This is a genomic window from Sporosarcina sp. SAFN-015 (genome assembly GCF_051966875.1).
Classification (GTDB): Bacteria; Bacillota; Bacilli; order Bacillales_A; family Planococcaceae; genus Sporosarcina.
Genome location: NZ_JBQCKP010000009.1, coordinates 1 through 115,343, shown reverse-complemented (window position 1 = coordinate 115,343; position 115,343 = coordinate 1). Strand labels below are relative to the sequence as shown.

The following is a 115,343-nucleotide window of genomic DNA, read 5'->3' as shown; positions in this document are numbered from 1 at the left end:
TATTCGATCTGTTGATCATTAAAGGAAAGAATTTAACCGAAGCTGAGCTTGAAAAGAGAAAGGCACAGCTGAAGAAATGTTTCGAACAACTGGGGTTGCCCATTAAAGTTCAATATCGTCACGAAAGTTTAATTCAATTGGTAGAGATGTTTACAGATGAAAAAGACTTGTGGAATCAAATTTCACTATATAACGGGGAAGGGGTAATTGCAAAGCGGAAGAAAAGTATTTGGAGCAATGAAAAACGGACGAATCAATGGCTAAAAGTGAAAAACTGGAGATTGGTTACAGTCATTATAACGAAATATGAGCAAGTCAATGGGTTCTTTACAGGCGCTGTCTATAAGGATAAGCAGTTAATTGAAATTGTGACGTTCAAGCACGGTTTGTCAGAAGAAGAAATGAAGACGCTTAGCGAATTGTTTCTTATAAATGGTAAAAAAACTGGAGATTCTATCTATGAAATCTTGCCATCCATTTGTGCAAATTTAAAATGTATTAGCTTTGACGGAAAACATTTGCGCGAACCTCGTTTCCATTCCTTTCAATTTGATATGAATACTGAAGAATGCCAATGGCGCCATATGCTGCGACAGTTGAATCCGATTCCTGACCACGTCCAAATTACACATCCTGACAAACCGGTTTGGCCGAAAGTAGGCTTGGAGAAGGATGACTACTTGCTTTATTTGCAAATGGCTGCGCCTTATATGATCCCATTTCTAGAAGAACGACATCTAACCTTAATCCGTTTTCCGCATGGTGTTCCAGGAGAGAAGTTTTATCAGAAAAGCGTTCCAGATTATGCTCCCGAATTTGTAAAAACATCAAGAGATGAGGATATTGACTATATCGTATGTAATGACATTACGACATTGCTATGGCTAGGGAACCAGCTTGCACTTGAATACCACATTCCTTTCCAAACGATTGACACGAATATGCCGACGGAGATCGTTTTCGATTTGGATCCACCATCAGTAGATGAATTTTCACTATCCGTAGAAGCCGCACTACGGATGAAAGCGATATTCGATCAGTTCCAACTAAAATCATTCGTTAAAACATCAGGTGGAAAGGGGCTGCAAGTATATATCCCGCTTCCAATCAACAAATTCACCTATGATGATACCCGCATCTTCACCAAATTCATCGCCGACTTCCTCTGCGACCAGGAACCGCAATGGTTCACGACCGAACGCCTAAAAAAGAACAGGGGAAACAAACTTTACTTGGACTACGTACAGCATCACGAAGGTAAAACCATTGTTGCTCCTTATTCGCCTAGAGGAAACGAGCTTGCCACGGTCGCTACCCCGTTGAATTGGGATGAAGTAGGGACTTCTTTGAGTCCGGATCTATTTACAATCCACAGCGTAATCGAACGGATGAAAACGATTGGAGATCCATTTCTCGAATTTAGAAAAGTAGGGGATGCGCAACCGTTTGCCGTTGTTCTTGAACAGTTGATAGAGTTGTTAAAGGAAAAATAGCCCCCTTGTTTTAAATTGTTTACAAATAGCAGAATTTTATGATAATGTTTACTCTATGTACTACCAATCATATAGTTTGGTAGGTACATATTGGATTAGCGGAAAAGGGGGATTATCATGGAAGTACCTTTGATTTTAACTCAGTTTTTAGATCATGCAGTTAAGCTCTATGGGGATAAAAAAGCGATTATTTGTGATGAAAGGGTATTTACTTATCGTGAAATGAATGAACGTGTCAATCAGTTGTCAGGTGGTCTTCGGAAGTTAGGTGTGAAAAAAGGCGACCGGGTAGCGTTCTTGGCACCAAATACTGTAGAGATGCTGGAGGGTTTTTATGGTGTTTTCCAGTTAGGGGCTGTCATGGTGCCATTGAATATTCGTTTAAAACCTGAGGATTATCTATATATATTGAATCATAGTGGATCGAAGGTTTTGTTTGTAGATCAGGACTTATACAATTTAATTTTGCCTATTAAAGAAAAGCTTGAAACCGTTGAAGAGATTATTGTTCATTATCATGACGGCTCATGTGCTGAAGTGAATTATGATGAATTTTTACAGGCGTATTCAAAAGATACTTTCGAGCGTGAAGCTCTTGAAGAAACTGATGTCTGCAGCTTGCTATACACGAGTGGAACAACCGGTAATCCTAAAGGTGTGATGTTGACACATCGTAACAACTATCTTCATGCGTTAACATGTATGCATCATTTACGGGTGACGGATGAAGATGTTCTTGCACATGTGTTGCCGATGTTTCATGTTAACGGCTGGGGCTCTCCGTTCTATTACACAGCAAACGGAGCAACTCAAGTCTGTTTAAGAAAAGTCACTCCAAAAAGCATTTTTGATGCAGTTGAGAAACATGGGGTTACCGTCATGCATATGGCTCCGACGGTGTTGAATTCATTGTTGCAGCATTACGAAGAGCATCCGCAAGAAATGAAGCAAAATACTCGTGTATTTATTGCAGGATCGGCACCTCCGACAGCATTCGTCAATAGAGTTGAAGATGAGCTAGGCTGGGAGTTTATTCAAGTATACGGTATGACGGAATCCAGTCCGTTAAGCACCATTTCTAGAATCCGAACTCACTTCAAAGAATTTTCAGGAGATGAACAGTCTCGTTTGAAAGCTAAAGCCGGAACCCAAATGATTGGTACAGATGTAAAAGTCGTAAATGACTTTGGAGAAGAAGTGGCCTGGGACGGAAAAGAAATTGGCGAACTTATTGTCCGTGGAAATGGCGTCATGAAAGGTTATTGGAAAAATGAAGAAGCAACAATGGAAGCCATCCGGGATGGCTGGCTCTATACAGGGGACATGGCCGTAGTGGATGAGTATGGAACCGTTGGGATCGTCGACCGGAAAAAAGATGTAATCATCTCTGGTGGAGAAAATATTTCTTCGATTGAAGTCGAAGGTGTTTTATATGATCACCCGGCTATCCTGGAAGCAGCGGTGATAGCAGTTTCCCACGAAAAATGGGGTGAAACACCTCACGCTTACGTGGTTTTACGGTCAGGGCAAGGCGCGACAGAAGAGGACTTGATACAATTCACAAGGGATAAGCTTGCCCATTTTAAAGCGATTACGGGAGTCACTTTTGTAGACGAACTGCCGAAAAATGCTTCTGGTAAGATATTAAAAGTTCAGTTGCGTAATGCCTACTGGGAGTCTGTCGGAAAAGCAGAGAGATTTGTTAACTAATAAAAAGTGATTAGAACTAACCCTTGTAACGTTGATTTAACAACATTTCAAGGGTTTTATTGTGCATTGCATCATAAGATTACGGCGTAAACAATTTCCATACACCTTCGGATACAACATCGATCGCTCCGTCGATCACTTTGATGGCGGTTTGATCGTCAATTGCATACGCCGGCCCCTGTATCCCGGCGGCCCATTTCTCCGCATTAGCCGTTGTGTTATACGGCAGCATCTCGTGATCCAGATGCGGGAACATTGCAAAATCGACTAGCCCCAGCGTTTCATCGCTACCGTTGGGTGGGGTCCAGCCAATGAAGAATTCCCCAATGTTAGGTGCCATTACCATACTTCCTGCACTCATTCCCACATAAACTGCTTGCAGCGACGGCAAGAGGTCCGCCAGCCCGGATTGCCGCATCCAGTGGTTCAGGTAGAGGGCGTCACCACCAGAAACCAGCAGGACATCCGTCTCTCGGACCAGTGGAACCCAGCGATCTTCGTCGATGCTTGGAAGCGCTGTAAGCTCCAGCACGCCGACGGACTTCCAGCCCAGTCCAACCATGGAATCGGATTTCCCGCTGATGAACTCCCAAGTTTTGACGCCGGGACCTACCCAAGGGAGGCCGTACATCGCAGTGGGGATACAGAGTGCGCTAGACTCGGAGATCGGCTTGCCCAGCATATCCACCAATGCATCATGAATGCTTTTGTTATTGATACCTGCAGATGTCAGTAGAAATTTCATAAACTCAACTCCTTTTTTTTGCATGGTCTACTTTTTTCGGACTTTTTAATTGCTTTCGTATCCAGTTGCATGCTGTATCTTAATGTAAGCACCATTGTGTAGCGAGAGTCAATAGTAAAAAATCAAATAGATATTATCTTGCGAAAAAATGAAAAAACCCTTGAAACGTTGATTAAACAACATTTCAAGGGTTTTATTAGCATTATAATGCTTTATGCTACTATTAACGAGAGTAGAACTCAACGATAAGAGCTTCGTTAATTTCAGCAGCAAGTTCGCTACGCTCTGGAAGACGTACAAATGTACCGACTTTAGTGTCAGCGTTGAATGAAACGTACTCAGGAACATAGTTGTTCACTTCAAGCGCTTCGTTTACAACATCAAGGTTTTGAGATTTTTCACGAAGAGAGATCTCTTGACCAGGTTTTACGCTGTAAGATGGGATGTCAACGCGTTTACCGTCAACAAGGATGTGACCGTGGTTGACGAGTTGGCGTGCTGCACGACGAGTGCGTGCAAGACCCATGCGGTATACTAGGTTATCAAGGCGAGTTTCAAGAAGAATCATGAAGTTCTCACCGTGTTTACCAGGCATTTTACCAGCTTTGTTGAAAACAGTTTTAAATTGACGTTCGTTCACACCGAACATGAAACGAAGTTTTTGTTTTTCTTGTAATTGCAATCCGTATTCGGAAAGTTTTTTACGTTGAGTAGGACCGTGTTGTCCTGGTGCATAAGGGCGTTTTTCAATTTCTTTTCCAGTACCGCTTAGCGAAATGCCAAGACGACGGGAAAGTTTCCAAGATGGACCTGTATAACGAGCCATGAAAGACTCCTCCTCTGTTTTGGTTTTATTTTGTTGTAAAATAAGAACCAGATGTATTCAATCCGTGTGCCATTCTATAATCTTGCATCCTCGCCTCAGCAGCCTCAAGGTTACGCGATGCACCTTACTGAAAGGAATAGACTGGACAACATGGATCATACAACTGCTGCAACTATTTTACACAAGGAACATCATAACAATTATTCGCATATGAGTCAAGCTCTTTTCATGACGATTCAAATTTCAGAGAAAGAAACGATTGAAAAACTATAAATAATAGGTTGTTTGTATTAGAATGTAAATATAGGTATTAATTACGAGGGTCGTAAAATGAGGGTGATGGCAAATGAACGATCATAAAATGACATTATATGAAGTGAAAAGCGCTGTTTTTGATTTATTATCAAATTTGAATGATGAACAACCTCTTGAAGACAATCTTGCGAAGTTCAAGGAGATGTTCATGAATCAGTTTGATATCATGGATGCTGAAATACTTCTTTACGAGAATAATAGGTTCGTACCGCTCAATAATAGTGACGCCGCACAGAAAAATAGTTCGTCGGGTCATGAAGCATATACAAAAGACCATCCGATTTTCAATGTCTCATTTATGTCGCATGCCTCTGGCAGGGAGTATGAATTCGCTGACGACTCACTCATCATAAGAGATATTCATCTTGCTCCTCTAGGCGCGCTGTTATTTAAGGCAAGTGAGAAATGGCACGCATTCGCCTTGACGGACCATTTGAAGGATTTGAAGAGAGTGTTTGGCACGTTCATTAGCCAAGCTGTCAAAATGCATGAACTCTCAGTAAAGGAAAAGACATATCGTCATCTATTTGAAGTGGCAGAGCTTTTCAACTCAACAATGGAAAGTGATGTCATCCTTGAAGGGCTTCTGGAGGCCGTTACCGAATCATATCCAGCTTATGATGTAAGTCTGCTTCTATCGAATGAACAAAAAGGAAAAACGAATGAATATCGTTTGTTTGACTATGCGAATGAAAGGGCATCCGCAATCGATGCATTTCTGTCAGGCGATCTAACAATTGAAAATGCATCGGATATTTCAAGTGTTCTAATGAATGCTCCAATTCGTGGAAGGCAAGGGATCTACGGCGTATTACAGATTACCGCCCCAGGAGATACAGAATTTACAGTGACGCATAAGAGCTTTATTAGATCGATAGCGAATGCTGCCGGTAGCGCACTGGAAAATGCTAGCCTTTACGACCAATCCCATCGACTTGTGGATGATCTGCGTTTAGTAAATGAAGCATCAAGGAAGTTGAACAGCAATTTGGAGCTTGATGAAATGATTGCCTTTCTTAAAGATCAATTTCTTCATGCATTCCGCCCGAACGAAATTGCATTCGTATTTTATGATGAGAAATGTGACTATTCCATTTCCCGATCGAGTACGTCCTTTTTCACCAATGATGCAGGAAAGACATTTATCGAAACTGTTTCACTCCGCTTGCGTGGCGGGGAAGAAGCTATTTTTGACGTGAATACGAAAATTTGCACGGAAGATGTCGAGAATTTCAAATCAATTGTCGCCCTCCCTATTAGGAACGGCGGTGAAATGATTGGATTCATCGTTCTTATGCATCAAAAAGAGTACTTCTTCTCATTTGACAGTTTCAAATTAATGCGTTCGCTTATTGGTCATTCTTCATTGGCCATTTCAAATATTATGCTGCGTGATCAGTTGCAGGAGCTAGTGAATAAAGATCACTTAACTAAACTATTTACCCGTTCCTATTTAGATGAAATTGTAACTTCTTCGATGGATAATGAAGAGTCAGGCATATTCCTGTTAATGGATGTGGACAATTTCAAATTGGTAAACGACTCTTACGGCCACACGACAGGAGATTTAGTATTGCAGCAAATTGCTTCCTTTATCCTGACGAAAGTGGGAGAGAGAGGGATTGCAAGCAGATGGGGCGGTGAGGAAATTGCAATTTTCGTCCCATCCGCGACCATCGAGGAAGGCGTCGATTTGGCTAGACAACTCGGGGAAGGAATACCTGCAGCAACAGATCCTCAAGTGACCGTGTCAATTGGATTGGCAGGTTGGTCTCCAGAGGACGGAAAGTCTTATAAGGAGCTTTTCCAATCGACGGACCAAGCATTATATCACGCAAAAAATTATGGTAAGAACCGTTTTGTTCTGCACGGAGCGGCTTCGGCGATAAATTGTCGCTGAAGTTGCTCTTTTTCTTTTTCGGTAGAGAGGGTAAAATGAAGATAGGGAATGTAAGTGCTTACAAAAAACGAAGGGCGGAATGGAAAATGAATAAAAAGAAACAGACACTCCATAAAGATACTCTTGTCATCCATGAAGGCTATGATGATTCGAAGCATCATGGCAGTTTGGCGGTACCACTCTATCAAACTTCGACTTATTCATTTGAAAATGCAATTCAAGGGGAAAAACGCTTCGCGGGTGAAGAGGCGGGGAATATTTACTCAAGACTCGGCAGTCCGACTGTCAGCGTTCTTGAAGAAAGAATAGCTGCATTAGAAAATGGAGCAGCTGCACTAGCTTTCGGTTCCGGTATGGCGGCAGTCAGCTCTATCCTCGTTCACTTGACGAAGGCGGGAGATCATATTATCTGCTCTAGGGGCATCTATGGCTGTACATTCGGCTTTCTTAGAATCTTGCAAGAGAAATATAATATTACTCATAATTTGATCAGTATGACGAATGAGGAAGAGATTGAAAAGGCAATCACGCCTGAAACCGTGTGTATCTACGTAGAAACACCGATCAATCCGACAATGGAATTGGTTGACTTGCAAATGGTGTGCAATGTAGCACGGAAGCATGGATTGGTTGTCGTTGTCGATAATACATTCACATCACCATATTTGCAAAATCCAATCGACTATGGAGCGGATTATGTCTTGCATAGCGCAACGAAATATATTAATGGACACGGTGACGTCATCGCTGGATTGCTCGTCGGGAAAGATGCAGATGAAATGCAGAAACTTAAGATGAGTGTTCAAAAAGATTACGGGGCCATCATGTCTCCATTTGACGCATGGTTACTTATCCGAGGACTAAAGACACTGCCTGTCCGGATGGAAAGGCATACAGCAAATGCTGAAAAAATCCTCGACTATCTAAAGGGCCAGCCGCTCGTCGAAGACATCTATTATCCGTTTGATGCAGGCAACCCGCAGTTTGAAATTGCCAAACGTCAAATGAAAGCTGGCGGTGGTCTTATTTCATTTACGGTGAAAGGCGGCAAGGAGAGCGCCCAATCGTTCATTGACAGCCTTTCATTGATCAAAATCGCTGTCAGTCTTGGTGATGCCGAGACACTTATCCAACATCCTGCGACGATGACGCATTCAGGCGTGCCGGAAGCGGACCGTTTGCAAATGGGGATTACAGATTCATTGCTTCGTCTATCTGTCGGTCTAGAGTATGCGGACGATCTCATCGCCGACTTGGACTCCGCTTTCATCACATTAGGACAAAAACATTCGACACATGCATGAAAAAATGCCCGACGTACTTACTCATATGTCGGGCATTTTTTCATGCATTTATATATGCTTAACAAGTACGCTCACAAATTGCTCAAGTCCTTTTTGATCGTCTTCATTAAAACGCTCATATTCCGGACTATCGATATCAAGTACGCCGATCACTTCTCCGTCTTTCATCAACGGAACGACAATCTCAGAACGGGATGCGGCATCACAAGCGATATGTCCTGGGAATTTGTTAACGTCCGGAACTAAAATGGTTTCTTTGTTTTGAGCGGCAGTCCCGCAAACGCCTCTTCCAAGAGGAATCCGGATGCACGCAGGCAAACCTTGGAATGGCCCGAGTACAAGCTCGTCCTCGCTGTCCATTAGATAAAAGCCAGCCCAATTGATGCGGTCAAAAAATTGGTTGAGCAAAGCTGATGCATTGCTTAAATTTGCATAACGGTTGCTCTCTCCGGAAAGTAACGCATCAAGTTGTTTTGCCAGTTGTTCATACTTTTCCTTTGGAACGTCCGAATAAGTAGTTGTCGTAAACAAAAAAAGCACCCCCTAAATATATTCCTTTTCAGTATACGACCCTCGTGGATATTCTACAAATTTCGTGGGAATCGGCCTCGAAAAAACCTTTTTCCCTATAATTCGTCCAAAATCGTACGAAAATGCTTTAAACATGTTACTATATAAGATAATATTATTGTAAATAGTGGTTAAAAGTTCATTTCAGTGACTTCGGAATAGGGGGATCACAATGGTGAAATATTTCATCATTCCAATTATTGTTCTACTTGTGCTTATTACCATCGCCTTTTTATTCAGGCGTAAACATATTAGCGAAATAAATAAACTAGAACATGAAAAGATGCAAATTCAAAACAAGCCGATTTTTGAAGAGATGATGAAGGTTAAACAATTGAATATGACAGGCGAAACAGAAGAGAAGTTCGAAAGATGGCGAAATGAATGGACAGAAGTCGTCGACGTACATATGCCTAAAATTGATTCCATGTTATTTGACGCGGAAGACTTAATTGATCGGTTTCGTTTCAAAAAAGCGACAGTGATCGAAAAAGAAATCCAAGAAAAAATCCGCCAATGTGATAAAAGGAAAAATGACATTTTGGAAGAGCTGAACGAATTGATCGGCAGTGAGGAAAAGAACAGGATTGAAATCGAAAACTTACGCGAGCAATATCGATTAGCACGGAAAACAATATTAGCCCATCAGCACTCGTACGGGATGACTGTCACTCCATTAGAAAAGGAGCTTGAATCATTCACCCCTAAATTTGAGGAATATGATGAATTAACGGCTAATGGGAACTACCTCCTTGCCCGTGAAATCGTCATCACCTTGTCTTCGAAAGGGGAAAGGTTATCGACACTTATTCATGAAATACCTTCTTTGCTGACGGAGCTTCAAAACAAGATTCCTGCCTCCATAAGAGAATTGCGGAACGGCATTCGAGAAATGGAAGAGCAATCTTATAATTTGGCACATCTTGATTTGCAGACGCAATTACATGAAATCGAGGGAGCTATCGGGGAACAATTAACGAAGATGGCTGAACTTGACATTGATACGGTAAGGCAAAATGTTATGGAAATGAATGATCGCATTGATGCTTTCTATGATTCCTTGGAGAACGAAGTGAATGCAAAGCATTATGTGGATTATCATTTTGCTGACATCGAAGAATCGTTGGAAGCCATTATAAGATTGACGAAGGAGACATCCGACGAGGCGGTCTATGTCCAACAGAGTTATCGTCTAGATGAAAAAGAAGCGAAATTACCGCAATCAAGCTTGAAAAGGTTGGAGACAATCCAAAAACGTCATGATATGTTGAAGGTCATGATGGCCGAAGAGCAATCCCCTTATTCATTCATGGAAACTGAACTGAAAGGGATTGCTGATGAGCTTGAAGAAATTGCCGAGGAACAAGAAAGTCTTGCAAATCGGATGAAAAATCTTCGGATTGACGAAAACAATGTTCGAAACAAACTGAACGAATTTGCGCGGGACTTGCAAAACGCGGATCGGAAGCTTCACCGTGGAAATATTCCGGGAATCCCTGATGAAATGGATGCTCGGCTTGAGGAAGCGGAGGAGCAGCTATTCCTTGTAAGTCAAAGTTTGCAGGAAGTCCCGTTGAATATATCAGTCGCTGAAAGTTATTTGGCAAATGCAGAAACCGCTGTAAAAGAAGTGAATGAAAAAGTAGATGAGCTTCTGGAAAATGTCATGCTTGTTGAACGAATCATCCAATACGGAAATCGTTATCGCGCATCAAATTTGGAGATGCATGAACGTTTGCTTGATGCAGAAGAATCCTTTAGGCAATTCCGTTATGCCAAAGCACTGGAAGAAGCTGCAACGGCTGTAGAAGCCGTTGAACCTGGTGCAATGAAGCGAATTGAAGAAATGTTGAAAGAACAAGTCTAATGTTGAATGACAATGACAAGCCACCAGCATAATGAGTGCAGGTGGCTTTGTTGTGGGAAAAGCTGAAGGCGCTTGCCCAGCATAGGTTCGCAGTCTAAGTACGCCGCTTCCTGCGGCAACGACTGCATGACCGGCTTCCTGCCGGCCTCAGGCATAAGCCAAAGATGCATCGTGGCGCTCTATGCCACAGAGCAGCTTTGGCTTATGACCCGAGCGTCTAGCGTCTGAAGCTGGACAGTGGGAAAAGCTGAACATTGGCGAAGAAAAGAAAGGAAAATCTATATGATTTATTTTGATAACAGCTCAACGACACAGCCTGATGAAAGTGTCCTTGAATCTTTCATAGCGGCAAATATGAAATATTACGCGAACCCAGCTTCGCTGCATATATACGGAAGGGAAACCGAAGTTTTATTAAAGCGCTCAAAAGAGCAAATGCTCAGCCTTGTTGGTAATGAAAGCGGTGAAGTCATACTAACATCAGGCGGCACGGAAGCAAATAATTTGGCAATAATCGGTCTCGCTGAAGCATATCGAGGAAGAGGAAATCATATAATCACGACGCAAATCGAGCATCCTTCCATTTTGAACGCATGCCGAAAATTGGAGGAAAGTGGATTCGAAGTTGATTACCTGCCGGTTGATGCCCAAGGTCGCATCTCGCTTGATGAATTAGAGAAGACGGTGAAAAAAGAAACTATTCTCATTAGTATCATGCACGTCAATAATGAAATTGGCACGATTCAACCAATCCGACAATGCGCGGAAATTATTAAAAACAAAAGCCGTGCAATTTTTCATGCTGATTGTGTTCAAAGTTTTGGAAAGCTGCCAGTCAATATGGATTCACTTCAATTGGATGCCATCACCTTGTCAGCACATAAAGTGAATGGGTTAAAGAACTCTGGTGCATTAATTTTGAAAAAAGGCGTTACACCGGTTGCCATCAACTTTGGCGGTGGTCAGGAAAATGGATTGAGAAGCGGAACCGTTTCAGTTCCGAATGCGGTAGCAATGGCTAAGGCGATGAGGATCAGCTCTGTTCAAGAGGAGAGAGAAGATTTCCGAGAGTGGCGAAATTTGCTGATAGCAGTTTGCCGACCATATGAAAATATTCGGGTCCTATCACCGGATTATGGAGCGCCGCATATTTTATCCCTTGCATTCAAATCAATCAAGGGAGAAGTTGCTGTGAACTACTTCCAAGAGCAAGGCATTATCATTTCAACTTCAAGCGCCTGCTCATCAAAAAGTAAAAATGCAGGACATGTTATAGAAGCAATCGGATTGGAAAATAAGTTTAAAAACGGGGTCATTCGTATAAGTTTCGGCAACACTAATACAAAAGACCAAATAAATGAATTTATAAAAGTGCTAAAAAGCTTCATGGATTTGATTGAGAGGGGAATGTAACTGATGGAATGGAAAGAGATCTTAATTCGATACGGTGAATTATCTTTAAAGGGACGGAATCGAAACCAATTCGTTCGCAGATTAAAAAATAATATAAAAGATGCCTTGACCGATTTGAAATCTGTTCAGTTGCGCGCTGAACGAGATCGAATGTTTTTGCTTGCAGATAATGAGATGGATATGAAGGAAGCGATTGAACGCTTGCCGCATATATTTGGCATCCAGTCATTTAGCCCGGTTGCTATGTGTGAAGCGGATCTAGATGCCATTAAAAAGAAAGCACTCGAAGTGATCGGTACCGAAGATACTGAGGGCAAAACATTTAAAGTAGAGATAAAGCGGGCAGACAAAACATTCCCATATGTTACGGGAGAATTGCAACAGGCAATCGGTGGACATGTACTACATCATTTTCCCGAGCTTACTGTTCAAATGAAAAAGCCTGATATTATGCTGCTCGTCGATATTCGAAAAGAAGGAGCCTTTCTTACGTCAAAAGTTTATAAAGGGGCAGGCGGCATGCCTGTTGGTTCGAATGGACATTCATTGCTTATGCTTTCCGGAGGGATCGACAGCCCGGTAGCAGGTTATTTACTTATGAAACGCGGCGTCTCCATTGATGCAATCCATTTTGCGAGCCCTCCATATACGAGCGAATTAGCAAAACGAAAAGTAATAGATTTGACCGAAAAGCTATGCTCGTTCGGAGCGCCGGTCCGTCTCCATGTCATCCCTTTCACGGAATTGCAGCAAGCAATCGTCCAGCAGGTGCCTGATAACTTATCGATGACGACGACAAGAAGAATGATGCTGCAAATCGCAGATAAAGTAAGAGAAGAGATCGGTGCTTTGGCAATTGTTACGGGAGAAAGCCTCGGACAAGTTGCGAGTCAGACGCTTGAAAGCTTAACTGCGATAAACGAAGTGACCGCAACACCTATCTTGCGACCTTTAATCGCAATGGATAAGCTCGACATAATTGAGATTTCACAACAGATCGGGACGTACGAAACTTCAATCAGGCCATATGAGGATTGCTGTACAATCTTTACCCCAAGCAATCCAAAAACAAAACCGAAGCTCGAGAAAGTCCAACATTTTGAAAGCTTTTTTGATTTCCAACCTTTGATTGAGGAAGCGGTACAAAATAGGGAGATCATCGAAGTGTGGCAACAGCAAGAGAAGGATGAATTCGAGGGTCTTCTTTAAAATAAAGAAATTATTACCATAATACCTCCTGCATGAATTTCCGGAAACGGTCCATTCTATATGCACAAGGAGGTGACAACGACATGGCGAACAACAACAGCGGCAACTCAAACCAACTCCTAGTTCCAGGGGTACAACAAGCTCTTGACCAAATGAAAAACGAAATCGCAGCAGAATTTGGTGTAAACCTTGGACCAGACTCCACATCGCGTGCCAACGGATCCGTCGGCGGAGAAATTACTAAGCGATTAGTGCGTCAAGCCCAACAACAAATGAAGGGTTACCAACAATAACGAGTTTATGAAAGCTGTCCCGGATTTCCGGGGCAGTTTTTCTTTATTTCATTACACACCAGTCTTGACGGAGAAGGGATAGATTATTCAAATAACTGAAAGAAATGTGAATATGTTTTGAATTTCCCACGGGACGTTTGTATAATTGAGTAATACATAAAAGGGGGAGATCAGATGAATCGTGAAGAATTACTGGCACCGGAGGATTATAATCTCGTTTCCGAATTTGAAAAGTATGCAACAGGCTCCGAAAAAAATGCTTTGATTTACGTTAATTCAGACGGTCAGGAACAGGAAATTACATATGATGAATTAATGGCCTCAGCGAATAGAGCGGCAAATGTGTTTGTAGAAAGCGGTTTGAAGAAAGGGGATGTCATCCTCGTAATGGTTCCACGGACCATCGATGCGTATATAACGTATATCGGCGCATTGAAGGCGGGAATTGTCGTCATTCCAAGTTCTGAAATGCTCCGCTCCTCTGATATTGAATATCGATTGGAACATAGTCAGGCAAAAGCGATTGTCGCTAATGAATCATTCATGGACCAGTTTGAAACAGTGAATAATTTACAAGGTGTTCAATTGTTTGTAATTGGCCAATCATGCGAAAGCCAAAAATCATTGACACAGTTAATGGATTCAGCTTCCTCCAATTTTGAAGCATCCGCTACTAAGTCTACAGATATGGCGTTTCTTTCATACACATCAGGGACTACAGGAAAACCGAAAGGAGTCGTCCATACACATGCTTGGGCTTATGCGCATTTGCGAACAGCTGGTCCAAACTGGCTTGGCATAAAGGAAGGAGATGTCGTTTGGGCGACCGCGGCGCCGGGATGGCAGAAATGGATTTGGTCTCCATTCCTATCCGTTTTAGGAAGTGGGGCGACTGGCCTTGTATATAACGGAAAATTTGACGTAAAAACATATTTGGATTTAATTAAGAAATTCGAAGTGAATGTACTATGCTGTACACCAACCGAATATCGGTTTATGGCCAAAGCTGAAAATTTACAGGATTATGACCTATCCTCACTTCGAAGTGCAGTATCAGCTGGCGAGCCGTTGAATAGGGAAGTAATCGATATTTTTGAAAGAACATTCAGTCTAGCGGTTAGAGATGGGTATGGACAAACGGAAAATACACTCCTTGTCGGAACGATGATAGGGATGGAAGCAAGGCCAGGCTCGATGGGAAAACCGACCCCGGGGAATCGAGTCGATATTATTGATGAAGAAGGGATGCCGGTAAGGGCTGGAGAGGTGGGGGATATTGCTGTTCACGTATCTACGCCAGCACTCTTCAAAGAGTACTTGAATGATCCTGAACGGACGAAAATGCAATTTAGAGGCGAATATTACGTGACGGGAGATCGTGCGAGACTCGATGAAGACGGATATTTTTGGTTTGAAGGACGCGGTGATGACATTATTATCAGTTCCGGATATACAATCGGACCGTTCGAAGTCGAAGATGCGTTGACGAAACATTCGGCGGTTCGCGAGTGTGCGGTCGTCGGCAGCCCTGACGAAGTGCGGGGCAGCGTCGTAAAAGCGTTCATCGTTTTGCGCAATCCCGAAATGGAGCAAAGCGAAAGTCTTGTAAAAGAATTGCAAGAGCATGTGAAAACGTTGACAGCTCCATATAAATACCCACGTAAAATTGAATTCGTCTCGGAACTGCCGAAGACGGCATCAGGAAAAATCATGCGTGTTGAATTGAGAAGATTGGAGCAAAATAAATGATTTTAGCAGACCGTCCAACGCTGTGAAGGCAAGGGCGGTTTTTTTCTTTGCGGGTTTACGAATAGTTTAGGAAGGACTATAATTGTCCTATTCGAAAGGAGGGTGCCTGAATGCAGTCTGAAAAAAGTGGTATCCTGTGGGTTGTCGGATCCTTTCTCATTTGGGGATTCATGCCGATTTATTGGAAGCATCTTGAACATGTACAAAGTGACGAAATTCTAACCGGGCGGATTATGTGGGCATTCATTTTCACGTTTCTTGCTGTGTTAATCATGAGAAATGGAAGGCAGCTTGTAAATGATGTCCGGAATCTATGGAAGAGCCAGTCGCAATTTTGGAGCCTATTTATCGCATCCGTGCTAGTCACCTCTAACTGGTTCATCTACATATGGGCGGTCAATCACGATTACATCGTGCAAACGAGCCTAGGTTATTATATCAATCCTCTCGTTTCTGTGTTGCTTGGCATTTTCTTTTTGAAGGAGAAGCTTTCTTCTTCGCAGAAAATTGCATTCTTACTAGCCTTTACGGGTGTCATCATCTTAACTGTTTCATATGGCAAGTTTCCATGGATCGCTTTAAGTCTTGCTATGACATTCGCGATTTATGGATTTATTAAGAAAAACGTGAAATTGGATGCTCTTCGCGGATTGGCAATCGAGACATTATTCATTACACCATTCGCAGTCGGCTATTACATATTTCTTTTCATGAAAGGTCAAGCCGCGTTTTTACAAGTAGATATAAAAACGGATATCCTTCTCATCCTTACGGGAATTGCAACTGCGCTTCCGCTTGTCATGTATGCGCAAGGTGTACGAATGGTTCCTTTGTATGTGGCGGGGTTCATACAATATATCGCACCTACTTTGATGCTGTTCATAGGAGTCGTCATATATAAAGAGTCGTTTGGCGGTGTTGAAATGTTGTCATTTTCATTAATTTGGGCTGCGCTAATTCTCTTCACTGTTTCTAAAGTATTTGAAACGGTTTCTACAAAAAGGAGTGCACATGAAACTTCAAAGTGAAATGAAACGTTTTTAAGACATGAACGTATACAATGGTGCAAGAAAGAAGGGGGAATTACATAATGGCAATGAAACGATGGATTGCAATCATCGTAGCTGCAGTGCTTATATTCATTTCGATAGGCATTAACTCACTTTCGTATTTATTCACGAGAGATTTCAGCGGCTTCATGGAAGAAATGGCGGCAGGCAATGCGGGCTATAGCGAAGTCGTCATCGAACAAGGAAAAGGAAGGGATCGAATTGCAGTCCTAACATTGGACGGAGTTATTCAAGACGTTGGCAGCTCCTTGTTCGCATCAAGTGGATATAACCACCAATTATTCATGTCCCAGCTTCATGATATCCTGAACGATCAAACGATAAAAGGCGTTGTCTTATCAGTGAACACACCTGGTGGAGGCGTAGTGGAATCTTCGGATATTTACGATGCCATCAAAGCAATCCAAAACGATAGGGAAATTCCTATATATGTAGCAATGGGCGGAATGGCCGCATCTGGAGGCTATTATGTATCCGCACCGGCAGAAAAGATTTTCGTTCACCCAGAAACGATTACTGGTTCCATCGGTGTCATCATGGAAAGCGTCAATTATGCTAAGCTAGCCGAAAAGTATGGAATTGATTTTAATACGATCAAAACTGGTCCTTACAAGGACATCATGAGCGGTTCCCGTGAAATGACACAAGAAGAGCATGATATGCTACAGGAAATGATCAATGATTCATACGAGCGATTTGTAGCGATTGTTGCAGAAGGGCGCAATATGACTACGGACCAAGTGAAAAAGGTCGCGGATGGCAGAATTATGAATGGGAAGCAGGCAATCGAATCCGGTCTTGCTGATGATTTCGGCAAGATGGGGGATGTCATCGATGCGATGAAAGCAGACTACGAACTGGAAAACGCAACCGTCTTTGAATATGCGCCAATGGAGAGCATTGGATCATTATTCGGAGTCGAAGTCGGGAATCTTTTCGGTCGTAATATGGAATCTGAGTTGATCGGTAAATTGTTATCGGATTATGATGCACCACGGATGATGTACTTATATGGTGAAAAATAAGGAGGGGATTAGGCATGACGGATTATATTGAACAGAACCAGCCGATGTATGACAATCCTGAGCCGAGTCGCCTTCCTGATTACGAAATCATCCGGACGGAGCGATTCAGACCGAAATTTGCAGGTTTCTGGACACGATTCTGGGCATATATCATCGACTTGCTAATTGTTTCATCGATTAGCGGTATATTTATCAAGCCGATCTTCAGGGTGTTTGATATTAAAATATCCAATCCATCATTTCTGTTATTCAGCCCGTACAAAGTAACGCTCCTCATTCTCTTTATTGCCTATTTCGCTTTCATGACGAAAATTGCAGGTCAGACTGTCGGCAAAATGATTTTAGGCATAAAAGTCGTCAGGCAAGATGGCGAGAGACTCACTTGGGGAACAATCTTGTTCAGGGAAGTGATCGGCAGATTCATTTCAAAGCTTCTTACAATCCCTTATTTGCTCGTTGTTTTTATGCCTAAAAAGGAAGCGTTGCATGACCTGTTTGCAGACACATACGTTATCCACGAACAGGCATTTGAAAAAGAAGTCATAGAGACTAGACAGGAACGTAAGGGCGAAGAGTTGCATGCGGGAACAATTGTTTAGTAGAATGAATTGAAATGAGAAGGAGGCGTCTTCATGGTAAATGTAACTTTTAAACAAAACCCGGTCACATTGCTCGGAAAAGAAGTAACAGTAGGCGACAAAGCTCCAGATTTCACAGTACTATCCAATGATTTACAACCGGTCACGCTGAATGATTCGAAAGGGAAAGTCCGTTTGATCAGCGTTGTACCATCACTTGACACCGGTGTTTGTTCAGAGCAGACACGTAAATTCAATGAAGAAGCAACTTCTTTTGGTGACGATGTGGTAGTGCTTACGATTTCCGTCGACCTACCTTTTGCACAAGCAAGATGGTGTGGAGCGGAAGGAATCAACAACGTTCAGACATTGTCAGACCATCGTGACCTTTCATTCGGAGAAGCCTATGGCGTCGTTATGAAAGAGTTTCGTCTATTGGCGCGCTCCGTCTTCGTTGTCGATCAGGATGATACAATCGCTTATGTTGAATACGTAAGTGAAGGAACGGATCACCCAGACTATGAAAAGGCAATAGCGGCTATAAAAGAATTGACTAAATAATTGGCTGGCCCACTCGGAAACGGGTGGGCCGCCTTACCGTTACACACCTTATTCAATGAAGTTATACTTGGGATTAGAGGGATTAATAATGGCAACAAATACAGAACTTATCTTTACATTTTTAAATGAATATGCAGAATCGAAAAAAGAGGATCTATATTTAGAAGCTGTCATTGATGCTTGTAATGAATGGCTCTCAGGCGAAACAATGCCGCGTTTGTCCCCGACTGTATCAAAAGAGGAAATTCGGCGTGGGATCCAACTAGCTGTCCTGAAAGGGATGAAGCAGAATGCTCAGCCGAATCATCAAATGACACCCGATGCTATCGGTATGCTAATTGGACATTTCGCAAACAAGCTCATGCAACATAAAGAACAAGTGACGTTGCTTGACCCGGCTGCAGGGACAGGCAATTTGCTTTTCACAGTCATGAATGCAATCGGTGATAACGTCACCGCTACATCTGTGGAAATAGATGAGCTGTTAGTCAGATTGTCCGCTGTCACTGCAGATCTTTTAGAACAGCCTGTCCGCTTTTTCATCCAGGACGCATTACGTCCACTACTTGTGGATCCGGTCGACTTAGTCGTTTGTGATCTTCCGGTTGGCTTTTATCCGGATGATGACAATGCACTCAACTTTGAAATGATGCCAGCTGAAGGGCATGCGTTCTCCCATCATCTGTTCATTGAACAATCGATGAACCATCTGAAGGAAGGCGGCTATGCAATATTCCTGACGCCTGCATCCCTTTTCGAGTCCGATCAATCAGCGGAGCTTCACCGCTATTTGAAGAAGAATGCGGTCATCCGAGCAGTCCTTCAATTGCCGGCTTCCTTATTCCGCAGCGCTGCACATGAAAAAAGCATCTTCATCTTACAGAAGCCGTACGCAGAAATGAAATCCGCTCCGGATGTTTTGCTGTCCAAGGTACCAAATATGTCGGATAAGATTGCAATGTCCCGCTTCCTTGAACAGATTGATGATTGGATCGATGATTAAATAAGCTGCTGATTTACGCTTTTGGTGGATGCTTTCCGTAGAACGTCATACTCGACCCTGCGCTTTCGCTTCTTTAGGGTCGCATTAAACATTGCTCGAAAACGTCGTTCTTCGTAACGGAGATTACTTCAGTCATCGGAGCCTTCACAATGCAGTTTCGAAAATTGAATCATAAATGGAATTATCAAGTTAATCCCTTCTGATCCTATTGTGGATTGGAAGGGATTTTTGAATATCTTTCCTTAGAAAAGATTTAATTGTGATAATATGGAATTGTATATAAAATTCACTATTGATGAATTAAGGTACATGGGCGTATTCGCTATACAACGATACTCTAAAATCGGGCCATATTGCAGCCAAACACTTTACAGAATAGGAGGGGTTGGATGTTAAAACGAGTCATTCAACAATTCGATTTGAATGTGATATCAATTAATGAGGTTGAAGATTCCCATAGTTCCACAGTTTACAAATGCAATTTGGTAAATAGGGAAAATATCTTTGTAAAAATACCGTACACAAAATTGAAGTGTAAGCGAGAGTTGGAAGCCTATGAGATCTTAAAAGATAGAGTTTCCATTCCTAAGATGCTGGATTATTGGCCTGGCGATGAGACGTGTCCGGGTGCATTTTTATTATCTGAATTAAAAGGCCAACCCTTAACGAAAAAGAATTCACCGGCAATAGCGTTTCAAGTAGGGGTCCTTCATGCCACTATGCACCAAATTCAACCGCCTTCATCACAGTTAACTGGCATACAAGATGAATTTCCGGATTGGTCATGTTTTGTAGAAAGCCAATTTTATAGTTTTGCTGAAGATGTAAAGGAAGTTCTAGATGAGACCTTATATAGACTGGCCATTGAACAATTCGAAACGATGAAACGACAGCTTCCGCCTGCTGATGGTCCGAGCTTTATACATATGGATTTTCGTCCAGCGAATATAATTGTTCAAGAAGATAAGGTGTCAGGGGTAATTGATTTTGAAAGCGTACGTTTCGGCTCAACAGAAATTGATTTCACCAAACTGCACCGTGATTTTCTAAGCTTCGATCTTAAATTGGATCAGTCCTATAAAGAAGGCTATAACACGATAAGACCGCTAATCGATTTAGAAGTTGTGTTGCCTTTCTATCAATTCACAGATGCTTTTAATAGTATTGGCTGGTGTCAACGCCGTGGAATTGAAAAACACGCTTCATTTCTAACGGAAAATATTTCAATCCTTAAAAGAGTTTTGCAATAAGCCACAATCCGGCGCAATTCCAGAAAAAGAAGTTGTGTCTATTCACTAAAGGCCATCCTATGACTATTTTTATCGTCTGTTTGCTGCAGTTAGTGTCTTGTCAAAATCATAATGGTTTGAAATCCAAAGGCGAAAGTGAAAATGTAAAGCTGATTCGGTTAGTGCTTATTATGAGCCATACGGGGGGGCAGTGGGTGGGTTTAATGTTTGGGTGGAATTAACAAAGAGAAGGTTATAAGAAAATAATTTATTATAATGATACAAATGACAATATCCAACTGGATTAGGTAGATGAAAAAACGCTATTCAAAACGAATGCAGGGCCTTATAACAACAGTGTCAAAATAGATGTGGAACGGGAAACTTATCATGATCGAGGATTGGCGTGCCGCAGTTGGCTGATGAATGATGAGTAAGAAAGATGTCATCAAGAATGATCTTTTATCGCTTGAAAAATAGGCAGAAAGCGTATTGAAGGATGTGTGGCAAGAATGTGGATCGATTATATTCGCGCGCTATCAAGTGGTGATTACTCCTACAAACCATCGGCGTCTGAAAGTGAAATGCATCAAGTTGCAGAGGAGCTTGGCGTTGGAGTATCCGAAAAGTTAATGGAATTATATAGAGAAACAAATGGAGTGTTTGACAGTTTCGGTTGCCCGTTAATATGGTCAATCTCTAGGGTAGTGGAGGATAATTTGTTTTTTAGAAATTTTGAAGACTATAAGGACATTTACATGCCATTCAATCACTTGTTATTTTTTTCGGATAATGGCTGCGGAGATTTATTTGGCTACAGAATAGCAAATGGCTCGATTCCAACAGATGATATTTATGTATGGAACCACGAAGATGATAGTAGAACTTGGGTTGCTTCCTCATAAGAAGTGTTTATTAAAGGCTGGATTACTGGAGAGATTATGACGTAAAAAAAGATTCTTTTCTAAAGTAGGCAGGATGCGTGAGGATCTAATGATTAAAGATGGCTGGCACGATTCTCTTTTATATAGCTTGTTGGAACATAAATAGATTGAGAAATAGGGAATTTCATTCGATCAATAAAAATGAAAAGGAGTTTTTCCGATGCTTTTTATAGGGGAAAGAGTTCGATTAAGGAAACTGTCCAGGGAAGATGCCGCTACGTACCATGAGTGGAGAAATGATTTAGAGGTGATGCATTATACGAGCCAGTCTCTAGATGTTTTTACATTGGCCGACACGGAAAGCTTCATTAACAGTATAGCCGAATCTACAACTTCAAAGAGTTATATCATCGAGGAAATAAAATCTGGTAAACCCATTGGCATCACATCACTTATTAACATCGATTTTGCAAACCGTAACGCTGAGTGCATCATTGACATCGGAGATAAGAATTACTGGAGCAAGGGGTTTGGACGAGAATCTTTCCAGCTACTAATAGAATTCGCCTTCAAAGAGTTAAATTTGCATAAGGTGGTTTTGAGGGTGTTTTCCTTCAATGAACGTGCGATAAATTTATATCAAAAACTCGGATTTGATGAAGAAGGAAGATTGAAGGAGCAACTGTATCGGAATGGCGCATGGCATGATGTTGTTTTCATGGGGTTCCTTAAAAGGGATTATCTGAATAACTCAAAATATAATAGGACGAATATAACTACTCCATTGTAAGAGAAAAAAACTGTAGACAAACTTTCCAGAGTTTGTCTACAGTCTGAAAGAACTTGTCCATCTACTGTCGGGCAGGTTCTTCTATTGCATATTAATCTTCTTCGGGAGTGCGGACGACAAGTACGTCACAAGCGGATGAGCGGACAATGTTTTCGGACACGCTGCCAATTAGGAAGCGTTCCACTTTGTTCAAGCCGGTCGCTCCGCAAATGATGAGATCTGCTCCGAGCTTCTTGGATAGGTCGCGTGAAATCATCGTTTTCGGCGAACCGTATTCAACGACAATATTTACGTTCTGTAAACCAGCTGCTTCGGCCTCTTGCTTATATTCATTCAACAATTCCTCAGCGAATTTCTGAGCCCGTTCTGCGATGGATCGATCGTAAGCTTCGACTGCCGCGTAAGATCGAGTATCGATGATGTTCACCAAGTTCAAAGTTGCATCATTCCGCTCCGCGATGCCCACTGCTTTTTTGAACGCCCATCTGGATTCCTTCGATCCATCCACAGCTACGATAATTTGATCGTATTTTAATACCATTCCATTCACTCCATCCTGTAGATTATATTTACAATTACTAACTTCGATGAAATTCCGGAAAACCCTTTCCATTTCTAATAAAATCAATATTGGGCATAAAGAATTTGACTGAAATGTGACAGTCTCATTTATATATATTCCCTCTCCATCTTATAAAAAACATGGAAAAAAGGTCTGTCTATTTTTAATTAAAAGGAATGAGTTAATACATAATGAATCTGAAAATTTGTTTATCATCAATATAGAGAGCAAATTTGTATAACATCTGATAGAATTGACAGTACATTGGCTATTGTCGAAATGTCGATTTGTGGCCAACTAATTTTCATATATTTAGGAGGATCAGAAATGCGTATTGGGATTCCAAAAGAAATCAAGAATAACGAAAATCGGGTGGCGATGACACCTGCGGGTGCGTTCAACTTAAAGTCTGCAGGCCATGAAGTGTTAATTGAAACTGGTGCAGGTCTTGGTTCCAGCTTTACGGACGAAGACTATATCGAAGCAGGTGCGACAATTGTAGCGACTGCGAAAGAGGCATGGGAAGCTGAAATGGTCATGAAAGTAAAAGAACCACTTGCTTCCGAGTTCGGTTATTTCCGTGAAGGTCTTATCCTCTTCACTTATCTACATTTAGCTCCTGAACTGGAATTGACTAAAGCTATGCTAGATAACAAAGTTGTTGGGATTGCCTATGAAACTGTGCAAGTGAACAATTCTTTGCCGTTGCTAGCTCCGATGAGTGAAGTAGCAGGACGTATGGCGACTCAAATCGGTGCGCAATATCTTGAAAAGATCAACGGAGGAAAAGGAATCCTTCTTTCTGGAGTCCCAGGCGTTTCACGCGGAACAGTAACAGTGATCGGCGGAGGACAAGCAGGAACGAACGCGGCGAAAATCGCAGTCGGCATGGGTGCGAAAGTGACTGTGCTTGATCTGTCTGTAGACCGTCTTCGCCAATTGGATGAAATGTTTGGCGATAGCATTCAAACGCTTGTATCTAACCCATTCAATATCGCTGAATCTGTCAAAGAATCCGATCTTGTAATCGGTTGTGTATTGATCCCAGGTGCTAAAGCGCCGAAATTGGTTTCTGAAGAGATGGTAAAATCGATGAAGCCTGGTTCAGTACTTGTCGATATCGCAATCGACCAAGGCGGAATTTTCGAAACATCTGACCGCGTGACAACTCACGATAACCCTACTTATGAAAAACATGGTGTTGTACACTATGCAGTTGCGAATATGCCAGGAGCTGTTCCACGCACTTCGACAATGGCATTGACGAACGTTACAGTTCCATATGCATTACAAATTGCGAATAAAGGTTACAAGCAAGCTTGCTTGGATAACGCTGCATTGCAAAAAGGAGTTAACACTTTGGAAGGCCATGTTACGTATAAAGCTGTTGCAGAAGCGCAAGGCTTGGAGTATGTACCGGCTGAAACACTATTAAGCAAATAATAAAAACGCTGTCCGAAACAAAATTCGGACAGCGTTTTTCTAATTTTATGCTTCGATGATCTGCAGCTCTTTCGGGAATTTCGTAAGCACTTCAACACCATTAGACGTGACAACAACATCATCTTCAATACGGACTCCAGTTATTTCTGGATGGTAAATACCTGGTTCAACAGTGAAGACCATTCCTTCTTCAAGTTCCATTTCATTCGTTCCTGTAACAGATGGGAACTCATGGACGGAAATGCCGAGCCCATGTCCAAGACGATGTGTGAAATATTCACCGTAACCTGCATCAGTGATGACATCGCGAGCGGCTTTATCCAAATCGCGTGCTTTGACTCCTGGTCGGATTAAATCGATTGCTGCCTGTTCCGCTTTTTTGACGGTTTCATAAATCTCACGCTGTTTTTCGGATGGTTCGCCGAATGCGACAGTTCTTGTAATATCTGAGCAATATCCTTCGTAAACGACACCAAGATCGAACAGGATGAAATCACCTTTTTGGATTTTGCGGTCACCCGGCGTTCCGTGTGGGGAAGCAGTTTTGGGCCCGGACAACACCATCGTATCGAAAGACATTTTTTCCGCGCCTTTTTTCTTCATTTCAAATTCGATTGCCATTAGGATTTCGAGCTCGGTTTTGCCTTCCGCAATTTCCTTGCAGCCGACTTCGATTGCATAATCCGCCAACTCCGCTGCCTTTCGAAGTTTCACTAGCTCTTCCTCGCTTTTAATGTTCCGCATTTTATTCAATTGTTCATCAAGGCGTTGGAAAGAAGCGCTTTCGAAAAGTTGTTCCATCCGCTCTAACCGTTCCACCGTTAAATGCGATTTTTCGATGGCGATGTTTTTTAGAGAAACTTCTCTTTTTTGCGCTGCAGAAGCAAGAACTTCCCACGCGTCTTCTGTATCCTGATGTCCGACAGCTTCAGATGTCCACCCAGATGCCTTTAAATCAGGAACTTCCATGAGCGGACAAATGACAAATGGTTCCGCTTCTTTAAAAATCATGACACCTAATAGTCTTTCGTGCGGTTCACTGCGGAATCCCGAAACATAAAAAACGTTGTCCGGAGTTGTAACGAATGCCGCATCTACATCATTTTTCTGCAAGTACTCTTTAATTTCGTTAATTTTATCCAAACTTATCCCTCCTATTTCAACACACTTATCATATCAAAAAAGAGGGTTTACCGGCTAGATATCGAAACAGTATGTATGAACAGATTTGGAGGGATATGCAAATGAAGATTTCTTATCACGGGCATTCTGTCGTGAAAATTGAAACTGAAGGAAAAACGATTTTAATTGATCCGTTTATCACTGGAAATGAATTGACGGATTTGAATGCTTCCGCTCAGACACCTGATGTGATATTGCTGACACACGGTCATAATGACCATGTAGGAGATACGATGGAAATAGCGAAACGATGTAACCCGCTCATCGTTGCACCGAACGAACTTGCTGTCTATTTAGGTTGGCAAGGCTTGAATACCCATGGAATGAACATTGGAGGTTCATACACATTTGACTTCGGAACAGTGAAATATACGAAGGCTTTCCACAGCTCTTCCTATACGACTGATCAAAATGAAATCATTTATACTGGGATGCCTGCCGGAATTTTATTCACCGCAGAAGAAAAGACGATCTATCATGCAGGAGATACGTCACTTTTCGGAGATATGGCATTAATCGGAAGGCGTCATTCCATCGATGTCACGTTTTTGCCGATCGGCGATAATTTCACGATGGGTCCGGAAGATGCTGCAGAGGCAGTTGAATTGCTGAATCCGAAGCTTGTCGTGCCAATCCATTACGATACGTTTCCGCCGATCAGGCAAAATCCGCAAACATTTAAAGAACTCGTCACGGCTCATGAAGTAAAGATAATGAAGGCTGGGGAGTCAATCGAATTTTAAAACAGAAACCGATCCGGATAGCTAGAACGCCGGGTCGGTTTTTCCTACCGCTGAATGAATTAACTGTCTCGGTCTTCCTGCAATCACTATTCTTTCCGATGTATGATAAAATAGGAGCAGGTAAAAAGAGAAAAAGGTGAAAAGATGTCGACAAAACATGAGCTGATATTACGCTATATTGAAGGGTTGGCCGTCGGCGAAAAAATTTCCGTCCGCCAAGTTGCCAAAGCACTATCTGTCAGTGAGGGAACGGCATATCGGGCGATAAAGGAAGCTGAAAACCAAAAGCTAGTCAATACAATCGAACGTGTTGGCACAATCCGTATTGAAAAGAAGAAGAAAGAGAATATCGAAAGGCTGACATTCGCCGAAGTCGTCAATATCGTTGATGGAGTTGTACTTGGAGGACGTGATGGTCTTCATAAAACATTGACGAAATTCGTCATCGGGGCGATGCAGCTTGATGATATGAGACGGTACATAGACGCAGGCAGTTTATTAATTGTCGGAAACAGGCATAAGGCTCACGAGCTTGCTTTAAGCGCAGGCGCAGCTGTTCTTGTTACGGGAGGATTCGATGTTGCCGATGAGGCAAAAAAGCTTGCAAATGAATTGAATTTGCCCATCATATCATCCAGTTACGACACATTCACGGTTGCGACGATGCTAAACCGGGCGATTTACGATCAATTGATTGAAAAGGAAATTCTTCTTGTGGAAGATATTTTGACTCCGCTTTCTGAAACGATCACTTTTTCGCCGAAGGACACTGTGGCACATTTCAATGAAGTGAACCGGAAAACAGCGCATTCTGGATATCCCGTCATCGATCGGAACGGGAAATTGATCGGAATCGTTACTTCCCGCGATGCAGTTGGAAAGCAAGGGATGGATCTCATTGAGAAAGTGATGACACAGCATCCGATTACCGTGAATGGCAAAACGAGCGTAGCCTCCGCAGGGCATAGCATGATTTGGGAGGGCATTGATTTAATGCCTGTTGTGACTGATGGTGGAATTCTCGAAGGAATCATTAGCCGCCAAGATGTACTAAAGGCATTTCAAATGACACAAAGGCAGCCGCAGCAAGGGGAAAAAATCGATGATATCGTTAAGAACCAAATGAAAGCCATGTCTGATCAGCCGCAAAATGTAGAATTTACTGTCGTTCCCCAAATGACAAACCAACTAGGATCACTTTCATACGGTGCGTTGACGACATTGTTGACGGACGTTGGAAATCGTGCAATTAAAATGCACAAACGTGGAGAAAGCGTCCCGGAAAATATGACAATTTACTTCATTAAGCATGTACAGCTCGGAAATACTGTCACGGTAGAGCCGAGGATTCTGCATATGAGTCGGAGGTTCGTTAAAGTGGACTTCGATCTTTTTTCGGATTCGGAGCTGATTGCTAAAGCAATGGTCATGTATCAGCTTTTCGAAAGATGATAGTTAAAATAAAAAAACTGATGCGGAAGTCGCATCAGTTTTCATTCAGCTTTGTCTCTTCGTCGATAAATTGTTTATAATGCTTTGCAGCTCTACTATTAAAGAAAATGATATAGGCGCCGAAGACGATAAAAAGACCGGAAACGACATACGTTGCAACACCTTCAAAAAGAAAAAGCTGGTTGATTCCGAAAAAGAATAGAAGACCGCCAAGAAATGCTCCAGCCCTGCTTGCGAAATACTTTTTACGGATTGGGAACATTCGACTAGTTCTGAATTGGCGGGTTTTAAAATAAAAATAGTAGACGCCTGATGCAACAATAAGAAAAACTAGTATAAAATTGAGCGTTTTCATAAAAGAGCCTCCATCAAATAACTTCTTTCATTGTAGCGGCTTTTTTCTAGGAATGCGAACAGAATTCATTGAAAACCGGAGGAATCCCAAATTGAAACGACAAATCATCGACACAATTGAACAATACGAAACAATCATCATTCATCGTCATGTCCGCCCAGATCCTGATGCATACGGATCGCAAGTCGGCTTGAAGGAGTTAATAAAAACAAATTATCCTGAAAAGAAAGTGTACGCTGCAGGCATGCATGATAACTTGCTTACGTATTTGGCGGTGCAGGATGAAATAGGGCCTGAAGAATACAAAAATGCGCTTGTCATTGTGACCGATACCGGCAATACGGAGCGGATTGACGCTGAATATTATGAGAAGGGCGACTTTCTTATAAAAATTGATCACCATCCGAATGTAGATCCGTATGGAGATATGAGATGGGTAGATACCGAATCTAGCTCCACGTCAGAAATGATTTATCTTTTATTTGAAGAAGGTGAAAAGCATTTCGGATGGAAAATGTCTGATGCGTGCGCCCGTTTACTTTTTGCTGGCATTGTGGGAGATACAGGCAGATTCCTTTTCCCGAGTGCAACTGTAAGGACGTTTGAAATCGCAAGTAGTTTGATCAAATACGACTTTGATCGTACGAAGTTATATGCAGAAATGTATGAAGAAGACCGCAGATTGCTCCATTTAAAAGGATATATATATCAACAATTCACCATTGACGAAAATGGGGCAGCCTTCATAAAAATCGACAAATCGATTCTGGAAAAGTTTGACGTCACTGCTAGTGAGACGTCCCAACTTGTCGGTTCCCTCGGTGATGTGAAAGGGATTTGTGCATGGGTAATTTTTGTCGAGGAAGACGATCAAATCCGTGTCAGACTACGTTCAAAGGGACCTATTATCAATCAACTCGCTGCCGAATATGACGGAGGAGGACATCCGCTCGCTTCCGGGGCTTCAATTTATTCTTGGGAAAAAGCGGATGAGGTCATTGGTAAATTGAAAAAATTATGTGCGGAGAAGTAACGGTTCGGAGGGATTTTCATTGGTACTTGTCTATCCACAAATTGTGACCGGCGCTGATCTGCTGCGCGGCATTATAAAATTAGACCATCTGGCCCCGCTTCTGCAAAGGAGAGGGGCTAGATCTGTTGGAATCGTCAATTCGAAAATGTATGGTGTTCGTTCATTTTGCAAGGTAATGGAAAAGTACGGCATCCATCCTGTCATTGGATTGTCCATTCGGTTGGAGCTGGAAGATGGCCAAGACATTTTGCTATATGCGTATGCTAAAGATGATAAAGGCTATAGCAATCTTCTTAAAATAAGCAGTGCGATGGCGACGAGGGAACAGGAAACGCTGCCTTTGAAATGGTTGCAAGCGTATAGCGAGGGTTGTATTATCATATGCCCATTGACCGATCGTTCATGGGATGAGAGCCGAGGAAACGACACGATCGAGATAATCCGAAAAGCTTGCAGGACGGTCTATATCGGCATTTCACGGCCAGGCAGCGTAAAGCATATTGCCGAGAATGAAATTATAAAGATAGCCGAAGATACGGGGACAATCATTACCGCTTACCACGAATCAAGATATATTACCGAAGAAGATGCTTTCGCTTTTGAAGTGGCCACAGCAATCCGGTCCGGCTATAAGCTCAATGATCCAGCTCGTCCAAAAATGGATGTTTATGATGCCCATGTGCCAGAAGAGAAAGAAATTCTACAATGGTTTTCCGATCGTCCGGAATGGATCGAAAATATGGCTGAAATCATGTTATCTTGTGATGCGAAATTGCCTCCAAGTCGCACATTAATGCCTGCCTTTCCCGTTCCGGAAGGACATACCGCAGCTTCCTTGCTGAAAAAGAATTGCGAGGAAGGGTTGCTCCATCGGCTAGAGAAAGTGAGTCCAGTTTATTATGATCGACTCAAAAAAGAGCTTCAAGTCATTGAAAACATGGGATTTTCCGATTACTTTCTTATCGTTGAGGATTTCATGCGTTTCTCAAAAAAGAATGGGATACTGACTGGCCCAGGAAGGGGTTCTTCAGCTGGATCGCTCGTCGCCTTCTCCCTTGGCATAACAGATGTAGATCCAATCAGATACGGACTCATCTTTGAGCGGTTCCTCAATCCCGGCAGAATTACGATGCCGGATATCGACATAGATTTTGCCGATAACCGCCGCTCTGAAGTTATTGAATATGTAGCAAAAAAATACGGAAAAGCTCATGTTGCTCAGATCATCACGTTCGGTACACTGTCGCCCAAATCTGTAGCACGAAACGTTGCACGTGTATTTGACTTTTCCAATGAAGAAATGTCTTTCTTATCTAAACAAATTCAAGAAGGACATAGCAAAAGGCTTGAAGAATCTGTTAACAAATCTAAAGCGCTTCAAGACTGGGTTGCAATGGACCCTGTCCGTGCTAAATGGCTACAGGCAGCGAAAACGTTGGAAGGGCTGCCGAGGAATGCCTCTACACATGCTGCAGGCGTCATTTTGTCACCGATACCGTTAGTCGAAACAGTTCCTCTTCAAAATAGCGGAGACGATATTTTCTTGACGCAATGGGCGATGGGGGATGTGGAGGAAATCGGCTTGTTGAAAATGGATTTCCTCGGGTTGCGCAATTTGACATTAATGGATCGAATACGCTCGATGATTCAATATGATACGGGAAAGACATTTCATTTCGAAGACATTCCTTTAAACGACTCGAAAACTTTTGAACTTTTCAAGAAAGGTGACATGACAGGGATTTTCCAATTTGAGTCAGATGGCATGAGAGATGCATTAAGGCTTATTAAACCTGATGAATTCAGTGATCTGTATGCAATCAATGCTTTATACCGTCCTGGTCCGATGGAAAATATCCCATTATATAGCCGAAGAAAAAACAATAAGGAGAAAATTGAATATTTACACCCTCAGTTGGAGCCGATTCTTAAGGAGACTGCAGGAATTATCGTATACCAAGAGCAAATCATGCAAATCGCTGTTCAAATTGCAGGTTTTACAATGGCGGAAGCGGATCTGTTAAGAAGGGCAGTCAGCAAGAAGAAGCGTGAAGTTCTTCGCCAGGAGAGAGAGCATTTTGTCAAAAGTGCAGTTCAGCACAATTTTCCAGAACGTTCCGCAAGTGAAATATATGATTTGATTGTTAAGTTTGCCGATTACGGATTTCCGAAAAGCCATGCGGTGGCCTATTCATTGATTTCCTACCAATTGGCATACGTCAAGGCGAATGCGCCGGCTTATTTCTACGCTTCGTTATTGTCGATGGCCACTGGCAATCAAGAAAAAACGATGGAATATATTAATGAAATTAGACGGAAAGGCATTGAAATTCTCCCACCGTCCATCCAAAAAAGCAAATACGCACACGTCGTTGAAAAAGGGTCCATTCGAATCGGATTAGGGTCGATCAAAGGAGTGACCCCGTCATTTTATAATATCGTGAAAGACGCACGGAATTCAGAAGGTTGGAAAACGCTATTCGATTTTTCAGCTGCAATCGGCGGTACACATTTTACCGAAAAGACAATCATCCCTCTTATTAAAGCGGGAGCACTCGATGAATTTGGGAAAGATCGATCTGTGTTGCTTGCTTCAATTGAAGCCGCCCGAAACCATGCCCTATTCGTCAGTCCCGATGGCGACGACTTGCTTCAGGATATTATTTATTCAGTTGCCAAGCCAAAGTATTCACCAGGCGGGTCGATGCCGCGATTTGCAATGCTTGAGTACGAACGCGAAATGCTAGGCTTCTATTTATCAGAGCATCCGGCTCTAGAAATGAAAAAGAAATTGATGGAGCCAATCGTAGATCTCGTAGTCGTACCCGATGCAAAAGAACGATCGGTACTGCAGGTTGCCGGTATGATAAGGGAAATCAAACGGATCCGAACGAAAAAAGGCGAGGCGATGGCTTTCCTAACACTTCAAGATGAAACCGGTGAATTATCGTGCACAATCTTCCCAAAACAATACGCCACAAGCAACTCCCTATTACAAGAGCTTGCAATGGTGCACGTAACAGGAACAATGGAAAAACGCAACGGCCAAACACAACTGATCGTGCAACAGGTTAAAAGGGTTTAAGTAGTGATATTAAAAAGAGAATTTTAGGTTTAGAAGTTGAAGAAGAATAACAACTGGATTGGAGTGAAAGGCAGCGACTCTAGCGGGAACAGCACGAGCTGAAAGCCCCGCAGACACGAAGTGGCGAGGAGATTGAAGCCGTGCCCGCGGAACGCGTCTGCCTGGAACGGAAATCCATGTATTCCAATTACCTGAGACATGTAAAATCATGTCTCTTTTTGTCTTTTCATCATTAATTCCTACAAATCTCTTTACGATGCCATCACTTTTCTGTATGCTATAACAAGTAGTGGTCAGACCACTCGGATTACGAATTTCCAAGAGGGGCGGCCGTATGCAAAATACAAAACCATCATCAAAGATGTTTCTCGATATCGTTGGAGAACTCAGATTAATGATAAAGGCGGAAGGCATAAAAGCAGGTGACAAACTGCCTTCTGAACGTGTTTTGGCGGAACGTCTGCAAGTCGGAAGATCGACAGTCCGCGAAGCATTGAGAAGCCTCGAGCTGCTTGGACTGATCGAAACCCGTCGAGGCGAAGGGACATACCTTGCCGACTTTAAAAAGCACCAGCTTGTTGAAGTTCTCTCAACATTCGTCATGCAGCAACCTCAATCGGCAATGGATGTGACAGATACACGCATCATACATGAAAAAGCCGCGATACAAACAATTTGTGAGGACGAGCAGAAACGTAAACTTCCTGTCTGGGAAGGAATTCTCATGAAGATTGACGAGGACGGCGAGGTTTTTCGGGAAGATATCATGCGGGAAATGATTGTCGCTACAGATAACCGATTATCATTGAAAATTTGGTTTATACTGAAACAATATAGCAAGGTTCCGTTTGAACATATGACAGCAGTAAAAGAAAATGAAATTGTAAGGGCTATGCTCAAACATTTAATGGACGGAAGCGTCATGGAAGCATTACAAGCCTATGACCGGTGGATTGAATATATCGAGGGGGAAAACAAAGAATGATCCGTGAATTTTTTACGAAGAAGAAGCAAGCAATAACGATACCTTCGGCCGATGCGAAAAACGATGTGCCGGAAGGAATTATGACTAAATGTCCGGAATGTAAACAAATCATCTTAACGAAAGATTTAATGAAAACAGCGAAAGTTTGCCCTAAATGTGATCACCACTTTAAAATGACGGCGTGGGAGCGTGTTGAATGTCTATTTGACGAAGATACATTCACATCAATGGACGACCATCTGAAATCCGAGAACCCGCTTAATTTCCCATCATATACAGAGAAAATAGCGTCAGATTCAGAGAAGACGGGATTGAACGAAGCGGTTCTTACCGGAATCGGGAAAATCGGGGGAAATGAAGTTGCAATTGCAATTATGGATTCTCATTTCCGAATGGGTTCCATGGGTTCGGTCGTCGGAGAAAAAATCACCCGTGCAGTTGAAGCTGCTACGGAAAAGGGCATTCCTGTCATTATTTTTTCAGCAAGCGGCGGGGCACGTATGCAGGAAGGCGTATTATCGCTAATGCAAATGGCGAAAACGAGCGTTGCATTACAACGACATGCTGACAAAGGATTGCTTTTTATTTCCGTCATGACCTATCCAACAACTGGCGGTGTTTCGGCAAGTTTCGCTTCTGTAGGCGATATTAATATTGCTGAACCAAAAGCGTTGATTGGCTTTGCGGGTAGACGTGTAATCGAACAAACTGTACGAGAAAAGCTGCCGGACAATTTCCAAACTGCCGAATTCTTGTTAGAGCATGGACAAGTCGATGCGGTTATCGATCGCCGTGAATTGACAGAAGCCCTTGCAAAACTCATTGGGCTGCATGTAAGGGAGGTAAACTAATATGAGCAAGACGTTGGCATTCGAAGAACCGATTGTGAAACTTCGGGAAAAAATCAATGAGCTCGAAGAGTTCACTTCAACAAATGAAGTCGATCTAACCGACGAAATCGGCAAGTTGAAAACTAGATTAAGTAATTTGGAGACGGAAATTTATAGTAATATGGAACCGTGGGATCGCGTACAAGTTGCAAGACACCCTGAGCGCCCCACAACGAGGGATTATGTCGCTGAACTTTTTGAAGACTTTATGGAACTGCACGGGGATCGCTCATTTGGAGACGATGCAGCAATCATTGGTGGAATAGGTTCCTTCGAATCAATGCCTGTAACGGTTATCGGGCATCAGAGAGGTAAAGATACGAAGGAAAACGTGAAACGCAACTTTGGTATGCCGCATCCGGAAGGGTACCGGAAAGCTTTGCGTTTAATGAAACAGGCTGAAAAGTTTGGCCGTCCGATCATATGTTTTATTGATACGAAAGGTGCATATCCAGGGAAAGCAGCGGAAGAGCGTGGACAAAGTGAAGCAATTGCCCGTAATCTTATCGAAATGGCTGGATTGAAAGTGCCAGTCGTTTCTATTGTCATCGGAGAAGGCGGCAGTGGAGGTGCGCTCGCTTTAGGCGTCGCAAATCACATTCATATGTTGGAGAATTCGACGTACTCTGTCATTTCTCCTGAAGGGGCAGCTTCGATACTTTGGAAAGATTCAAGCCTTTCAAAGCAGGCAGCGGAAGCAATGAAAATTACAGCCCCTCATTTAAAGGAAATGGGAATTATCGATGAAATCATTCCAGAAGTACTTGGCGGTGCGCATCGTGATCCGAAAGCACAGGCAGTGGAAATGAGGAAAGTGTTACGAACTTCATTAGACTCACTTTGTAAAATGGATGCGGCTGCAATTATAGAAGATCGGTATAATAAGTTCCGTAATATCGGTGTGTTTTCAGAATGACAAGGTGCGGGCTTACCCCGCATCTTTTCGTTGCTTCTAGGCATGCGCCTGCGCTTTTGTTTGTTATACATAAAGTAATCGATATGAAGGGGTGGTCCATTTGAAAAAGATCGGAGTTTTGACTAGTGGGGGAGATGCGCCAGGCATGAATGCAGCTGTCCGTGCGGTCGTGCGGAAGGCGATTTACGAGGGGTTCGAAGTTGCTGGTGTTTTCAATGGCTATCAAGGACTCATCCAAGGGAAAATCGAATTGTTGCAGCTCGGGTCGGTCGGTGACATTATTCAACGAGGAGGAACGATGCTTAGATCCGCACGCTCCCCGGAATTCATGACAGAGGAAGGGCGTAAAGAAGCGATCCGCCAGTTGAAGGCGCATCATATCGATGGACTTGTCGTAATAGGTGGAGACGGATCATTTAAAGGTGCGTTCGAATTGGTGAAAATGGGGATTCCTTGTGTTTGTGTTCCCGCGACAATCGACAATGACATTAATGGTACAGAATTCACGATTGGTTTCGATTCTGCACTAAATACAGTTATTGACGCGATTGATAAGATTAGGGATACAGCGACTTCGCATGAACGAACGTTCATAATTGAAGTAATGGGCAGAGACGCCGGAGATTTGGCCCTTTGGTCTGGACTAGCTGGCGGTGCTGAAACAATCCTCATACCTGAAGAAGGTTATGATATCGATGAAATCGTAAACCGGTTACAGAGCGGTACGGGCCGTGGTAAAAAACATAGTATCATTATCGTAGCGGAAGGAGTCATGTCCGGTTCATCGTTGGCCGATCTGTTGAAGGAGAAAGCAGGAATCGAGACGCGTGTATCTGTCTTGGGGCATATTCAACGTGGAGGTTCTCCTTCTGCCAGAGATCGGGTCATTGCGAGTCAATATGGAGCAAGAGCGGTCGAAGTGTTAGGCGAAGGTCGTGGCGGCGTAGCAATTGGTATGCAAAACCATAAGGTGGTAGACTATGATTTAGAAGTGGTATTTGCACCAACAGATCATACGTTGGATATGGAACTTTATGAGTTATCCAAAGTGTTGTCAATTTAAGTAAACTAAAACATTTGATGAGTACAATACGAAAGGGCGTTTTTGTGATGAGAAAGACAAAAATTGTGTGCACAATCGGACCAGCTAGCGAATCACCGGAGCTATTAGAACAGTTGATAGAGGCAGGCATGAATGTTGCACGGCTTAACTTTTCACATGGTACACACGAAGAGCACAAAGCCCGCATAAAATCCATCAGGGAAGCGTCAAAGAAGACAGGCAAGGTCGTCGGAATCCTTCTTGATACGAAAGGTCCTGAAATCCGGACGCATTCTATGAGAAACGGACAAATTGAATTGATCACCGGTCAGCATATCGATATTTCGATGACTGAGGTGGAAGGTACTGAAGATGTATTTTCTGTTACATATGAAAAGCTGATCGAAGATGTGGACAAAGGTTCTGTCATTTTATTGGATGACGGATTGATCCAACTCGAAGTCGTCGGAAAGGATCTTGAAAAAGGACTGATCCATACGATTGTCGTCAACTCGGGTACATTGAAAAATAAAAAAGGAGTGAATGTGCCAGGTGTTTCGGTACAACTCCCTGGAATTACCGAGAAAGACCGGGAAGACATCTTATTTGGAATCCACGAAGGTGTTGATTTCATTGCAGCTTCTTTTGTGCGCAGAGCTTCTGACGTTATGGAAATACGGGAATTATTAGAGAAAAACGGTGGAGCGCAAATTCATATTATTCCTAAGATCGAGAATGGTGAAGGTGTCGACAATTTGGATGATATATTGACGGTATCCGATGGACTGATGGTTGCAAGGGGCGATCTCGGCGTGGAAATACCAGCGGAAGAAGTCCCGCTCGTACAAAAGAAAATGATCGAGAAATGCAATCAAGCTGGCAAACCAGTCATTACAGCAACACAAATGCTCGATTCAATGCAACGCAATCCACGTCCAACACGGGCAGAAGCAAGTGACGTCGCGAACGCCATTTTGGACGGTTCAGATGCCATCATGCTATCAGGTGAAACAGCGGCCGGCTTATACCCGGTTGAATCTGTTCGTACGATGGATCGTATTGCGAAAACAGCTGAAGATGCTGTCGATTACCGTGCTGTCGTATCTACTCGCCGACGAGAAAAGCATGGCAATATGACAGAATCAATCGGTCAAGCAGTAGCCTATACGGCAATTAATTTAAAAGTGAAAGCTGTGCTTGCCCCAACGGAAAGCGGCCATACTGCTAAAATGATTGCCAAATATCGCCCAGGATGCCCAATCGTCGCAATTACAGCTTCAGATGAGTGCTCCAGAAAATTGACGCTTGTCTGGGGAATCTACCCGATTATCGGGGAAAGGGTACATTCAATTGATGAGATTTTACAGGAATCCGTTGAGGAAAGCGTTAAGCATCAATATGTAACCCATGGCGACGTTGTCATTATTACGGCAGGTGTGCCGGTCGGTGAAGCAGGAACGACGAACTTGATGAAGATTCATGTTATCGGCGATATGCTTGCGAAAGGGCAAGGAATTGGAAAGTCGGTAGCATTTGGTCAAGCGGTTGTCGCTCATAATGCACAAGAAGCATTGGCTCACGATGTGAAAGGGAAGATTCTAGTCACATATTCTTCGGACCGTGATATGATGCCCGCAATTGAAAAATGTGCAGGATTAATAACGGAAGAGGGCGGCTTGACAAGTCATGCGGCTGTCGTTGGTCTCAGTTTAGGTATCCCTGTCATTGTCGGAGTTGAAAAAGCGACCGAACTAATCATTGATGGAAAAGACATAACGATGGATGCAGAATCCGGAGTGATTTATAATGGACATGCAAGGGTTCTTTAACAAATAACAAATTATGAAAAAAGGCTGTCTTCCGAAACAATTCGGAAGCGGCCTTTTTAGGATTGGGGTTGTCGTTGAATGAAATGGCTTTTACCTTTATTTATTCTCGTGCCAGCTGCGGAACTCTTCGTGCTGCTATATTCGGGGAAGACAATTGGAGTCATACCGACCCTTCTTCTCATCGTCATCAGCGGATTAGGGGGGGCTTACTTGGCAAAAAAACAAGGTCTTAAAGCTTTGACAGATTTGAGGAATAGGATGGGAACAATGGAGGCCCCTGGGAACGCCGTCATCGATGGCGTCTGTATTTTCTTTGGCGGCATTTTATTGATCATGCCTGGATTTATTAGTGATATAGCGGGACTTTTGCTTTTATTTAAAGGGCCAAGAAATATGATTCGACCATTTATCGTTGCTTGGATATATAAAAAGATGAAACAAGGCAGGATTGTCATTCGATGAATGATGGATGTTTTTTCAATTTCAGTGCGGCAAACAATAGGAACGGCGTCAAAAGTATACCCGCTAATCCAAATAGATAGAGCGAGCACACTGTAATGAAAAAAGCATGGATAGGCTTTACACGAAAAGCAGATGCCCACATATAGGATTCAGCCAATTGCCTCGTTGTAACGACGAATATATAGAGCAGAGCAAGCGAAACACCGATGAATAATTGATTGGAATAGAGGAAAAAAGCCGACATCGGAATTAGGAATAGTCCGATGCCTAACAAAGGCAGGCTATCGGCGATGGAGACAAGGAATGCGCTGCCGATTGGCGATTCAAATCTAAGGACTGAAAATCCGATGCTCAGGATAATGAAAGTCAAAAGAAACAATCTTGCTTCCACAAACGCGAATGTCCCGAACAATTCACCGGATTTTGTAAAGATACGTTTGGCAGGTGCTCGCATACTTACGGGAAAATAAACGAGAAACCAGAATTTGTTTTTGCCTGATTCACGCAGTGCAAAAAAATAAGCTACGATGAAAATGAACATGCTAAATATTCTTTGAAAAAAAGTAGCGGTAAATGTAATGGCATATTCAAGCAACGCATGTCCATATTCAATAATCTTATCTTCAAGAAATTTGATGACTCTTCCAGTGAAATTCGTATTTCCGGTGTATGTTGATAAATGTTTTTCTAGCAGCGGTACTGTATCCATCAATCCATGCAATGCAATGAAAGAAAAAGTGCTGAAGATAAACAACATGGAAATCATGACGAAAAAAGTGGCTATCGTTAAAGGTAGTTTTGTCATCGTCCGGACTGCCAGTAAAATAGGTGCAGTAAAATAGGCTGCTATTATTGCAATTCCTACCGGAGGAACTATGAAGATGAAAATCCCTGCGACAATCGCGGGAAACCATTGCGTGGCAAGCGATTTGTATGTTTGCTGTCTTATGTTTTTTATCAAGATTTCATCCTTTTTTCTCTTATTCTACAAATAAAACAAGCGTTTCCATTCACAAATCTGTAATATTTGCTTATAATGGTCAATGTAAGCGTTTCAGACAGTACTAAATAAAATGTAGTTTTGCCGGAAATTGCTAGATTTTGTAGACATACCGGCAAAAAAAGACTGAAGGAGCGATTTAAATGACAGCATCAAAAGGATTGGAAGGAATCGTAGCGACACAGTCCGCCATCAGTTCAATTATTGATGACACCCTTACATACGTCGGTTACGATATCGATGATCTTGCAGTAAATGCAAGCTTTGAGGAAGTTGTTTATCTATTATGGCATCAGCGTCTTCCAAAAGCGGACGAGCTTGCGGAATTGAAACAGCAACTTGCGGACAATATGTCGGTTCCACAACCTGTTCTCGATCATTTTAAGACATATCCGATTGGCGAAGTTCACCCGATGGCAGCATTGCGTACAGCAATCTCCCTCCTCGGATTATACGATGAACACGCGGAAGATATGTCTGAAGAAGCCAATTATCAAAAAGCGATTCAGCTTCAAGCGAAAGTGGCAACGATCGTTACTGCTTTCTCTCGCATCCGTAAAGGTCAAGAGCCAGTTGCTCCCAAAAAGGAACTTGGCTATGCAGCAAACTTCTTGTACATGTTAACAGGTGAAGAGCCTGAAGATATTGCAATTGAAGCATTCAATAAAGCCTTAGTTCTTCACGCCGACCATGAATTGAACGCTTCCACTTTCACAGCACGTGTTTGTGTGGCAACTCTATCCGATATGTATTCCGGCATTACGGCTGCAATCGGAGCGCTTAAAGGACCACTTCACGGTGGTGCGAACGAGCAAGTCATGAAGATGCTCATGGAAATCGGCGAAGAAGAAAAAGTAGAATCTTATATTAGAGAAAAACTTGATAATAAAGAAAAGATTATGGGCTTCGGCCATCGTGTGTATCGTAAAGGCGACCCACGTGCGAAGCATCTGCGCGAAATGTCCCGTAAGTTGACAGCACTCCGTGGAGAAGAAAAGTGGTATAATATGTCACTCCAAATTGAATCAATCGTAACTGGCGAGAAGAATTTGCCACCGAACGTTGATTTCTATTCGGCTTCGGTATATCATTCACTTGGTATCGATCACGATTTATTCACACCTATTTTTGCAGTTTCCCGATTCTCAGGCTGGACGGCGCATATTTTGGAGCAATACTCCAACAATAGACTGATTCGACCACGTGCTGAATATATCGGACCAGATATGCAAAAATACGTACCAATCAACGAAAGATAACTTGTACTTGGTGTGATTGTCCAAGTTCACAAGTAATACATCGGGGCCGAAGCATTAAGATTGGCCCCCTCATTTCGAAATGGAGGAATAATAAAATGGCAAAAATCACAGTAACTGACGGCGTTCTTAACGTTCCGGATCATGCAACAATCCCATTCATCATTGGTGACGGTACTGGCCCTGATATTTGGAATGCAGCTTCACGCGTAATGGAAGCGGCAGTTGAAAAAGCATACGATGGCCAAAAGAAAATCGAATGGAAAGAAGTACTTGCAGGAGAAAAAGCATTCAACGAAACTGGAGAATGGCTTCCACAAGAGACTCTTGACACGATTGATGAGTACCTTATCGCTATTAAAGGTCCTTTGACGACTCCAATCGGCGGCGGTTTCCGTTCTTTGAACGTTGCACTTCGTCAAGAGTTGGATCTTTATACTTGCTTGCGTCCTGTTCGTTATTTCGAAGGAGTTCCATCTCCTGTTAAGCGTCCGGAAGACTGCGACATGGTCATCTTCCGTGAAAACACTGAAGATATTTATGCTGGTATTGAATACCAAGAAGGCTCCGATGAAGTGAAAAAATTGATTTCATTCCTTCAAAACGAAATGGGAGTAAACAAAATTCGTTTCCCAGAAACTTCCGGCATCGGTATCAAACCAGTATCTGAAGAAGGTACAAAAAGACTTGTTCGCGGTGCAATCAATTACGCACTAAAAGAAGGACGTAAATCGGTAACGCTTGTCCACAAAGGTAACATCATGAAATTCACAGAAGGTGCTTTCAAAAATTGGGGTTACGAAGTGGCTGAGCAAGAGTTTGGCGATAAAGTATTCACATGGAACGAATATGACAAGATAAAAGAAGCGGAAGGCACAGACGCTGCAAACAAAGCGCAAGCTGATGCAGAAGCTGCTGGCAAAATCATCATTAAAGATGCGATTGCTGATATCTTCCTACAACAAATCTTGACTCGCCCTAAAGAGTTTGACGTTGTTGCTACGATGAACTTGAACGGTGACTACATTTCCGACGCGCTTGCAGCCCAAGTCGGCGGAATCGGGATCGCTCCAGGAGCAAACATTAACTACGTTACTGGACATGCGATTTTTGAAGCAACTCACGGAACAGCTCCAAAATATGCTGGCCTAGACAAAGTGAACCCTTCTTCTGTTCTACTTTCAGGCGTTATGATGCTTGAGCATATGGGTTGGAACGAAGCTGCAAACATGATAACTGCTTCTATCGAGAAAACGATCGCTTCTAAAGTTGTAACTTATGACTTCGCTCGTTTGATGGATGGAGCTACAGAGGTTAAGACTTCCGAGTTTGCTGATGAATTGATTAAAAACCTATAATATCCATACAACCGGGAAGCCTTAACGCTTCCCGGTTTTTATTTTAGCCAAGAATCTTGCCCGCAACACTGCGCTTTTGCTCGCAAACAAACGCCGTTCATTGTAACGGCGTTTGCTTGCTCTTTCCAAGTGAAAATTGATACAATTTCTATAACACTAATTCCATATAGGTGAAGAAGGGGGAAGCAAGTTGATATTAGGTAAAAAAAGGCGGATTGGAAGGGATATCGAGAAAATCGATGAAGGTGAAAAGCTTAAGCTTACCGAGAAGATTGAAGATAAGGATTTACTTCTCTACCTTGGTCTGACAAATGATTCAAATCCGCTGTATATTCAGCATGATTATGCATCCCAAACCGAATTCGACAAGCCGATTGTACCGACGATCATGTTAAATGGAATCATCACTTCCGCCATTTCAAAATACTTGCCAGGGCCAGGATCGCATATTACGGAACAGCATTTAACTTTCCCGAACCATGTGTATCACTATGAAACAATTAATTTTCTATTTGAAGTGATCCAAGTGGAAAAAGAGAAGCGGTTCATCGTAATTCAAATCGAGGCGACGAATGAAGATGGAAAAACAGTCATCTCTGGTACAGTATCAGTCATTCCTCCCTCGATCCGGGAAAATCTGACTTCTGATGCAATGGAAAACTTCTGATCATCTCTGTGCATATATAATAATGAAAGTTAGCATCTAAGGGGGACTTGGGATATCGTGCAGAAAATATTAATTGTAGACGATGAGCAGCCGATTCGTACATTATTAGACTACAATCTGAAACAGTCTAACTTTGAAACTATTATGGCCGCAGATGGTGAACAAGCAATATTGAAAGTGGAAAATGAAAATCCGGATTTAATTTTGCTTGATCTGATGCTGCCCATAATGGATGGCATAGAGGTGTGCAAGCTTCTGAGACAGAAGAATATCAATACTCCTATCATTATGCTGACAGCAAAAGGCGAAGAAACCGACAAAGTTTTAGGTTTGGAAATCGGGGCAGATGATTATATGACAAAACCGTTTAGTCCACGTGAAGTTGTTGCAAGAGTAAAGGCTGTCCTACGACGGAGCGGCGAGCGTACAGGCATTCATGAGGATGATGGGCAAGTATTGCGCACGGGTCCTATTACTGTGCATCCTGAACAGTACGAGGCTTTTCTAGACGAGAAACCTTTGGAATTCACACCGAAGGAATTTGAACTCCTCGTCTATTTTATACAAAATAAAAACCGGGTGCTCACTCGCGATCAATTATTGAGCGCGGTTTGGAATTATGACTTTGCAGGTGATACTCGGATCGTTGATGTTCATGTAAGTCATTTACGTGAAAAGATTGAAGAAAATACAAAAAAACCTATTTTTATTAAGACGGTTAGAGGGATTGGATATAAATTCGAGGAGCAAAAATTGAAATGAAAGGTCTTTATTCCAGACTTTTTATCGCTTTTGCAGTCATATTTTTGATTCTATTGACTGGTCTTGGGATTGTCCTTGGCCAGTTTTTTTATCTTATTGATCATGCAGTAACTTTGCAAGTTCAACAGAAATATTGGATTTTCCTAATAGTCATCTTGTTAATCACTTATTTTCTGTCTCTTGTCCTATGTGCCCGCATCCTCAGGCAATATGCAAAACCGACCGATTTAGTTACAAAAACTGCTGAGAAAATAGCTCGGGGGGATTATTTAGCGAGAACCCCGATTGAAGAGCTCGGGAATCATAATGAGCTTGGTATAGCAGTGAATCAGATTGCAAGGAATTTACAAGAAACATCAATCTTGCGAGCAATGGAGAAGGAACGTCTGAAAACATTGATTGAAAGTATGGGGAATGGCCTCCTTATGTTCGGAAGAGAAGGCTCTGTAAATTTATCAAATGGGGTATTTGAAAAAACTTTCGGATATAAGCGGGATGAACTGATTGGAAAAACTTTCATGGAGATCGGATTGCCTCAAGGTATCGAAAATTTAATTGAAGATGTATTCTTAACGGAACAAGTACATGAAAAGCAAATCCGGTCCGGTGAATACCATTTTAATGTTTATGGTGCGCCAGTTATAGGACGTCATGGCAATTGGCTCGGCATCATTGTAGTGACGCATGACATTACAAAGCTAGTGAGATTGGAGGAAATCCGTAAAGATTTCGTCGCGAATGTTTCACATGAGCTGCGCACACCAATTACTTCAATAAAAGGGTTTACAGAGACTTTAATGGACGGTGCAATAAATGATTCGGCTGCATCTACAGAATTCCTTGGAATCATCAAAAAGGAAAGCGATCGGTTGCATTTATTGATTGATGATCTATTAGAATTATCAGGAATCGAACGAGAAGGCTTCCAACTACAGTATCAGGAAGTGTTGATCTCAGATATCGTTGAAAGTGCGTTGAAAATTGTTTTCGGATTGCTCGAAAGAAAAAATATGAACACAATTATAAATATCCCGTCGGATATTGTTGTTGAAGCGGATTCCGACAGGCTTATCCAAGTAATGGTCAACTTATTGACAAACGCCATCAATTATTCAAAAGAAAATACGACCATTACAGTCAACGCATTTGAAACTACTAGTGAAGCCATCATCGAAGTAAAGGATGAAGGGATTGGAATTGATCGAACAGAGCTTCCGAGGTTGTTCGAACGTTTTTATAGAGTCGACCGTGCACGAAGCAGGGATTCTGGAGGTACTGGACTTGGACTCGCAATTGTTAAACATTTGATCGAAGCACATAGAGGGAAAGTGACTGTTGATAGTAAAGTAGGAGTTGGAACCACATTTACAATATACCTACCAAAAAAATCCGCTTAATGCGGATTTTTTTGAAACCTAATTCTCCTCCGACCGTATGTACAGATGATACATAGAAAAGGGGGAAGATGAAATGAGCACACGCCGAGCATCGGTAGCAGCCGGTCTTGTCATCGCTGGAGTATTATTGCTCATCGTTGCTTTTACGACATGGTATACGGTGGATGAATCTGAGCAGGCCATCGTTATCACTTTCGGAAAAGCAGATACGCCTGTAACGGAATCGGGTATGCATTTTAAGCTGCCTTGGCCGATCCAAAAAGTTGAGAAGCTATCAAAAGAGACGTTTAGTCTTCAGTTCGGATATAAGCAAGATCCGGATGGAACACTTGTTGCTTATGACAAGGAAACGAAAATGATTACTGGAGACGAATACATCGTGCTTGCAGATCTAGTAGTACAGTGGAAAATTACAGATCCCGAAAAGTATTTATTCAACTCGCAAAATCCACAGGAAATTCTACATGATGCGACTTCCGCTTCCATCAGATCAATTATCGGTAGTTCAACAATCGATGCAGCTTTGACAGATGGGAAAGCGGAAATTGAAGCGAAAACACGTGATTTATTAACATCGCTCATGACGAATTATGATATCGGAATTTCGATTCAAGGTGTCAAATTACAGGATGTTGAATTGCCTAATGCTGACGTTCGTGCCGCATTTACTGCAGTAACGGACGCACGCGAAACGAGAAGTACAAAAATTAACGAAGCCCAGCGCTATAAAAATCAACGCGAGAACGAAGCGAAGGGTGAAAAAGACGCCATTATATCCCGTGCTATCGGTCAGAAAACTGCCCGTATAGAGCAAGCGCGAGGGGACGTCGCCCTTTTCAACGACTTGCATGCAGAATATGAAAAAAGTAAAACGATCACCCGTCAAAGGTTAATAATTGAGACGATGGAGCAAGTACTGCCAAAAGCAAAAATCTATATTATGAATGATGACGGTGAAACATTGAAATACTTGCCGTTGCAACAAATGGAAAGCCAAACACCACCACCTGTTGAGCAGAAAACGGAAGGGGGCGGCAACTAATGACGAACGACAATAATCCATTCAAAAGTATTGAAGAGAAGTTTAAAGAAATGCAAAGTGGAAAACAGAAAAAGACACCAGGCGCAGAAAAAGTCATTACTCCGAAAAAGCCGTTCAATACGAGGAAGTTTGTAAGGAGAGCAATTACATTTACAGTGTTTTTTGCAATTGCAGTCATCCTTCTCGCCAATGTGTTCGTAGTGAAAGAAGGCGAATATCGAGTCGTGCGCCAATTCGGTGAAATTACGAGGATCATCAAAGAACCGGGATTGAATATGAAAATCCCATTCATCCAATCAGTGACAAGCTTGCCGAAAAATCAAATGACATATAATGTTTCTGAAGCGGAAATCAGTACAAAAGATAAAAAGCGTATTATCATTGATAATTATGCGGTGTGGAAAATAACAGATCCCGGTAAAATGATTTCCAATGCGCGAAACATTATTAATGCTGAAGCGCGAATGGAAGAATTCATCTATTCCGTCATACGGAACGAGATGGGACGATTGGATTACGTAGATGTCGTTAATGAAGAAAACTCAAAGCGAGGCAATTTGAACGACCTTATCACGAAAAAAGTGAACGAATTTCTTGATGAAGGTAATTTTGGCATCGAAGTGATTGATGTGCGGATTAAACGGATTGACCTTCCACAAGAAAATGAACAGTCGATTTACACGCGGATGATTTCAGAACGCGAGTCTACAGCACAAGATTATCTTTCTCAAGGGGATGCAGAGAAGAAAAGAGTAGAGGCGGAAACAGATAGGTTAGTCCAAGAGATGCTTGCGACTGCGAAAAAGGATGCAGCTATCATTCATGCCGAAGGGGAAGCAGAAGCTGCCAAAATCTATAACAATGCATTTTCTAAGGATCCTGAGTTCTACAACTTATATCGTACGTTGCAATCCTATGCACGTACAGTAGGCGACGACACGGTCATCATCATGCCAGCCGACTCTCCATATGCAAAAATACTGACAGGATACTTGGAATAATAAATGACGTCATTTTCATTTACTCTAGCCATCATGGTAAGATAAATGAAGATGACGTTTTTATCTTAAACAGAGGAATAGCCGTTTTTTTATAAGCGGTAGGATGAACGAACAAGGGAGTGGATGCAGGTGACTAAAAAGAAAATAGTACTGTTAGATGGAAATAGCTTGGCGTATCGTGCGTTTTTTGCATTGCCATTGTTGACGAATGACACTGGTATCCATACAAACGCGGTGTACGGGTTTACGATGATGCTGCAAAACATATTGGCAGAAGAAAAGCCGACACATATGCTCGTTGCTTGGGATGCGGGGAAGACAACCTTTAGGCATTCGACATTCAGTGAATATAAAGGCGGCCGTCAAAAAACTCCACCCGAGCTGTCGGAGCAATTTCCTTACTTGCGGAAACTGCTGAATGCCTATCAAATCCCTCAATATGAACTCGAGCAATATGAGGCGGATGATATTATCGGTACGTTAAGCAAGTCTGGAGACGAAGAAGGCGTAGAAGTCGTCATTATTTCTGGTGATAAGGACTTAACACAGCTCGCAAGCGATCATACAACAGTATGCATTACGCGAAAAGGGATTACAGATCTTGAAAAGTACACTCCTGAGCATGTCATGGAAAAGTACGGTATTACACCTCCTCAGATCATTGATATGAAGGGTCTGATGGGAGATGCTTCTGACAATATTCCAGGCGTGCCTGGCGTAGGTGAGAAGACCGCTCTTAAATTATTGAAGGAATACGGCACTGTCGAAAAAGTATATGAATCATTGGAATCCGTTTCAGGAAAAAAACTGAAGGAAAATTTGACGGAGAATGAAGAACAGGCATATATGAGCAAAAAACTCGCAACAATTGAAGTGGATGCGCCGATTGAAATTTCCATTGCAGATTTGACGTATTCTGGCCCTGACGAGGAAAATGTTAAAAAGATCTATGAGGAATTAAAGTTCAAAACATTACTTGAAAAAATGGAATCTCCAACTGAAACAGCTCCTATCTTAGAAATCGACGTTCAAATCGTCGAGGATACTGAAACGATGGAGCTTGCGGATGAAATGGCGATACATGTAGAAATGATGGATGAAAATTATTTGTCTACGGAAGTGACAGGCGTCAGTTTGACGGATGGCAAGCAAGCGCTGTTCATTCCAATTACAGTCTTGCAACAATCAGAACGACTAAAAGAGTGGCTTCGCGATGAAAATAAAAGGAAATTTACGACCGATTCTAAAGCAGCATACGCATCTTTACTGCGTTATGGCATCGAAGTGAATGGTTTCGAATTCGATTTATTATTGGCAACGTATATTGCGAATCCTTCCTCTTCATATACAGATGTTGCATCTGTTGCAAAGGAATTCAATTATTCTGATGTCCAGTCTGACGAATCGGTGTACGGGAAAGGCGCTAAAAAGTCATTGCCTAAGGAGAAGTTGCTTGCGGAACATGCTGGTAGGAAAGCTCAAGCCGTTTGGAAGTTAAAACCTGTCCTTGAAGAGAAGTTGCGTGAAAATGAACAGTTTGAATTGTATCGTGAGCTTGAAATGCCACTCGCAAAAATACTTGGGAAAATGGAATCTACAGGTGTTAAGACGGACTTGGGAATTCTTCAACAAATCGGTGTTCAGCTTTCTTCAAGGTTATCTGAACTTGAATCGATCATCTATGAAATGGCGGGACAACCTTTCAATATTAATTCTCCAAAGCAGTTAGGTGAGATCTTGTTCGAAAAAATTGGACTGACACCTATCAAGAAAACGAAAACGGGTTATTCGACTGCGGCAGATGTGTTGGAAAAACTTGAAAGCGAGCATGAAATCATCAGTTTCATTTTGACATATCGTCAGCTCGGAAAACTGAACTCAACTTATATTGAAGGATTATCGAAAGAAATCCACGAGGACGGAAAAATTCATACACGATTCCAGCAGGCATTGACGCAAACGGGCCGACTGAGCTCCATCAATCCGAACTTGCAGAATATCCCGATTCGGCTTGAGGAAGGCAGGAAAATCCGCGCGGCATTCGTTCCTTCAGAGCCGGGCTGGCTTATGTTTGCTGCCGACTATTCGCAAATCGAACTGCGTGTCCTTGCGCATATGTCCCAAGACGAAAAAATGATTTCCGCATTCCGGGAAGGGGAAGACATCCATACAAAAACAGCGATGGATGTATTCGGTGTTGATAAAGATGGCGTTTCGTCTGATATGAGGCGGACGGCAAAAGCTGTAAACTTCGGTATCGTTTACGGGATCAGTGATTACGGATTGTCCCAAAGCTTGAATATAACGCGTAAAGAGGCAGGTAAGTTCATTGGAACGTATCTCGAGACGTTCCCTGGTGTAAAGCGATACATGGAAGATATCGTCTCTGAGGCGAAGATGAAAGGCTATGTAGTCACGATGATGAATAGACGAAGATACTTGCCTGATATTACGAGCTCGAATTTCAATTTGCGAAGCTTTGCTGAAAGAACGGCTATGAATACGCCGATACAAGGGACTGCTGCCGATATCATTAAGAAGGCGATGATTGATATGGACGCAAGATTGAAAGAAGAGAATATGCAAACACGAATGCTCCTTCAAGTGCATGATGAATTGATTTTTGAAGCGCCTGAAGAAGAACTTGAAAGACTGAAGAAAATCGTACCGGAAGTAATGGAATCTGCATTGGCGCTCGATGTTCCATTGAAAGCGGAGTGGGCGTTCGGATTCTCCTGGTACGAAACGAAGTGAGGAATGGAAATGCCAGAACTGCCAGAAGTTGAAGGTGTCGTTCGCGAATTGTCGCCTGCTTCCATTGGCCGGACGATTTCTGAAGTGCATGTGTCCGATATTATAAGAAAATCCAAGGAGCTAGGTAAAGAAGCAATCGTCAAAGGGAAAACTCTTGAAGACTTTATTGAAGAGCTAGCAGAAATGACGGTAGTGGATGTCACTAGAAGAAGTAAATATATTTATTTTCATTTAGAAAAGGAAGGTCTGCCATACTTGCTCGTCAGCCATCTCGGAATGACGGGTGCTTGGTTCGTTGTAGATTCCTTGGAAGACATCACAGAGAAGAAATTCAAGAATCATATCCATGTCGTCCTGAACATGGCAGACGGAGGATTGCTCGTCTATTCCGACATCCGCCGATTCGGGGAACTGCGGCTACTGCAGAAGGAAGAGGATTATTTGCCATTGCTGAACATGGCTCCTGAACCTTTTGACGAATTCGCCATCAACCATTTCCTATCCATGGCATCAATACAGAAATATGCAAGGAAACCTATCAAAGAAGTGATAATGGATGGCCATGTCATTTCGGGTTGCGGTAATATTTATGCGACAGAAGCGCTTTTTCGAATGAAAATCCATCCCGGACGAGCTACGGAGAGGATCAGCGAAAAAAGGAAACGAGAATTGTTTCAGGAAATCGTAGTTGTCCTGCAAGAGAGCATTGATGCGGGAGGAAGCTCCATTTCGGATTATCGGAATATTAACGGGGAAGCTGGAACGATGCAAACCCGTTTGAAGATGTATGGAAAGAAAGTGTGTGGGACATGTGGCAGAGAAACGAAAAGCATGAAAATTGCTGGAAGGACATCAGTTTATTGTCCGCAATGCCAAAGGTGAGGGAAGGTTGATGTCAATGATCATCGGTCTAACGGGAAGTATTGCAACTGGTAAAAGTACCGTGTCGCGAATGTTAAAACAAAAGGGGTATCCGATTGTTGACGCAGATGAAATTTCAAGGTTAGTAGTAGAACCTGGAAGCCCAGTTCTTACGAGTATCGCGGAAACATTTGGTTCTGATATCCTTCTGCCGGACGGGTCGCTGAACAGGGGAAAACTCGGTAGTCTCATTTTCAATGATGAGGAAAAGCGAAAAAAGTTGAACGGAATTATCCACCCCGCTGTACGAAAAGAAATGTTGCGACAAAAGGAAGAATGGTTGGAGAAAGGTTTTAACACGATTATTATGGATATTCCGCTCTTATTTGAAAGTAAACTCCAATCATATGTGGATAAAATTATCGTCGTTTCAGCAGCACCTGCCGTTCAAAGAGAACGTCTAATAGCTAGGAATGGCTATTCACAAGATGAAGCGGAGGCCCGTATCAATTCTCAGCTTTCAATATTGGAAAAGGAAAAATGCGCAGATGCAGTCATTGACAATAACGGATCAATGGAAGAGACTGAAAATCAGCTGGATGAATTATTGATTAAATGGAATGCTGTCAAATAAAACTATTCTCTGAAAAGTAGAACATTGTTATTTTGTTCACAAACTCTTTGCACCCGGTTAAATTGTGCTATACTAATTATCGGATAAAGGATAAAAAGTATATAACATTACGCGGGAGGATTTTTTCATGACTACTTCGATAGCGATAAACGGTTTTGGACGGATTGGACGCATGGTATTCCGTCAAATTATCACGAAGGATGACGTTGCTGTAGTTGCAGTGAATGCATCGTATCCGGCAGAAACTCTAGCTCATTTGATTAAGTATGACACAAATCACGGAGTTTTTGATGGTGAAGTCGTTGTGGAGGAAAATGCTCTTGTTGTCAACGGAAAGCGTGTCCAACTAATAGCGGAGCGCGACCCATCCAAATTGCCTTGGAAAGAGCTTGGTGTCGACATCGTCATTGAAGCGACGGGAGTCTTCAATGAACGTAGTAAAGCTGCCCTTCATTTGGAAGCCGGAGCTAAGAAAGTCATCTTGACTGCTCCAGGGAAAAATGAGGATGTAACGATTGTGTTAGGTGTGAATGATGACAAGCTTGATATTAATAAACATGATGTCATTTCAAATGCAAGCTGCACGACAAACTGCCTTGCACCGGTTGCAAAAGTGTTGAATGATTCATTCGGCATTGAAAACGGGTTGATGACAACTGTTCATGCTTATACAAACGATCAGAAAAACTTGGATAACCCGCATAAGGACCTTCGCCGTGCACGCTCTTGTGCTCAGTCGATCATCCCGACCTCGACAGGTGCTGCAAAAGCACTTTCGCTCGTATTGCCTGAGCTTGAAGGGAAAATTCACGGTATGGCTTTACGTGTACCGACTCCGAACGTGTCATTGGTCGACCTCGTCGTTGATGTGAAAAAAGATGTAACAGTGGAAGAAGTGAATGAAGCATTCATTAAGGCAGCAGAAGGTCCAATGGCAGGAATCCTTCGTTTCACGACTGAACCACTCGTATCGATTGACTTCAACACAACAACAGAGTCTGCGACGATAGACGGTCTTTCAACAATTGTCATGGGTGATCGCAAAGTAAAAGTGCTTGCTTGGTATGACAATGAATGGGGCTATTCTGCACGTGTTGTTGAATTGGCTATTAAAGTAGGAAATGAATTGAAATCCAAAGTGAATTCATAATTGGAAAATGAAAAACGTCCAAGTCGATAACTCGGCTTGGACGTTTTTTCTTTTTGATTGATTATTAATTTTAATATTCTGTAAACACTATTGATTTCCGTTCCGATCGGATGCTTTCCGCGGGCACGGCTTCAGCCAATCGAACAGCGAAGGGTTCGATTTGCCGTATTTCTGCGTTCTTTGCAGAAATTAAGGCATCCCATAGTTGTGCTCGCAACGCTACGCTTTTGCTCGCAAAAGCCGTTCTTCGTTACGGCTTTCGTTGCGGGGTCTTCAGCTCGCGCTATTCCCGCAGGAGTCGCCGATCTCCACTCCAATCAATTGGCATATACTTGAAATTCAAAGCTGTATGGTAATTGTAAAGACATGAAGAGGTAAATCACTCGTTAGTTGAACAAGTTGAGACTGAAAAAATTTTCTGCTAACGTATTCATTTTGTCTGGTTTTTCCACAACAGTCCAATGACCGCAATTCTCAATTCCGATTAATTTTGCATGTGGTATATACATTATTAATAATTCTTTAATTTTTGCTGGTGTTATAATGGCGTTCTACGGGTTTAAACTTTTGGAAAATATTTCTGTTGATTGGAGTGGAAGGCGCCGACTCCTGTGGGATTAGCGGGACAGGTAAGACCCCGCAGTGGAGCAAAGCGACCGAGGAGGCTTACCGCCCGCCCCACGGAAAGCGTGCGCCTGGAACGGAAATCAATACTGCCAAGATTTCACTTTTTAAAAGCCCATAACAACTTGATTGATTATTAATGAATCCCTTTCGATTTTTTTGATGAACTTCTGTTATAATCAATATACTATACGGAAATGCGGAGGAAGCAGAAAATGATATGTCCAGCTTGTCATTATAATGGCACCCGGGTCATCGATTCTCGACCTGCCGAAGAGAATCGATCCATCCGAAGACGCCGTGAATGTGAGAGATGCGCATTCCGATTCACGACATTTGAAAAAGTGGAAGAAATGCCGCTCATCGTAGTGAAAAAGGATGGCACACGGGAAGAATTCAGCAGTGAAAAGTTGTTGAGAGGGCTCATCCGAGCATGTGAAAAGCGCCCAGTTGACCTCGAAGCAGTAAAAAACATTGTATATTTAATAGAAAAAGAATTAAGAAGTTCAGGGACCGTTGAGATTGATTCTAAGGACGTCGGCGAAATGGTCATGGAAAAATTGGCAGATGTCGATGAAGTTGCGTATGTCCGGTTTGCATCAGTCTATCGACAATACAAAGATATAAACGTATTTATCGAAGAACTGCAAAACTTGCAGAAGAATAAAGATGAGAATTGATTTTGAATAAAGGAAAAAAGGAGTTCCGACAATATGCTTTACCAAGAATTACAACCAGTCGATACGTTCACGATCAAATTGTCTCATCCATTTTCGGATTATGACCGGCAACTCCTCACATTGTTTTACCAACCATTGATCGGCCCTGACGCTATGAGTCTTTTCATGTCACTATGGGCTGATGCGGAACGAAATAAGGAAAATGAGTTTAATCATTATTACTTAATGAATTTATTAACAATGCCGTTAGTGAAAGTGTTTGAAGCGAGAATCTCCCTCGAGGCGATCGGCTTGCTGCGTACATACTGCAAACAGGAGGATCAGGATCGTGCGTTCTGCTACGAATTGCTGCCGCCCATGGATGCAAAGTCGTTTTTCGAAGACCCGCTTTTGTCCACTTTCCTTTTCAGCAAGATTGGCGAGCAGGCATACCGGAGTTTAAGAAATCGATTCACGGTAGTAGATCCGATCGATGAACAATACAAGGAAGTATCTCGTACATTTTTGGATGTTTTCAAACCTATCCGTTACAGTGCAGCCGAAGGGATGGAAGAGGGCGGTCATATGATGGGGCGCAATGAATCAACGGGAATTCCTTTCGCTTATTCCGACTTCGATTTCAATTTATTTCGTTCGGGACTTTCCGAACAGATGGTACCGAAATCCTCCCTCGCTACAGTGTCGAAAGAATTAATTGAGAAATTGGCGTTTCTTTATTCATTGACACCACTTGATATGCAGAAAGTCGTCATGATGGCGCTAGATGCAAACAGTATGCAGATTCCGGAAGATCGACTTCGAAAGGCTGCGGTTGATTATTACAAGATCAACATTTCGCGAAACGTTCCTACTGTTGAAAAGATATTCAAGAATGTCGAACCTGCAAAAGAGAATGAGCCAAAATCACGAGAAGACGAACTCTTATTTTATTTGGAAAATACATCACCACGTGAAATGCTGCGACATTTAAATGGAAAAGAACCTTTTCCTGTCGATCTCCAATTGGCGGAAAGGCTTATTAACACTCATGGATTGTCCGTCGGCGTCGTAAACGTTTTATTGCAATATATGATTTTACGGAACGACGGAAAGATCACGAATAATTTTGCAGAACGGATTGCCTCGCATTGGTCGAATAAAAAAGTGGAAACTGCCAAAAAGGCAATGGAGTTATCCCGTACCGAGCACGATCAATATATGAAGTGGTTGAATGAAGGGAAGAAGAAACCAGCCAGCCGGAAGCCTACAAGGGAAGAGAAGGTGCCTGAATGGTTTTACAAGAAAGAAGAAACGGAACAGCATGAACCGAAAAACGAGGCAGATTCAGATATTGATGAAAAAAGACGTCAGCTGCTAGCGAAACTGGATGCTATGAGAAGCGAGGTGAAATAAAGTTGGAAAGAATCGGAAATACATTGAAGCGAGTAATGAACGCTTCAGAACTGACAGCAAGATACGAGCAATTACGGAATGAAGTGATGGAGTCCGAAGGCGTCCAACAGTTCATTTCCGAGAATTCGAGTGAGATCGATAAAACAGTTGTCGATAAAAGTTTAGGGAAATTATACGAATATACAACAGCTTCTCACAACTGTGAGAAATGCCCGAACGTTGAAGGCTGCATAAACGTAATGAAAGGATTTGAGCCAAAACTAATCCTCAGTCAAGGATTCATTGATCTTGATTACGTCAAATGTCCGAATAAATTGGTCGAAGACGAACGTCGTAATGTATCCAATATGATTGATAGCATGTATATGCCGAAGGATGTCATGGAAGCCCGATTGCATAATGTAGATTTGGAGCATGACAATAGCCGAATCATTGTCGTGGAGGCAGCTGCTCAATTTTTGAGTGAAATAAGTGAAACAGGAGAACTTCCGGAACGTGGGCTTTACATTTACGGTCCATTTGGAACGGGGAAATCCTTTATACTTGGTGCACTCGCTAATGAGCTTGCCAATCTTCGAATCCGGACAGTTGTCGTTTATATACCGGAATTCCTTCGGGAAATGAAACAATCTATCCAAGACCAGACGTTGAATGAAAAAATTGACTTCGTAAAAAAAGCGAAAGTACTTATGCTCGATGATTTTGGAGCGGAGTCCATGTCTGCTTGGGCACGTGATGAAGTGATTGGAACGATTTTGCAATATCGAATGGCAGAAAAGCTTCCGACCTTCTTCACTTCCAATTTCAATTTTGATGAGCTGGAGCATCATTTGACGTACACGCAACGGGGTGAAAAAGAAGCGGTTAAAGCAGCGCGCATTATGGAACGGATCAAGACAATCTCCAAACCAGTTCAATTGAAAGGCAAAAACCGAAGAAACGTGTAAGTTGACTTTCGCCACTTGCAATTGTCTGTAACTTTCCTTATACTAATGGATATCATATTTGAAAATGTGTTGAAGAGGACATGAATCGGTTCTTCTACTTACAGAGATCAGGGTCATTTGGCTGGAAGCCCTGAAGTGCAGAGGATCGATTTACCACCTTGGAGCAGCATCGGTGAACCATTTACATAGCCGATGACGGACCCCGGCCCGTTAGCCGTTTCAAGCTTCATCTTTCCGGTTGTATGGCCGGATGGAAGGAAGAAGGGTGGAACCACGAGCAACAGCCTCGTCCCTTTACCGGGATGGGGCTTTTTTTGTTCAAAAAAATTAGCAAGGAGTGTTTGTAATGGAAGAGAATATTCAATTGAAATTTCCAGATGGTGCGATAAAGGAATTTCCAAAAGGCACAACAACAGAAGAAGTAGCAGGCTCCATCAGCCCGGGGTTACGAAAAAGCGCTCTCGCTGGTAAAATTGGCGACCAGCTCATCGACTTGAAAACACCGATTGAAAAGGACGGTGATATTGCAATCATCACACCGCAATCACCGGAAGCGCTCGAAATCCTGCGTCACAGTACTGCCCATCTATTAGCTCAAGCAGTAAAAAGAAAATTCCCAGACGCAAAACTAGGAATCGGTCCGGTCATCGACAATGGCTTCTACTATGACATTGATTCACCAACGCCAATCACAGCTGAAGACCTTCCTGAACTTGAAAAGGAAATGAAACGAATCATCGGCGAAAATCTTCCGATCACACGAATTGACGTATCTCGCGAAGAAGCCGAAAAACGATTTAAAGAAATTGACGATCCCTACAAGCTTGAACTATTGGAAGCAATTCCTGAGGGCGAACAAGTTTCCATTTACGAACAAGGTGAATTTTTCGACCTTTGCCGCGGTATCCATGTCCCTTCGACAGGTAAGCTGAAAGAGTTTAAATTATTGAGCATCGCGGGCGCTTACTGGCGCGGAGATTCGAAAAATAAAATGCTTCAGCGGATATACGGAACAGCCTTCTTCAAAAAGGACGAGCTCCAAGAACACTTGCGTATGCTCGAAGAAGCGAAGGAACGCGACCATCGTAAAATCGGGAAAGAATTGAATTTATTCACGAACTCTCAAAAAGTCGGTCAAGGTCTTCCGCTATGGTTGCCAAAAGGCGCAACAATTCGTCGTATTATAGAACGTTATATCGTCGATAAAGAAGTGAAGCTTGGGTACGACCATGTCTACACACCAGTTCTCGGAAGTGTTGAGCTCTACAAAACATCCGGTCACTGGGGACACTATCAAGACGGCATGTTCCCTGTCATGAGCATGGATAATGAGGACCTCGTTCTCCGTCCAATGAATTGCCCACACCATATGATGATCTACAAAAACGGCATTCACTCTTATCGTAACTTGCCGATCCGCATTGCTGAGCTTGGTACGATGCACCGTTATGAAATGTCTGGTGCGTTATCCGGTCTCCAACGTGTACGTGGTATGACTTTGAATGATGCGCATATCTTTGTTCGCCCTGATCAAATCAAGGAAGAATTCAAACGTGTCGTTCAGCTCGTCATCGATGTGTATAAAGACTTCAATATTACAGATTACTCATTCCGTTTATCGTACCGCGATCCGGAAGACACTGAAAAATATTTTGACGATGACGAAATGTGGGAACGCGCACAAAGCATGCTGAAAGAGACGATGGATGAAATGGGTCTTCCGTACGTCGAAGCCGACGGCGAAGCTGCCTTCTACGGTCCGAAACTCGACGTACAAGTGAAGACAGCAATCGGCATGGAAGAGACACTTTCAACTGTCCAACTTGACTTCCTTCTACCTGAACGTTTCGATCTCACATATGTTGGGGAAGACGGCAAGCAGCATCGTCCAGTCGTTATCCACCGAGGCGTCGTTTCTACAATGGAAAGATTCGTTGCATTCCTGATCGAAGAATATAAAGGCGCATTCCCAACATGGCTTGCACCAGTTCAAGTCGAAGTAATCCCGGTATCACCTGAAGCCCATTTCGATTATGCAAATGAAGTGAAAGAAAAACTAGTAGCAGAAGGATTCCGTGTAGATCTTGATAGCCGTGATGAAAAGATTGGTTATAAAATCCGTGAAGCACAAGTCCAAAAAATCCCTTACATGCTCGTCTTAGGAGACAAAGAAGTAGAATCCGGCGAAGTGAACGTAAGAAAATACGGCGAACAAAAATCAGAAAGCATGCCATTTGAAGATTTCGTGAAGCTAATAAAAGCTGACGTATCACACGATAATTAATAATTATGGTTATTGAATGGCGTTTTAAAGTTTAAAAAATGACTAGGTATCCATCGTGTTGATTAATAGGAATTACCGTTGATTGAAGCGGAAGGTGGCGACTCCTGGGGGATTAGCGGGACAGGTGAGACCCCGCAACGTAGCGAAGCGAAGTGAGGAGGCTCACCGCCCGCCCCCCGGAAAGCGTCCACCTGAAGCGGAAATCAACCGTTGTAAATTTATATGTTGACAATCAATATTCAAGATGATAGACTTATTAAGGTTAATGAATACAGTTTGTGGTATAAGAAGGAGCTGCCCGCTTCTCACCTGATCGACGCATACCGTTGTTGACAGGTCAGCACATGAGTGAACGTGCCGTGCATGCTAATGCACGTACACATAAGCGGGTAGACAAAAGTTACTTTTGTCTACTTTTTTTATTGTCCGGCTCTTATAAAACGAATGAACTATGGGACCGTCGGATTGCTGGACGGTGTACCCAAACCGTGTATTCGCGAGACAACATTCGGAGGTGGATTACTATTAGCAAAGACATGTACGTAAATGAGGGCATCCGTGCCCGCGAGCTTCGCCTTATTGACCACAATGGTGACCAGCTTGGAATCAAATCACGCAACGAGGCTCTTGAAATCGCAGCGCGTGCAAATTTGGATCTTGTCCTAGTCGCACCAACAGCAAAGCCACCAGTAGCCCGTGTAATGGACTATGGTAAATTCAAGTTTGAGCAACAAAAGAAAGAACGTGAAGTGAGAAAGAACCAAAAAATCATCAACGTCAAAGAAGTGCGCCTAAGCCCAACAATTGACGAACATGATTTTCAAACAAAACTTCGCAACGGTATCAAATTTCTACAGGCAGGGGACAAAGTTAAAGCGTCCATCCGGTTCCGTGGTCGTGCAATTACGCACAAGGAAATTGGACAACGTGTCTTAGACCGGTTTGCAGAAGAATGCAAGGAATTCTCAACGGTTGAAGTTAAACCGAAAATGGAAGGACGGAGCATGTTCCTAATACTTGCCCCGACTGCCGAAAAAAAGTAACGCGAACGATTTAGGAGGAACAGATCATGCCAAAAATGAAAACTCACCGCGGATCCGCAAAACGTTTCAAGAAAACTGCAACTGGTAAAGTGAAACGCGGCCGTGCATACACAAGTCACCTTTTTGCCAACAAGTCTACTAAAGCGAAACGCCACTTGCGTAAAGCTGCACTTGTTTCTTCAGGCGACTACAAACGTATCCGTGAAATGATCACTTACATGAAATAATCTTTGAACCATAACACATTCTTTAGGAATAGCAGGAGGTAATGAACTATGCCACGCGTAAAAGGTGGAACAGTGACGCGCAAGCGCCGTAATCGAGTATTGAAATTAGCCAAAGGTTACTTTGGTTCAAAACATAGACTTTACAAAGTAGCAAACCAACAGGTCATGAAATCATTCAACTATGCATACCGTGACCGCCGTCAGAAAAAACGTGACTTCCGTAAACTTTGGATTACACGTATCAACGCGGCAGCACGTATGAATGGTCTTTCATACAGCACATTGATGCACGGTCTTAAATTGGCTGGCATCGAAGTAAACCGCAAAATGCTTGCTGATCTTGCAGTAACAGATGCACAAGCATTTGCACAACTTGCAGAAACAGCGAAAAAATCAGTTGCAAAATAAGTGATTGATCAACTAAAAGCCTCGCGCCGTTAATCGGCGGCGAGGCTTTTTCTGTTGGGGGAAAATAAAAAAGAAAACTTCTAAACTTACTATAGTTCTTCTTCCTAAGTCCAATCAATAAAGTGTAGAATAGGAAGTAGGGAGTTGAATATATGAATAGTATGATGATCACTTGGATCATATTTATATCAATCTGGTCCTTCATAATGATGGGCTATGATAAGAAACAATCAAAGAAGCGAGCACGCAGAGTGCCAGAAAAGACATTATGGCTATTTGCCATCGTCGGCGGTGGGATCGGTTCGTATTTGGGTATGATGGTATTCAGCCATAAAACAAGACACACAGAATTCCGGATTGGTTTTCTACTGCTCGCATTAATCTACATAGGCGTTATCATCTATCTTCTAGGCATCGATCCATTCGGCGTGAATCGTGCATAAAGGAAATAAGAAAAGCCCGCTCTTCAACGGGCTTTCATCAATTCTTCAATTGGATTTTTCCAGCTGATTTCAGCTTTTGGATAATTGGAAGTGATCTCGGAGGATAAGAAATAAAAATCATCTTTCGTAAAGCCTTGAAGCTTCGTTTCATCTTTGACCCAAACGAAAATAGAAACGACATCAAAGGAGTCTTCCGTAGTTCCTAAATATTTTTCACCTTCAAAGAGGGCACCTTTATATGTGATAAAGAAGTTTTTTCTTACATTTTTTACATCATCATAAAAGTAATATTGCTCTTTTTCATACGCCTCGTCCAATTTTCGCTTCGGATCCAATAAATAGCGGATACCGCGATAAAATAAATAGACGATGAATGCAATAATAACAAAGCGGATCAGTAATCCCATAACAGCATCCCCTCACAAAAATAGATATAGTCTTCTACTTATACGGGCGAGAATCGGTTTGGTTTCAAGATATTTAAAATTTTGGAGGTTTTTTTATGGAGTTGACGACATTATTTACGATGCAGCGTGAATTGGATACATACATCCAAACGAATCAAGTTGTAAACAAGGATGTTTTCAAAGAAAAAGGGTTGGCCCTTCTTGTTGAACTTGCAGAGCTAGCTAATGAAACAAGATGCTTTAAATTTTGGAGTGCAAAGGGACCTTCAGAACGAGAAGTTATTTTAGAAGAATATGTGGACTCCATTCATTTTCTCTTGTCACTCGGCATCGAAAAAGATTTGGATGGATTGAAAGTATGGCCAGAAGGCGAAGTTGAAGGCGATTTGACGAATGTCTTTTTGCAGACAATCAGCTCTATCCAACAGTTTTTATTGAAAACTGATATGGAAAGTTATGAAAATGTATGGATTCATTATGGAGCAATAGCGAACAGGATTGGTATTTCTTATAGTGAAATAATGAAGGCCTATTTGGAAAAGAACGAGGAAAATTACAAACGCCAGCAAACTGGCTATTAATAATTTGATAGAAAAATAAATTAAGATTGACAGAAGGAACTAAGAAAAATAATATAGAGATAAGTAAATAGGAGGAGGCATCAGCGTGAACGATTGGAGTAAAGAAGACTTTGGTATTAGATTAAAGGCCCTGAGAGAGCAAAGAGGCCTATCAATGATGGCGTTTGGAGCGGCAATCGGCACATCCGCCAGCAGAATCAAAGATTGGGAGAAAGGTAAAAATGCCCCTTCCGCTGCATGGATTGCAAAGATATCCGAGAGATTCAATATCTCTACAGATGAGTTGATTTTAGGAGACCCTAAAACTTCACGCGCATTCACTGCAAGCGGTTCTTCAAACGTCGATATGCTTTATGAACGGCTGCGTGAAAATTTGATTATCGCTAAAGAAGTGGATGAGCAGGACGAAAAACTAGATCAGCTATATAGCACTCTAGATGCGGAGAATAAAGAACGCTATCGGAGTGGCAGAGGAAGAAGGCTTGCTGAGCGAGAACTTCTATCCATTTTAACTGAATTACCGAAAAAGGACGTACTCGAATTATTGGAGCTCGCAAAAATAAAGAAACGTTGGCAGTAAGCTGAATGCCTGTACGAAAAAGAAGGAAACGCAACGGCATCCTATTATTCTTCATTCTCATATTGCTATTTGGACTTTATTTATATAAAGAGAATACGACCATAGGAGTGACCTTCGTGGAGCTCGAAGCTCCCGGTCTTCCGAATAGCTTTAATAATTATCGAATTGTTCAACTGTCAGATATCCATGACTCGATGTTTGGGGATAATCACTCAGATTTAGTAAGTAAAGTGAAATTATTATCGCCAGATGCCATTTTCATTACTGGAGATTTTATTGATCGGAACCGTTATGATCTTGAGCAAAGTTTGGAAATCGTCAAGCAACTGCATGATGTAGCACCATTCTATTTCGTTACCGGCAATCATGAAATTTCTACAAATGACGAAAAGCACATAAAAGATGAACTATCTGGATTAGGCGTGCAAGTTTTAACAAATGAATCGATGACAATTGCAAGCGAAGAAGGGGAACAGATTGTTATATCCGGGATTGAAGATCCATTGTCCAGCAATCTCGTTGAAGAGACGTATGTTGAACAAGTCATAGATTATGCATTAAAAGATGTCCAGGATGATCTGTTCAAAATCCTTTTATCGCATCGACCTGAACAGTTCAACGTATACGTTGACCGGCAAATAGATCTCGTTTTCAGTGGGCATGCCCATGGCGGCCAAGTTCGGATTCCGGGCATTGGAGGCTTAGTAGCTCCTGGTCAAGGATGGTTCCCTAAATTCACATCAGGTATCCATGAAATGGATGGAACAACTATGATCGTAAGTCGCGGCCTCGGAAACAGCATCGTTCCCATACGAGTGTTTAATCGCCCGGAAGTAGTTGTCGTAACTTTGAAATCATCAAATGAATAGCTAGCTGTAGACGCAAAGGAGATCTATTCTTTGCGTTTTTTTTTCATTATTATGAATGTGATAATTATTGGCGGATGTTGTATGATAGAATAGTATATAATTCATAGAATATTTTAAACGGGAGGTTGTTGTGTGAAGGCGTTCATTCATGTAAATGGTCAATTGGAAATAGATGAGATGGAAGAGCCGATTGCAAGTAATGGTGAAGTCGTCGTAGCACTTCATGCCGCGGGGATGAATCGAAGGGATATTAAAATACCTGATCGCCGCGGGGATGTAAAGGAACCGTTAATTCTTGGTTCCGATGGCGCTGGTGTCATCGAGTCTATCGGGGAAGGGGTAGACAATTGGGAGATTGGTGATGAAGTGATCATTAATCCATCTTTACGTTGGTTTACACAAAGTGCTGCACCTCCTGCAGAATTTGATATTTTAGGTATGCCGGACAACGGAACATTCGCAGAGAAAATTGTTATTCCTGCTGAACAGATTGAGAAAAAACCTGCGAATCTTTCAATGGATGAAGCGTCTGTTTTAGCGTTAGCAGCATTGACAGGATACCGGGCATTATTTACGCAAGGCGAGTTGAAAAAGGGCGATACGGTCTTTATTCCGGGAGCGGGAAGCGGTGTCGCGACATATATGATTCAGTTTGCCAAAAATGTTGGGGCGCGCGTCATCGTCAGTTCGCGGGTTGAAGAGAAACGACAGAAAGCGCTAGAGCTTGGCGCTGATTTGGCAATTAATACGAACGGTGATTGGAAAGAGGACCTAGCGAATGAAACAATCGATCTCGTAATCGAAAGCGTTGGAAGAGCAACATTTAACCGTTCGTTGGAAGTATTGAAACAGGGCGGAAGAATTGTTGTATTTGGCGCAACGACCGAGGACGTCGTCGAGCTGGATTTACGGAAGTTTTTCTACGGACAATACCAGCTATTTGGCTCGACGATGGGAAGCCGGGATGAGTTGCGGGCAATGTTGAAGCATGTTGAAGAATTCGGCATTCAACCTGTCATTGACAAAGTATATCGTCTCGAAGATGGTTTGGAAGCATTCAAGGCGCTGGAAAACAGCGAGCAGTTTGGAAAGCTTGTATTGCGCATAGAAAAATGAGCAGCTTTGGGGTTTTTATTATAAAATCATTTTGTATTAGCATGTATTGATAAAAGAAGGGTGTGGCCATTTTGACTGAAAAAGCAAAACCATTAACGGACTTAGCAATCGCTGCTTCTGCTGTGATGCAGCCAATAGCGGATATCGCAAGAAAAGTGGGGATTCCCGAAGAGGCGGTTGAACCCTATGGACGATACAAAGCAAAAATCGATGTATCTAAATTGCCGGCTACGAAATCATTCGGAAAAGTCGTTCTTGTAACAGCGACAAGCCCGACGCCTGCAGGTGAAGGGAAATCAACAGTGACTGTTGGCCTTGCGGATGCGTTAGCAAGATTAGGAGAAAATTCGATGATCGCTCTCCGCGAGCCTTCCCTCGGACCCGTTATGGGTGTGAAGGGCGGCGCTGCGGGCGGTGGGTACGCACAAGTATTGCCGATGGAAGAAATCAATTTGCATTTTAATGGCGATATCCATGCGATCACAACTGCAAATAATGCACTAAGTGCGATGATTGATAATCATATTCATCAAGGAAATGCATTGCGGATTGACCCGCGCAGGATTACCTGGAAGCGTGCAATGGATATGAATGATCGTGCATTGCGCCACATCACTATTGGTCTAGGGGGTCCCGGACAAGGTGTACCGCGGGAAGACGGCTTCGATATTACAGTAGCTTCTGAAATTATGGCAGTATTCTGTTTGGCAACAAGTTTAACTGACTTGAAAGAGCGTCTATCACAAATGGTAATCGGATATACGTATGAAAAGGAAGCTGTTACCGTAAGGGATTTAGGCGTAGAAGGTGCTTTGACACTTCTATTGAAAGAAGCATTCAAGCCGAATCTCGTTCAGACGATTGAAGGGACCCCTGCTTTAATTCATGGCGGACCTTTCGCAAATATAGCACATGGCTGCAACTCGTTAATGGCTACAAATACAGCTAGAAAATTGGCTGATATCGTTGTAACGGAGGCAGGATTCGGATCCGATCTAGGCGCTGAGAAATTCATGGATATTAAAGCACGAAAAGGTGGATTTGCCCCGGATGCTGTCGTACTTGTGACAACGATTCGTGCTTTGAAAATGCACGGAGGGGTTGCGAAGACGGATCTTGGAAAAGAAAATGTTCAAGCTGTCACGGAGGGAATTGTCAATCTAGAAAAGCATGTGGAAACTGTCCGTTCTTTCGGCGTGCAGCCTGTCGTAGCATTAAACCGCTTCATTACAGACTCCGCTGCAGAACTTGACTTCATTATGAATTGGTGCGCTTCAAAAGGTGTTCGAGCAGCTGTAACGGACGTTTGGGGGCAAGGGGGGGCTGGCGGCCAGGAACTAGCGAAACAAGTTCTCGAGCTGTTAGAAGAGCCAAATAATTTTGCTCCCCTTTATGATGTAGAGCAGCCGGTCATTGATAAAATTACGGCGATTGTCCAAAAGGCATATGGCGGAAAAGGAGTAATCCTTACAGAGAAAGCGAGAAAGGACTTATTGCAAATCGAACAGAATGGGTGGGATATCCTGCCGGTCTGCATGGCGAAAACGCAATACTCTTTCTCAGATGACCCTAAGAAGCTTGGAAGACCTACTGATTTTATGATTACAATTCGTGAAATCATTCCGAAGCTTGGCGCAGGTTTCCTCGTTTGTCTGACGGGGGATATTATGACGATGCCGGGATTGCCGAAAAAACCGGCGGCCCTTCAAATGGATATCGACGAAAAAGGAAATGCGATTGGCCTCATGTAATCGCTTCTATAGCAATAAAGTCAAAGAGCTGTCACTTTTTACAAGTGATAGCTCTTTTATTTAGATTAAATAGGTAAAATAGCATGGTGATTTGGAAGAGTATGGGCTATAATGATTCAAAGGAATTGAGAGTGGAAAGGGTACGATAAGTGTGTTCAATAACTTCAGATGGAAATTGACGATTGTCCTGATTGTGTTTTCGCTTATTCTTTCATTGTTTATAGCGTTATTTGACTATAACAAGTTACGGAAAACTGTCTTAGAGGCTCAAGACACGAAGATTTCCATGATAGAGGACAAAGTAGTTAAAAACCTAGCAACAATCGATAAAGTATATGACTTATTTGATGAACAGACTGCGGAAAAGATGAAATCATATTCAAAGGAGCTTCTTGAAAAATATAAGGAAGAGCCCGATTTCCGAAAATGGGATTTCACATCGTTAAAAGAGCAATATAAAATGGACATATTTATTCTCAATGATAAAAATACGGTCATACATAGCAGCTTCACTGAAGATATTGGATTGGATTTCCAAGAATGTTGTCCGGGATTTTCTAGTCTGTTGGATGAAAGGCGAGTAGGCGACTCGTTTACAGCTGATGGAATGGATATTCAATCGAAAACAGGGGAAGTTAAAAAGTTCAGTTATACACCTACGCCGGATCATAAGTATTTAATTGAGTTAGGGTTTCTACTAGAAGACCATGAGATTTTTAGGCAATTCAATTTCCTGCAAACAATTGATGAACTCGTCCAAGAATATGATGATATTAATTCCATAAAGGTCTATAATTCTGGAGGAAATGCGTTAGGAGTAAAAACTGAAAACTTTCAACAGCAATATATCCAACAGCCGCATAAAAACGTTTTTGAAAAAGTGCGGGGAAGTGGAGAGCCTGATGAATTGGTTTTAGTTGAAGACGGAAAACAGGTAACATACAGATATATCCCTTATTCAGCAGACGAGCGGAAGGGATTTTCCACAGATCGAGTTGTCGAGATAGCTTATAATAATAAAGTAATGACAGGTTTGCTTGCAGGATATAAGAATCAATTTCTTCTACAATTATTTGTCATCCTTATTGGATCGATCATCCTATCCTTCCTTATCGCTAGGCTTGTTGCGATGCCGATACATCTTGCCTTTCACGATAGTTTGACAGGTTTGAAAAACAGGGCGGCCTTTGAAGACGAAATTTCAAAAAGGCTTGAACGGAAAAATCGGAAAGTAGCTTTAATGATGGTCGATTTGGACAATTTCAAAGCGATTAATGATTATTTAGGGCATGGCGAAGGTGACAGGATATTGAAAATAGCGGCAGCAACTATCCAAGAAACAGTGGGGGCCAGTAATTTTGCAGCAAGAGTCGGTGGCGATGAGTTTTTAATTTTACTTGATTCAGATGAAACACCTAATTTAAAATCGCTCGCGGATGATTTACTTCAACGGATTAATGAAAAAATGGAATTTCACTTGAATGAAAAAAGTATTCAAACTTCAATTAGTATTGGGGTTGCTATCGCAACTGAAAATGACGATTTTGAATCACTTTACGCAAAGGCTGATAAGGCACTATATCAATCTAAAGAAAACGGCAAAAATCAATATAACGTCTTTGAATTCACGACATAAAAAAGGGACTGCCGGATATCGGCAGTCCCTTCTTATTATAGAGCTTTGTCATCAACAGAATTCAACCATGCTTCGATTGTACCAACGACAGACTCCACACATCCATCTTCAAACGGCGAAATCAAATTCGCCTCTTTTACAAGCTCCGTAAACGGCTTCGACCCGCCAAGCTTACATAGATGTAAATAATCTTCCCATGCAGCTTCGCGATCTTCTAATGAACGCTTCCAAAACTGGAATGCGCAAATTTGTGCCAATGTGTAATCGATATAGTAAAAAGGAGCTTCATAAATATGCGACTGACGTTGCCAAATTGATCCTGCTTCCAAATAAGGGTTACCGTCGTAATCACGCATTGGCAAATATGTCTTCTCAATCCGCTTCCACTCCGCTTTACGTTCAGCGGGTGTCATTTCTGGATTCTCGTAAATTGCATGCTGAAATTCATCTACCGCTACACCGTAAGGCAAAAATAGCAGGCCGCTGCTTAAGTGTGCGAATTTGTATTTTTCCGTATCGTCCTCGAAGAATAGTTCCATCCATGGCCAAGTGAAGAACTCCATGCTCATTGAATGGATTTCAGCCCCTTCGTGAGTCGGCCATACATATTCAGGAATGCCGATATTACGGCTGGAATACACTTGGAAAGCATGACCCGCTTCGTGAGTCAGCACGTCGATATCACCTGATGTACCATTAAAGTTCGAGAAGATGAAAGGCGAATCATAATCATCAATGAACGTACAATAACCTCCCGTCTCTTTCCCTTTCTTCGCTTCCAAGTCAAGAAGATGCTTGTCTGTCATGTATTTGAAAAATTCGTCCGTTTCAGGTGAAAGCTCTTCATACATCTTTTTACCGTTTTCGATGATCCATTCAGGGGAACCTTTCGGTGTTGCATTCCCACTCAAGAAGTTTAGGGACTGGTCGTAGAATTTTAATTCATCGACGCCGATCCGCTCAGCTTGACGTTCGTATAACTTTGTAGCAAGCGGTACAATATAGTCTCGTACTTGATCACGGAAGTTTTTCACCATATCCGCGTCATATCCAATTCGGTTCATACGCGCATATCCAAGTTCCACAAAGTTTTTGAAACCTAATTTTGTAGCGATTTCGTGTCTCACTTTCACGAGATCATCATAAATACGGTCAAACGCATCGCCGTTATCTGCATAGAAAGAGTAGGAAGCTTCCATAGCGGACTTCCTCACACCTCTGTCAGTAGATTCGGCGTACGGTCCGAGTTGTGCAAGGGTTAATGTTTTTCCGTCAAACTCGATTTGAGCTGAAGCGACAAGCTTAGCATACTCAGAAGTAAGCTTATTCTCTTGTTGAAGGAGCGGAAGTACTTCCGGCGAAAAGGATTTGATTGCGTTGTCGGCTAGAGCGAACAGCTGCGTGCCCCATTTCTCTTCAAGCTCCTTACGGTAAGGTGTTTTTACAAGCTCTTTGTAGAAAGCGGTTCCAAGTTCCTGGAATTCAGGACCGATTTCATCGAAGTATTCCCGTTCTTTCTGATAGAACTCATCATTCGTATCGATGGAAGAACGGATATACATCAAATTAGACTGTGTAGAATAGTTGCTACCGATGGCATTCAACTTTTCAATGACTTCATTTTGTTCATCAAAGGACTCTGCAGAACGGAATTGTTCTAGCAAGCTATCGAATTCTTGTTTAATGCTTTCCATGTCAGGTCTTTTGTACTTGAATTCTTCAAATGTAAGCATGTTCATTCCCCCGTAATCTGTTAGTGTGAATACAATTCACTATCTTCATTGTTAACTAACCATTGTGAAAATGCAAAAGAAAGATTGCAAGTTTGAGCAAATATTTCGCCGATAGGGAATACGTGACCAGTTAGTGCGGTTTGCTGTAAGATGGGAATGAAAACATTATGTGAGGATGAGATTACGTGGAAATTATTGAATATAGCATGATTGAACTCATTGATCCGACAGGCATTTTGTCAGGGAACCGATTTGAATTTCGCATTTATGTAAAATTCGATGAGGAAGATGAGGTCTATAATGAAAAAGGGACGGGCATCCGAGTGATTTATGCGGTAAATGAAGGAGTAGGGAAAGTGGCTTCCTATCATCTTTTCGACCGTGCGACAGACGAAGTTCTCGATTTTGACTTGGAGGATGAGGAAGTCGCTGAGCTGGCCGTATTTTGTAGGGAACAATTAGAAGAAGAGTAAGCGTAGATGATTTACCGTGATGAGTGATCATAAATGTCTGCAAGTGATCATAAATGTCTGCAAGTGATCATAAATCGTGGCGAGTGATCATAAATGACTGCAAGTGATCATAAATCGTTGTGAGTGATCATAAATGACTGCAAGTGATCATAAATCGTTGCAAGTGATCATAAATGTCTGCAAGTGATCATAAATCGCCACAAGTGATCATAAACCCGCCAGCATGCTCATAAAATAACAAAAAATCGTTGAAACGGCATCCTTTCAAAGGACATACCAGTTTCAACGATTTTCAATTTAAAAAGTAAAGCGATTCACTTCTTTTTGAAGGTTTTCCGCAAGACCGGCAAGAGTTTGTGAGCTGGTGGAAATCTCTTCGTTGACTGCCAGTTGTTCTTCTGTTGCGGCACCCGTTTCCTGGGCTGTGAAAGCGGTTGACTCTGCTAGTTTTTTTACTTCCATCGATGAGTGGGCAATCGTGTCGGTCATGGAACGAATTTGCTTAATTGCTTCTGTAACGATCGATACGTTTTCATTTACCGCATTTACGGATTGCTCGATTTCAGTGAATGTATTCAATGAATGATGAGTGACCGTTAAGCCGTCTTTCACACTGTTACTTCCCGAATTAATCGCATTCACTGCCTTTTTGGTCGCGTCTTGGATGGAATGGATCATGACGCCGATATCTGAAGCGGATGATTTAGACTGCTCCGCCAAATTGCGCACTTCCTCGGCGACTACCGCGAAACCTTTTCCATGTTCTCCTGCACGAGCCGCTTCGATTGCTGCGTTCAATGCTAAAAGATTCGTCTGTTCTGAAATAGCGGTAATTAAAGAAGTAACTTGTTGAATCTCCGCAGACTGTTTTGCCATCGACTGGATAATCGTTGATGCTTCTTGAATGATTGTGTCGGTATCCGACATTTGACCGGATAACCTTTCAATCGTGGAAGAGCCTGCTTCCACATGAGAAATGACTGTTTGCATTGCTTCCAGCATTGTCAAGTTGCTGTCTGCGATTTGATTGACGTCTTTAGTCAATTGAGTGACTGAATCGACAGTTTCATTCACCAAATCAGACTGGTTTTCACTGTCTCGCATATTTTTCTCTGATGCGGAAGCGACCATTTCAGACGAAGCGAGGCTCTCTTCGGAACTTGCTGATAATTGCTCCGCTTGCGCAGCCAACTGATGTGAAGAAAATTGTATTTGCTCCATTAGACTTTTTAAATCATCAGTCATTTTATTAAATGCGTTTGCCATGATACCAATCTCATCTTTACTGCGGATGTTAACATGTTCTACTGACAAATCACCTGTTGCAATCTTTTCAATGGCAGTCGTCATCCTCTTAACAGGATTTGCTATACTGCGGCTGATCATATAGCCAACAAACAACGAAATTATAATTGCTAATCCGATGAAAATAAAAGTAAGCAAATGGATAAAGTTTGTCATTTGCAATAAGTCATCGCGGGAATTTTGCATTTCTACCTTTTGATTCTCTTTCAACGCTGTTGCCTTCTCCATTATTTGCAAGTTAACATTATTTGCTTCTCGTAAAAGGTTCCTGTTCTGCGTTTCATTTGCCCTCATTAGACTATAGCTGATCTCATCAACCATTTCGCTGAATTGCATATGTAATTGTTTAATTTCTTCGACCGTTTCGCTATCTTTTGAGCTATTAAAGGCAACGTCCAACTCTTCAATTAATCCAGTTGCATTTGCCGTCGATTCATCACGTTGGCCGACAAACTCCGATGTTTTAAATAAAACATAACTGCTGATCGCAATATATCTTTCCTTTTGTGCGCTGATCAGTTCATCGGATAAATTCACTTTATGGGCTCGGTCATCGATTAGTTTCGCAAACTCATCATTCATCTTCTTCGTTGCAAAGAAAGATGCACCCCCCATGATGAGCATAATGGCAAGAAGAATGGAAAATCCCGCCCAAATCTTTTTTGATACTGATAAACTCATGAAATTAGTCCCCCCAAAAATCTCTCTATACAGTACATACATACTATTATACTTGTTTGAGAAAATAATACTATACAAAAATTAAAAATATTTAGGAAGCAACGGATGAATTTGTGATTAATTTTTTTTGGTACCAAGTCAAATTATGTGTTTTTTATTGAAAAATAGTAGATAATGTGTAGAGTAGATATGTAGGGGATTATGATAAAATGGATTTTTCGTACATCAGCTAAATTTAAAATACATTGGAGTGTTTATAGATGAGCAATGAAATTGTCGACATTACAATTATTGGCGGGGGACCAACAGGACTTTTTGCTTCTTTCTACGCAGGCATGCGTGAAATGTCCGTTAAAATTATTGACAGCCTACCACAACTTGGCGGGCAGTTAATTGAACTGTATCCTGATAAATATATTTATGACGTGGGTGGGTTTCCAAAAATTCTTGCTAAAGATTTAGTAGCAAATCTTGTTACACAAGCGCATTATTCGAAGCCTGAAATTCATCTAGGAGAAACAGCTCTTTCAGCGACACGCGATGGTGATCACTTCATCCTCCAAACGGATAAAGGCGTACATTTGACTCGCACAATCCTTTTGACTGCTGGAATCGGAGCATTCCAACCGCGTAAAATCGGTTTAGCTGAAGAAGTTGAATTTGAAGGCAAGACATTGCATTACGGAATTAAAGACCTCTCTCTATTCAAAGATAAAGATGTTCTCGTATGCGGCGGGGGAGACTCAGCAGTGGATTGGGCGTTGATGCTTGAAGATATCGCTTCGAATGTTTCGCTTGTCCATCGTCGTGAGCGTTTCACAGCGCATGAAACAAGTGTGAACCAATTGATGTCATCGAAAGTAAATGTGCTTACTTCCCGTGCTGTTAAGTCGATTGCTGGGGAAGATGGCATCGTCAAAGAAGTCGTTATAGCCCAAAAGGATGGATCGGAAGAAGCGTTGCATGTTGACCACGTCATCGTCAACTATGGCAATATATCTTCTCTGGGCGCAATTAAAGAGTGGGGCCTTGAAATGGATCGCAACTCGGTCATCGTCAACTCCCGAATGGAAACGAATATCGAAGGCATTTACGCAGCAGGGGATGTTACGTCTTATGACGGAAAAGTGAAGCTTATTGCAGTCGGCTTAGGGGAAGCTCCGACTGCCGTGAACCATGCAAAAGCATTCATCGATCCGAAAGCAAGACTGCAACCATTGCATAGCACGAGTGTTTTCAACTAAAAAAAGTGTAGACGAAGTCGTTCTTTGACTTTGTCTACACTTTTTTTATAGGCAATCGGCAATGGGAAGGCATTTCCTCATTATAATAATAAGGCAATTCCTAATATGATGAGCAATGGACCGATGATAATTAAATATCCAAGCGGATTTCCGAAGTTCATCGTCCAACCGACCCCGAACCTCTTTTCAACAAAGATGGAGGGGTCATTTTTATTTACATAAAATACGCCTGCTTTCCAATGTGCGTCATCATCGGCGTCCGTCACTCCGGGAACAGGTTCCTCTTCAATTTCCAGTTGAACACGGGATCCCCCTTGACCTACTTTGAATGCGTACACTGCTGTTGTGAACAATATGATAAGAAGGAATCCTAAAGGCATTGCCATCATGAGAAATGGTCCTCCTATGTTCCCGTGGATTGTTGTCAGTTGGAGGAAGCCGAAAAGAATTGTTAATGATATTGACGTTAAAAAGAGCAACCAGCTTGTGTACTTCCTAAACGATAACTGCTGAATGCGCGAAGAACTCCGCTTCGATGCATTTAGCTTCATACCAGACTTCTTCGTAGAGACATTGATCATTAGCATCATCCCTTGCATGACGAGAAGAATGATGAGAAGGGCAATGACGGAAAAAGGGCTTTTATCGGTGAATGCGTCCGGTTGTCCATTTGGCCCCCAATGGGTAGGAATAAGATCCGGCATCGCACCGTATTGAGTCGCAGTATAGCCGATTAAACCGAGTGTAATCGGTATTGGCAATGCAAACATGAAAGAGGGTAGCATTTCATTATTGGAGCGGTTCGTCAAGTCAGCTACTCGAACCTTTTTCAAATTCCCCCCCCATTTATGCTCGCGCTTTCTTTTCATCGTTTTCACGTGAAAGTACAAGTACAGAGCCATGCTAATGAGTAGAATTCCAAATTGAAGAATCAATCCGATGAAGACGATGCGTTCCTCTTCTAATTGATTCCCCAATCCCCAAAAAAGAAGAACTAGAAAACCAACTGCGCCTATTAGAAAGATCATTGCCGAATAGGTTTTCTTATAGGTGGTGAGCATCGTATCATCTGTATGGCCTTCAGGTATCGTTACTCCGAAAACGATCGTTTTCTTCAGGAGGAAAGGAATCGCCGCCTGCATAACAGTTAAAAATAGAATGATAGCCAAAAATATTGTAAGTACCATTGTCATCCCTCCGTTAATTCTGAAATGATAGATGAGGTAATTGATAAAATCTGTTCTTTATTCATGCCATACACAATTGATTCTGCAACGAGCGGTTTCAAATGTAGTTTAATGAGTTCCATTTGCAAGTCGCTCGGTCCTTTTGCAGATATTGAATTAATGACTGCGCCAGACTTCGGAATGATTTCAATAATTTTCTTCTTCTCGAGCTCATGATAGGCTTTGTTTACTGTATGCATATTGACGCCAAGATCTGCAGCGAGGGACCTGACGGATGGCAATACCTCGGATGCTTTCAATGTTCTGGTTGCAATCAATTCGATCAACTGATTTGCAAGTTGAGTATATATCGGTATTTCTGAAGTTGGTTCGATTTGGATGAACATGTTATCCCTCCATTCTGTTCTAATAACATTATAACAGAAGTCGCGCTTAAAATATACCTCGAAAAGGAAAAACCCCCTGAACAAATAGTTCAGGAGGAAGTTTCTTCTAACTCTTTAACGGTAACAAAATCATACCCCTCGTTACTTAAATATGTCAGTACTGCATCTAGACCATCTGCAGTCGATTGGTGAATATCGTGCATTAAAATGATGCTTCCATCTTTCACATTCTCTTTTACTACTTGAAGAATCCTTGCGGAGTCACGATACTTCCAATCGAGAGTATCGACATCCCATAAAATGATCGGCAATCCCGTCATATTATGGACGGCATCATTGACAGCCCCATAAGGAGGTCTGAAAGCTTCAACTTTTTGTCCGGTCACTTCTTCAATAATGGCGGAAGTCTTCTCGATTTCTTTAGCGACACGGTCAGGACCTAATTTTGTCAAGTCGGCATGAGTCCAAGTATGGTTGCCTAATTCATGACCAGCTTCCATCATTTCATTGACGATATCGGGATAATATTCGACACGGCTTCCGAGCATGAAGAACGTTGCCTTTGCATCGTGTTTTTGTAGCGTATTCAAAATTTGTCTTGTCACTTTTGGATCAGGACCGTCGTCAAATGTCAACGCGACTTTTTTTCGGAGAGATGTCTCAGGAAGTGTAGTTTCGGTTTCATCATTTTCTTTAGAAACTTCCGTTTCGGACGATGGAACAGTTGAGTTTTCTTCGATGTTTTCTTCTGCGATCTCTTCTCCCTTATCTTTATCGACGATATCGACCGTTTCTTCTTTATCTTCAGGCTTAAAAGTTGTGGCTAACAGTTCTTTAACTGCATCAATCGAAACAGCAATGATAGGTGGTCCAACAATGTTATTAGCAATTGTGTTTTCGTCAAAGTAGAAGATAAGTGCATCGTCGGTTACAGAAAAGTTCCTATAATTCATCCATCGGGGCTCAGTAAATCTTTCCATATCTTTTTGGATAAGATGTCCCTTTAATGATTCATCCTTTAAAATCTCAGCCCTGACTAACGAAGAAAGGCTTTGTAAACGATCGGAGTCATCTTCGAATAGATCCCGAATTGTAAAGCTTTCGCCCGTTTCCGGATTTAAATGGAACGAGCGTATTTCGGTCTTTCCAGTGTCGGTATCGCTATATCTACTGCTCGTAACGAGGACAAAGGAATAGTTCCCGGAAGCATGCGGCAACGTTTCATAAGAGATGTTCAATTCTCCAGTCGTTTTTTTATCTTGTTGTTTTTTCTTGGTCAGCGTATCCAAATACCGTACTTGAACTTCGTCAATATAGTTTTTAACTTCCGAATTGAAAGAGCTATGTATGCTTTGCGGATATTGAATGGCAAAAGGAGCATTTTTATCATTTGATGTTTTTGTAACGATTTTGATACCAGGATAATTTGAATCTATTTGTTCCGTTTCGAGTGGGGATGAGGACTTTGTTTCCTTCTCGGACTGTGAGGCGGTATGGCCATTCTCTGTCATGAAAACGAGAAAAATGGCACTTAGTGTCAATAGGACAATGGCTGCGGAAAAAGTGATGTCAATCCATACCGAACGTGCTTTATGACGCTTTCTTTTCATGTTGCGCGGCTCCCTTGTAATTTTTGTGATTCAGAAATCTGGCAAACTTCTTGCTCGATCTACCTGTAAAGTTAGACGGGGCGACTCTTTAAATAGTTTCGGATAATCAAGAAAAATGTCGATTCTTTTATACTATTAGTATACAACACTTTTGCCCAAGTTTGGGATAGGTAAAAAAGGACGAATGAAATAACAACTGAATAAAAAGAATGAATTCATACCACTTTTTCAAAACACGGTATTGTGATATACTGTCATATGGTCCGGATCTTGCAAATACGGGCGAGCAGATGAGTGTTTACAATCGAATATTGTTAAACCGATCAAGCTGTTATTTCTACTGCAAAGAAAACAAACAGAAGGTGGTCGAAGAAATGGAAACAGAAGCATATCGGGTATTGTTGTACTATAAATACGTACACATCGAAGACCCAGAAACATTTGCTGCAGAACATTTGGCTTTTTGTAAGGAACTTGGATTGAAAGGCCGTATTCTTATCGGCGAGGAAGGCATCAACGGTACATGTTCTGGAACTGTAGAACAGACGGATGCTTATATGGAGATGATGCATAGCGATGAGCGATTCAAAGATCTTTGGTTCAAGATCGATGAAGCGGATGGACACGCGTTCAAGAAGATGCACGTTCGCCATCGTAAGGAAATCGTCAACCTTAGCCTTGAGGATGACATCAACCCATTGGAATTGACAGGCCAATATTTGAAGCCTGAAGAATTCCTAAAAGCCATGCAAGATGAAAACACAGTTGTGTTTGATACTAGAAATGATTATGAATATGATCTGGGACATTTCAGAGGGGCGATTCGTCCGGATATTGAGAATTTCCGTGATCTTCCTGAATGGGTCCGTGAAAATAAAGAACTATTTGAAGGTAAAAAAGTTCTTGCGTATTGCACTGGTGGAATCAGATGCGAGAAGTTCACAGGATGGATGAAGCGTGAAGGTTTTGAAGATGTTGCACACTTAGAAGGCGGAATCGTAACATACGGAAAAGACCCAGTAGCGAAAGGTCAACTATGGGACGGTCAATGTTATGTATTCGATGAAAGGATTGCTGTACCTGTGAATCAGGTCGAGCATGTCATCGTCGGTCGAGATCATTTTGATGGAACGCCTTGTGAACGTTACGTAAACTGTGCAAACCCTGACTGCAATAAAAAAATTCTATGCTCTGAAGAAAATGAGCATTTCTATATGCGCAGCTGTTCGGATGAATGTCGGACACATCCGCGTAACCGTTATTTTGTAGAACAAAACTTGACAGTTGAGGAATTCAACAAACGGATTGAGGCTATTGAGAATAAGCGCAGCGAGGCAACTGCTGCATTGTAAAAAATCAATTCACGCTCGGGTGGTAATACAACGCCCGGGCGTGTTTTATATTTGGCATGTAAATAAAATAGTTTTCGGAGAATAAAAAAACATTGGAATGGACTTAATATGGCTCATGGCAAAAGGTAAATGGTATACTACTATCATTGAAAAGATATTGGAGGAACTGCAGTATGGAATGGAAGAACATTTATCGTGGATTCCTTATGGGAATCAGCGACTTGATTCCGGGAGTGAGCGGGGGAACGATTGCGTTCATTCTTGGTATATATGACCGATTATTAGTGGCGATTAGCGGCTTTTTCAGCCGTGATTGGAAAAAGCATATTGGCTTTTTATTACCTTTAGGTATAGGGATTGGACTGACGTTATTGCTATTCAGCCGATTCATTGACTTCCTATTGAAAGAATACCCACAGCCGACTCAATTTTTCTTTTTAGGATTAATTATCGGCGTTATACCTTTTATTTCAAAACAGGCGAATGTAAGAAAAAATTTCAAGGTAGGTCATTTTCTCTTATTGCTCGTAGTCGGCGCAGCTTTAGCATCAACGGCATTCATTAAACCGGCGGATGCAAGTGTGATTACATCATTAACAATGCAAAATACGATCGGTTTATTTTTGGCTGGTTGGGCTGGCAGTATGGCAATGCTCTTGCCGGGTGTGAGCGGATCGTTTGTTTTACTATTATTAGGTGTATATGCGACAGCCATCAATGCGCTTTCAACGTTGAACTTTCCGATTATTATCGTCATCGGCGCTGGAGTCATTGTCGGTTTTATCGTAAGTAGCAGGGCCATCCATTTCTTGTTGGATAGATTCACCAATGTCATGTTTGCGATTATAATTGGCTTGATCATCGGTTCCATTTTCGTTATATACCCGGGGATACCGGAAAGTGGGACGCCATTTGTTATGAGTGTCATTGCTCTCATTACCGGGTTAATTGTCGCAAACATGTTTAATACGGCCAACCCAACTACTACTAAATGAATGCAAGGACAATAATAATCCATGAAATATGGATGAGGATGACGAGCGTATAGATGATGAGTGCGATGGCGAGTACATTTTTAACAACAACTGATGGTTTCATATAATGCATAAGGATGAAAAGCAGTATTGGAAGACTCGCCTTCATCAAATAGAATGCAATGACGTTCATGTCATAAATGGAGCGCACGAATGGGTTAGCTTCTTGTATATGCCCGAATCGGATTCCAAAATCAGTAAAAATCGCATCGATCATGCATAAGCAAAATAGAAGAAAACATGTATTCAATAACCGGTCTTTCGAAGCTGGAAGCGCCTTAACCGTCTCCATTTGTATCACTCCTGACATAATTGGCATTTAGAATGTATCAGTTAGGATATGGAGAGGATGAAAGATTTATTCAAAAGGGCGATAGAAAGTTTATTCGCTTATCTATAAATATCGATTTCCGACAATAAAAATGCCAACGAAAGAGAAATTTCTTTCGTTGGCATTTTTTTATTTACTAGTTACTTCCTCTTTCACTAAAACGTCATCCATCGAGAAGCCTAGTGCAGCTGCTACACCTTCTCCATAAGCAGGATCTGCTTGGTAGCAGTGGCGGATGTGGCGATATTTAATCTCGTTTGGAGCGTCTCCAAGATTGCGGGCAGTATTGCCAAAGAGCAATTCTTTTTGTTCGTCACTCATCAGATTAAACAATTTGCCTGGTTGTGTGAAATAATCGTCATCGTCTTCACGGAAATCCCAGTGCGCTGCATCGCCATAGATTTTGAGTGGCGGCTCCATGAAGTTAGGCTGTTGCTTCCACTCACCAAAGCTGTTCGGTTCATATGAAGTTCTACTTCCATGGTTGCCATCTACACGCATTGCGCCATCGCGGTGGAAGCTATGGACCGGACATTTTGGTGCGTTGACCGGAATTTGATGATGATTGACACCAAGGCGGTAGCGCTGGGCATCACCGTATGAGAATAGTCTCGCTTGCAACATTTTGTCAGGCGAGAAGCCGATTCCTGGAACGATTGCTGCCGGTGTGAAAGCCGCTTGTTCAACTTCCGCGAAATAATTATCTGGATTGCGGTTCAATTCAATTTCTCCAACTTCGATAAGAGGGAAGTCGCCCTTATACCATACTTTCGTTAAATCAAACGGATTGTAAGGCATGTTCAATGCTTGTTCCTCAGTCATGACTTGGATATACATCTTCCATTTCGGGAAGTTGCCGTTGTCGATATTTTCCAATAGATCGCGTTGGTGGGATTCACGGTCTGTACCGATCAACTCAGTAGCTTGCTCGTCCGTCAAGTTCTCAATCCCTTGTTGGGAACGAAAATGGAACTTAACCCAAACGCGTTCATTATCTGCATTGATCATGCTATACGTATGGCTTCCAAAGCCGTGCATATGACGATAAGATTTCGGAATTCCTCGATCGCTCATAACGATTGTAATTTGGTGCAAAGCTTCAGGAAGAGAAGTCCAAAAATCCCAGTTGTTTGTTGCGCTTCTCATGTTTGTGCGCGGATCCCTTTTAACTGCATGGTTCAAGTCAGGGAATTGAAGCGGATCTCTGAAGAAGAAGACAGGGGTGTTATTGCCTACTAAATCCCAGTTACCTTCTTCTGTGTAAAATTTAAGTGCGAAACCGCGAATGTCGCGTTCAGCATCAGCCGCACCACGTTCTCCGGCAACTGTTGAAAAACGGGCAAACATGTCTGTCTTTTTGCCAACTTCAGAGAAGATTTTCGCTCTTGTATATTGTGTAATATCATTCGTCACTGTGAAAGTTCCATAAGCGGCAGATCCTTTTGCGTGCATACGGCGTTCAGGAATAACTTCACGATCAAAATGAGCTAGTTTTTCAATTAGCCATACGTCCTGTAATAGGACTGGGCCGCGTGGACCTGCAGTCATTGAGTTTTGGTTGTCAACTACTGGAGCTCCAGCTGCGGTAGTTAACTTTTTTTGAGAATGATTATCATTGTTAGTCATTGATAATGCCTCCTTGATAAGTAATCTTCTATCTTCAACAACAACTATAGCATATGAAGTTCTTGAATACTATAGTTATTTATAATAATTATTGATAAAGAATTTATATTTCTATCTGAAGAATATAAAGGTTTTAAGTTATCAAATTGGTTTCAATAAAAAAACGAAAGTCACTTTATTAGTGGACCTTCGTTTTTTTATTATTAAAATGGAAGTTTGATTAAATATCCAATCGACAAGCAAAGGACAGTGGAAACAGCAGTGCCAATTGAAGCGAAAATTAGATATCTTCGTATTCCCATTCCTACACTGCCAGATAGATAACAGATGATATGTCTCATGCCAGGTACAAAATACCCCAACGTCACTGCCCATGGACCGTATTTTTCAAACCATCTATCAACTAGCTGAAGTCGATTAGGGGAAAGTCGAACCCATTTCCCATATTTTATTAGCAGCGGCTTTCCTATATTTCGACCGAGTGCATAGGTGAAAATAGTTCCTGACATTACGCCCAAAACGGTAATGATTAATGCGATAGGAAAATTCAAGGTGCCAATTGAAGTTAGGTGTCCAATGAATGCAACAACGAATTCATCGGGCAAGGGCAAGCCGAATATACCTAAAGCTAAAAAGAAGTAGACAGCAAAATAACCATAATGAAGTATAAAATCATTGAACTGCAGCATATCATTCCCTCGCTCTTCTCATGAAGTTTTCCGTTGTCTTAGTCGCGGGGAGCTAAATTCCATTTTCCGACCGACTGTCCCATCCTCACCTCAGTGTTTGTAGGGATTGTAGGTTGGAATAAGTGGTTTTTCTCTAGTAAAAGTATCACCGTTGATCCGAACGAGAAATAACCGAACTCTTCTCCCTTTCTGCATTCTTTGGAGGAGTCATTGATATGAATGCTGTTGACATTAAGTGCCCCTACCTTAATGATTGCCATTTTGCCGTGCTCAGTCGATAGTTCAGAGATGAGACGGAAATTCGTAGCAAAAGGTTGGTTACCAAGCCGGAGTCCTAAATCATTTACTGGAAATGAAGTGGAGCCAAGAGCATAGCGTGAAACCAGTTTACCGTCGTATGGGTAGTGAAAATGATGGTAGTGGCTTGGTGAAAGGTAAAATACGTAAAAGAATCCACCCTCATAGGCATTTGATATCTTTTCATCTCCCAAAATTTGTTTTATACTATATAAATATTCTTTTATGATGAAAGTTTGATCTTTCTCGATTGTACCCGAAGCACTTAGATACCCATCTACCGGGGATATTAATATTTCATGTTGAGAGTCGATTGGACGTGCACCTTGCTTTAAATTTCGCGTAAAATAGGCTTGAAGGCTTTCATATCGTTCAATGGGGAACTCAGCTTCACTCTCATTGATATGATATGTTCGTGCAAAAGGTTTAATCAGCTTTCGACTTAGACGAGAGCTAGTAACGGACTTCAACACCGATGAAGAAACTGGATGCCCGGTTAGTTCGACAAAGTATTTAAATAGTGCTTTTTTCATTCTATCAGTCTCCAATGCTTTGATAACTACACAAGATGGAGGAATCATTATGTTTTTATCGAGATACTTCGATTATACTAAAATTAAAGGTCAATTGGCTAATGCAATTACTGTTATAAACCTGAGCTTTGGTATTATTGCCATAATCCTTATTGCACGTGAACTCAGCCATATGAGTTTAGTTTTTATTTTCCTTGCAGCTCTTTTCGATCGTTTTGATGGAATGGTGGCACGTCATTTCCATTCAGAGTCTTTGTTCGGTAAAGAGCTGGATTCGTTAAGTGATCTGGTTTCATTTGGTGTAGCTCCGGCACTTCTGATTTATATGACTGACTTATCCGAGATGCTATGGGTAGGAATTGCAGCTACTGTATTTTATATAGTTGCAGGAGCAATTCGATTAGCTCGTTATAACGTCAAGGAATTCGATGGTGTTTTTTATGGCGTGCCAATTACAGTGGCGGGTGTACTCTTAACTTTATGCTACTTCCTAAGTCCATATATCGAACCCCAGTTTTTTGTAATCATCATGGTCATCCTTGGATTTGCAATGATCAGCAATGTTCGAATTGCAAAGGTATAAGATCAACAGGTGGGGGCATTCCTTCACCTGTTTTTTTGCAGATTTTTGTGGGTACCTGCTTTTTTGATACCTGTGCAGTAAACAAATTCAATGGTATACACTACAATTGCATAAAATAAAAATGGAAGCTGTCCTCTTTACAGGTACCTCTTTACATGTTTTTCTTGTTTTTGTATAATAATTTATATAGTAAATGGAGACGTACCCAAGAGGCTGAAGGGGGCTGACTCGAAATCAGCTAGGGCGTTCACGCGTCGCGGGGGTTCAAATCCTCTCGTCTCCGTATATGCAGTCGTACTCTATTAAGAGTACGACTTTTTTTATGAAGAAAACATCAGTAGTTGGCTTTCCGGAATTGTAGCGGAAGGCGTCCGCCTATAGTGGAAATCCACTTGGAATATGTATTTCAATTGGTGACTTGTCCAAATGTCTGTTATTCTATAAGAAAGCATTGTATTGAAAGGATGAGTCATATGTCAGGTCCTGCATTGAAGCAACTACAAGCTCATCGTGCTATCCATGAAGGCGGACTATCAGGAGCTGTAAGTAAGACAGAATTGCTCATTGATTTTCTACAAAAAGGTGATATGGAATTAGCAGATCGTGCGGCCGGTGAATTAATTGATTATTGGAAATCAAGAGTGATCAGCCATGCTGATGCAGAAGAGGAAGGGCTATACCAAGATATTAAAAATGAGAATCCTGAATTGGAAGAGGCAATCATCCAGTTGACGAGAGACCACGACCTACTTAGGATTATCGTAGAAGACATTGAAACGCTACGAAAAACAGAAAAGCTTAGCCCAACCGTTTTACAAAAGTTTTATGCTCTTTTGGTTATTAATGAAATACATAGCCGAGACGAGGAACGGATGCTGCTGGAGTAAAGGATATGGAAAAAGCGCCGGAGGATTGGTGCTTTTTTCTTTGATTTTCAATAAGAGGTGATACTAATCGAACAAATAACTTCCGTCTTAACTACCTACTTTGGCTTTTCTTCCTTCCGTACAGGCCAAGAACAAGCTATTCGAAATGTATTAAACGGACAAGATACACTCTGTGTTATGCCGACCGGCGGAGGGAAATCCATCTGCTACCAAGTTCCTGCATTAGTCATGGAAGGCACGGTCCTTGTTGTATCCCCGTTGATTTCTTTGATGAAAGACCAAGTCGATGCCCTTCATCAAATTGGTATTCCAGCGGCATACATCAATAGTACTTTGTCGACAGAGGAATACTTCGGGACTGTTGAAAATGCAGTAGAAGGAATGTATCGTCTGCTTTATGTTGCTCCGGAACGTTTTGAATCCCCCTCTTTCATTCAGCAGATCAGCAAAATGGACATCCCGATGATTGCGATTGACGAGGCGCATTGTATTTCGCAATGGGGTCATGATTTCAGACCGAGTTATCGGATGATGAGCAAAGTCATATCCTCATTTGATCAAAAGCCCGTTGTTTTGGCATTGACGGCAACCGCAACACCAGCTGTTCGCGATGATATTTGCGATCAATTGCAAATCGAACATGAAAATACAGTTATGACAGGTTTTGAACGAAGCAATCTCACTTTTTCTGTTATAAAAGGACAGGATCGCGACAAGTTCATCAAAGACTATATTAAAAAAAATGATGGGGAAGCGGGTATCATTTATGCCGCCACCCGTAAAGCGGTAGATCAGATCCATGCAACGCTCGAGAGGAGCGGAGTCGCTGTTGCAAAATACCATGCAGGATTATCTGATGTTGTCAGGCAATCTGAACAGGAAAGATTCCTCATGGATGAGGCAACTGTTATGGTGGCGACGAATGCATTCGGTATGGGCATTGATAAAAGTAATATTAGATACGTTATCCATTACCAAATGCCGAAAAACATGGAAAGCTATTATCAAGAAGCAGGCCGTGCTGGCAGGGATGGACTTGACAGTGATTGCACTCTTTTATTTTCCTCACAAGACGTAATTACGCAGCGGTTTCTTATTGACCAATCGCAAGATCAAAATCGAATTCCAGCCGAACTTGAAAAGCTGCAATCGATGATCGACTACTGCCATACGGAATCATGTCTACAAAAGTTTATCATTTCGTATTTCGGGGAGACGGATGTGCAAGATTGTGGACGTTGCGCAAATTGTACAGACACCCGGGAAAGTTTTGAAGTAACCGTTGACGTGCAGAAGGTGTTGTCTTGCGTTATACGGATGGGCCAACGATTTGGCAAGACGATGATTGCACAAGTACTCACTGGCTCGCGGAATAAAAAAGTGCTTGAGTTCGGATTCGATAAATTGACTACGTATGGCCTTATGAAAGATAGGAATGCGAAAGATGTGTCCGATTTCATCGAATTTATAATATCAGAGAACTATCTAGGCGTAGAAAATGGACAATTCCCGATCATTTACGTCACTGAACAAGGCAAGGATGTCTTAACGGGAGAAGTGAAAGTGTATCGAAAAGGGACTGTCGAAACGAAACAGATTACAAAAGACGACCCATTATTCAATCAACTGCGTGCTCTTCGCATGGAGCTTGCTCAAGAAGCTGGCGTGCCGCCATTCGTTGTCTTTTCGGATAAGACGCTTCGGGACATGGCGACGAAAATGCCGATAACAGAAGAAGCGTTTTTGGAAGTGAATGGAGTCGGTGCGGCGAAGTTGGAGCGGTACGGTGAAGCATTCATAGAGGAAATTAAATCGTTTTCTATTCAAAATAGCTGAGCTTAATATGAAAAGCCGGTTCAATGATCGTAATGTTCATGAACCGGCTTTTTCGGCAATTAAATTAAACTATCATTGTCACTCTGTTAAGGCTAAACTCTTCTTCATCCCTAAAACCGTATATACGGCTGCAATTAATAAGATGATGCCTGTAAGCATAAAGCCTCCTTTGAAAGTCAAGTCCAAATAACCGATAAGACTGGAGCCGGCTACAACTCCAATCGAAAAGAATGCATAGAAATATCCATAAGCCTTTCCGCGGAATTCCGGTGACGAGGAATCGATGAGCAAGGAATTGATGGAAGGGAATAAAAATGCAAAACCTACGCCATATAATGCCATTGCCAAGTAAAGGAACTGTAACTCTGTAACTTGACTGAGAAATAACATACTTAATCCCATTATCGATATACCGAACGCCAATGTTATCATCGGTCGTGCTTTGTCGAAGATGCGGTTAATCGGAAGCAGGAAAATAAGGATGGCTACGATGCCGAATGTGCTCAGCAGCATTCCTGTTGATTTCGTATCAAATCCTAACGCTTCTACCTTTAAAGGTAAAACTAAAGCTAATACACCTTGAGAGAACATAAGGAAAAATGCACCCGCAAATGCGCGGACCATTCCGGGATGTTTGAACAAATAGCGCACCCTGAAATGTTTCGCATCCTTCGTTCTCTTCTTTTTACTAAATGAAACAGAACGCAAGAGGAAAAATGCAGCAATCGCAAGAATGAACATAATGACTCCATTCACTGTCATGATGAAAGGAGTTCCTGTTTTTGAAGCGACAATTCCGCTGTAAGCCGGGCCGACAATTGCTGCCATCCCAACAAATGCGCCTGAAATTGCTACACTTCGACCTCTTTTAGATTCTTCCGCACGATTAGCAAGAAATGTAAAAGCGGCAGGAACGATAAGACCTTCCATGAAACCATGGACGAACCGGATCCCTAGCAATGACATAGGTCCTGTTGCGAAAGAATAGAAGAGTAGGGATACGCCTGATGCAAATAAGCCGATTAGCAAGATAATAAATGGTCCTTTGCGATCAGTCATGAAACCCGAAATGACATTTCCGATTGTATTAGAAAATGAATACATCCCGACAGCCAATCCTGTCATAAAGGAAGATGCACCTAACGACAGGGCGAAAGGACTCATAATTGGCAGTTGAGAAAATAAATCAAAAAAGGAAAAAAAGACAATAATATAAACAAAAGCGCGCATGTGGAATCCTCATTTCAATTAAGTTGAATCATATTCTACTTTACCATGTATGAAGAAATAGGCAAAAGGACAGCTTGTGAACAAAAGAATCATTAGCAAAATGAACCGCAAAACGATAAAATGAGAGAATACTTTTAGAGAGAGGGCTGTTCAATATGAATAATAAGATCAGAATTGGAATCGTAGGATACGGCAACTTAGGTAGAGGAGTCGAGTCAGCAATCGCTCAAAACGATGATCTGGAGCTAGCAGGAGTATTCACCCGGAGAGAACCGGAAGATTTAAAAGTGAATAGTAATGCGCCTGTTTTACGGCTGAATGAAATTGAAAAATACATGGATGATATCGACGTGATGATATTATGCGGTGGCTCGAAAGACGATCTTCCTGAACAAGGACCGATGCTTTCGAAACTATTCAATACAGTCGACAGCTTCGATACACATGCGAAAATTCCTGAATATTTTGAAGCAGTCGATGAATCGGCGAAACCGAATGGCAAAACGGCAATCATTTCCGTCGGATGGGACCCGGGCTTATTTTCCATCAATCGTCTATACGGAGAATCGATTCTTCCTGAAGGTGCTACGTATACATTTTGGGGGAAAGGGTTAAGCCAAGGGCATTCCGACGCCGTCAGAAGAATTGATGGAGTGAAAGGGGCCGTTCAATATACGATTCCTGTTGAGTCAGCGGTTGAAAAAGTACGCAGTGGATCACAGCCTGAACTAACAACACGGGAAAAGCATACACGTGAATGCTTTGTCGTACTGGAGGAAGGCGCTGACGCTAAGGAAGTGGAGCGAGCCATCGTAACGATGCCTAATTACTTCTCAGATTATGATACGACAGTCAATTTCATAACTGAACAACAATTAAAAGAGGAGCATAGCGCAATGCCTCATGGAGGATTTGTCATCCGCAGCGGGAAAACTGGAGAAGGAAACGATCAAGTAATCGAATTTTCGTTGAAATTGGACAGTAATCCGGAATTCACATCTAGCGTCCTCGTTGCTTACGCGCGCGCTGCTTATAGACTAAATAAAAACGGAGAGACTGGTGCGAAAACTGTATTCGACGTCGCTCCAGGACTGCTTTCTCCGAAATCTGCAGCGTCGCTACGAAAAGAAATGCTATAAGTGTGAAAGCACTTCCATTGTTACCAATTTTCATCTATACTGAATTTGAAGTTTTTTTATTTAGGAGGGCGAAATAAATGTCGAAAATGGATGAAACATTAGTCATGTTAAAAGACTTGACGGACGCGAAAGGGATTCCTGGCAATGAGCGTGAACCACGTGAAGTCATGAAGAAATATATCGAGCCGTTCGCTGATGAAATCGAATATGACGGCCTAGGATCATTAATTGCTAAAAAAAGCGGCGATGCCAATGGACCAAAAGTGATGGTAACGGGTCATTTGGATGAAGTCGGCTTCATGGTGACGAAAATTGATGATAAAGGATTCATTTCCTTCCAACCAGTTGGCGGATGGTGGTCTCAAGTCATGCTTGCTCAACGTGTAACGATCGTTACGCGCAAAGGGGATACAGTGACGGGCATCATCGGTTCAAAGCCTCCGCACATTCTTACAGCCGAAGCACGTAAAAAACCGGTAGATATTAAAGACATGTTCGTTGATATCGGTGCAACTTCAAAGGATGAAGCAATGGAGTGGGGCGTTCTTCCTGGCGATATGATCGTTCCTCATTTCGAATTCACTGTCATGAACAATGACAAATACTTGCTTGCGAAAGCATGGGATAATCGTATTGGATGTGCGATTGCAATTGACGTCATGAAAGCATTGAAGGGCGAAAACCATCCGAACATCGTATTCGGAGTTGGTGCGGTCCAAGAGGAAATCGGTTTGCGCGGTGCAAAAACGGCTGCTGCAAAAGTGAAGCCTGATATCGGCTTTGCTGTTGACGTAGGTGTTGCTGGTGATACGCCTGGCGTAACTTCAAAGGAATCGACAAGCAAAATGGGCGACGGGCCACAAATCTTACTTTATGATGCATCCATGGTCTCTCATAAAGGATTGCGTGATCTTGTCGTTGATACAGCAGAAGAACACGGCATCCCTTACCAATTCGAAGCAATTCCTGGCGGAGGAACAGATGCGGGTTCAATTCATGTTAGTGGGAACGGTGTACCGTCTTTAGCGATTTGTATCGCAACGCGCTATATCCATTCGCATGCTGCAATGCTACACCGCGATGATTACGAAAATGCAGTGAAATTGATTGTCGAAGTGATAAAGAAGTTGGATCGCGAAACAGTTGATAAAATCATTTTTGAATAATAAAGCAAGACCGTACCTACAATAGGTACGGTCTTTTTTATACATTGTATATTGTATAAATGCATATTGAAGAATTCTTCAATTGTGAATAAAAAACCTTATATTAAGCATACTCCTGACTAACTAAGTATTATTAATGTACTCATAATAATTCATTTGACTTTATAAATATGCGTACTTATAATAAAGCTAACAACCATAATCAGGATGGAGATGATCAATTTGGTCAAAATGCATATATCCACATTGAAAACGGCAAAAAAAATAGAAAGTCAACTTAAAGGCCGCGATCTTTTAACGCTGCTAGATTATTCGAGCGAAGAAATCGATTATTTATTGCAAAAAGCTTTAGTGATGAAGAAAGACGCAATCGTAGGAAAATGTCCCCCCATACTTCAAGGGAAGACGCTTGGCATGATTTTTGAAAAGCACTCCACGCGTACTAGAATTTCCTTCGAAGTCGGAATGGTCCAGCTTGGTGGTCATGCGATGTACATGAACGCGAAGGATTTGCAAATTGGGCGTGGAGAATCCGTGTATGATACCGGAAATGTATTATCCGGTTACTTGGATGCAGTCATGATTCGTGCAAATTCACATGAAATGGTGGAAGAATTGGCAAAACATTCATCCATTCCGATCATTAATGGACTGACAGATATGTACCATCCATGCCAGGCGCTTGCAGATTTACTTACGATTATTGAAGTGAAAGGGTCTGTTGCCGGCAAAAGACTCGCATATGTCGGTGACGGGAATAATGTTGCCCATTCATTAGTCATTGGGGCAGTTCGTATGGGAATGCATGTCACTGTTGCGACTCCTAAAGGGTTCGAGGTTAATGAAGATCTTTTTGTCAAAGCGAAGAAAATTGCGGAAGAAACAGGCGGTACTGTTATGCAGACATATAATCCAGTAGAAGCGGTAATAAATGCGGATGTTGTTTATACAGACGTATGGGCGAGTATGGGACAGGAGGAAGAGGCCGCTGCGCGACTCGAAGCATTCAAAGGGTTCCAAATAAACGATGCCCTTGTTGCCAATGCGAAGAAAGATTATATGTTCCTACATTGCTTGCCAGCTCACCGCGAAGAAGAGGTTGCCACTTCCGTCATTGACGGACCGAATTCGTATGTATTCCAGCAGGCGGAAAATCGTCTGCACGCGCAGAAAGCTGTATTGGCATCGTTGCTGTAAGTAAATGATAAAAGCCACTCCTAATGGGTGGCTTTTAACGTTGCAATATTAACCTGCAGAGAAAGCTTGCGCGAGTTCGCCGCTAATTTTCGTCTTTTCCTGTTCATCGGCATTAACCCATAGCTTTTCAAAAAATACACCTAGACCTGGCAATAAATGTTCTTCGCCTCGCTGTAATGCATCTTCCACGACGTTGCGAATATCGGTCGCGGAGTTATTCGTCATATTAGCGGTGATGGCGTCACGAATTTGGAAATTCATCATATCATCCTCCTGATATCATTTTGTACACAATGATCGCCAACTATACGGACATTTGTTACACTAGAAGAAAAAGGATGTAGCTCAATACATGAAAAGAATCGAATCGACACAAAATGCACTCGTGAAACATTGGAAAAAGCTTGTAACCTCAAAGAAAGACCGCGATAAATCGGAAGAATTCATCGTGGAAGGATTCCATCTTGTTGAAGAGGCGCTTAACACAGATGGAACAATCCTTCATTTGATTGTCAGAGAAGACTTGGAGCTGCCCGCAGAATGGAAAATCGATCATCTCCAGCTGATTCAAGTGACAAAGGCTGTCGCTAAGGAGCTGGTCGAAACGGAGCAGTCCCAAGGGATATTTGCACATTGCCGTCAGCCGGAATATACAGATGATGAGGCTGTCAGCTGGAAAAAGCTTTTATTCATTGATGCCGTACAAGATCCAGGGAATATCGGTACGATGATTCGGACAGCGGATGCGGCTGGTATGGACGCCGTTATTCTCGGAAAAGGGTCAGCGGATCCCTTTAATCCTAAAACGGTCCGATCGGCTCAAGGTTCTCATTTCCATATTCCTGTAGTAAAAGGGGAACTTGGGGATTGGATTGACAGAATGAAGGCGGATGGAATTAAAGTCATCGGTACTGGATTGCAAAATGCGGTCGATCATTACAATGTAGGTCCGTTGAAGGAATTTGCACTTATTGTCGGCAATGAAGGAAGCGGAGTCGCTGCCGAATACTTATCAAAAGCCGACGATATTGTGAAAATTCCTTTGTATGGCAAAGCAGAATCTTTGAATGTCGCTATTGCTGCCGGGATCTTGCTATACACTTACGGGAAACAATGATATCGATGTTGATGTCCTAAACGAAATCGGGTATAGTAAAGCTGTATATACTTTCGAAAAGCTATGACCGGGAAAAGTAAACAGATTGCAACCGACAGGAAATCGGCGCCTTGACTGAGAGCGCAGATGGGCGAATACTGTTGAAGTTCACCCCGCGAGCTGCCGCTTGGACCAGTGCCAACTGTAAAGGCGTGCCGGTAGAGGGCCGTTATTCCAAATGAAGTGATTATGCATTTTGTTGCATAATAATCAGGGTGGTACCGCGAACTCGTCCTCGTCCCTTTTTAGGGGCGGGGTTTTTTATTTTGAAAGGAGAATGACAATGGAACAGCAATTGCAACAATTGAAAGAAGAAGCATTGACGAAAATCCAGGAAGCGACGAGCGTTAAAGAATTAAATGACGTCCGAGTCGCTTACCTTGGTAAGAAGGGACCTATTACCGATCTATTGAAAGGGATGGGAAAGCTTCCTGCTGAAGAACGTCCTAAAATGGGAGCTCTCGTCAATGTAATCCGTGAAGCGGTAACAGAATCACTGGAAGCAAAAATGACAAAGCTTGAAGAAGAAGCGATCAATGCGCAACTGGAAAAAGAGGCGATTGACGTCACATTGCCTGGCCGTCCCGTTCCAACCGGCAACCATCATCCATTGACTCGTGTTGTTGAAGAGATCGAAGACTTTTTCATCAGCATGGGCTATGAAATCGCTGAAGGTCCAGAAGTGGAAAAAGATTATTATAACTTTGAAGCGCTTAATTTGCCGAAAGGGCATCCGGCGCGTGACATGCAGGATTCATTTTATATTTCCGAAGAGGTTCTTCTTCGTACTCATACATCTCCAGTTCAAGCGAGAACGATGGAGGCGAAAGGCGGAACTGCTATCAAAATCATCTGCCCGGGCAAAGTATACCGCCGGGATAATGACGATGCGACGCATTCCCACCAATTCACGCAAATCGAAGGACTCGTTGTCGGCGAAGATATCCGCATGAGTGACTTAAAAGGGACACTCGACCTGTTTGCGAAAAAAATGTTCGGCGCTGATCGTGAAATTCGTTTGCGTCCTAGTTTCTTCCCGTTCACTGAACCGTCGGTAGAGATGGATATCTCTTGCTTCAAATGTGGCGGCGACGGCTGTAATGTATGTAAAAAGACAGGTTGGATCGAAATTTTAGGCGCGGGAATGGTGCACCCGAACGTATTGAAGATGGCAGGCTATGACCCATCCGTCGTAACAGGTTTTGCATTCGGCATGGGACCTGAGCGGATTGCAATGTTGAAATATGGTGTGGAAGATATCCGTCATTTCTATACGAATGATGTGCGATTCATATCACAATTTCATCGGACGGAAGCTTAAGGAGGAGAAGACATGTTAGTATCTACAAAATGGTTGAATGAATATGTAAATATAAATGGAATTGATCCTGCAGATCTTGCAGAAAAAATAACGCGTTCAGGCATAGAAGTTGATTCCATCATTTATCGCGGACAAGGAATGACAAATGTCGTTGTCGGACATGTGAAAGAATGCGTGAAGCATCCGGAAGCGGATAAATTGAACATATGCCAAGTGGATGTCGGAGAAGAGACGACGCAAATCATTTGTGGAGCACCGAATGTCGCAGACGGCCAAAAAGTCATCGTTGCACGACCTGGAGCTGTTCTTCCTGGCGGCATGAAAATCAAAAAAGCGAAACTGCGTGGAGAAGAATCGAACGGGATGATTTGTTCCTTGCAAGAGCTAGGGATTGAAGGGAAACTCGTTCCGAAAGCATATGCGGAAGGTATTTACGTATTGCCTCAAGATGCAGTGCCAGGGGAAAATGCGCTTCCATTACTTGGATTGGACGATACAGTGCTTGAATTCGATTTGACGCCGAACCGTTCAGATGCGCTGAGCATGTTAGGCGTCGCTTATGAAGTCGGTGCGATTTTATCCCAAGGGATTGCACTGCCAAAAATTGATTATCCTTTGTCGGCAGAAAAGGCGGAAGACATGTTGAAACTTCGTATCGATGCTGCTGAAGATAACCCGATGTATGTCGCAAAAGTCGTGAAAAATATAAAAGTGGCCGAATCGCCATTATGGCTTCAAAATGCTTTGATGGCAGCAGGCGTACGCCCTCATAATAATGTAGTCGATATTACAAATTATGTTCTCATGGAGTACGGCCAACCATTGCATGCATTCGACTATGATCGGCTTGAGACAGGAGAAATTGTCGTTCGTCATGCTAAAGAGGGTGAAATAATAACAACATTGGATGATGCAGAACGGAAATTACAAGCACATAACCTTGTCATTACGAATGGCAACGAACCTGTAGCGCTAGCTGGCGTCATGGGTGGAGCAAATTCTGAAGTGCATGATGGGACGACGACTGTTGTTATCGAATCTGCTTATTTTGCACCTTCATCAGTTCGCCGCACTTCCAGAGAAGTTGGCCTTCGAAGCGATGCAAGTACCCGTTTCGAAAAAGGAGTCGATCCGAACCGTGTACAAGAGGCTGCTGAACGTGCAGCTCAGCTGATGGCTAATCTTGCTGGCGGGGAAGTCCTTGCTGGGTCAGTCATCTTTGATGAACTTGACAAAACAGCTGAGCGAATTACTGTTTCACCGGATTATATCAACAGCCGCCTTGGCATGAAAATTTCGATGGAAGAAATGCTCAATATACTGGATCGCCTTCGAATTCCAACAGAAGCAATCAATGGGCAGCTTGTTATCGATGCTCCGACACGTAGGCAAGATTTGAAAATCAGGGAAGATATTATTGAAGAAATTGCACGAATGTATGGATACGATGAAATTCCGAAAACGCTTCCTGTATCAGAGTCAACGCCGGGAGGATTGACGCCATACCAGGCAAAACGCCGTATTGTTCGCGAGTTCCTTGAAGGAGCTGGGCTGTATCAGGCAATTACTTATTCATTGACATCGAAAGCGCATGCGCAATTATTTGCGTTGGAAACGGCCCCGGTAACGGAATTGCTTATGCCAATGAGTGAGGATCGCAGCGTACTACGTCAAAGCCTAATTCCTCATCTGTTAGAAGCGGCTACGTATAACGTTGCGCGCCGTATCGACTCAGTTTCTCTATATGAAACAGGCTCCGTATTCCTTGGGGAAGAAGAGGATGGCCTTCCACGTGAAGTAGAGCATTTAGCGGCAGTCTTGACAGGTAAATGGGTCGACCATGCTTGGCAGGCGGAGTCGAAAAAAGTTGATTTCTATGTTGTCAAAGGCATAGTCGAAGGATTGTTGGATCGCTTAGGACTTCTTCATGGTTTATCATTTGAAAAAGCTGTAATCGATGGAATGCATCCGGGTCGGACTGCAAATGTTCTATTGCAGGGCGAGCGAATCGGCTTGATCGGCCAAATCCACCCGACGGAGCAAAAGAAACGTGACTTGAAAGAAACGTATGTAATGGAATTGAATTTGAAAACCATTCTCTCTATAAATACGGATGAACTTCTTTATGTTCCTGTTCCACGTTTCCCATCCATTTCACGGGACATTGCACTCGTTGTTGCAAGAGAAACTTCCGCAGGCATGCTGGAAGAAACTATAAGACAGGCGGGCGGCAAACTTTTGAAAGATGTGAAGCTCTTCGATCTATACGAAGGGGACAATGTAGAAGAAGGCAAGAAATCACTTGCGTTCTCATTGACTTATTTCGATCCTGAGCGCACTTTGACAGACGAAGAAGTCGTTAAAGCACACGAAAAAGTATTGCATGCTTTAACTATAGAGGCAGGCGCACAGCTTCGAGGATAAAACGAAGACCGCTAATGGAGTACATCTCCAATAGCGGTCTTTTTTATGTCGGTGTCCAAAGCGACCTATCAGCGTTTCTTCGCTGCGATTCTTTTCGCCTTCTCGGCATTGGCAAAATGCCATTTCGTCATTGATTTTAATGCGGACTCACCATTTTTTAATAAAATTTTCGCCGCTGCTTCATCCACAATTTTTCCTGCACCTTTAGGAAGTGTGACACCGGCAATCCCGCTCAACCGGTCCATCTCCTCTAAAAACGCAACTCTTGCAATAATAGATGCTGCAGCAACCGCTACGTGCAGCCCCTCGGCTTTTGTCGAAAACAAAACATTTTCACGAACGATTTCCGGCTCACTTTTAATATGGTTATAATAAATTCCACGTTCTGCAAACTGGTCGATCAAAATATAATCTGGCTTCCTGTCATTCATTTTCCGTAGAACGTGTTTTAAAGCCTGATTATGGAGCAAAGCTTTAATCTTGCCTTGCGACCACCCTTTTGCTTGAATCTCGTTATATTTCTCGTTTGTTAACGTGAGGACACTATGAATAAGTGTTGCTTGCAGATCAGGGGCGATGTCCCTCATTAAACCATCATTCAATTGCTTGGAATCCTTAACGCCTAGTTCACGAACGAGCTCGATTTGATCCGAGCTGACAAAACAGGCGGCAACCGTAACAGGGCCAAAGAAGTCACCAGTACCCGTTTCATCAGAGCCGAGGACTGACAACTCCGAGAATCCCTCAGGCAATGTTTCGCCTTTCGCTTTTGGCGCTGTTGTTTTATTAGCAGATGATATGACATCCGAACCGCCCCAAATGCCGGCTTCCCGTGTTGCCCCTCCGCCTTGGAATAGCACTTTTCCAGATTTATAAGCAGTAACAGCCGTATCTGGCAGCTTTGCCGCAAAAACGACGCCTGGCGCATTTCGTATAACTTGAAAAGGGGTATAATACGATATTAATTTTTCCAACTTTGCTTTATCCAATTGAAGAACACTTTGGCTCATAAAATTCTTTCCTCTCCGTAATATCTTTTCATATTATACAACAACCTAAGGGGAAGTTGTTTGTCGTACTTGTACAAGCATACGCATGAAACGGAAATCCACGGTTAAACCATCCCTTCCCTTTTCAACTAAAACGATTTCATGGTATGATTGAGTATAAGTTTCTACTTAGGAGGTTTCATCATTGGCAGACGAGCAGAAGACGCGCGTAGCGGTTGACATATATGGACAGACATATACGATTGTCGGCAGTGAAACGAGCAATCATGTCCGGCTCGTCGCTTCGATGGTCGATGAGAGGATGAAGGAGATTAGTTCTCGTAATCCTTATTTGGACAGTTCCAAAATTGCTGTCCTTACCGCTGTGAATAGTGTACATGACTATTTGAAATTAAAAGAACGTATTGAGCTTTTGGAAGAAGAATTGAATAAGTTGAAGGGTTGACGGTCGTTTATGCTTGATTTAATCATACTATTCCTCTTTTTAGGGGGATTGATCACGGGATTTAGACGGGGGCTTATCGTACAGCTTATACATATGACAGGCTTCATCATTGCTCTTATCTTCGCTTACGTATATTACAAACCATTGTCTGAGAAGTTCGTTCTATGGATTCCATACCCGGGGGTAACCGCTGGATCTAAATTGAGTTGGACAGTCGAACAACTTGACTTGGATCAGACGTTTTACAGGATGCTGGCATTTGTACTTATCTTTATCGTTGTCAAATTCGCATTGCAGTTGATTGCGTCCATGTTTGATTTCCTGAAGTTCCTTCCAGTACTGGGATTTTTATCTCGTTTTGGAGGAGCGATTTTAGGATTTATAGAGTTTTATATTCTTATATTTCTACTACTCTATCTACTGGCAATGCTGCCGCTTGATTTCATCCAAGAAATGATTGGCAGATCGCTTTTAGCTGATGCGATATTTGAACATACTCCGATCATTTCAGAAACGGTAAAAAAATGGTGGTATATTTATACGAAGTGACGTATCCCGGCTTGCATTATAACGCAGGCTGTTCTATATGAACGAACTGTTCGGCTTCCCCCCTGGTTGGAGGGAAGCCTTTTTTCTAGAAGGATCCGTAAAAAATGAAGGGGTGGTTACTTATGAACAAGAAAACAATCATTCGTACATTTGAAAAAATCGCGTTGTATATGGAATTGTTGGGAGAAAATCCCTTTAAAGTGGGAGCGTTCCGGAAAGCTGCGAACGTGCTTGAGCTTGACCCGCGAAGCCTCTCTGAGATGGATGATATTTTGAAATTGAAGGGAATTGGCAAAGGGACAGGAGCGGTCATTATCGACTTGATGGAAAAAGGGGAATCCGACTTATTGAAGGAGCTTGAAGAAGAAGTTCCTAAAGGGCTTATTCCATTATTGAAAGTTCCGGGGCTCGGCGGCAAACGGATTGCGAAACTGCGGGAATCGATCGGCATCGATTCAATTGAGTCTTTGCGAATTGCGTGCGAAACAAACAAAGTGAGCGTGCTTCCGGGATTCGGGAAAAAGACCGAGGAGAAGATATTGCATGAACTTCAACAGCTGGGTACCAGAAAAGGGAAACTGCCCGTTTGGCAAGTGGAGTCCATTGTGAAAGCGATTGAAGAGGAATTGCGAGGGGTTGAGGAAATTTCTCGTTTTTCTGTAGCAGGAAGTTTCCGACGTGCAGAGGAAGAAAGCAGCGACGTCGACTTTATAATTGTTACGGATGAGCCCGCGGCAGTTCGGGATAAGCTGATGGAAGTGCTTCCGATTGAAGAAACTGTAGCGGCTGGAGATTCCAAGTTATCCGTCGTTCTTGACATGGCGGATTTGGTCGACGCGGATTTCCGCTTCGTGTCCGAAAAGCAATTTGCGACAGCGGTTCACCATTTCACTGGCTCGAAAGACCATAATGTGAAAATGCGTCAACTGGCTAAATCAAAAGGGATGAAAATCAGTGAATACGGTGTTGAAATGGAAGATGGAACCGTAAAAACGTTTGAATCGGAAGCCGATTTTTTTGCTTTTTTTGATTTGCCATTCATCCCACCTTCCATGCGTAAGGATGGAACGGAAATCGACCGGGCACATGAGATTGCAGAGGTTGTTGCATTCGAGGATATCCGAGGTGATTTCCACATGCATACGACTTGGTCGGATGGAGGTTATTCCATACGAGAAATGGTGGAAGCGTGCAGAGCTAGAGGCTACTCGCATATGGTCATTACAGACCATACGCAATATTTGAAAGTGGCGAATGGGTTGACGCCTGAGCGTGTCCGAGACCAAATTGCAGAAATCCGGAAGTTAAATGCGGAATACGATGATATCGAAATTTTCTGTGGGACAGAAATGGATATCCTACCGGATGGATCTCTTGATTTTGAAGATGATCTCTTAAGTGAGTTGGACTTTGTCATTGCTTCGATCCATTCGAATTTCAATCAGTCGCAAGATAAGATTATGAATCGACTGCATGCTGCGATGAAAAATCCGCATGTTTCCATGATCGCTCATCCGACTGGTAGGATAATCGGACAGAGGGACGGTTATAATCCTGACGTGCCCCAATTGATTGAGTGGGCAAAGAAATATAATAAAATACTTGAGTTGAACGGCAATCCGCACCGTTTTGACTTAGCCGTCGACTATTTGGAAATGGCTCAGAAAGCGGGCGTTAAAATTGCCGTGAATACAGATGCGCATGCAATCGATCAATTGGATCATATGGAAATTGGTGTAAAGTATGCGCAAAAGGCATGGCTGAAAAAAGAGACGGTCGTTAACACATGGCCGCTTGAACAATTCATCCGGGAGATTATCCGGAAATGAAAGGAAGTGTAAGGCATTGGAAAACCGTGTCTTGAAAACACTTGAATTTGACAAAATCCGGGATGTCGTGGCAACTTATTGCACGTCATCTGCGGGACGAACATATATGGAAAAGTTAGTTCCCGTCAGCGACTTTCAAGAAGTTGTCCGATTGCTTGAGGAGACAGACGAAGGGCTCTCTATATTGAGAGTAAGAGGGAACGTACCGATGGGAGGCATTAGCGACATCCGCCCGCATGCAAAACGCGCACAAATCGGAGGTGTCCTTAGTGCATATGAATTGATGGAAACAGCGAATACAATCCGTGCAAGCAGAATTCTAAGGCAGTTCATTGAATCAGTTGACGAGGATGAAGATATTGAAATTCCTCATTTCCTCACGAAGAAAGAGGCGTTGCCGATCCTCACGGGACTTGAGCATGAAATCAATGCTGCCATTGACGAAAATGGACATGTCGTCGATAGTGCTTCAGGAACTCTCCGATCGATCCGTCAAAGTTTACGCATCCAGGAGGGGCGTGTGCGGGAAAAGCTCGAAGGCTATACAAGAGGACGAAATGCTTCAAAAATGCTTTCCGATTCCATCGTAACAATCCGAAACGACAGATACGTCATTCCCGTAAAATCGGAATACCGTTCTCACTTCGGAGGAGTCATCCACGATATGTCATCATCGGGGCAAACGTTATTCATTGAGCCTGATGCTGTTGTCCAAGCGAATAATGAAATCCGTAACTTGAAGATGAAAGAGAAGGATGAAATTGAAAAGATTTTGCAGGAGTTATCCGTAAAAGTTCAAGAAGTAGCCCATGATCTTTTTGTGCTAGTCGATATTTTATCGGAAATTGATATCATTCTTGCCAAATCAAAATATGGAATTGCGCATAAATGTACAAAGCCCGAAGTGAATAACGAAGGATATATCCGTCTAGCGAAAGCTAGACACCCTCTGCTGCCGATCGAACAGGCGGTAGCCAATACAATTGAATTCGGTAAGGATATTACAACAATTGTTATTACTGGACCAAACACAGGAGGGAAGACCGTTACGTTAAAAACTGTTGGGCTATGCACATTGATGGCTCAGGCTGGACTTCCGATTCCTGCATTGGATGGTTCGGAAATAGCCGTATTCGATTCTGTCTATGCGGACATTGGCGATGAACAGTCCATTGAGCAAAGTCTCAGTACGTTCTCTTCGCATATGGTAAACATTGTCGATATCCTGAAAAAATTTGACTCGCGTTCATTGCTCATATTTGACGAGCTTGGCTCAGGCACCGATCCGCAGGAAGGGGCAGCGCTTGCTATTTCCATATTGGATGAAGTGCATGGCACAGGAGCACGTGTAATGGCTACAACTCATTATCCTGAGTTAAAAGCATATGGCTATAATCGTCCTGGCGTTGCGAATGCAAGCGTAGAATTCGATATTGATACATTGAGCCCAACGTATCGATTATTAATCGGAGTTCCAGGCAGAAGTAATGCTTTTGAAATCTCTAACCGTCTCGGTCTCCATGAACATATTATTAAACGCGCGAAAAAGTTCACCGGAACAGACCGTGGAGAAGTAGATTCGATGATCGCTTCATTAGAGTCGAGCAGGGTTCAATCTGAAAAAGATGCAGAACAGACACATGCATTATTAATCGAAACAGAAAGACTGAAAAGGGAATTGGAAGAGAAGCTTTCCGAATTCGATGGTATGAAAGAAAAACTGATCGAGAATGCAAAAGAAAAAGCGAAAAAAATCGTGGACGAGGCTCGTGTCGAATCGGAGGCTGTCATATCCGACCTGCGTGCATTGCGCTTGAACGCAGGTGCGAATGTGAAAGAGCATGAATTAATTGATGCACGTAAACGACTGGAAGGAGCAGCTCCCGAAGATAAAAAGAAAACATTGAAAGCGAAAGCGGCTCCGAGGCCATTAGAAGTCGGTGATGAAGTAAAAGTCATCACATACGGACAAAAAGGCACCCTTATTGAAAAGGTTTCTGCAAAAGAATGGATCGTCCAAATCGGCATCTTGAAAATGAAGCTTGATGAATCCGTACTGGAATACATTAAACCTGAAAAAGTGAAAGATACTGTCGTATCCGCATCTGTAAAGGGAAGGGATTCGTACGTCAAACTGGAACTCGACCTTCGTGGGGAGCGGTATGAAGATGCATTGCACCGTACTGAAAAATATTTGGATGATGCGTTGTTGTCCAATTATCATCAAGTATCAATCATTCATGGAAAAGGAACAGGAGCTTTACGGCAAGGAGTCCAAACATATTTGAAAAATCATCCGCGTGTGAAAAGTTACAGATATGGGGAAGCGGGCGAAGGCGGCCATGGGGTTACGGTCGTTGAACTAAAATAAAAAGTTATACGAAATTGAAACTTTCTTCGTCTCCATTCGTAGAGGTTAGGATGAATGAATTTCAAAGGAGTCAAATAAATGACGGAAACTGGATTTTGGAGCCATCCTCTTGTAGAAACGACAGGTTATTTCAGTGTAGTTGTCCTGTGCCTCGTCGTTTCGATGGTGCTTTTTGAACTTGTAACAAAGTATAAAAATTGGGAAGAGATCCGTAATGGGAATATAGCTGTTGCCATGGCTACCGGCGGTAAGATCTTCGGTGTTTCGAATATTTTTCGTTATTCAATTGAGCAGCATAATACATTGCCGCAAATGATTGGATGGGGCTTATTCGGTTTTGTCTTGCTTGTCATCGCGTACATCCTTTTTGAATTTCTAACGCCGAAGTTCAACATTGACAAGGAGATTGAAGAGGATAATCGTTCCGTCGGCTTCATCTCGCTGACAATATCGGTAGGATTGTCCTTTGTCATCGGTGCCAGCATTTCATAGGAGATATGATATGGAAAAATTGTCTAAGATTTTAATTGTTGTTTGTGTTCTCTTTGTTCTTGTAGGAATATATTGGATGTTCAAGAATACGCCTTGACTTAAATTTTCAAGTCAAGGCATTTTTTCTCTATGAAAACAATATTCTATTTGAAAGCGGATTCATTTATCGATATAATATTTAAAGAAGGAATTTTCTAAGTATTGTAATGGAAAAGGGGGCGTTACAATGACAGGAAGGCCATGGCTGGATATGTATCCGCCAGAAATACCGAAAACGATCGATTATGATCGGATTCCGCTTCAAGAATTCTTAACGAGATCGGGGAATAAGTTTCCTGAAAAGACGGCAATGCATTTCATGGGCAAGGATATAAGTTATAAAGAATTCCATGAATCTGCATTGAAATTTGCCAACTATTTGCGATCGCTAGGTGTTGAAAAGGGGGACCGCGTTGCAATTATGCTTCCGAACTGTCCTCAAAGCGCAATCGCTTACTATGGCATCCTTTATGTTGGAGGGATAGTCGTTCAGACGAATCCACTTTATACAGAAAGGGAATTGTCCTATCAGATGGTGGATTCCGGGGCAAAGGTAATCATTTCACTTGACATTCTTTTTGGACGCATTACGAAAATCATTAAGGAAACAGAGTTGGAGCATGTCATCATAACGGGGATTAAAGACTATTTGCCGTTCCCTAAAAATCTTATCTATCCATTCATCCAGAAAAGAGAGCACGGAATTATCGTGAAGGTGGAACATAGGGGTATGAACCATCTTTTCACGGAAATTATGAAGATAGCAAAACCTGATCCGATTTCATATGAATTTAATTTTGATGAAGATGTTGCGTTGCTTCAATATACAGGAGGGACTACAGGACCTCCGAAAGGTGTCATGCTCACACACTCCAATCTGATCAGCAACGCGCAAATGTGCAATGCATGGCTCTATAAATGCGAAGATGGCAAAGAGATTGTCATGGGAATTTTACCGTTCTTCCATGTGTATGGCATGACGACCGTTCTTATCTTATCCGTAATGTCAGGCAATAAAATGGTGTTAATCCCTAAGTTTGACTTCGATACTGCGCTCAAAGCAATCGATAAACAGAAACCGACGCTCTTCCCTGGTGCACCGACAATCTATATTGGCTTGTTGAATCATCCAGAGCTTTCGAAGTACGACCTTTCTTCAATAAAAGCTTGTATAAGTGGATCTGCTGCTTTGCCAGTCGAATTGCAGGAGAAATTTGAAAAGGTTACCGGCGGAAAGCTTGTGGAAGGGTATGGTCTGACAGAAACCTCTCCAGTCGCCATTGCGAATTTCATATGGGAGGAAAGACGTGTAAAAGGGTCGATTGGTGTTCCGTGGCCAGATACGGATGCGTGCATTTTAGGTCCTGAATCAACAGATCCCCTACCGAATGGGGAAGTCGGGGAAATAGCTGTAAAAGGCCCTCAAGTGATGAAGGGCTATTGGAACAGACCGGAAGAGACCGCCGAAACGTTCCGCGATGGATGGCTGTTAACCGGAGATTTAGGTTATATGGATGATGAAGGTCATTTCTATGTTGTAGATAGGAAAAAGGATATGATCATTGCGAGCGGTTTCAATATTTATCCACGTGAAATCGAAGAAGTGCTGTATGAGCATGATGCAATCCAAGAATGTGTAGTCGCTGGAGTCCCAGATCCTTACCGTGGTGAGACGGTAAAGGCATACATTGTTTTAAAAGAAGGGAAATCGGTGACAGAGGAAGAATTAAATGCGTATTGCCGTGAACATTTGGCTTCCTTCAAAGTACCGCGTAAATATGAATTTAGGAAAGAACTGCCGAAAACTGCAGTCGGTAAAATTTTACGACGCGCACTCATAGATGAGGAGAAAAAGAAGATGGAGCAGGAATTACAAACTTCCTGACGAAAGACTTGACGATAACCGAATAAACGATTAATATGAAAATATGAATGAACCATCATTCATATTTTCTTCTTTTTGGTGGTGAATAAATGAAACGTGATAAACCTAAATATAAACAAATAATTGATGCTGCCGTCATCGTCATTGCTGAAAACGGTTACCATCAGGCGCAGGTCTCCAAGATTGCCAAGGAAGCTGGCGTTGCAGACGGAACGATCTATCTTTATTTCAAAAATAAAGAGGATATCCTTATTTCCGTTTTTCGTGAGAAGATGGGCGTCTTTGTAGACAATGTGAAAGAGATTTTGAAGAAAGAAATCTCTGCTACAGAAATGCTCGCCAAGATGATTGAAAACCATTTCAGTTTGCTCAATGGTGATCGCCACCTAGCCATTGTAACCCAGTTGGAACTACGGCAATCAAACAAAGAACTTCGGTATAGAATCAATGAAGTATTGAAGGAGTACTTGACTTTGCTCGATACCATCCTAAAGGAAGGAATCGAAAAAGGTGAGTTTGACGAGCGGATTGATATTCGGTTGGCCCGTCAAATGGTATTTGGAACAATCGACGAAACAATCACATCATGGGTAATGAATGATCAAAAGTATGATTTAATGAAATTGGCACCAGAAGTCCATCGCTTAATTTTAAACGGAATGAAAGCTTAAATCTCGATTTTTCATGATGCAGAATAGTGCATTTCGGAAAGGGTGGGGAAGAATGGAGTTTTTGAAAATCCATGTTGAAGATGGAGTGGCGACTGTCGCAATCAACAGACCGCCGGCTAATGCTTTATCTAGCAGTCTTATTCAAGAGATTGATAAAGTATTGGACGAAGTGGAAAATGATGATTCTGTCCGGGTTATCGTACTTCACGGTGAAGGCAAATTCTTTTCGGCAGGGGCCGATATTAAGGAATTCACTACAGTGACGTCCGGCGAACAGTTTTCTCAGCTTTCCTCTGCAGGGCAGGACGTTTTTGAACGAATGGAAAGCTTTAAGAAGCCGATCATTGCCGCCATTCATGGCGCTGCACTTGGCGGTGGATTGGAGTTGGCAATGGGATGTCATATTCGGGTTGTCACCGAAAAAGCTAAACTCGGGTTGCCTGAATTGCAATTAGGGCTGATTCCAGGATTTGCCGGAACTCAACGTTTGCCAAGATATGTAGGTGTGGCGAAGGCAGCGGAAATGTTATTAACGAGCGAGCCGATCACTGGGGAAGAAGCGGTACGATGGGGACTAGCCAATCATGCTTTCCCGGATGAGGAACTGCTTCCGAAAACGATGGAAATGGCAAAGAAGATTGCGAAGAAAAGTCCGATTGCCATGAAAGCTGCACTTCGTATGCTTCAATATACGAAAACAGATTCGTTCTACGAAGGGGTGAAGGCGGAGGCCGGTTCATTCGGCGAGGTTTTTGTCTCTGAAGATGCAAAAGAAGGAATCCAAGCTTTCATTGAAAAAAGGGAACCACAATTCAAAGGGAATTAAATAAGCCAGGGAGGTTTGCAATATGAACATTTATGCATTGGTGAAACGTACATTTGACACTGAGGAGAAAATCGCTGTTACAAACGGTAAAATCGCTGAAGACGGCGCTGAATTCATTATCAATCCTTATGACGAATACGCAATCGAAGAAGCAATCCAAGTACGAGACGAACATGGCGGTGAAGTAACAGTCATCACAATCGGCGATGAAGAAGCTGAAAAGCAGCTTCGTACTGCATTGGCAATGGGAGCGGACAAAGCTGTTCTGATCAATACCGAGGACGACTTGGATGAGATGGACGAGTTTACTGCTGCGAAAATCATCGCGGAATACTTAAAAGACAAAAATGCGGATTTGATCCTCGCGGGGAATGTCGCAATCGACGGAGGCTCCGGACAGGTCGGGCCACGTGTTGCGGAATTATTAGGAATCAATTATGTGACAACGATTACAAACCTTGAAATCGACGGCACTTCAGTCAAAATCGTTCGTGACGTTGAAGGGGATTCTGAAACGATTGAAACGTCCCTGCCATTATTGGTCACAGCACAACAAGGATTAAATGAGCCTCGCTATCCATCTTTGCCAGGCATCATGAAAGCAAAGAAAAAACCGCTTGAAGAACTGGAATTGGATGATTTGGACCTTGATGAAGATGATGTGGAAGCTAAGACAGAAACAATTGAAATCTATCTTCCGCCTCAAAAAGCTGCAGGTCGCATCCTAGAAGGAGACTTGGCCGATCAGGTAAAAGAGCTCGTTGAACTTCTTAATAAAGAATCCAAAGTGCTTTGATTGAATTCATAGTGTATTCATATTGTAATGGGAGGGACTCTATATGTCTAAAAAAGTAGTAGTACTTGGTGAAGCTCGTGAAGGGGCATTGCGTAACGTTTCATTCGAAGCAATAGCAGCTGCGAAAACAGTAGCAGACGGCGGGGAAATCGTCGGCTTGCTATTCGGCGACTCAGTTCAAACATTAGGGGAAGAGATGATCAAATACGGTGCGGATCGTGTCATCACTGTGGAGCATCCGCATTTGAAACATTATACATCAGACGGATTCGGCCAAGCATTCATGGCTGTCTATGAGCAAGAGAAACCAGACGCAATCGTGTTCGGTCATACTTCATTAGGGAAAGATCTATCTCCGAAGATTGCTAGTAAACTAGCTTCAGGTTTAATTTCCGATGTGACATCAATCGAAGGAGAAGGCGATGACGCGGTATTCGTCCGTCCGATCTATTCCGGTAAAGCATTTGAAAAAGTGAAAATTAAAGAAGGTCTTCTATTCTTCACAGTTCGTCCGAACAATATTGAGCCGCTTGTAAAAGACGAAAACCGTTCCGGTGACGTTTCTTCCGTCTCTGTTGACATCACGAACTTACGCTCCGTCATTAGCGAAGTCGTCCGCAAGTCGACGGAAGGCGTTGATCTATCAGAGGCGAAAGTTGTCGTCGCTGGCGGCCGCGGTGTGAAAAGTGCTGAAGGTTTTGCACCTCTGGAAGAATTGGCTCAATTACTCGGCGGTGCAGTCGGCGCATCTCGCGGAGCATGTGATGCGGATTATTGCGACTATTCGTTGCAAATCGGTCAAACAGGCAAAGTAGTAACTCCAGATCTATACATTGCAGCGGGAATTTCAGGCGCAATCCAGCATATGGCTGGAATGTCGAACTCAAAAGTAATTGTTGCTATCAACAAAGATCCAGAAGCAAACATTTTTAAAGTAGCAGACTACGGCATCGTCGGAGACTTGTTCGAAGTCATCCCGATGATGATCGAAGAAATCAAGAAAATCAAAATGAATTAATAAGCAAAAGGCTCCTGCGGAAGCGGGAGCCTTTCTCCTAATTGAAGCAGATGTTTCGCCCGTCTATATTTGACATGCTATAATGCAATCATAGTTGGATTTACTAAAGGAGGAAAAGAATAAATGGCTATTACACATGCAACTGACCAAGACTTTAAAGAACAAACAAAAGACGGCCTCGTGCTTGTTGACTTCTGGGCAACATGGTGTGGACCTTGTAAAATGATCGCTCCTGTATTGGAAGAGCTTGACGGTGACCTAAACGGCAAAGCCAAAATCGTCAAAGTTGACGTCGATGAGAACCAAGCGACTGCTGGAGAATTCGGCATCATGTCAATCCCGACACTTGTCCTCTTCAAAGACGGAGAAATTGTCGACAAAGTTGTCGGTTTCCAACCGAAAGAACAACTTGCAGAACTGATCGAAAAACACGCGTAATGGATTACTTGAAACCGGGAACCTTTAGAGGAACCCGGTTTTTTGGTAGGTGAAGAAGATGAATGAAAAAATAGAGCATAAACTATCCTTGCTGCCGGACTTGCCTGGTTGTTACTTAATGAAAGACCGTCAAGGCACCATCATTTATGTCGGTAAAGCAAAAATATTGAAAAACAGGGTCCGCAGCTATTTTACCGGATCCCATGACGCCAAAACACAGCGACTCGTCGGAGAAATCGAGGACTTTGAATATATCATCACTACATCTGATATTGAAGCGCTCATATTGGAATTAAACCTCATCAAACAGCATGACCCTAAGTACAATATCATGCTGAAAGATGACAAAACGTACCCCTACTTAAAAATAACTTCTGAACGGCATCCTAAACTGATTGTGACGAGGCAACTTAAAAAGGATAAGGGGAAATATTTTGGGCCCTATCCGAATGCTACAGCGGCACACGAAACGAAAAAGCTGCTAGACCGTTTGTATCCTTACCGGAAATGCCATCAGTTGCCGGACCGCGTTTGTCTTTATTACCATTTGGGTCAATGCTTAGCCCCTTGTGTGCATGAAATAAAGCAAGAAACATATAAAGAAATGGTGGACGATATAAGCCGCTTCCTGAATGGCGGATATAAAAGCGTGAAAAAAGAGCTAACGGAAAAGATGGCGGCGGCTGCTGAAAATCTTGAATTCGAACGGGCAAAGGAATATCGGGACCAAATTGCTAATATCGAAGCGGTCATGGAGAAGCAAACAATGATGATGAACGACTTCACAGACCGTGACGTTTTCGGGTATGCAGTTGAAAAGGGATGGATGTGTGTCCAAGTATTTTTTGTACGCCAAGGCAAATTGATTGAAAGGGATGTTTCCATATTTCCTTTATATCAAGATCCAGAAGAAGAGCTGCTAACATTCATCGGTCAATTTTACGGAAAGAGCGGCCATCTTCTGCCTAAAGAAATTTTACTGCCAGAAGGAATCGATTTGGAAATCGTTCAACAACTATTGAATGTGAATGTATTCATCCCTCAAAGAGGCAAGAAAAAAGATCTCGTGAAATTATCGAATAAAAATGCTCAAATTTCATTGCGTGAAAAATTCCAGCTCATTGATCGTCAGGAGCAGAGGACCATCGGGGCTTGTGAAGATCTTGGAGAGGCGATGAGGATTTCTACTCCACTGCGAATCGAAGCGTTTGATAACTCCCACACGGGCGGTGTCGATCCGGTATCTGCGATGGTTTCTTTCGTTGATGGAAAACCGAACCGAAAAGACTATAGGAAATATAAAACGAGGACTGCGGCAGCACATGACGATTATGGGGCTATGCGCGAAGTGATCCGCAGACGATATGTCCGCGTATTAAGAGATCAGCTGCCGCTGCCTGACTTGATTATTATTGATGGTGGGAAAGGTCAGATGGAAGTTGCGCGTGAAATCATTGAGGATGAGCTTGGCTTATCTATCCCGATTGCGGGACTTGCGAAGGATGACAAGCATCAGACGGCTCAATTGCTGTACGGAAATCCGGTAGAGGTCGTGCCGTTGAAACGGACGAGCGAGGCATTTTATTTACTGCAACGGATACAAGATGAAGTGCACCGCTTCGTCATTACGTTCCATCGACAACGCAGAGATTCGAATTCATTGACATCTGTTTTGGATGGTTTGCCTGGAGTCGGACCGAAGCGGAAACAGCAATTATTAAAGCATTTCGGTTCCATAAAGAAAATTCGGGAAGCAACTGCAGCCGAATTGAACGAGGCAGGCCTTCCGATTAAGGTTGCGGAGACCGTGATGGAATATTTCAAGGAAGATAAAAAATAAAGGGCTCATATCGAATGTCGATGAGCCCTTCTTCTCTTCTAGGAATCCTCTAGATTATTTTTCTTTTGAAAGAGAGATTTTAGCAAATTGCTATTATACGTTTGTTTTCAAATCCCATTTCACAAGAAAACGGACTTGTTTTTCTTTCGGGAATTTTTCACCATAGCATTCAGTCAAATAGCCATTCAGTATTTGGAACTGTTCAGCGATGAAACCGGCTTCTAGCTGGTAAGATCTTTTTTCTAACAAAGTTGCGTCGCATTGCTCAAGAATGAACATTGCCTCGTCCTTCGCAGATTTGCCCTCGTAGGCGATAAGTGGACCCCAGCCGGCTTCCTGAAAGAAATCGGGAAGTTCGTCGATTGAGAAGATTGGGAACTTCCTTGCCACGTCTTTCCCGGACCAATAGAGGATTTCATCTTCATGTTTACCTAGAATGTTCGGGAGCACATGGTCTTTTATGATTTCATATCCTAATCGTGTCGGAGTTTCATATGTTTGTTTATCCAACGATTATACAGTCCTTTCGGGAGAATCGGTTTGCGGATTGAACTTTTTGACAGCGACCTGTAAAAAGCTCACATCACCTTGACCTCCTCAAAAGTGAGGAGTACAATGAACATGTTATCATATTGTACCATTAAGAGGCATGCCGTCAACGTCCTTCATTTGTACAAACAGTGACGACGCATTTCGGACATATCTCTTAAATAAGGGAGGGTAAAGACTTGTCGAGAGAATCAGATTTTTACTTGCGCCGACTGCATTCATTGCTCGGAATTATTCCGGTTGGGTTGTTCCTGACTCAACACTTGGTTATTAACCATTTTGCAACTCGCGGTGAAGAGGCATTCAATAACGCATCTAACTTTATGGGGAACTTGCCATTCGTTCTTTTCTTGGAATGGTTTGTGATCTATATTCCACTGATGTTCCATGCGTTTTACGGTGTGTACATAGCTTTCACTGCGAAAAACAATGTTCAGCGCTACGGAACTTTCCGCAACTGGATGTTCTTATTGCAAAGGATTACGGGTGTTTTTCTTGTTATCTTCATTGCGTGGCATATTTGGGAGACAAGAATCCAAAAAGCTTTGGGCACTGAAGTGAACTTCGACATGATGGCGAACATTTTGTCTAGTCCATTTATGCTCGTGTTTTACATTGCTGGTGTTATTGCGGCAACTTTCCACTTGGCAAACGGCCTTTGGTCATTTGCAGTTACTTGGGGGTTTGCACAATCACCAAACTCACAAAAAATTGTTTCATACATTACAATACTAGCTTTCTTAGTACTATCGGTAATTGGCATTCAAGCCCTATTGGCATTTGTTGTCTAATTGATCGTAGATAAATTACAGAACATGTAAAAAAATGAGGAGTGAAACAATAATGGCAAAAGGCAGATTGATTGTCGTCGGTGGCGGACTTGCCGGCTTGATGGCAACTATCAAAGCTGCGGAAGAAGGGGTCGGGGTTGACCTGTTCTCACTCGTTCCGGTAAAACGCTCCCACTCCGTTTGTGCCCAAGGCGGCATTAACGGCGCAGTGAATACAAAAGGTGAGGGAGACTCTCCAGCAATCCACTTTGATGACACTGTATATGGAGGAGACTTCCTTGCGAACCAACCTCCAGTCAAAGCTATGGCTGAGGCAGCACCAGGGATCATCCACTTGATGGACCGGATGGGTGTCATGTTCAACCGTACACCTGAAGGATTATTGGATTTCCGTCGTTTTGGCGGTACGTTACATCACCGTACAGCTTTTGCTGGCGCAACTACTGGCCAACAACTTCTATATGCATTGGATGAGCAAGTTCGTCGTCATGAAGTGGCGGGTCTTGTTCAGAAGTACGAGCATTGGGAATTCCTTGGAATCATTATGGATGATGAAGGAATTTGCCGAGGCATCAAAGCGCAAAATATGCAGTCTATGGAAATTAAAGCATTCCCTGCTGACGCGGTCATAATGGCGACTGGCGGCCCCGGAATCATTTTCGGTAAATCAACAAACTCAGTAATCAATACAGGTTCCGCAGCTTCGATAGTTTATCAACAAGGGGCTAAATATGCGAATGGGGAATTTATTCAAATTCACCCGACTGCCATCCCTGGAGATGACAAACTTCGTCTCATGAGTGAATCTGCTCGTGGTGAAGGCGGTCGTATTTGGACATATAAAGACGGTAAGCCTTGGTACTTCCTAGAGGAAAAATACCCTGATTACGGTAACTTAGTACCACGTGACATTGCGACACGTGAAATTTTTGATGTCTGCGTTAATCAGAAATTGGGTATTAACGGGGAAAATATGGTATACCTTGACCTTTCTCATAAAGATCCGCATGAGCTTGACGTAAAACTTGGCGGCATCATTGAGATCTACGAGAAGTTCACTGGCGACGATCCACGTAAATTGCCGATGAAAATCTTCCCTGCAGTCCACTATTCAATGGGCGGACTTTGGGTCGATTACGAACAGCATACAAGCATCCCAGGACTGTTTGCAGCTGGTGAATGTGATTACTCCCAGCACGGTGCGAACCGCCTAGGAGCGAACTCCTTGCTATCTGCCATCTATGGAGGTATGGTTGCAGGTCCGGAAGCGGTCAAGTATATGCGTGGTGTAAAACGCTCTGCAGACGAGCTTCCTTCAACACTATTTGATGCAGCTGTGAAAGACGAACAGCAAAAATGGGACGCAACGTTGAAGATGGATGGCAATGAAAATGCATACATGCTTCATAGAGAACTTGGAGAGATCATGACGGATAACGTAACGGTTGTTCGTTACAACGATAAATTACAAGAAACGGATTACAAGCTTCAAGAGCTTCTTGAGCGTTACGAAAACATCAATATCGTGGACACACAACAATGGTCCAACCAAGGTGCGACATTCACTCGCCAGTTGAAAAACATGCTATACTTGGCACGTGTCATCACATTGGGAGCATTGAATCGTAATGAGAGCCGCGGTGCGCATTACAAACCAGAGTTCCCGAATCGTGACGACGAAAACTTCTTGAAAACGACAATCGCAGAGTTCGATGGAAAATCTGCGCCGATCCTTTCTTATGAAGAAGTGGATGTATCCTTGATTCCGCCGCGTAAACGTGACTATTCAGCGAAGAAAGGAGATTGACATAAGTGACTGAGCAAACAACTGCTGTCCTTGAACAGCCAACTGCAGGTAAAACGGTCAAATTTGAAATTCAGCGACAAGATACACCTGATTCAAAACCGTATATGGAAAGCTTTGAAATTCCATATAGACCGAATATGAACGTCATTTCCGCTTTAATGGAAATCCGTCGTAACCCGGTGAATGCTGACGGGAAGAAAACGACACCAGTCAACTGGGACATGAACTGCCTCGAAGAAGTGTGCGGCGCATGTTCAATGGTGATCAACGGACGTCCTCGCCAATCTTGTACGGCTTTAGTCGATCAATTGACACAGCCGATCCGCCTTGAGCCGATGAGAACGTTCCCGGTTGTACGTGACTTGATCGTTGACCGTGAATTCATGTTCGATTCACTCAAAAGAATCAAAGCTTGGATTCCGATCGATGGCACTTACGACTTGGGCGAAGGTCCACGTATGCCGGAGCGTAAACGCCAATGGGCTTACGAATTGTCTAAATGTATGACGTGCGGTGTATGCCTAGAAGCTTGCCCGAACGTGAACGACAAAACGAACTTCATCGGACCAGCATTATTGTCACAAGTCCGCCTTTTCAACTCGCATCCAACAGGTGCAATGAACAAAGACGAACGTCTTGCAACGATTATGTCCGATGGAGGAATCGGCGAATGCGGTAACTCGCAAAACTGTGTCGTCGCATGTCCAAAAGGTATTCCTTTGACAACTTCCATCGCTGCAATGAACCGTGCAACGACAGTACAAATGTTCAAAAACTTCTTCGGAAGCGACCATATGGTTGACTAATTATAATCTCTTGAAAGAACTGTCCAGAAAGTCGAAAATGACTTTTTGCGACAGTTCTTTTTTCCAATAAAGATATCCCTCGCCTGAAATAAGCCATATATTTTGGAAATCTGATGTGATATTGGATGTTTGCTACATATTTGCTATAATAAAAGAATGAATGTTCATTCATTTTTAAAAAGGGGAGTGGGAATGTTGAGGATTGCTTATATTGAAAACATGGAAAAGTGGATTGAGGAGTTTACTTTTTCAGTACCAGTAACCGTACGATTTTCAGAAACGGACATGTATGGTCATTTAAATAATACAGTCACTTTCGCATATTTTGAATATGCTAGGATTGAATATCTAAAGCACGTCGGTCATATGCAAGATTGGCTGAATCCGAATGGAACGACAATACCTGTCGTCGCTGATCTGCAATGTGACTATATGAAACAAGTATTCTTCGATGAACAAATGTCGATTTATGTAAAATCGGCCTCTGTCGGCAATAGCTCCGTCGACATCCATTATTTGGGGAAAAATGCAAAGGGAGAAATAGCATTTACGGGAAGGGGAACGATTGTCCAAATCGATAGGACAACAGGCAAATCTGTTCCTTGGAAAGACGATCAAAAATCCGGTTTTTCCTTGTAAAATGATGAACGAGCCGGCACAGCCTAAACCATCTTCACATATTGTAAAGTGAACGTGGATAGGAGGGGGCGCGTCTTGACAGGAGAAATGAAAAACCGTTCTTTGCTAACAGCAAGGGAGCGAGAAATCTTTCATCTATTAGTAGATGATCATACGACGAAAGAAATCGCAGGACGGCTCGGCATTAGCGAAAAAACCGTCCGGAATCATATTTCGAATACCATTCAGAAATTAGGAGTATCCGGAAGGGCACAAGCGATTGTCGAATTGTTGCGATTAGGGGAACTGAAACTGAATTAACAAATCTATTGTTGTTCCTTGAATAGCTGACTCGTTATGAACCGTCATATATATGTATATGCTCAGTTCCCTGAAAAAACATGATATACTTATTATCCTTTTTAAAACTGTTGCGTTCTATGATGAAAAAGGTGACAATAAGTAGACAGTATTCGTTTTCAGGGAGCTGGTATATGTGGCGGAACATAACGCAATGAGTCTTGACGGTGCCGAGAACATTGCTCGGATGGAAAAGGAACTTCGATATATATCTGGGATCATTAAGCAACAAGGTCGAAAAATATTAAGCAATTATACGATTACACCTCCACAGTTCATTGCCTTGCAATGGTTGTTCGAGCATGGCGACATGACAATTGGAGATTTGTCGAATAAGATGTATTTAGCGTTCAGCACGACGACAGATCTTGTCGATCGCATGGAAAACAACAGACTCGTGAAAAGAGTGCGTGATGAACAGGATCGCCGCGTCGTACGTATCCACTTATTAGGTGAAGGTGAACGTATTATCGAAGAAGTGATTGACAAACGTCGGAAATATTTGAATGCAGTTCTCGAGGATTTTTCAGAGGTAGAAATAAACGAGTTTTCCCGATTGTTGACTAAACTGCACAAAGAGATGATCAAGGATTGAAGATCCCGAATAATGCACCAATCGGAGTCATTGATTCCGGTGTCGGCGGATTGACCGTCGTAAAAGAAATATTACATTTTTTACCGAATGAAACAATTATTTATATAGGCGATGATGCGCGTTGTCCATATGGACCACGTTCAGTTGAAGAAGTAAAGGAATTTACGTTGGAAATGGCTTCTGCTCTTGCAAAAATGGGCATCAAAATGCTAGTTGTCGCATGCAATACGGCTACCGCGGTGGCGCTGGATATGTTACGTGAACAGTTTCCTTTCCCCGTCTTAGGTGTAATTGAACCGGGTGCGAGGGCAGCTGCGCTTGTATCTTCAAACAGAAAAATTGTTGTATTAGGTACAATAGGCACAGTCAAAAGCAAGGCATATGAGAACGCCATTTCTACAATTTCATCAGATACGGTTGTTATTCCGCTTGCCTGTCCCGAGTTTGTTCCTCTTGTTGAAAGTGGGGCATATAAGCAAACGGACATTCAACCAATTATTAAAAGGACTTTGGAGCCGATTGCACATTTGGAGTTCGATACGGCCATTTTAGGCTGCACGCATTACCCAGTTTTGCATGAGCACATTCAAGAACAATTGCCGTTTGGCGTGAAAATTGTATCATCGGCATATGAGACGGTGCGTGATGTGGAGAATACCTTAACTGGATTAAGCATGGTTAATATCTCCGGTGAAAGAAAAGACCCGATATTTTATACGACTGGGAAACGCACTGACCTAAGAAAATGAGACAAATAAAAACACCTTACGTTGAAAAACGGGTATTGAACCTTAATACATCAACG

Annotated in this window: 107 protein-coding genes, 1 tRNA gene and 1 other annotated feature (1 of these 109 running past the window's edge); of the genes, 86 read left to right on the top strand and 22 right to left on the bottom strand. The window is 42.4% G+C overall.

Annotated elements, in window-relative coordinates; translation table 11 throughout:
- Positions 1-1,493: the 3' portion of a DNA ligase D gene (locus ACTHPA_RS15355; protein WP_440501415.1), read on the top strand. Its footprint begins 349 nt before the window's first position; 1,493 of the gene's 1,842 nt are visible here — the last part of the coding sequence; its start codon lies beyond the left edge, outside the window; the stop codon is at positions 1,491-1,493.
- A 117-nt stretch (positions 1,494-1,610) separates the two neighbouring features.
- Positions 1,611-3,203, top strand: a complete 1,593-nt coding sequence (locus tag ACTHPA_RS15350) for a long-chain-fatty-acid--CoA ligase (protein WP_440501414.1) — start codon at positions 1,611-1,613, stop codon at positions 3,201-3,203.
- Positions 3,204-3,282: 79 nt separating this feature from the next.
- On the opposite strand, the gene ACTHPA_RS15345 is transcribed toward ACTHPA_RS15350, so the two are convergent.
- A complete protein-coding gene (locus ACTHPA_RS15345) occupies positions 3,283-3,948 on the bottom strand; it encodes a Type 1 glutamine amidotransferase-like domain-containing protein (protein WP_440501412.1) in 666 nt (221 codons plus the stop codon).
- Between the two features lie 223 nt (positions 3,949-4,171).
- Positions 4,172-4,774: a 30S ribosomal protein S4 gene (gene rpsD, locus ACTHPA_RS15340; RefSeq protein WP_381446233.1), complete on the bottom strand. Its 603-nt coding sequence runs from the start codon at positions 4,772-4,774 to the stop codon at positions 4,172-4,174.
- Between the two features lie 346 nt (positions 4,775-5,120).
- On the opposite strand from rpsD, the gene ACTHPA_RS15335 reads away from it, so the two are divergent.
- Positions 5,121-6,989, top strand: a complete 1,869-nt coding sequence (locus tag ACTHPA_RS15335; protein WP_440501410.1) for a sensor domain-containing diguanylate cyclase — start codon at positions 5,121-5,123, stop codon at positions 6,987-6,989.
- 86 nt (positions 6,990-7,075) lie between these two features.
- Complete coding sequence (gene megL, locus ACTHPA_RS15330) at positions 7,076-8,293, top strand: methionine gamma-lyase (RefSeq protein ID WP_440501408.1); 1,218 nt, start codon at positions 7,076-7,078, stop codon at positions 8,291-8,293.
- 48 nt (positions 8,294-8,341) lie between these two features.
- On the opposite strand, the gene ACTHPA_RS15325 is transcribed toward megL, so the two are convergent.
- Complete coding sequence (locus tag ACTHPA_RS15325; protein ID WP_440501406.1) at positions 8,342-8,824, bottom strand: GAF domain-containing protein; 483 nt, start codon at positions 8,822-8,824, stop codon at positions 8,342-8,344.
- 211 nt (positions 8,825-9,035) lie between these two features.
- Here ACTHPA_RS15325 and ezrA point away from each other — a divergent pair, with 211 nt between their 5' ends.
- The 13 genes from ezrA to ACTHPA_RS15260 all read left to right on the top strand — a co-directional run bounded on the left by ezrA (position 9,036) and on the right by ACTHPA_RS15260 (position 22,534).
- Positions 9,036-10,730: a septation ring formation regulator EzrA gene (gene ezrA, locus ACTHPA_RS15320; protein WP_440501405.1), complete on the top strand. Its 1,695-nt coding sequence runs from the start codon at positions 9,036-9,038 to the stop codon at positions 10,728-10,730.
- 282 nt (positions 10,731-11,012) lie between these two features.
- Positions 11,013-12,143, top strand: a complete 1,131-nt coding sequence (locus ACTHPA_RS15315; protein ID WP_440501403.1) for a cysteine desulfurase family protein — start codon at positions 11,013-11,015, stop codon at positions 12,141-12,143.
- A gap of 3 nt (positions 12,144-12,146) precedes the next feature.
- Positions 12,147-13,352: a tRNA uracil 4-sulfurtransferase ThiI gene (gene thiI / locus ACTHPA_RS15310; protein WP_440501402.1), complete on the top strand. Its 1,206-nt coding sequence runs from the start codon at positions 12,147-12,149 to the stop codon at positions 13,350-13,352.
- An 83-nt stretch (positions 13,353-13,435) separates the two neighbouring features.
- Entirely contained in the window at positions 13,436-13,645 is a 210-nt protein-coding gene (locus tag ACTHPA_RS15305; protein ID WP_381446212.1) for a small, acid-soluble spore protein, alpha/beta type, read from the top strand.
- Between the two features lie 174 nt (positions 13,646-13,819).
- On the top strand, positions 13,820-15,394 hold the full coding sequence (gene mbcS, locus ACTHPA_RS15300; RefSeq protein ID WP_440501401.1) for an acyl-CoA synthetase MbcS: 1,575 nt from the start codon (positions 13,820-13,822) through the stop codon (positions 15,392-15,394).
- A 110-nt stretch (positions 15,395-15,504) separates the two neighbouring features.
- Entirely contained in the window at positions 15,505-16,422 is a 918-nt protein-coding gene (rarD, locus tag ACTHPA_RS15295) for an EamA family transporter RarD (RefSeq protein ID WP_440501400.1), read from the top strand.
- A 62-nt stretch (positions 16,423-16,484) separates the two neighbouring features.
- Complete coding sequence (sppA, locus tag ACTHPA_RS15290) at positions 16,485-17,489, top strand: signal peptide peptidase SppA (protein WP_440501399.1); 1,005 nt, start codon at positions 16,485-16,487, stop codon at positions 17,487-17,489.
- A 14-nt stretch (positions 17,490-17,503) separates the two neighbouring features.
- The gene (locus ACTHPA_RS15285) at positions 17,504-18,088 is read left to right on the top strand and encodes an RDD family protein (RefSeq protein ID WP_440501397.1); all 585 of its coding nucleotides are present in this window, start codon (positions 17,504-17,506) and stop codon (positions 18,086-18,088) included.
- Positions 18,089-18,121: 33 nt separating this feature from the next.
- Positions 18,122-18,628: a thiol peroxidase gene (gene tpx / locus ACTHPA_RS15280; protein WP_440501396.1), complete on the top strand. Its 507-nt coding sequence runs from the start codon at positions 18,122-18,124 to the stop codon at positions 18,626-18,628.
- Between the two features lie 88 nt (positions 18,629-18,716).
- Entirely contained in the window at positions 18,717-19,631 is a 915-nt protein-coding gene (locus ACTHPA_RS15275; RefSeq protein WP_440501394.1) for a class I SAM-dependent methyltransferase, read from the top strand.
- A 389-nt stretch (positions 19,632-20,020) separates the two neighbouring features.
- Positions 20,021-20,881, top strand: coding sequence for an aminoglycoside phosphotransferase family protein (locus ACTHPA_RS15270; protein WP_440501392.1), 861 nt, complete (start codon positions 20,021-20,023; stop codon positions 20,879-20,881).
- 491 nt (positions 20,882-21,372) lie between these two features.
- On the top strand, positions 21,373-21,765 hold the full coding sequence (locus tag ACTHPA_RS15265) for an SMI1/KNR4 family protein (protein ID WP_440501390.1): 393 nt from the start codon (positions 21,373-21,375) through the stop codon (positions 21,763-21,765).
- 199 nt (positions 21,766-21,964) lie between these two features.
- Positions 21,965-22,534, top strand: a complete 570-nt coding sequence (locus ACTHPA_RS15260) for a GNAT family N-acetyltransferase (RefSeq protein ID WP_440501389.1) — start codon at positions 21,965-21,967, stop codon at positions 22,532-22,534.
- Positions 22,535-22,625: 91 nt separating this feature from the next.
- Here ACTHPA_RS15260 and ACTHPA_RS15255 read toward each other — a convergent pair whose 3' ends face one another.
- Entirely contained in the window at positions 22,626-23,075 is a 450-nt protein-coding gene (locus ACTHPA_RS15255) for a universal stress protein (RefSeq protein WP_440501387.1), read from the bottom strand.
- A 348-nt stretch (positions 23,076-23,423) separates the two neighbouring features.
- Here ACTHPA_RS15255 and ald point away from each other — a divergent pair, with 348 nt between their 5' ends.
- Entirely contained in the window at positions 23,424-24,539 is a 1,116-nt protein-coding gene (ald, locus tag ACTHPA_RS15250) for an alanine dehydrogenase (protein WP_440501385.1), read from the top strand.
- Between the two features lie 45 nt (positions 24,540-24,584).
- Here the strand turns inward: ald and ACTHPA_RS15245 are convergent, their stop codons facing one another.
- A complete protein-coding gene (locus tag ACTHPA_RS15245) occupies positions 24,585-25,682 on the bottom strand; it encodes a M24 family metallopeptidase (RefSeq protein WP_440501382.1) in 1,098 nt (365 codons plus the stop codon).
- A gap of 101 nt (positions 25,683-25,783) precedes the next feature.
- Between ACTHPA_RS15245 and ACTHPA_RS15240 the strand changes: the two genes are divergently transcribed.
- Together ACTHPA_RS15240 and ACTHPA_RS15235 are read left to right on the top strand one after the other, a co-directional pair.
- Complete coding sequence (locus ACTHPA_RS15240; protein WP_440501380.1) at positions 25,784-26,464, top strand: metal-dependent hydrolase; 681 nt, start codon at positions 25,784-25,786, stop codon at positions 26,462-26,464.
- A gap of 144 nt (positions 26,465-26,608) precedes the next feature.
- Positions 26,609-27,916, top strand: a complete 1,308-nt coding sequence (locus tag ACTHPA_RS15235) for a DRTGG domain-containing protein (protein ID WP_440501378.1) — start codon at positions 26,609-26,611, stop codon at positions 27,914-27,916.
- Between the two features lie 34 nt (positions 27,917-27,950).
- Here ACTHPA_RS15235 and ACTHPA_RS15230 read toward each other — a convergent pair whose 3' ends face one another.
- The gene (locus ACTHPA_RS15230; protein ID WP_440501377.1) at positions 27,951-28,271 is read right to left on the bottom strand and encodes a YtpI family protein; all 321 of its coding nucleotides are present in this window, start codon (positions 28,269-28,271) and stop codon (positions 27,951-27,953) included.
- Between the two features lie 91 nt (positions 28,272-28,362).
- Between ACTHPA_RS15230 and ACTHPA_RS15225 the strand changes: the two genes are divergently transcribed.
- The 8 genes from ACTHPA_RS15225 to ACTHPA_RS15190 all read left to right on the top strand — a co-directional run bounded on the left by ACTHPA_RS15225 (position 28,363) and on the right by ACTHPA_RS15190 (position 38,513).
- Complete coding sequence (locus tag ACTHPA_RS15225) at positions 28,363-29,304, top strand: DHH family phosphoesterase (protein ID WP_440501375.1); 942 nt, start codon at positions 28,363-28,365, stop codon at positions 29,302-29,304.
- 19 nt (positions 29,305-29,323) lie between these two features.
- Entirely contained in the window at positions 29,324-32,389 is a 3,066-nt protein-coding gene (locus ACTHPA_RS15220) for a DNA polymerase III subunit alpha (RefSeq protein ID WP_440501374.1), read from the top strand.
- Positions 32,390-32,723: 334 nt separating this feature from the next.
- Complete coding sequence (locus ACTHPA_RS15215; protein WP_440501372.1) at positions 32,724-33,374, top strand: FadR/GntR family transcriptional regulator; 651 nt, start codon at positions 32,724-32,726, stop codon at positions 33,372-33,374.
- Entirely contained in the window at positions 33,371-34,225 is an 855-nt protein-coding gene (gene accD, locus ACTHPA_RS15210; RefSeq protein WP_440501370.1) for an acetyl-CoA carboxylase, carboxyltransferase subunit beta, read from the top strand. Before ACTHPA_RS15215 ends, accD begins: the two co-directional genes overlap by 4 nt.
- A gap of 1 nt (position 34,226) precedes the next feature.
- Complete coding sequence (locus ACTHPA_RS15205) at positions 34,227-35,180, top strand: acetyl-CoA carboxylase carboxyltransferase subunit alpha (RefSeq protein WP_440501369.1); 954 nt, start codon at positions 34,227-34,229, stop codon at positions 35,178-35,180.
- Positions 35,181-35,280: 100 nt separating this feature from the next.
- Positions 35,281-36,243 (top strand): 6-phosphofructokinase, encoded by a 963-nt coding sequence (gene pfkA, locus ACTHPA_RS15200; RefSeq protein ID WP_440501367.1) that lies wholly within the window; start codon positions 35,281-35,283, stop codon positions 36,241-36,243.
- A 47-nt stretch (positions 36,244-36,290) separates the two neighbouring features.
- Positions 36,291-38,051: a pyruvate kinase gene (pyk, locus tag ACTHPA_RS15195; RefSeq protein ID WP_440501366.1), complete on the top strand. Its 1,761-nt coding sequence runs from the start codon at positions 36,291-36,293 to the stop codon at positions 38,049-38,051.
- A gap of 78 nt (positions 38,052-38,129) precedes the next feature.
- Positions 38,130-38,513: an FxsA family protein gene (locus ACTHPA_RS15190; protein WP_440501364.1), complete on the top strand. Its 384-nt coding sequence runs from the start codon at positions 38,130-38,132 to the stop codon at positions 38,511-38,513.
- Here ACTHPA_RS15190 and ACTHPA_RS15185 read toward each other — a convergent pair.
- Complete coding sequence (locus ACTHPA_RS15185; RefSeq protein WP_440501362.1) at positions 38,503-39,474, bottom strand: AI-2E family transporter; 972 nt, start codon at positions 39,472-39,474, stop codon at positions 38,503-38,505. The genes ACTHPA_RS15190 and ACTHPA_RS15185 overlap by 11 nt on opposite strands.
- Before the next feature lie 182 nt (positions 39,475-39,656).
- Between ACTHPA_RS15185 and citZ the strand changes: the two genes are divergently transcribed.
- The 14 genes from citZ (at position 39,657) to dnaI (ending at position 56,038) form a co-directional block, all read left to right on the top strand.
- Positions 39,657-40,772 carry a citrate synthase gene (citZ, locus tag ACTHPA_RS15180; RefSeq protein ID WP_440501360.1) on the top strand — a complete coding sequence of 372 codons (1,116 nt, stop codon included), beginning with the start codon at positions 39,657-39,659 and terminating at the stop codon, positions 40,770-40,772.
- Between the two features lie 95 nt (positions 40,773-40,867).
- Positions 40,868-42,127 (top strand): NADP-dependent isocitrate dehydrogenase, encoded by a 1,260-nt coding sequence (icd, locus tag ACTHPA_RS15175; protein WP_440501359.1) that lies wholly within the window; start codon positions 40,868-40,870, stop codon positions 42,125-42,127.
- Positions 42,128-42,317: 190 nt separating this feature from the next.
- On the top strand, positions 42,318-42,794 hold the full coding sequence (locus ACTHPA_RS15170) for a MaoC/PaaZ C-terminal domain-containing protein (protein ID WP_440501357.1): 477 nt from the start codon (positions 42,318-42,320) through the stop codon (positions 42,792-42,794).
- A gap of 54 nt (positions 42,795-42,848) precedes the next feature.
- Positions 42,849-43,556, top strand: a complete 708-nt coding sequence (locus tag ACTHPA_RS15165; RefSeq protein ID WP_440501517.1) for a response regulator transcription factor — start codon at positions 42,849-42,851, stop codon at positions 43,554-43,556.
- Positions 43,553-44,953 (top strand): two-component system histidine kinase PnpS, encoded by a 1,401-nt coding sequence (gene pnpS, locus ACTHPA_RS15160; protein WP_440501356.1) that lies wholly within the window; start codon positions 43,553-43,555, stop codon positions 44,951-44,953. Before ACTHPA_RS15165 ends, pnpS begins: the two co-directional genes overlap by 4 nt.
- A gap of 73 nt (positions 44,954-45,026) precedes the next feature.
- Positions 45,027-45,995, top strand: coding sequence for an FtsH protease activity modulator HflK (hflK, locus tag ACTHPA_RS15155; RefSeq protein ID WP_440501354.1), 969 nt, complete (start codon positions 45,027-45,029; stop codon positions 45,993-45,995).
- The gene (gene hflC / locus ACTHPA_RS15150; RefSeq protein WP_440501352.1) at positions 45,995-46,996 is read left to right on the top strand and encodes a protease modulator HflC; all 1,002 of its coding nucleotides are present in this window, start codon (positions 45,995-45,997) and stop codon (positions 46,994-46,996) included. Before hflK ends, hflC begins: the two co-directional genes overlap by 1 nt.
- A 129-nt stretch (positions 46,997-47,125) precedes the next feature.
- On the top strand, positions 47,126-49,750 hold the full coding sequence (polA, locus tag ACTHPA_RS15145; RefSeq protein WP_440501351.1) for a DNA polymerase I: 2,625 nt from the start codon (positions 47,126-47,128) through the stop codon (positions 49,748-49,750).
- Between the two features lie 9 nt (positions 49,751-49,759).
- Entirely contained in the window at positions 49,760-50,632 is an 873-nt protein-coding gene (gene mutM, locus ACTHPA_RS15140) for a bifunctional DNA-formamidopyrimidine glycosylase/DNA-(apurinic or apyrimidinic site) lyase (RefSeq protein WP_440501350.1), read from the top strand.
- Positions 50,633-50,648: 16 nt separating this feature from the next.
- Entirely contained in the window at positions 50,649-51,245 is a 597-nt protein-coding gene (gene coaE, locus ACTHPA_RS15135) for a dephospho-CoA kinase (protein WP_440501515.1), read from the top strand.
- Between the two features lie 127 nt (positions 51,246-51,372).
- Entirely contained in the window at positions 51,373-52,395 is a 1,023-nt protein-coding gene (locus tag ACTHPA_RS15130) for a glyceraldehyde-3-phosphate dehydrogenase (protein WP_440501349.1), read from the top strand.
- An 839-nt stretch (positions 52,396-53,234) separates the two neighbouring features.
- Positions 53,235-53,699, top strand: coding sequence for a transcriptional regulator NrdR (nrdR, locus tag ACTHPA_RS15125; protein WP_440501348.1), 465 nt, complete (start codon positions 53,235-53,237; stop codon positions 53,697-53,699).
- Between the two features lie 33 nt (positions 53,700-53,732).
- Positions 53,733-55,091 carry a replication initiation and membrane attachment family protein gene (locus tag ACTHPA_RS15120; protein WP_440501347.1) on the top strand — a complete coding sequence of 453 codons (1,359 nt, stop codon included), beginning with the start codon at positions 53,733-53,735 and terminating at the stop codon, positions 55,089-55,091.
- Between the two features lie 2 nt (positions 55,092-55,093).
- On the top strand, positions 55,094-56,038 hold the full coding sequence (dnaI, locus tag ACTHPA_RS15115) for a primosomal protein DnaI (RefSeq protein WP_440501345.1): 945 nt from the start codon (positions 55,094-55,096) through the stop codon (positions 56,036-56,038).
- Between the two features lie 113 nt (positions 56,039-56,151).
- Here dnaI and ACTHPA_RS15110 read toward each other — a convergent pair whose 3' ends face one another.
- Positions 56,152-56,313: a hypothetical protein gene (locus ACTHPA_RS15110; RefSeq protein WP_440501343.1), complete on the bottom strand. Its 162-nt coding sequence runs from the start codon at positions 56,311-56,313 to the stop codon at positions 56,152-56,154.
- Between the two features lie 71 nt (positions 56,314-56,384).
- Here ACTHPA_RS15110 and thrS point away from each other — a divergent pair, with 71 nt between their 5' ends.
- The 5 genes from thrS to ACTHPA_RS15085 all read left to right on the top strand — a co-directional run bounded on the left by thrS (position 56,385) and on the right by ACTHPA_RS15085 (position 60,443).
- Positions 56,385-58,322: a threonine--tRNA ligase gene (gene thrS, locus ACTHPA_RS15105; protein ID WP_440501342.1), complete on the top strand. Its 1,938-nt coding sequence runs from the start codon at positions 56,385-56,387 to the stop codon at positions 58,320-58,322.
- A gap of 536 nt (positions 58,323-58,858) precedes the next feature.
- Positions 58,859-59,365 (top strand): translation initiation factor IF-3, encoded by a 507-nt coding sequence (gene infC / locus ACTHPA_RS15100; RefSeq protein WP_440501341.1) that lies wholly within the window; start codon positions 58,859-58,861, stop codon positions 59,363-59,365.
- Positions 59,366-59,391: 26 nt separating this feature from the next.
- A complete protein-coding gene (rpmI, locus tag ACTHPA_RS15095) occupies positions 59,392-59,592 on the top strand; it encodes a 50S ribosomal protein L35 (protein ID WP_252502652.1) in 201 nt (66 codons plus the stop codon).
- Between the two features lie 48 nt (positions 59,593-59,640).
- A complete protein-coding gene (gene rplT / locus ACTHPA_RS15090) occupies positions 59,641-60,000 on the top strand; it encodes a 50S ribosomal protein L20 (RefSeq protein ID WP_440501339.1) in 360 nt (119 codons plus the stop codon).
- A 152-nt stretch (positions 60,001-60,152) separates the two neighbouring features.
- Positions 60,153-60,443 carry a DUF1294 domain-containing protein gene (locus tag ACTHPA_RS15085; RefSeq protein ID WP_440501338.1) on the top strand — a complete coding sequence of 97 codons (291 nt, stop codon included), beginning with the start codon at positions 60,153-60,155 and terminating at the stop codon, positions 60,441-60,443.
- A gap of 23 nt (positions 60,444-60,466) precedes the next feature.
- Here the strand turns inward: ACTHPA_RS15085 and ACTHPA_RS15080 are convergent, their stop codons facing one another.
- On the bottom strand, positions 60,467-60,850 hold the full coding sequence (locus ACTHPA_RS15080; RefSeq protein ID WP_440501337.1) for a sigma-w pathway protein ysdB: 384 nt from the start codon (positions 60,848-60,850) through the stop codon (positions 60,467-60,469).
- Between the two features lie 95 nt (positions 60,851-60,945).
- Between ACTHPA_RS15080 and ACTHPA_RS15075 the strand changes: the two genes are divergently transcribed.
- The 6 genes from ACTHPA_RS15075 to ACTHPA_RS15050 all read left to right on the top strand — a co-directional run bounded on the left by ACTHPA_RS15075 (position 60,946) and on the right by ACTHPA_RS15050 (position 67,383).
- Positions 60,946-61,431 carry a dUTP diphosphatase gene (locus ACTHPA_RS15075; protein ID WP_440501335.1) on the top strand — a complete coding sequence of 162 codons (486 nt, stop codon included), beginning with the start codon at positions 60,946-60,948 and terminating at the stop codon, positions 61,429-61,431.
- Positions 61,432-61,516: 85 nt separating this feature from the next.
- A complete protein-coding gene (locus ACTHPA_RS15070) occupies positions 61,517-62,011 on the top strand; it encodes a helix-turn-helix domain-containing protein (protein WP_440501333.1) in 495 nt (164 codons plus the stop codon).
- Between the two features lie 116 nt (positions 62,012-62,127).
- Entirely contained in the window at positions 62,128-62,880 is a 753-nt protein-coding gene (locus ACTHPA_RS15065) for a metallophosphoesterase (protein ID WP_440501332.1), read from the top strand.
- A 132-nt stretch (positions 62,881-63,012) separates the two neighbouring features.
- Positions 63,013-63,996 (top strand): zinc-binding dehydrogenase, encoded by a 984-nt coding sequence (locus tag ACTHPA_RS15060; protein WP_440501330.1) that lies wholly within the window; start codon positions 63,013-63,015, stop codon positions 63,994-63,996.
- A 71-nt stretch (positions 63,997-64,067) separates the two neighbouring features.
- On the top strand, positions 64,068-65,747 hold the full coding sequence (locus tag ACTHPA_RS15055) for a formate--tetrahydrofolate ligase (protein WP_440501329.1): 1,680 nt from the start codon (positions 64,068-64,070) through the stop codon (positions 65,745-65,747).
- Positions 65,748-65,898: 151 nt separating this feature from the next.
- Positions 65,899-67,383: a GGDEF domain-containing protein gene (locus ACTHPA_RS15050; protein WP_440501328.1), complete on the top strand. Its 1,485-nt coding sequence runs from the start codon at positions 65,899-65,901 to the stop codon at positions 67,381-67,383.
- A gap of 35 nt (positions 67,384-67,418) precedes the next feature.
- On the opposite strand, the gene ACTHPA_RS15045 is transcribed toward ACTHPA_RS15050, so the two are convergent.
- A complete protein-coding gene (locus ACTHPA_RS15045) occupies positions 67,419-69,116 on the bottom strand; it encodes a M3 family oligoendopeptidase (protein WP_440501326.1) in 1,698 nt (565 codons plus the stop codon).
- A gap of 185 nt (positions 69,117-69,301) precedes the next feature.
- On the opposite strand from ACTHPA_RS15045, the gene ACTHPA_RS15040 reads away from it, so the two are divergent.
- Positions 69,302-69,589: a DUF6509 family protein gene (locus tag ACTHPA_RS15040; RefSeq protein WP_440501324.1), complete on the top strand. Its 288-nt coding sequence runs from the start codon at positions 69,302-69,304 to the stop codon at positions 69,587-69,589.
- Between the two features lie 297 nt (positions 69,590-69,886).
- On the opposite strand, the gene ACTHPA_RS15035 is transcribed toward ACTHPA_RS15040, so the two are convergent.
- Complete coding sequence (locus ACTHPA_RS15035; protein WP_440501323.1) at positions 69,887-71,575, bottom strand: methyl-accepting chemotaxis protein; 1,689 nt, start codon at positions 71,573-71,575, stop codon at positions 69,887-69,889.
- Between the two features lie 260 nt (positions 71,576-71,835).
- Here ACTHPA_RS15035 and ACTHPA_RS15030 point away from each other — a divergent pair, with 260 nt between their 5' ends.
- On the top strand, positions 71,836-72,819 hold the full coding sequence (locus ACTHPA_RS15030) for an NAD(P)/FAD-dependent oxidoreductase (RefSeq protein ID WP_440501321.1): 984 nt from the start codon (positions 71,836-71,838) through the stop codon (positions 72,817-72,819).
- Between the two features lie 80 nt (positions 72,820-72,899).
- On the opposite strand, the gene ACTHPA_RS15025 is transcribed toward ACTHPA_RS15030, so the two are convergent.
- The 3 genes from ACTHPA_RS15025 to ACTHPA_RS15015 form a co-directional block, all read right to left on the bottom strand.
- Entirely contained in the window at positions 72,900-74,006 is a 1,107-nt protein-coding gene (locus ACTHPA_RS15025; protein ID WP_440501320.1) for a DUF1648 domain-containing protein, read from the bottom strand.
- 2 nt (positions 74,007-74,008) lie between these two features.
- Positions 74,009-74,392 (bottom strand): GntR family transcriptional regulator, encoded by a 384-nt coding sequence (locus ACTHPA_RS15020; RefSeq protein WP_440501318.1) that lies wholly within the window; start codon positions 74,390-74,392, stop codon positions 74,009-74,011.
- Positions 74,393-74,481: 89 nt separating this feature from the next.
- Positions 74,482-76,002 carry a polysaccharide deacetylase family protein gene (locus tag ACTHPA_RS15015; RefSeq protein ID WP_440501317.1) on the bottom strand — a complete coding sequence of 507 codons (1,521 nt, stop codon included), beginning with the start codon at positions 76,000-76,002 and terminating at the stop codon, positions 74,482-74,484.
- A gap of 374 nt (positions 76,003-76,376) precedes the next feature.
- Here ACTHPA_RS15015 and trhO point away from each other — a divergent pair, with 374 nt between their 5' ends.
- Both trhO and ACTHPA_RS15005 read left to right on the top strand, forming a co-directional pair.
- Positions 76,377-77,354 carry an oxygen-dependent tRNA uridine(34) hydroxylase TrhO gene (trhO, locus tag ACTHPA_RS15010; protein ID WP_440501315.1) on the top strand — a complete coding sequence of 326 codons (978 nt, stop codon included), beginning with the start codon at positions 76,377-76,379 and terminating at the stop codon, positions 77,352-77,354.
- Between the two features lie 173 nt (positions 77,355-77,527).
- The gene (locus tag ACTHPA_RS15005; protein ID WP_440501313.1) at positions 77,528-78,349 is read left to right on the top strand and encodes a DUF368 domain-containing protein; all 822 of its coding nucleotides are present in this window, start codon (positions 77,528-77,530) and stop codon (positions 78,347-78,349) included.
- On the opposite strand, the gene ACTHPA_RS15000 is transcribed toward ACTHPA_RS15005, so the two are convergent.
- The 4 genes from ACTHPA_RS15000 to ACTHPA_RS14985 all read right to left on the bottom strand — a co-directional run bounded on the left by ACTHPA_RS15000 (position 78,342) and on the right by ACTHPA_RS14985 (position 81,864).
- Positions 78,342-78,680, bottom strand: coding sequence for a DUF5658 family protein (locus ACTHPA_RS15000; RefSeq protein WP_440501312.1), 339 nt, complete (start codon positions 78,678-78,680; stop codon positions 78,342-78,344). The two genes, ACTHPA_RS15005 and ACTHPA_RS15000, sit on opposite strands and share 8 nt — an antisense overlap.
- A 168-nt stretch (positions 78,681-78,848) precedes the next feature.
- Positions 78,849-80,345: a catalase gene (locus ACTHPA_RS14995; RefSeq protein ID WP_440501310.1), complete on the bottom strand. Its 1,497-nt coding sequence runs from the start codon at positions 80,343-80,345 to the stop codon at positions 78,849-78,851.
- A gap of 203 nt (positions 80,346-80,548) precedes the next feature.
- Positions 80,549-81,034, bottom strand: coding sequence for a DedA family protein (locus tag ACTHPA_RS14990; protein ID WP_440501308.1), 486 nt, complete (start codon positions 81,032-81,034; stop codon positions 80,549-80,551).
- Between the two features lie 38 nt (positions 81,035-81,072).
- On the bottom strand, positions 81,073-81,864 hold the full coding sequence (locus tag ACTHPA_RS14985; RefSeq protein WP_440501306.1) for a phosphatidylserine decarboxylase: 792 nt from the start codon (positions 81,862-81,864) through the stop codon (positions 81,073-81,075).
- Positions 81,865-81,913: 49 nt separating this feature from the next.
- Here ACTHPA_RS14985 and pssA point away from each other — a divergent pair, with 49 nt between their 5' ends.
- The 4 genes from pssA to recQ all read left to right on the top strand — a co-directional run bounded on the left by pssA (position 81,914) and on the right by recQ (position 85,170).
- A complete protein-coding gene (gene pssA / locus ACTHPA_RS14980; protein ID WP_440501304.1) occupies positions 81,914-82,447 on the top strand; it encodes a CDP-diacylglycerol--serine O-phosphatidyltransferase in 534 nt (177 codons plus the stop codon).
- A gap of 195 nt (positions 82,448-82,642) precedes the next feature.
- A tRNA-Ser gene (locus ACTHPA_RS14975) sits at positions 82,643-82,730 on the top strand.
- Positions 82,731-82,920: 190 nt separating this feature from the next.
- Positions 82,921-83,334 carry a hemerythrin domain-containing protein gene (locus ACTHPA_RS14970; RefSeq protein ID WP_440501303.1) on the top strand — a complete coding sequence of 138 codons (414 nt, stop codon included), beginning with the start codon at positions 82,921-82,923 and terminating at the stop codon, positions 83,332-83,334.
- A gap of 57 nt (positions 83,335-83,391) precedes the next feature.
- On the top strand, positions 83,392-85,170 hold the full coding sequence (gene recQ, locus ACTHPA_RS14965) for a DNA helicase RecQ (protein WP_440501301.1): 1,779 nt from the start codon (positions 83,392-83,394) through the stop codon (positions 85,168-85,170).
- Positions 85,171-85,248: 78 nt separating this feature from the next.
- Here recQ and ACTHPA_RS14960 read toward each other — a convergent pair whose 3' ends face one another.
- Positions 85,249-86,400 (bottom strand): MFS transporter, encoded by a 1,152-nt coding sequence (locus tag ACTHPA_RS14960; protein ID WP_440501299.1) that lies wholly within the window; start codon positions 86,398-86,400, stop codon positions 85,249-85,251.
- Between the two features lie 155 nt (positions 86,401-86,555).
- Here ACTHPA_RS14960 and ACTHPA_RS14955 point away from each other — a divergent pair, with 155 nt between their 5' ends.
- The 3 genes from ACTHPA_RS14955 to argF all read left to right on the top strand — a co-directional run bounded on the left by ACTHPA_RS14955 (position 86,556) and on the right by argF (position 89,902).
- Positions 86,556-87,539, top strand: a complete 984-nt coding sequence (locus ACTHPA_RS14955) for a diaminopimelate dehydrogenase (protein ID WP_440501298.1) — start codon at positions 86,556-86,558, stop codon at positions 87,537-87,539.
- Positions 87,540-87,616: 77 nt separating this feature from the next.
- The gene (locus ACTHPA_RS14950; RefSeq protein ID WP_440501297.1) at positions 87,617-88,705 is read left to right on the top strand and encodes a M42 family metallopeptidase; all 1,089 of its coding nucleotides are present in this window, start codon (positions 87,617-87,619) and stop codon (positions 88,703-88,705) included.
- Positions 88,706-88,936: 231 nt separating this feature from the next.
- Positions 88,937-89,902, top strand: coding sequence for an ornithine carbamoyltransferase (argF, locus tag ACTHPA_RS14945; protein WP_440501513.1), 966 nt, complete (start codon positions 88,937-88,939; stop codon positions 89,900-89,902).
- 48 nt (positions 89,903-89,950) lie between these two features.
- On the opposite strand, the gene sspI is transcribed toward argF, so the two are convergent.
- Positions 89,951-90,163 (bottom strand): small acid-soluble spore protein SspI, encoded by a 213-nt coding sequence (sspI, locus tag ACTHPA_RS14940; RefSeq protein WP_440501296.1) that lies wholly within the window; start codon positions 90,161-90,163, stop codon positions 89,951-89,953.
- A gap of 91 nt (positions 90,164-90,254) precedes the next feature.
- Here sspI and ACTHPA_RS14935 point away from each other — a divergent pair, with 91 nt between their 5' ends.
- The 3 genes from ACTHPA_RS14935 (at position 90,255) to pheT (ending at position 94,803) form a co-directional block, all read left to right on the top strand.
- On the top strand, positions 90,255-91,019 hold the full coding sequence (locus tag ACTHPA_RS14935) for a TrmH family RNA methyltransferase (RefSeq protein ID WP_440501294.1): 765 nt from the start codon (positions 90,255-90,257) through the stop codon (positions 91,017-91,019).
- A 54-nt stretch (positions 91,020-91,073) separates the two neighbouring features.
- Positions 91,074-91,304, top strand: a binding site (T-box leader).
- A gap of 37 nt (positions 91,305-91,341) precedes the next feature.
- Entirely contained in the window at positions 91,342-92,379 is a 1,038-nt protein-coding gene (gene pheS, locus ACTHPA_RS14930; RefSeq protein WP_440501293.1) for a phenylalanine--tRNA ligase subunit alpha, read from the top strand.
- A gap of 12 nt (positions 92,380-92,391) precedes the next feature.
- Complete coding sequence (pheT, locus tag ACTHPA_RS14925) at positions 92,392-94,803, top strand: phenylalanine--tRNA ligase subunit beta (RefSeq protein ID WP_440501291.1); 2,412 nt, start codon at positions 92,392-92,394, stop codon at positions 94,801-94,803.
- 68 nt (positions 94,804-94,871) lie between these two features.
- Here the strand turns inward: pheT and rnhC are convergent, their stop codons facing one another.
- Positions 94,872-95,813 carry a ribonuclease HIII gene (gene rnhC, locus ACTHPA_RS14920; protein WP_440501290.1) on the bottom strand — a complete coding sequence of 314 codons (942 nt, stop codon included), beginning with the start codon at positions 95,811-95,813 and terminating at the stop codon, positions 94,872-94,874.
- A gap of 184 nt (positions 95,814-95,997) precedes the next feature.
- Between rnhC and zapA the strand changes: the two genes are divergently transcribed.
- The 12 genes from zapA to uvrC all read left to right on the top strand — a co-directional run bounded on the left by zapA (position 95,998) and on the right by uvrC (position 109,012).
- Positions 95,998-96,258 (top strand): cell division protein ZapA, encoded by a 261-nt coding sequence (gene zapA, locus ACTHPA_RS14915; protein ID WP_440501288.1) that lies wholly within the window; start codon positions 95,998-96,000, stop codon positions 96,256-96,258.
- A 9-nt stretch (positions 96,259-96,267) separates the two neighbouring features.
- Positions 96,268-96,807 (top strand): CvpA family protein, encoded by a 540-nt coding sequence (locus ACTHPA_RS14910; protein WP_440501286.1) that lies wholly within the window; start codon positions 96,268-96,270, stop codon positions 96,805-96,807.
- 122 nt (positions 96,808-96,929) lie between these two features.
- A complete protein-coding gene (gene polX / locus ACTHPA_RS14905) occupies positions 96,930-98,636 on the top strand; it encodes a DNA polymerase/3'-5' exonuclease PolX (RefSeq protein ID WP_440501285.1) in 1,707 nt (568 codons plus the stop codon).
- Between the two features lie 16 nt (positions 98,637-98,652).
- Positions 98,653-101,007 carry an endonuclease MutS2 gene (locus ACTHPA_RS14900; RefSeq protein ID WP_440501284.1) on the top strand — a complete coding sequence of 785 codons (2,355 nt, stop codon included), beginning with the start codon at positions 98,653-98,655 and terminating at the stop codon, positions 101,005-101,007.
- 78 nt (positions 101,008-101,085) lie between these two features.
- Positions 101,086-101,499, top strand: coding sequence for a DUF350 domain-containing protein (locus ACTHPA_RS14895; protein WP_440501283.1), 414 nt, complete (start codon positions 101,086-101,088; stop codon positions 101,497-101,499).
- 226 nt (positions 101,500-101,725) lie between these two features.
- Positions 101,726-103,423 (top strand): long-chain-fatty-acid--CoA ligase, encoded by a 1,698-nt coding sequence (locus ACTHPA_RS14890; RefSeq protein ID WP_440501281.1) that lies wholly within the window; start codon positions 101,726-101,728, stop codon positions 103,421-103,423.
- A gap of 89 nt (positions 103,424-103,512) precedes the next feature.
- Positions 103,513-104,094 (top strand): TetR/AcrR family transcriptional regulator, encoded by a 582-nt coding sequence (locus tag ACTHPA_RS14885; protein ID WP_440501280.1) that lies wholly within the window; start codon positions 103,513-103,515, stop codon positions 104,092-104,094.
- Between the two features lie 52 nt (positions 104,095-104,146).
- Positions 104,147-104,920: an enoyl-CoA hydratase gene (locus ACTHPA_RS14880; protein ID WP_440501278.1), complete on the top strand. Its 774-nt coding sequence runs from the start codon at positions 104,147-104,149 to the stop codon at positions 104,918-104,920.
- A gap of 22 nt (positions 104,921-104,942) precedes the next feature.
- Positions 104,943-105,716, top strand: a complete 774-nt coding sequence (locus ACTHPA_RS14875) for an electron transfer flavoprotein subunit beta/FixA family protein (protein ID WP_440501277.1) — start codon at positions 104,943-104,945, stop codon at positions 105,714-105,716.
- A gap of 43 nt (positions 105,717-105,759) precedes the next feature.
- Positions 105,760-106,734, top strand: a complete 975-nt coding sequence (locus tag ACTHPA_RS14870; RefSeq protein WP_440501276.1) for an electron transfer flavoprotein subunit alpha/FixB family protein — start codon at positions 105,760-105,762, stop codon at positions 106,732-106,734.
- A 123-nt stretch (positions 106,735-106,857) separates the two neighbouring features.
- Positions 106,858-107,172 (top strand): thioredoxin, encoded by a 315-nt coding sequence (gene trxA, locus ACTHPA_RS14865; protein ID WP_440501274.1) that lies wholly within the window; start codon positions 106,858-106,860, stop codon positions 107,170-107,172.
- 58 nt (positions 107,173-107,230) lie between these two features.
- The gene (gene uvrC, locus ACTHPA_RS14860) at positions 107,231-109,012 is read left to right on the top strand and encodes an excinuclease ABC subunit UvrC (protein WP_440501273.1); all 1,782 of its coding nucleotides are present in this window, start codon (positions 107,231-107,233) and stop codon (positions 109,010-109,012) included.
- Between the two features lie 93 nt (positions 109,013-109,105).
- On the opposite strand, the gene ACTHPA_RS14855 is transcribed toward uvrC, so the two are convergent.
- A complete protein-coding gene (locus ACTHPA_RS14855) occupies positions 109,106-109,522 on the bottom strand; it encodes a DUF2507 domain-containing protein (protein WP_440501271.1) in 417 nt (138 codons plus the stop codon).
- Positions 109,523-109,740: 218 nt separating this feature from the next.
- Here ACTHPA_RS14855 and ACTHPA_RS14850 point away from each other — a divergent pair, with 218 nt between their 5' ends.
- The 7 genes from ACTHPA_RS14850 to murI all read left to right on the top strand — a co-directional run bounded on the left by ACTHPA_RS14850 (position 109,741) and on the right by murI (position 115,287).
- Positions 109,741-110,352 carry a succinate dehydrogenase cytochrome b558 subunit gene (locus ACTHPA_RS14850; RefSeq protein ID WP_440501270.1) on the top strand — a complete coding sequence of 204 codons (612 nt, stop codon included), beginning with the start codon at positions 109,741-109,743 and terminating at the stop codon, positions 110,350-110,352.
- Positions 110,353-110,404: 52 nt separating this feature from the next.
- Positions 110,405-112,159 carry a succinate dehydrogenase flavoprotein subunit gene (sdhA, locus tag ACTHPA_RS14845; RefSeq protein ID WP_440501269.1) on the top strand — a complete coding sequence of 585 codons (1,755 nt, stop codon included), beginning with the start codon at positions 110,405-110,407 and terminating at the stop codon, positions 112,157-112,159.
- A 5-nt stretch (positions 112,160-112,164) separates the two neighbouring features.
- Positions 112,165-112,965: a succinate dehydrogenase iron-sulfur subunit gene (sdhB, locus tag ACTHPA_RS14840; RefSeq protein WP_440501268.1), complete on the top strand. Its 801-nt coding sequence runs from the start codon at positions 112,165-112,167 to the stop codon at positions 112,963-112,965.
- Between the two features lie 192 nt (positions 112,966-113,157).
- Complete coding sequence (locus tag ACTHPA_RS14835) at positions 113,158-113,604, top strand: acyl-CoA thioesterase (protein ID WP_440501266.1); 447 nt, start codon at positions 113,158-113,160, stop codon at positions 113,602-113,604.
- 87 nt (positions 113,605-113,691) lie between these two features.
- On the top strand, positions 113,692-113,904 hold the full coding sequence (locus tag ACTHPA_RS14830) for a helix-turn-helix domain-containing protein (protein ID WP_060204861.1): 213 nt from the start codon (positions 113,692-113,694) through the stop codon (positions 113,902-113,904).
- A 193-nt stretch (positions 113,905-114,097) separates the two neighbouring features.
- Positions 114,098-114,538 carry a MarR family winged helix-turn-helix transcriptional regulator gene (locus ACTHPA_RS14825; RefSeq protein WP_440501512.1) on the top strand — a complete coding sequence of 147 codons (441 nt, stop codon included), beginning with the start codon at positions 114,098-114,100 and terminating at the stop codon, positions 114,536-114,538.
- On the top strand, positions 114,535-115,287 hold the full coding sequence (murI, locus tag ACTHPA_RS14820) for a glutamate racemase (protein ID WP_440501265.1): 753 nt from the start codon (positions 114,535-114,537) through the stop codon (positions 115,285-115,287). Before ACTHPA_RS14825 ends, murI begins: the two co-directional genes overlap by 4 nt.
- Positions 115,288-115,343: the final 56 nt, after the last annotated feature.

Coding starts and splice junctions, on each gene's coding strand:
- ACTHPA_RS15350 (WP_440501414.1), top strand. CDS start 1,611: ATGGAAGTACCTTTGATTTTAACTCAGTTTTTAGATCATGCAGTTAAG.
- ACTHPA_RS15345 (WP_440501412.1), bottom strand. CDS start 3,948: ATGAAATTTCTACTGACATCTGCAGGTATCAATAACAAAAGCATTCAT.
- rpsD (WP_381446233.1), bottom strand. CDS start 4,774: ATGGCTCGTTATACAGGTCCATCTTGGAAACTTTCCCGTCGTCTTGGC.
- ACTHPA_RS15335 (WP_440501410.1), top strand. CDS start 5,121: ATGAACGATCATAAAATGACATTATATGAAGTGAAAAGCGCTGTTTTT.
- megL (WP_440501408.1), top strand. CDS start 7,076: ATGAATAAAAAGAAACAGACACTCCATAAAGATACTCTTGTCATCCAT.
- ezrA (WP_440501405.1), top strand. CDS start 9,036: ATGGTGAAATATTTCATCATTCCAATTATTGTTCTACTTGTGCTTATT.
- ACTHPA_RS15315 (WP_440501403.1), top strand. CDS start 11,013: ATGATTTATTTTGATAACAGCTCAACGACACAGCCTGATGAAAGTGTC.
- thiI (WP_440501402.1), top strand. CDS start 12,147: ATGGAATGGAAAGAGATCTTAATTCGATACGGTGAATTATCTTTAAAG.
- ACTHPA_RS15305 (WP_381446212.1), top strand. CDS start 13,436: ATGGCGAACAACAACAGCGGCAACTCAAACCAACTCCTAGTTCCAGGG.
- mbcS (WP_440501401.1), top strand. CDS start 13,820: ATGAATCGTGAAGAATTACTGGCACCGGAGGATTATAATCTCGTTTCC.
- rarD (WP_440501400.1), top strand. CDS start 15,505: ATGCAGTCTGAAAAAAGTGGTATCCTGTGGGTTGTCGGATCCTTTCTC.
- sppA (WP_440501399.1), top strand. CDS start 16,485: ATGGCAATGAAACGATGGATTGCAATCATCGTAGCTGCAGTGCTTATA.
- ACTHPA_RS15285 (WP_440501397.1), top strand. CDS start 17,504: ATGACGGATTATATTGAACAGAACCAGCCGATGTATGACAATCCTGAG.
- tpx (WP_440501396.1), top strand. CDS start 18,122: ATGGTAAATGTAACTTTTAAACAAAACCCGGTCACATTGCTCGGAAAA.
- ACTHPA_RS15275 (WP_440501394.1), top strand. CDS start 18,717: ATGGCAACAAATACAGAACTTATCTTTACATTTTTAAATGAATATGCA.
- ACTHPA_RS15270 (WP_440501392.1), top strand. CDS start 20,021: ATGTTAAAACGAGTCATTCAACAATTCGATTTGAATGTGATATCAATT.
- ACTHPA_RS15265 (WP_440501390.1), top strand. CDS start 21,373: ATGTGGATCGATTATATTCGCGCGCTATCAAGTGGTGATTACTCCTAC.
- ACTHPA_RS15260 (WP_440501389.1), top strand. CDS start 21,965: ATGCTTTTTATAGGGGAAAGAGTTCGATTAAGGAAACTGTCCAGGGAA.
- ACTHPA_RS15255 (WP_440501387.1), bottom strand. CDS start 23,075: ATGGTATTAAAATACGATCAAATTATCGTAGCTGTGGATGGATCGAAG.
- ald (WP_440501385.1), top strand. CDS start 23,424: ATGCGTATTGGGATTCCAAAAGAAATCAAGAATAACGAAAATCGGGTG.
- ACTHPA_RS15240 (WP_440501380.1), top strand. CDS start 25,784: ATGAAGATTTCTTATCACGGGCATTCTGTCGTGAAAATTGAAACTGAA.
- ACTHPA_RS15235 (WP_440501378.1), top strand. CDS start 26,609: ATGTCGACAAAACATGAGCTGATATTACGCTATATTGAAGGGTTGGCC.
- ACTHPA_RS15230 (WP_440501377.1), bottom strand. CDS start 28,271: ATGAAAACGCTCAATTTTATACTAGTTTTTCTTATTGTTGCATCAGGC.
- ACTHPA_RS15215 (WP_440501372.1), top strand. CDS start 32,724: ATGCAAAATACAAAACCATCATCAAAGATGTTTCTCGATATCGTTGGA.
- accD (WP_440501370.1), top strand. CDS start 33,371: ATGATCCGTGAATTTTTTACGAAGAAGAAGCAAGCAATAACGATACCT.
- ACTHPA_RS15205 (WP_440501369.1), top strand. CDS start 34,227: ATGAGCAAGACGTTGGCATTCGAAGAACCGATTGTGAAACTTCGGGAA.
- pyk (WP_440501366.1), top strand. CDS start 36,291: ATGAGAAAGACAAAAATTGTGTGCACAATCGGACCAGCTAGCGAATCA.
- ACTHPA_RS15190 (WP_440501364.1), top strand. CDS start 38,130: ATGAAATGGCTTTTACCTTTATTTATTCTCGTGCCAGCTGCGGAACTC.
- citZ (WP_440501360.1), top strand. CDS start 39,657: ATGACAGCATCAAAAGGATTGGAAGGAATCGTAGCGACACAGTCCGCC.
- icd (WP_440501359.1), top strand. CDS start 40,868: ATGGCAAAAATCACAGTAACTGACGGCGTTCTTAACGTTCCGGATCAT.
- pnpS (WP_440501356.1), top strand. CDS start 43,553: ATGAAAGGTCTTTATTCCAGACTTTTTATCGCTTTTGCAGTCATATTT.
- hflK (WP_440501354.1), top strand. CDS start 45,027: ATGAGCACACGCCGAGCATCGGTAGCAGCCGGTCTTGTCATCGCTGGA.
- hflC (WP_440501352.1), top strand. CDS start 45,995: ATGACGAACGACAATAATCCATTCAAAAGTATTGAAGAGAAGTTTAAA.
- mutM (WP_440501350.1), top strand. CDS start 49,760: ATGCCAGAACTGCCAGAAGTTGAAGGTGTCGTTCGCGAATTGTCGCCT.
- coaE (WP_440501515.1), top strand. CDS start 50,649: ATGATCATCGGTCTAACGGGAAGTATTGCAACTGGTAAAAGTACCGTG.
- ACTHPA_RS15130 (WP_440501349.1), top strand. CDS start 51,373: ATGACTACTTCGATAGCGATAAACGGTTTTGGACGGATTGGACGCATG.
- nrdR (WP_440501348.1), top strand. CDS start 53,235: ATGATATGTCCAGCTTGTCATTATAATGGCACCCGGGTCATCGATTCT.
- ACTHPA_RS15120 (WP_440501347.1), top strand. CDS start 53,733: ATGCTTTACCAAGAATTACAACCAGTCGATACGTTCACGATCAAATTG.
- thrS (WP_440501342.1), top strand. CDS start 56,385: ATGGAAGAGAATATTCAATTGAAATTTCCAGATGGTGCGATAAAGGAA.
- infC (WP_440501341.1), top strand. CDS start 58,859: ATGTACGTAAATGAGGGCATCCGTGCCCGCGAGCTTCGCCTTATTGAC.
- rpmI (WP_252502652.1), top strand. CDS start 59,392: ATGCCAAAAATGAAAACTCACCGCGGATCCGCAAAACGTTTCAAGAAA.
- rplT (WP_440501339.1), top strand. CDS start 59,641: ATGCCACGCGTAAAAGGTGGAACAGTGACGCGCAAGCGCCGTAATCGA.
- ACTHPA_RS15085 (WP_440501338.1), top strand. CDS start 60,153: ATGAATAGTATGATGATCACTTGGATCATATTTATATCAATCTGGTCC.
- ACTHPA_RS15080 (WP_440501337.1), bottom strand. CDS start 60,850: ATGGGATTACTGATCCGCTTTGTTATTATTGCATTCATCGTCTATTTA.
- ACTHPA_RS15075 (WP_440501335.1), top strand. CDS start 60,946: ATGGAGTTGACGACATTATTTACGATGCAGCGTGAATTGGATACATAC.
- ACTHPA_RS15045 (WP_440501326.1), bottom strand. CDS start 69,116: ATGCTTACATTTGAAGAATTCAAGTACAAAAGACCTGACATGGAAAGC.
- ACTHPA_RS15035 (WP_440501323.1), bottom strand. CDS start 71,575: ATGAGTTTATCAGTATCAAAAAAGATTTGGGCGGGATTTTCCATTCTT.
- ACTHPA_RS15030 (WP_440501321.1), top strand. CDS start 71,836: ATGAGCAATGAAATTGTCGACATTACAATTATTGGCGGGGGACCAACA.
- ACTHPA_RS15025 (WP_440501320.1), bottom strand. CDS start 74,006: ATGGTACTTACAATATTTTTGGCTATCATTCTATTTTTAACTGTTATG.
- ACTHPA_RS15020 (WP_440501318.1), bottom strand. CDS start 74,392: ATGTTCATCCAAATCGAACCAACTTCAGAAATACCGATATATACTCAA.
- ACTHPA_RS15015 (WP_440501317.1), bottom strand. CDS start 76,002: ATGAAAAGAAAGCGTCATAAAGCACGTTCGGTATGGATTGACATCACT.
- trhO (WP_440501315.1), top strand. CDS start 76,377: ATGGAAACAGAAGCATATCGGGTATTGTTGTACTATAAATACGTACAC.
- ACTHPA_RS15005 (WP_440501313.1), top strand. CDS start 77,528: ATGGAATGGAAGAACATTTATCGTGGATTCCTTATGGGAATCAGCGAC.
- ACTHPA_RS15000 (WP_440501312.1), bottom strand. CDS start 78,680: ATGGAGACGGTTAAGGCGCTTCCAGCTTCGAAAGACCGGTTATTGAAT.
- ACTHPA_RS14995 (WP_440501310.1), bottom strand. CDS start 80,345: ATGACTAACAATGATAATCATTCTCAAAAAAAGTTAACTACCGCAGCT.
- ACTHPA_RS14990 (WP_440501308.1), bottom strand. CDS start 81,034: ATGCTGCAGTTCAATGATTTTATACTTCATTATGGTTATTTTGCTGTC.
- ACTHPA_RS14985 (WP_440501306.1), bottom strand. CDS start 81,864: ATGAAAAAAGCACTATTTAAATACTTTGTCGAACTAACCGGGCATCCA.
- pssA (WP_440501304.1), top strand. CDS start 81,914: ATGTTTTTATCGAGATACTTCGATTATACTAAAATTAAAGGTCAATTG.
- ACTHPA_RS14970 (WP_440501303.1), top strand. CDS start 82,921: ATGTCAGGTCCTGCATTGAAGCAACTACAAGCTCATCGTGCTATCCAT.
- ACTHPA_RS14960 (WP_440501299.1), bottom strand. CDS start 86,400: ATGCGCGCTTTTGTTTATATTATTGTCTTTTTTTCCTTTTTTGATTTA.
- ACTHPA_RS14955 (WP_440501298.1), top strand. CDS start 86,556: ATGAATAATAAGATCAGAATTGGAATCGTAGGATACGGCAACTTAGGT.
- ACTHPA_RS14950 (WP_440501297.1), top strand. CDS start 87,617: ATGTCGAAAATGGATGAAACATTAGTCATGTTAAAAGACTTGACGGAC.
- argF (WP_440501513.1), top strand. CDS start 88,937: ATGCATATATCCACATTGAAAACGGCAAAAAAAATAGAAAGTCAACTT.
- sspI (WP_440501296.1), bottom strand. CDS start 90,163: ATGAATTTCCAAATTCGTGACGCCATCACCGCTAATATGACGAATAAC.
- ACTHPA_RS14935 (WP_440501294.1), top strand. CDS start 90,255: ATGAAAAGAATCGAATCGACACAAAATGCACTCGTGAAACATTGGAAA.
- pheS (WP_440501293.1), top strand. CDS start 91,342: ATGGAACAGCAATTGCAACAATTGAAAGAAGAAGCATTGACGAAAATC.
- pheT (WP_440501291.1), top strand. CDS start 92,392: ATGTTAGTATCTACAAAATGGTTGAATGAATATGTAAATATAAATGGA.
- rnhC (WP_440501290.1), bottom strand. CDS start 95,813: ATGAGCCAAAGTGTTCTTCAATTGGATAAAGCAAAGTTGGAAAAATTA.
- ACTHPA_RS14910 (WP_440501286.1), top strand. CDS start 96,268: ATGCTTGATTTAATCATACTATTCCTCTTTTTAGGGGGATTGATCACG.
- polX (WP_440501285.1), top strand. CDS start 96,930: ATGAACAAGAAAACAATCATTCGTACATTTGAAAAAATCGCGTTGTAT.
- ACTHPA_RS14895 (WP_440501283.1), top strand. CDS start 101,086: ATGACGGAAACTGGATTTTGGAGCCATCCTCTTGTAGAAACGACAGGT.
- ACTHPA_RS14890 (WP_440501281.1), top strand. CDS start 101,726: ATGACAGGAAGGCCATGGCTGGATATGTATCCGCCAGAAATACCGAAA.
- ACTHPA_RS14885 (WP_440501280.1), top strand. CDS start 103,513: ATGAAACGTGATAAACCTAAATATAAACAAATAATTGATGCTGCCGTC.
- ACTHPA_RS14880 (WP_440501278.1), top strand. CDS start 104,147: ATGGAGTTTTTGAAAATCCATGTTGAAGATGGAGTGGCGACTGTCGCA.
- ACTHPA_RS14875 (WP_440501277.1), top strand. CDS start 104,943: ATGAACATTTATGCATTGGTGAAACGTACATTTGACACTGAGGAGAAA.
- ACTHPA_RS14870 (WP_440501276.1), top strand. CDS start 105,760: ATGTCTAAAAAAGTAGTAGTACTTGGTGAAGCTCGTGAAGGGGCATTG.
- trxA (WP_440501274.1), top strand. CDS start 106,858: ATGGCTATTACACATGCAACTGACCAAGACTTTAAAGAACAAACAAAA.
- uvrC (WP_440501273.1), top strand. CDS start 107,231: ATGAATGAAAAAATAGAGCATAAACTATCCTTGCTGCCGGACTTGCCT.
- sdhA (WP_440501269.1), top strand. CDS start 110,405: ATGGCAAAAGGCAGATTGATTGTCGTCGGTGGCGGACTTGCCGGCTTG.
- ACTHPA_RS14835 (WP_440501266.1), top strand. CDS start 113,158: ATGTTGAGGATTGCTTATATTGAAAACATGGAAAAGTGGATTGAGGAG.
- ACTHPA_RS14830 (WP_060204861.1), top strand. CDS start 113,692: ATGAAAAACCGTTCTTTGCTAACAGCAAGGGAGCGAGAAATCTTTCAT.
- ACTHPA_RS14825 (WP_440501512.1), top strand. CDS start 114,098: ATGAGTCTTGACGGTGCCGAGAACATTGCTCGGATGGAAAAGGAACTT.